Genomic DNA, 81,442 nt, shown 5'->3' with positions numbered 1-81,442 from the left:
TTTAGCTTTTAGCTTTTAGCTTTTAGCTTTTAGCTTTTAGCTTTTAGCTTTTAGCTTTTAGCTTTTAGCTTTTAGCTTTTAGCTTTTAGCCAATAAGTTTGCGAGATAGATAGTATATTCATCGCGGCTTATTGGCTTTACTTTTTGTAGCGGCACTTTTGGGGTAAACTACCCTAACTAATGTTCCATACATTCAAATCAGTCTATAACTAGTGGCTATTTGCGACTGGTATAAATTTTCCTTGCTTACTACTATCACAGTGGCTGCGAAAAATTCATCCCAGTCGCACTATATTATTGATTTTAAAGTGGCTCTACTATAAAAGAGACTCTACTATATAAGCAGCGAGTTTTTAAACCTTCTTACCTTTGGTCTATCATTATGCGCAAACCCAACCTGTCACATACAAAACAAGCTAAGGTTTTAGCGCCTGCCAAAGATTTAGCGACCTTGGAGGCCGAACTGGCTGAGCAAGAAAACAGTCTCGAAGTCAGTTTAGAAGATACGGTTTTGCGGCTGAGCGACTATCTATCGGCGGTCGATATGGTTATCAAACAGACCTTTAATCACCGCGTATGGGTCAAAGCTGAGATTCGTAATTTATCAAGTAAAGGTGGGCATTATTACTTTGAGCTGGCAGAAAAAGATGACGACGGCAAAGTCATTGCCAGCTGCCGCGGTAACCTTTGGCGCTTTAAAGCGGCGCGCGTCTTAGCAAAGTTTGAGCGCGCAACCGGCATGCCGCTTGACCGTGATTTGACCGTATTACTCAAAGTATCAGCAGGCTTTCATGCACAATACGGTTTCTCACTGACGATTGAAGATATTGACCCAAGCTATACTTTAGGCGACTTGGCGCGGCAATATGCGGAGATGGTCGACCGCTTAACTGGCGAAGGCTTATTAAACCTGAATCAGCAGCTACCCGTCCCATTTGATATCGAGCATGTCTTAGTCATTGCCCCTGAAAAAGCGGCGGGATTGGGCGACTTTCAAGCCGATGCGGACCGCTTAGCTTGTACAGGTGCCTGTCATTTTCATTATCATCACGCCACTTTTCAAGGCAATCACGCACCAAGCGAAATCCGTGAAGCTATCGTCAGCGCGGGGCAACAGTTTTATGACACCTATCAACGCCTACCTGATTTATTAGTCATTATCCGTGGCGGCGGTGCCGTTGGTGATTTAGCGTATCTCAATGATTACGAGCTTGCTGCCCTCGTTGCCGAGCAGCCTATCCCTGTCTGGGTCGGTATTGGTCATGAGCGTGATAAAGTGATTTTAGATGAAGTGGCGCACACCAGCTTCGATACGCCGTCAAAAGTGATTGCTGCTATCATGGCGCATTTAGCCCAGCTCGTCACGCAAACGCTGCAATACCAAGCGCAAATCAAACAATCAGCGCAGCGGCAATTAAATAGCGCTGAGCAACAGACAACACGCCAGTTGAGCCAAATACAATCGCAAACGATTGGTCAATTAACCGCCCTGCAAAAAGACAGTGACTATGCTTGGCGTAGTATTCAGCAAAGCGCCCAGCGCCAAGTCAAGCAAGCTGTCAGACTCACCAGCGATTTGCACGCGCAAATTCAAACATCTGCTTATCAGCAGTTAGCAAGCGCATCGACGCACAGTCGAATCAATAAAAAAACGATTATGCATAGTGCCCAGCAGCAGTTACTACAAGCACAGCGTGATAGCGAACATCTGCGCGATATCGTACTCTTGCATCGTCCCTCTCGCGTGCTTAAGCAAGGCTATACCATGCTCACTGACGCTAAAGGCAAAAAAATACTGACCAGCAGTAGTCAGCTTTACGCTGAACAAACGGTACATATTGTCTTAAAAGATGGCAAAGCGAAAGCACAGCTTATTGATGTGGAGACCAATTAGTTATAGTCTATTTGCCATAAAAATACAGAGCTGCTGGGATAAGTTTTGCGTAGCCTCGAACAGTGACGAAGTCACACAGCAAACAAAGAAAACTTATACCAGCAGCAGACTCCTAAAACTAAAATATTTAACAATTACTTATCTACTGAATTTTTATTTCAAAATTAGGAAACCTTATGACGACCCCTACTCGCAAACGCAAAAAAGCCGCCCCAAAAACTTTTAAGGCAGCTTATGATATTCTAAAAACCAATGCCGCTGAACTACAGCAACAAGACGAGCCAGATATCGATAATCTGATGACAACGGTTGAAGAGTCGATTGCCGCTTATCGTGTTTGCGAAACTCGTATCAATGCCGTGCAGCAAGCATTAGATGCCGCTTTCGCCGAAGATGACAATACAGAGAACAGCGACATTTAAACTAAGTTAAGTCAGCTTTATTCTGGCTCATCGACTTCAAATACTTGGCGCAAATAGGCAAGATAGGTATCATTATTGATCATGGTCTTGCCTGGGCTGTCTGACAATTTGGCAACCGGCTGCCCATTGCACTCAACCAATTTTAAGACGATATTAATCGGTGTGATACCCATATCATTGGTCAAATTGGTGCCAATGCCAAAGCTGGTTCTTATTTGACCTCTAAAGTACTGATGTAAATCCCAAGCTTTATTTAAATCCAAGCCATCACTAAAGGTTAAAATTTTGGTTCTTGGGTCTATCTTTAATTTCTTATAATGGGCAATGGCCTTGTCACCCCAAATATAAGGGTCGCCGCTATCATGACGCAGCCCATCGAACAGCTTGGCAAAATATAAATCAAAATCGCGTAAGAACGCATCCATGCCAACGACGTCGGTCAGTGCAATACCTAAATCACCGCGATATTCATGTACCCACGCTTCAAGCGCCGCTTTTTGTGAATCACGCAAACGCACATCCAATGCCTGAAATGCCTGCATAAACTCATGTGCCATTGTACCAATTGGCGTCATGCCGAGTTTTTTTGCTAAATAAACGTTTGACGTACCGCTAACGATTTTTGGTTCAGCGTTATGTAAAGTCTCAACCACATGCGCTTGCCAGACTTTGCTAAAACGCCTACGAGTACCAAAATCAGCGACGATAAATGGCGGTGTATTATTATCATATTTTTCCTGCTTTACCGCATACTGATGCAATAACTCAACTTTTCCATCCAACCTGCGCTGCCCTTCCTCAATGACGCTGGCATTAGATAAAGCACTAAAATATAGCTCATTAACAATGGCTAGGACAAATACTTCAAAGAACATCGCTTGAATCATCGGCCCTTCGATGTCAATAAACAAGCGACCTTTTTCATCGGTGCTAACGGTGATAAAACGGCGTTTTAGCTTAAATAATTCTAGATAATCAACGAAGTCTGAACGCATAAAGCGCAATCCACGCAAATACTCCAGCTCATCTTCTAAAAATCGCAATTCACACAAGCTGTCTAGCTGTTGCTCTAAATCTTCTTTGATATCTGCCAACGGATACAGCGTATCCTCGTTATTGCGGCAGCGAAAACGGTACACCCCATGGGTCTGCGGAAACTGATGCAACATGGCTTGTAGCATGGTAAATTTATATAAGTCGTTATCGAGTAACGAGGTGATAATAGGTTCAAAAGTTTTAGCAGTATGAGTAACGGTCATGTTACAGCCTTAAATGCAAAAAAGAAAAGCCGCCAAACAAAGCGAGCGACGAAATAGCTATCAATAATTATCAAGATGCCAATAATAAAAAAGGTTCAGATTTTGAGTATAACGAAGTTTACCCCGTTTTTCATAACTCAACGCTTATAACAGCAAAAATACAACGATAATAAATGTATCCATCCTTTTACTCTGATCTATAAGTTTGGAATATCAGCCATAAAAAAGACGCCAGGCATAAGCTTAACGTCTCTTGATAAGTTTAATTATCAATATCAATCATTAAGGTTTTGCAGGCTTTACCAATTTTACCAACGGCGCATAGCCTGACTGCGGCATCACATCGACTGGGATAAATTGTAGCGCCCCGCCATTAATACAATAGCGCAAACCGCCACGGTCTTTGGGACCATCTGGGAATACATGACCCAAATGCGAGTCTGCGACCCGCGAGCGAATCTCGGTACGCACCATATTAAAGGCGGTATCCTCATGTTGGGTAATGACTTGCTTATCAATTGGCTTGGTAAAGCTTGGCCAGCCGCAGCCAGATTGGTACTTATCGGTGGATAAAAACAATGGCTCACCGCTCACCACATCGACATAAATCCCTGGTGCAAACAAATCATCATACTCATGACTAAACGCGCGCTCAGTAGCCGCCTCTTGGGTGATATTATACTGAGCTTTGGTTAGGGTGTTTTTTAGCGCGCTTTTATCAAAGTTCGTATAGCGTTTGGGATCTAAAGTTTCAGCAACCGTGCTGACCGGTGCAAGCTTGGATCGCGCAGTGCCTTCTGGTTTATCATCGGCAAGGCTTAAATCGACATGACAATAGCCATTTGGATTTTTTGCCAAATAATCTTGATGATACATTTCAGCCAAGTAAAAACTATCTAGCGGCACATTTTCTACCACAACTTTCTGTTTATACTGGCTCTGTACACGTTTGAGAGCAGCATTAATCACCGCTTTGTCTGCCTTATCCGTATAATAAACGCCAGATCGATACTGGACACCGCGATCATTGCCTTGTTTGTTTAAGCTGGTTGGATCTATCACGCGCAAGTAGTATTTCAAAATAGTATCGAGATCAGTTTTATCGGCATCATAGGTTACTTTGACCGTCTCGGCATGACCTGAGCCACGAATCACTTGCTCATAGCTTGGATTGGCTGTATCGCCATTGGCATAGCCTGATACGGCATCCACGACACCTTCGACGCGCTCCATATAAGCTTCCACGCCCCAGAAACAGCCACCTGCTAGATAAATTGAGCGCGTATTAATCGCCTTACCTTTATCGTTATAGTAAACGCCATCTTTTTGCTTGATGGTTTCAATCTTACTATTACTATCTAATGCTTGGGCGTTTGCCGGTTTGGCATTACCGGCTTTTAGCTCGGCAAAGTCATTATCAGCATTTTCAGCAAGGGCATAGGCTTGCTCTGCGGATATATTACCTTTTACCAAATGTACCAGGTTGCCTTTTTTATCGAGTATCGCCCAGCTTGGATATACTTGCACACCAAGCTTATTAATCATCTCGCCTGAAGCGTCAGACAATACTGGCAGCTTAGGATAGTCGGCTTGCACGCCTGCATACCAAGTATTGAACTCACCATCGGCTTTTTCATTGAGGTGACCAGGACTGGCAACGGTGACAACGTTCAAACCGGCAAATTTGGGATCGGTACGCCACTCTTCGGTTTCTGCAAGGGTCCCTAAACATAGTGGGCACCAGCTTGCCCAAAATTTAATCAAGGTAGGCTTATTCGGATCAATGACCGCAGCGCCTGTTTTGCCCAAACCCTTGGTCAATTGCGGCAACGCCTGCATTTGCCCAAGCATGTCAGATGGCAACATATCACGTGAGCTTTTTACACCACTATTTTGGCTGCTGGAATTGCTGTTATCATTGCTCTTAGAGTTGTTTTCCGCGCTACTCATTTGCCCACAAGCAACCAGAATTCCTGCACTTAATACCGTCGTTACACCAAAAGCACTAACATTCTTTAACCAACGCGATGCCGCTCGCGGTGTCTCTGTCGCGAAATCACTAGCGTTGCTGCGCTTATCATAACGATTTTTATTATGAGACTTATTATCTTGTTTATCAGGTAGCATGGTGGATCCTTTTTACGAAGTCTTGCGAGCAGACGCTTAATATTTAATGGTCATTAAGGGTATTCAAAAGCAATTAAGCAGAATGAATGCTTGTGAAAATAAATAAATTGACAGGTATAGGTAAATTAAAAGAATGGTAACTGCATTAGACTATCTTAATAGTATACATCGCTAGTGGAGTTTACTTTAATAGTAAATAAGGGGTTGCTACACTTTTTTAACAACGTAGTAAGAGTAGTGATATAGAGAAGTAAGGACAAAGAAATGATGCAAGCAATTATTAATGCTTAGTTGTATTAATATGAGGATGAAATAATGAAAAATACATATTACAAAGCCAATCAATTACTTAATAGTGAATTTTAATTGGCATACACCAATCAATGTATTGATATCAATGAGATTAAAAATATAACTGAATTAACTTTTGGCTCCCATAAATTGCGCAACATAATCATCAGCGGGATTGTGACGTAACTCACTTGCACTACCGGTTTGTACCAAACGCCCACCATTCAAAATACTGATACGCTGACCAACTTTGACTGCCTCATCGATATCATGGGTAATAAAGACAATGGTTTTATTAAGACGCTCTTGTAAATCCAGCAATTGATCTTGCAGCTGCGCGCGGATAAGTGGATCTAGTGCGGAGAACGCCTCATCCATGAGTAAGACTGGATTGTCGGTTGCCAACGCGCGTGCCAGTCCGACCCGCTGCTGCATACCGCCGGACAATTCATCAGGATAGCTGTGTTCTAGATTGGGCAACCCAACTTCATTGAGCCAATATCTTGCAACCTCATGGCGCTCTTTGATACTCATTTTACGCACACGTAAACCGTAAGCGACGTTTTGCATCACCGTCATATGTGGCACTAAACCAAAGTGTTGAAAAACCATGCTGACGGTTTGCTGGCGATAATGCTGTAGCTCTTTATCGTTCAGCTCTAAAATATTAATAGCAGAAGATTTTCCGTTGCCATTTGGTAATTCCTTTCTACTTACAGACATTGAAGTAGAAGGTATTTCTGTCGCTGATTCTTTCGCGTTAATAGCCGTATCCACCCAAATTTTACCGCTAGTTGGGTCAATCAAACGATTGATATGGCGTATCAAGGTTGATTTACCAGAGCCTGACAAGCCCATAATACAATGTAGCTCGCCCGCTTTAACGCTTAAATTAATATCGTACAGCCCCACCGAATAGCCGGTCTGCTTTTTGACGGCAATACTGTCCATACCTTCTGCTAATAATGCCAAAGCCGACTTCGCTTGCGAGCTATTGGCATTATAAATCTTGCTGATATTTTCTAATTGAATATGGTTCATTATTATTCTCATTTATTATTTTTATGATTCGTAATTAACCGATTGGGCGTCTGCCTGCATCAATGGTTTTTTGCCGCGCGCGTTTCCCTTGACCAAAGGCTTGCGTGATACGGTCAATGATAATGGCAACGATGACAATAGCAGTACCGGCTTGTAAACCTTGACCGATATTGAGGGTTTGAATCGATTGCAAGACATCTTCACCAAGACCCGGCGCGCCAATCATAGAAGCTAGCACCACCATAGACAGCGACATCATTACCGCTTGATTAATACCCGCCATGATACTAGGCAGCGCTTGCGGCAATTTAATCCAAATAAGCAGTTGAAGATGAGTGCTACCAAATGAGCGCCCTGCTTCGACCATCTCATGATTGACTTGAGTAATGCCCAAAGTGGTCAAACGAATCAGCGGCGGTAAGGCATAAATAATGGTAGCGAATAGCGCGGGCACTTTGCCAATCCCAAATAACATCAGCACGGGTATTAAATAGACAAAGCTTGGCATGGTCTGCATAACGTCGAGTATCGGCGTGATAATTTTACGCAGTAATTGACTGCCAGACATCGCAATACCAATTGGAATACCAATCACCACCGTGACCAACACTGAGACAATGAGCAGCGCAAAGGTATCAATCAACGCGCCCCATAGTCCAAATGCGCCAATTAAAAACAGTCCTACGCCACATGCCAGCGCAAACCATATTTTACGGACACCAAACCATGCTAAGACGGTCACTAGCGCAATGATTAGCCATGGCGGCATAAACGTTAAAAATCGTTCAATAGGCAACAATAAATAAGTCAAGGCGGCGCTACTGATACCACGGAAAACATCACCATAGTTTCTAACCACAGTTGCTAAAGCCTTGTTGAGCGAGGTTTCAAGCGACCACGAAGGAAAGCTTGAAGATAAGCCGAATAAATTAGCCGTATTTTTATTTTTTAATGTATCTGACGCAGCGCTATTTGATAAAGCGCCACCATTGAGACTAACCCCAAGCTTCGCTGCCATATTATCTGCCGCTTCTGGCGTCATCCATGTCTGCCAAATATCCGCATTATTACGTAAAAACACCAGCGCTTGTTCATCACCGCTGCGCTTGCTTTCACTCATCTCTAAAATAGCACCGTTGAGCTGGTCAGGAGTAAATTTAACTTGTTTAAAAAAATTGCTCAGCTCAGGATTAGACTGCATAAAAGGCGTAGATACTGCAATACTTAGCGGAGAAACAGGAAAACCCGAGATACAGTCAGAGGTGCCATTAGCAAGTAATAAATCTTGCCAACAGGCGTCATCGTGCGCGGGAAACTCTAATGGCGCAAAGTCGTATTTTGCCATGAGCCCAGTCGGTTGCCAGTAATAAAACAATAAGGGTTTATGCTGTTCAAAAGCAGAGGATATTTCAGCATCGAGCGCAGCGCCAGTACCGGGATGAACACTGTTAAAAGTCTTATCTAAACCGGTATTTTTTAATAAACGGGTATTAAAAATCTCACATGCCCATCCTGACGGACAGTTCATAAAACGCGACTTACGCGGGTCTTCAGGATCCATAAACAACTCAGCGTATTTGGGCAAATCTTGATAACGACGCAGACCTGGATTTTCTTCTAAGACATATTTGGGCACATACCATCCTTGGGTCGCACCGCCCTCAAGCGTGTCGCCAATGATTGCCACCTTTTTGTCCTCGATAGCTTGCTCTAAAATCGGCGAGCGCCCTATCCACTGCTCACCGATGACTTGGATATCATTTTGCAGCAGCGCATTTTCAAGCGCCGGACCTGCGCCCGGCACCTCAATCACTTGACAGCCATAGCCATTTTCAGTGATATATTTTAATACCCCAGTGGTAAACTGCCCACTCTCCCACGTGAGCGCGCCAAATTTAATCGGCGCATCACAACCTGACACAGCAGCGGATACTGGTAAAGATAGTATTAGCGAGCTTATTAATAATAAGCTAAAGGCAATCCATTGACGCACGGCAGATCCTATTTATCGTTATTATTCTTAAGTTTAGTAAAGCGTATTTTTGCACGCAAAGTCTGTTGTTTATTATTAATTTATTTGCTTATAGAGCGCCTAACATCAACTATAGATTTGTTTAGGCTGTCTACAAAGTGTAGCGATTTATAGTCAAGATGACAAATGCTCATTAATTTTAATTGTTTATTTTTAACTTCTTATTCGAATGACTTTTTTTGAATGAGTTGTTTTAAATAATCAGCTTTTAATAACTTGTTTTGAATAACGAGTTTTTAGGTAAAAAATAGGTAAAAAAATAGCACCTACCTGAGTAAATGCTATTATTTATAACGCTGCTTATTTATTTGGAGCGTATTGTTATTTTAAAAACAGCGCCATAGCTTTTTTGAACAAGCCACCGTATGGCGGTAGTAAAATATTAAGGCCATTCAACTTCGATTGTACAAAGACAGGCTTCATATGACTAAGACGCTCAAAGCCAGCTTTACCGTGATAAGCGCCCGTACCTGAGTGCCCAACTCCGCCAAATGGCAAGTCGTGCTGCGCCACATGCATGATGACTTCATTGATGCAAAGACCGCCCGATACCGTGTTATTACGCACCTGATCTATCTCGCTGCTGTTGTCACCAAAGACATAGAGTGCCAACGGGCGTGGACGCTCATTGATAAAATCAATAGCGTCATCAAGGTTATCATAGTGCATCAGCGGTAAAATCGGCGCAAAAATCTCGTTTTGCATAACATCGCTATCAGAGGCAGGCTCACTGACAATTACTGGTGGCATCAAGCGGCTGTCGATATCAGCAGCAGTATCAGTCAGCTGATGAATATTCTCGCCTGCTAAACCATCAAGATAGCCTTTTACGCGTTTAAACTGCTCGCCGTTAATGATGTGCGAGTAGTCAGGATTGTCTTGAATATTGGGATAATGTTTTTCCATCCACTCTTTTGCCAGACGAATAAACTCTTTATGATATTGACGCTGCAGCAGTACATAATCAGGCGCAATACAGGTCTGACCTGCGTTAAGCGTTTTGCCCATCATCACGCGATTGACGGCATTTTCTAAGTTGGCACCTTCTAAAATGACAACCGGCGACTTACCACCAAGCTCAAGGGTGACTGGCGTTAAGTTCGGTGCCGCCGCCGCCATGACCTTTTTGCCGACCGCGGTCGAGCCCGTGTACAATAAATGGTCAAAAGGCAGTTTACTAAAGGCTTCGGCAATCTCAACTTCGCCAATGACCACAGAAACCATATCCGGTGAAAAATAACGTGAAATAGTCTCAGCAAAGGTTTGAGCAAATTGCGGTGCGGCCTCGCTCATCTTAATCATAATGCGATTGCCCGCTGCCAACGCATCAATCATCGGGCCCACTGCTAAAAATAGTGGGTAATTCCAAGGCACCATAATACCGACTACGCCCAATGGCTGCGGTTGAATCTCATTATGAGCCGGCATATAAAGCGCTGAAATCGATACACGCTGAGGCTTCATCCATTTCTTACCATTCTTTTTGGCATGACTAATACCAGTAAAGCTTGGAAACAACTCAGCAAATTGAGTTTCCGACTCACTGCGATAACCAAAATCAGCGCTAATCGCTTTGGCAAGTAATTCTTGAGTGTCGCTCAGCATCACCTCTAAATTGTCGAGCTGATTTTCACGCGTGGCCCAATCATTGATAGGTTGCGTGCGGCTCAGTTTTTGCAGACGCGAAAATTGCGCCTGCATATCAGCGACGCTCTTAACGATGCTAAGGGATTCGTGTGCATCATTGGTATGGTTTGAAGCTAGCTCGTTTTGAAACGCAGTCGTTTGATTATTATCAGTCATTTATCTTCCTTGTCATATGCGTTAGAGTCGGTACGCTATCATAGATTTAAGACTCTGATGTATGGTCATTAAAATAAGCCTTCACTAAAAAACAGCCATTAAAATTAGCATTCGCTAAAATAAAAAAGCGCATGAGATTCCATTCAATGCGGCTTAACACTATTTTATTCAATGCCGTTTAATGTAGCGCATTGACCAATGAATGAACAGCACCTTTGATTGACTACTGGGTTTGTATGAAATACGTGTCAGCTAAGGCTTATATTGCAGGAATTTATCAGCATTTTTATCAAAGCTGTATAAATTAACCCATAGCGCAAATGATAAAATTTAGATTTGGGCACAAATGCTAAAACTGCTACACTAAATCTCAATATTGAACACCCTTTTTAATAACAAAATCATAAGACAATCATTCTCATGCAAAACGTCACACAATCACTCAATGACATGCTTATAAGCAAAACGCTTTCAGCTGCCGATTACGTACCCACCCTTGATGCCATGCTGTCACGCACATTGGCGCGTATCGCCCTCAAAAAAGAGCAAGGTCTGCGTACCCCTGACGAGTTATGGATTGTTGATCATAATGATGTCTATACGCTTGGACAAGCCGGTAAAGAAGAGCATATCCTGCAACGTACCAATACGCCTATTATCAAGACCGACCGCGGGGGTCAGGTGACGTGGCACGGTCATGGGCAGCTGGTTATCTATTGGTTGTTTGATTTGGAAAGTCTAGGTTGGAGTGTGCGTAACATGGTATCGCACGCCGAGCAAGCGATTGAAGATGTGATCAATGACTGCTTAAAAAGCCACGCATCTAATAGCGTCAATACCAGTGCCGATATCAGCGCCCATGCGCGCCGTGATGCGCCCGGTGTTTATTTATATAGCCATATCAATACTACTATCAACGAGAACTATCAACCACTCTCTCACACACTTCCTGATGACGCCATTATGCTAGGCAAAATTGCTTCTCTTGGTTTTAAAATCAAGCATGGTTTTAGTTATCATGGGGTCGCAATTAATTTAGATTGTGATTTATCGGCCTTTAATGCGATTAATCCCTGCGGCTATGCTGGGATGCAAATGCTACGATTGGTTGACTTTGTTGCCATGAATGAGCAAACGCGCGCGCAGTCAGCTGAAAAATCTCTTCAGCCAATTGCAAACCCACTTCAGCTAACATCTAACGCTTTAAGCTATGAACAAGTCACTCAAAAGCTTATCGATAATATTGCTAAGCGCCATGCTGGACATATCCAATTACGTGCGCTCGCCCCAAAGTAATTTCTCTAAGTCTTTCTTACACTGTTTTTTTTAATATAGTTTTTGCATAATCCTTTTTTGCATAATATCGTGCACGCTTAGACTTAAGCATTGTGAGAAAATTTGAGTCAAAGTTGTTATAATCGCAGGCGGCACAAATTGGGCGCAGCAATAACCTTAGCGCGCCAACATTTAACCCTTTATCACTGAAGCATTCATAACAAAAGTACATTGGAGCAATTTATGGCAGATTTTAATAAAATTTTGGACGCAGGCGACGTCGATGGTGGCATCATTAATGTGGTAGTAGAAATCCCAACCGGCAGCAGCCATAAAATTGAGTGGAATCGCGAGTTGGCCGTATTTGAGCTTGACCGTGTTGATCCACAGATTTTTGCCAAACCTTGTAACTATGGTTTCATCCCGCAAACCCTTGATGAAGATGGCGATGAGTTAGATGCCCTAATCATCACAGAACAGCCTTTACCGACTGGTATTTTCTTAAAGGCAAAAGTCATTGGCGTCATGAAATTCGTTGATGATGGCGAAGTTGATGACAAAATCGTTGTCGTACCTGCTGACGACCGTGATACAGGCAATGCTTACAATAGCCTAGAAGATTTACCAAAGCAGCTAATCAACCAGTTACAATTCCATTTCAGCCACTATAAAGACCTTAAAAAAGCCGGTACAACGGTGGTCGAATCTTGGGGTGACGTTGCAGAAGCTAAAGAAGTCATCAAAGAGTCTATCCAACGTTGGAAAGACCTATAAATTATCCCAGATAATTTAAAAAAGCGTTTATTGCAATCTTTTATTAGAATACGATAAGCGCCATAAAAAATACCGCAGACATAATGATGACTGCGGTATTTTTTTGCTTGAATTTTGCGGCGATAAAATGGTTATAATACTCTCACCTACCTAGTATCCCACCCAAATAAGGACTGTCATGTTTGACTCTGATTCAGGCTCAAAGCCCGCTAATAAAAAACTGCCAAAAGCCGTTATGATGATGGTCGAAAAAGGCAATTTGGTGCAGGCGATTAAAACATTGGCCGCCGATGAAAGTATCAGTATGGATGCCGCCAAATCTTGCATAGATGCTTATGAGCTTGCGCTAAAGAACCAGCAGCAGCAAACCCTCACGACTATCGCTAATAAACAAGGTATCCCAAGCCAAGCTTTTAGCTTTGATAGAGAGCAAGTAGAAGAAGAGTCGGAGCGCTTGACGAAGACTCGCGTTAAAACCACGCCAACGGAGCAAGGCTTCCAAAGTCTACAAGATGGCGTTGACAGTCAGCTCAATGATTTGGGTTATAAAAAGCCGTTAATTCCTTATTGGGCAAAGCGGCTATTGGTCATTGCTGTGGTTATGGCAGGGTTATTTTGGATAATGTGGCGTGTGTTTGGCTAGTCTGTTATAAGTGGTTCCATTATAGCAGTCTGTTTTAAGTGGTCTGTTAATAGGTTTAAGGGGTGAAATAACTGGTTCCCTTAGGGTATACCTTAAATTAACTCACAGCTGTAGGAATATTTCGTAGTTAGAACCTAACTCAGACTGTAATCTATCTCTCAAAATACAACCTTCTTCAATGAACTCTTTTTCTTCAGAACTACTTAATAATCCAGAAGCTACAGGATTTTCTTTCAAATATGTAGATTCGTACCTATTTGCCCAGTGACTTAAATCACTCTTTAAGTTTCGGCTTATTTTTAAACCATCTGGATCAATATTGTTTAACTCGTTATCTATGTACCCCCATAATGGAAAACATTCATACTCAGGCATCAGTTTTATCTCCACTTTCAGGTACTCCTATTTATTAGATGTCAGATTGTCTAAACTATGCCAGTAATTTCGTCTTTGTTAAATTTATATATAGCGCTAGCAGTTCGACTCCTGTATAGCGCACTGATCATGTTCCCATAACGGACGTTATGGTAAATAACAATCTGCTACCTTACTAATTTATAGAAGTATAAGTAATTTTAATACATTAAAAAGAGATACCGTAGTATCTCTTTTTTTAAATTCATCAGACATATTATCTTAGTGATGTTCACCCGGTAAAATTCTGGCAAAGGCACGCTGAGCAATATTTGGTTTTTTATCACTCGTCAATCCAGCACGAGTACTTGGGAAAATACGATAACCCATCGATTGAATACCAACGTTGATGGCTGGTGCTAATGAATAAGTCGCCGAGGCAAATTTACCCATGTTGCTAGCGATACTGTTTGGCTTATGGACAATAGCTTTGGCAACCATCATCGCCGCTTCATCAGGCATAAGCGCAGGCATGTAACGATAAAGCTTAGTAGGCTCAATCATCGGCGTACGCACCAAAGGCATAAAGATATTGGTAATCGTGACATTATCGCCTTTTACTTCAGCGGCTAAGCAGCGGCTAAAAGCATCCAATGCCGATTTTGAGGCGACATAAGCGGCAAAGCGCGGGCTGTTTGCCAGCACACCAATGGATGAGATATTAACGATCTGACCAGTTTGACGTTCAATCATCGTCGGTAAAAACCCAAGAACTATTTTAACGGCGCCAAAGTAATTAATATCCATGGTACGTTCAAAATCATGGAAGCGATCTATAGACTCGTGCACCGAGCGGCGAATTGAGCGACCAGCGTTATTGACCAACACATCTACATGACCAAAATCTGCTAAAATTTGCGTACTAACTGTTTCAATATCATCCATATTGGTCAAATCGCAAGGGTAATAAGTGGCATTGCCACCAAGCTCCTCGATAGTGTCTTTAACGGCTTTTAATTTGTCTTCGGTACGTGCCAACAAGATAACATGAGCGCCACATTCACTGAGCAAATAGGCCGTACGCTCACCAATACCACTTGATGCCCCTGTGATAATAATATGCTTATCTTTGACCGCTTTGCTGATTGCTTTTTTTGTGGGATTGGCCATAAAAAATCCTTTTTGTAAATAATATATCCATTAATGTTCGCCTAAAGCATAGCAAATATAATTGGAATAAAGTTAATAAATAGGCAACAAAGTACATTTAATTGGATAACTATTAGCAATTAAGCGTTTATTAATAGCTTTAATGCTTAGAATGGGCGTTTATTGCTATTCGTGAGCATAAAAAAAATCTTCGACCACGCGAAACTGCCCAGCGGTACTCTCTTCACCATACATGGCTTGGCGAAAAGCGTTGGAATTAGGAATGCCGGTCGTATACCACGCAATGTGCTTGCGAGCAATTCGGCAGCCTGAGTATTCGCCATAAAACTCATATAACTCTTGCAAATGCGCCAGTACAATCTCTTTTATCTCGCTCACGCTTGGTGCAGCTAGGCTCTCGCCTGTACGCAAAAAATGTTCGATATCGCGAAATATCCAAGGCTGCCCTTGCGCGGCCCGACCTATCATCACCGCGTCACAACCGGTTAGCTCATAGACGCGTTGCGCTTTTTGCGCGCTATCGATATCGCCATTGGCAATCACTGGAATACTGATGCTTTCTTTGACCTCACGTATCAGCTCGTAACGCGCCTCGCCGGTATACATGTCCTCACGCGTACGCCCGTGAATGGCAATCGCGGCAATACCCGCCTGCTCTGCACGCTTGGCGACGCGCAAAATATTCTCACGCCCATTCTCATAGCCCAAGCGCGTTTTTAACGTCACAGGCGCATCGACTGCACCCGCCGCCGCATCTAGCAAGCGCGCGACCAAATCTTCATCTTGCAGTAATGCAGAGCCCGCCAATCTACGGCAAACCTTTTTCGCAGGACAGCCCATATTTATATCAATAATCTGTGCACCATTATCTATCTGATAACGTGCCGCTTGCGCCAATTTATCCGGTTCCGCGCCGGCTATTTGCGCAGAAATAGGCGCAATCTCGTTATCAAAATTGGCACGGTAAAGTGATTTTTTGCGCGCATAAAGTGCCGTATCCGCGATAATCATCTCACTGACTGCATGACCAGCACCAAACGATTTACACAATCTTCGAAATGGATTATCCGTCACGCCAGCCATCGGGGCGACCATCAAACGGTTTTCAATAGTCAAACCGCCAATGACTAAGGGCTGCAATAAAGGATGGTCATTAGCAGTTTGTGCTGATGATTGATTAGACACTGGATTATTTATAGACATAGAAAAACGGCTTGATTCATAGTGAAAACAAGTCGTTATTCTAAGGGTTCTTAACTTTATTGCAAGTGATTGAGACAATCATTTACTGCGTAAAGTTTGATTGGCAAAATACCTGTTTATCAAACACATCACTTATCAAAGACACTACTTATCAAAGACACTACTTATCAAAGACACTACTTATCAAAGACACTACTTATCAAAGACACTGCCACGCTCCAAGGTAATATCATTATCATGTACTTGCATACGCCACGGCAAAATATCAGGCGATATATTAATAAAGTGCAAATATTTCTCAAACTGATCAATGATATCGTTAATCACCGACTCTGGCTGATAGCCATATAAGTCATAGGTTTGCCCGCCACGGCGCAGATAAACTTCCGCCCGATAATGATGCTCTTGCGGCAGTTTATTCGCCATATCTTCCGTATAATAATCAGGCGCTTCATGCTCTGATAAGCGCACCTCGTACCAGAATTCGACGTTATCGCCGCCCCTTAGCTCAAATACCACGCGATCATTGACTTCGTCATAATTTACTTCAGGTAACCAACCCGTTTCGGCAAACTTCTCTGCAACTTCATTCATCGACGATAAAATCGTACCTTTAATATAATTTAGTACTTTTTCACGCGTTGGCTGCTGGGTCATATAATCAATACGGTCACGCCATGCATCTAGTTTCAACAGATGCGGCGGCAAATGATTATCATTGGCCAAGCTTTGATTGCGATGACCTTCGATACGCAGCGCGCGCCACATCCCGTACATCGCAATCAAAATAATAATAGTAAAGGGTAATGCACTGACAATGGCTGCTGTTTGCAACGCTTGTAACCCGCCTGCAAGCAGAAGTACAGAGGCAACAACGCCAAGTATCAATACCCAAAACGTGCGCTGCCACGCGGGTGTGTCACTACGCCCGCCTGCTGCTAACGAGTCAATCACGAGCGAGCCTGAGTCAGACGAGGTGATAAAAAAGGTAATAATAAGCACGACGGCAAGTACAGAGACCACTTGGGTAAAAGGTAAATTCTCAAGCAATTTAAACAACGCAATTGCTTGGTTGTTCTGCACTTCGGTAATAAGCGAATCATAGCCTTGAATCATAATCATATGCAATGCTGTATCACCAAATACCGCAAACCAAAAGAACGTAAAGATGGTAGGCACTAGCATAACGCCAACGATAAACTCGCGAATGGTACGACCACGGCTGATTTTGGCAATAAATATACCGACAAAAGGCGACCAAGAAATGGTCCAAGCAAAAATAAATAGTGTCCAACTGGTAATCCAGTCGCTTTGCTGATACGCCTGTAAACTAAAGGTACGCTCGACAATATTACCCAAATAACTACCAGTATTTTCCATAAAGGCGTTTAGAATAAATATCGTCGGTCCTACCGCAAATACAAACAGCATCAGCGCCGTTGCCAGTATCATATTTAAGATAGATAAGCGTTTAACCCCTTTATCCATCCCAGCCAGCACCGATATCAAAGCCAGCCCCGTAATCAAGACAATTGCAATCACTTGGACGGTTGTATTGACTGGGATGCTTGGTACTAGGTAATTCAAACCGGTATTTATCTGCGACACTGAAATACCAAGACTGGTGGCCAAACCAAATAAAGTACCCAAAATGGCAAATACATCAACCGCATGGCCAATAGGACCATAAATCTTATCGCCTATTATAGGATATAAGGTTGAGCGCATCGACAATGGCAGACCATGACGGAAAGCAAAATAGGCCAGCGTCAAGGCTACTACGCCATTGATTGCCCAAATATGAAAACCCCAATGGAAGTAAGCAATCTGCATGGCTTCTTTTGCTGCAGCCACGGTTTGTGGCTCTGATAGCGGCGGCGTGGCAAAATGCGTGACCGGCTCAGCTACCCCATAAAACAGCAAAGCAATCCCGTACCCTGCTGAAAACAACATCGCAAACCATTCAATAAAATTATACTGCGCCTCACCATGGTCAGGTCCTAGTTTGATAGAACCATAGGGTGAGAACGCCAACACCACAATAAACATCAAAAATAACGCGGTTGCTAACATATAAAACCAGCCGAATGTGGCCGTGGTAAAGCTCAGCACTTCACCGAATAGATTACTGGCCGCTGTTGGATTCACAGAAGCGCCTATGACCAATAAAATCATAACGATAGCTGTCGGTATGAATACCGGCATCAAAATAGTGGAGCGAAATTTTTTATGCTTCATAGTCTGATTCTTATACTATTGTTTCTGTGCGGATTATTTTGTTGGTATCGTTTTTAATACTAAGTTTTGTGGAATCGGACAAAATGCATTTTCTATCAGAAATCCATCTATAAGCAGCTCATATAACAATATTTCGTTTAACCTTAATACATTTAAAAGTGCAAATAAGTATAATTGCTAAGACGAAAACAACTTTTAGCATAATTTTTCCTTAATTCCCAAAGCAACCTAGCACTCGTAACACTATTTTAACGTTTGTTACATGACTATTACTAAGCAATAAAAAAGGCAACTTGTTAGCTGCCTTTTTATCAATGCTCTCATTATTAATAGTTAACTTAGAAAACTAAGCATTAATAACCTCGGCCAACTGTTTTGCCATTTCAGCAAGCTCACCATGATCTGCTTGCGTGACGGCATGACGACCAAGCTCATGGATACTCGATGGAATCAGGTGCACGTGGTAATGAAAGACAGTTTGACCTGCTTGCGAGCCATTTAACTGCATTTGAATAATGCCTTCACGCTCGAATACTTGACGCTGCGCTTGCATGACTTTTTTGGCAGTCATCAATACAGCGGCGGCATACTCTGGCTCCAAATCTACTAAATCAACCGCTTTCTGCTTAGGAATCACTAATACATGACCCTTTGCTTGCGGCATGATATCCATAAAGGCCAGTGTTTTATCGTCCTCGAAAACCTTATGATAAGGAATATCACCGTTAAGCATTTTTGCAAAAATGTTGCTAGCGTCGTATTTAGTTTGGTTATCTTGACTCATTATTTCATTCCTTAATCGTTTATTAGTAATTAGTTATCATCAATTGGTTATCAATATTAAACGGTAAATAGCTCAGCAAATATAGTGGACGAAATATAAGCTGAGTACAAGTGGCTGTTAAATTAACATTCCAATTCAAATTCAAATTGCAGTCTCAGTTCAACCATAAAGCAATCTACACGTGACACAATTAATTTATTGGCGAGCCGTGCGCTTAAAATGTTATATTAACCTTCTATTCCAATCACCCTACGTTTATGGATTTGACCGCCTTGCCAACCCAATCAGCAGATAATAACACCACTTATTCACAACCCGTTTATTCAGAATCCTACGCTACAACGTTGCCGTCTGGTTCTATAGCGGATGCAACAGAGCAAGTTGGCTTTGAAGATCAGGTAGCAGATACTGCTGCGCAAAATTGGACGCAAACCTTTGACCCAAATGCCATTATTTTAGCTGAGGCATTGACCGATAAGGCTATCAGCTGGCGTATTCATAATTGCAAAATCAGCAAAAAAATCATTACGCAAGATATGCCGCTGCCCTTTTTATATCATTACGACAGTTTAGATGACAGTATTAAACAGACTTATCCATTAACACCGTCATTACTTGCGCAATTTAATACTCCGATGACGGCTGATGAGGCTGCCGCACTGATAGGTATCGATAAAGCGCTGATAACCAGCCCTTGGCATGTCAAAGTCATTGGCTCATTGGTAGTGTTCAGTGAAGCGCTGCAATTGGCTGTACGTCTGCATTGGACCAATACGGGCAAAGACACCCAGCAAATCTATACCAAAAATGAAGCGGATGCGCTTACTGCCGCCTTTAAAGAGTGGCAGTTTTTTGGTCGTATTGACGTCCTTTATAAAAACGCCAAACCTGCGTTAATCAGTATTGACGAGCAAGCTGAAAATAATGAGCAAATACTGACTATTGATGCCAGCTCTGACTATCAGTTCTTGCCAGCGACTCACGCCTTGGTCGTTATCGCTAAACTTGAAGCCGATAAAGCCGACTTACCTTGGTTTGAGACCGCTATCTTAGAACGTATTGCCTAAATATTGACCCTCAAGTCTTTATCATTATCGGTTAATTATTTTCAGTTATCCATATCTAATGGTATGGTAACGCCTTAGTATTATTCACTAGTACTCACATTGCATAAAAAGCACACTATCAGTATGACAGCGGATGCTGCACACGTTCATAAATCTCGCTCATTTGTAAGGAATATCACATGGATTATCGCTCAAAAACTTCTACTGGCGGTCGTAATATGGCAGGTGCTCGTGCCCTATGGCGCGCAACCGGCATGACTGATGGCGACTTTGGCAAACCAATTATTGCGATTGCCAACTCCTTTACGCAGTTTGTACCGGGTCATGTGCATCTAAAAGACTTGGGGCAAATGGTGGCGCGTGAGATTGAAAAAGCGGGCGGCGTGGCAAAAGAGTTTAATACCATTGCGGTCGATGACGGTATTGCCATGGGTCATAGCGGCATGTTGTATTCATTACCGAGTCGTGACCTGATTGCAGATTCGGTTGAATATATGGTCAATGCGCATTGCGCCGATGCCCTAGTGTGTATTTCTAACTGCGATAAAATCACCCCTGGTATGCTAATGGCCGCAATGCGCCTTAATATTCCCGTGGTATTTATTTCAGGCGGCCCGATGGAAGCAGGTAAAGTGATTGCCAGCACCGTAGCTCATAGCCACAATAACGATGGCGGTAGCGACGTCCATACCACTGACAGTAAAGGCAATGCGATTCGTAAGCTTGATTTGGTCGATGCGATGATGGATGCCGCTGATGACAGCATCAGTGATGAAGACGTCTTAGCTATTGAAAGCTCAGCGTGTCCGACTTGTGGTTCGTGCTCTGGTATGTTTACTGCTAACTCTATGAATTGCTTGACTGAAGCCCTAGGTTTGGCATTACCCGGTAACGGTTCACTACTAGCAACGCACTCGCTACGTCGTGAGTTGTTCTTAGAAGCGGGTCGTACGATTGTGTCGTTGGCCAAGCGCCGCTATGAGCAAGATGATGATTCGGTATTGCCACGTTCAATCGCTACTAAAGCGGCCTTTGAAAATGCCATGACTCTAGATATCGCTATGGGCGGCTCGACCAATACTATTTTGCATCTGCTTGCTGCTGCTAATGAAGCCGAGGTCGACTTTAAAATGCATGATATCGACCGTCTAAGTCGCGGTGTGCCTTGTCTGGCAAAAGTCGCTCCCGCTTCACAAAAATACCATATGGAAGATGTGCATCGTGCTGGTGGTGTCTTTGCGCTATTGGCCGAGCTTGATCGTGCGGGTTTGCTGCACACAGATTTACCAACCATTCATAGTGCCACGATGAAAGAAGCCATCGATAAATGGGACATCATGAATCCTGATAATCTTGAAGCACGTGCACGATTTATCGCCGCTCCTGGTGGCGTACGTACTACTGAGGCGTTCTCGCAGTCTAAAGAATGGCCGAACCTTGACGTCAACCGTGAGTCAGGCTGTATCCGTAGTGCCCAGCATGCCTATTCAACCGATGGCGGCTTAGCGGTACTATACGGCAATATCGCAGAACGTGGCTGCGTGGTCAAAACCGCTGGTGTTGATGACAGCATTTTAGTCTTCACTGGACGCGCGCGTATTTTTGAGTCGCAAGATGATGCTGTAGCTGCTGTATTGGCTGACAATATCGTCGCTGGTGATGTGGTCATCATTCGCTATGAGGGTCCAAAGGGTGGCCCTGGCATGCAAGAAATGCTCTATCCAACTACTTACCTAAAGTCAAAAGGCTTGGGTAAAGAGTGTGCGCTATTAACTGATGGTCGTTTCTCTGGTGGTACTTCAGGCTTGTCTATTGGTCATGCCAGCCCAGAAGCTGCTGAAGGCGGTGCTATCGGTCTAGTTGAAGAAGGCGATACTATCCATATTGATATCCCAAATCGCACTATCAATATGCAAGTCAGTGATGCAGATTTGGTAGCACGTCGCGAAGCCATGGAAGCACGTGGTCGCGATGCTTGGAAACCAGTTAACCGTGAGCGTCACGTTTCTCCTGCTCTACGAGCTTATGCGGCTATGACGACCAGTGCCGATACTGGTGCTGTCCGTGATGTTAGCCAAGTTGAGCGTTAAGCCAAAAACTTTGCTTATAAGTCTGTAAAAGTAGATTCCTAAAGCAATAATCTTATGGAATTATCCAAAGCCTGCGCTATGCAGGCTTTTTTTCACCAAAAAACAACGTAGCCGCCATTCTGATAACGTTTTTTTGCGGTATTAAAAAGCATTTATCTCCATTATTAAAGGCTAATAAACACCACCTAATATCAAACCTCTAAACCCAATAAAACAGCGTGTAGCAAACTTATGATTGAAAACTACAATGTATTCTTATTGGTCTGCGGCATCGCCTTTTTATTTGGGGCGCTGTTTCCTATTATCTTTAAACGCACGCCCATCTCATTACCCATGTTGCAAGTGAGTTTTGGTTTACTGATGGGTTATTGGTGGACGAGTTTATCTTTTTTAAACCCGATGGATAATGGTCTTATTATCGAAAAACTGACCGAGATTGTTGTATTAGTGTCGCTAGTTGGTGCAGGTATCAAGATTGACACTGAGCTGTCATGGCGATTATGGCGACCGACCGTCCGATTACTGCTTATTACCATGCCGATTGGTATTTTTGCAATGGCCGTCTTAGGATATTATGCTTTTGGTTTGACGTTAGGCGCTGCCATCTTGCTCGGTGCTGTACTTGCCCCTACAGACCCTGTACTGGCCTCTAGCATTCAGGTTGGTCCGCCTAACACTGGCGGCGAAGATGCACCGCGCTTTACTCTAACCTCAGAAGCGGGGTTGAATGATGGTCTCGCATTTCCTTTTGTTTATCTTGCGATTAAGATAGCGGAAGCTTATAACGAAGGACAACAGTTCACGGGTGAGATGCTGTGGTCTTGGTTTACCCATGATGTACTGTGGAAAATTGGCGCAGGCTTGGTGGTTGGCATTGTGGTTGGTAAAGTTTTGGCAAAGCTGGTCTTTTCAAAATACAGTCACAACACCACTATTTCTCAAGGATATGTGGTGATTGCCATCACATTGCTCGCCTATGGACTGGCAGAATACGTGCATAGCTATGGGTTTATTGCGGTGTTTGTCGCCGCCTTTGCCTTTCGGCGCTCAGAGCGTGAACACAGCTATCATCATAAGTTGCACGATTTTGCTGAACAATCAGAAGGTTTGCTGATGTCCTTAGTGCTTGTTATCTTTGGCATGTTCTTAGGTCAAGGCTTGCAAGCTGGAGTTGAGCTGACGTGGCGCGTCTATATCGTCAGCTTTACCTTTTTATTAATGATTCGTCCTATTGGCGGCTTTATAGCTTTATCAGGATTGAATCTTCCACGTACCGAAAAATACGCTATTTCTGCCCTCGGTATTCGCGGTATTGGCACCTTATATTATTTATCTTATGCGCTCAATCAAGGATTTTTTAATAATGAAGATGCCCTTAAACTTTGGATAGTGTGCTCCATTGTGATTTTAACCTCAATCTTTATCCATGGTTTAAGTGCGACAAGGCTGCTTAAAATGACGCCTAATAAGTCGCACTAGTATCAATTGCTCATGATGCTAATCAAACTTATCTGTCAGCATCCACCAAATCCAATACCGCTTCCGTTAGCGCAAACTGACGGATGTCATTGAGCATCGTTACATCAAAGTTATGGATAAAGGCAAATGACAGTTGCCGCGCAGGATCACACCAAGCAACCGAGCCGTTATAGCCCATATGACCAAAGCCTTGCGCCCTATCATTGCTACCTTCGCTGTCACAAAGACTAAACCTGCGATGATAGCCCAAACGCCAATTCATTTTTGCAGGCATCACTGCATCCATTCCGATAAATTGCGGGGTTGATAGCTCATTGAATGTTTTCTCATCAATCAGTGTCTGCCCCCGCCATTTACCACCATTAGCCAGCATGGCATAAATAGTCGCTAATGCTTGCGCTGAGGCCACGCCATTGGCAGCAGGAATAATGGCTTGTAACGTCCGTTTATCATAATAATCAATAGGCTGTTTATTGGCTAATATAAGGGCGGATTTATAGTTTTTTAGATTGAGCTGACTATTATTAAAGTATAAGCGATTAATTTTTGCCGTATCTAGACTTGGTAGCTCATCTAACTTTGTGCTTTCGTTTGTGCTGCCATTTGTGCTTTTTTGATTGGTTAGCGCTTTTTTTTGCCAACAAACATAGCTTGGTAGACTGGTATAAGTGTGCAAGGTGTTGGCAGAGTCTGCCCTTAATACTGGCTTGCTGCGGCGAGGATGCGGTTGCGATTTTTTTGGGCTGCCTTGTTGACTGCTTTCTTGGTTTGTTGCTAAATCGCCTTCTTGCTCTGCTATCTGCTCTGCTGTCTCAAAATACTTAACCAGATGCGCAACATCGTTTACCTTGTTTTCTGGTATACCAAAATAACAGCTATCTGCAATCCCTAGAGGCTCGGTCAAATAATTGCGCAGTGCCTCAGCTAACGACATATCGGTAACGGCTGTTATCACGCCACCCAAGACCCAACCATAAACCAATGCACTATAAGCGCTATCATATAAATCGCTCTCTTCTGGCGACGTTATCGGCATGGCGGCAACTTTCTCTAGCATCATATTCCAATCGAGCACAGCTTCATGATCGACATCGATACTCTGAATCGAAAACAAATTGGCCTGATGCGACATCACGCTACGTAAAGTAATCTGCTCTTTTCCCTGCGCGGCAAAAGCTGGCCAGTACTCAGCAATCGGTCGGTCATAATTGAGTAATTGCTGCGACACCAATACGTGTACCAAAGTCGCTAATATACCCTTACCCGTGGAAAAATTAAGCGATAAAGTATCAGCACCCCATGATAAATCCGCGCGTGCCATTCCCACACTGGCTTGGGCAATGCATTGTCCCTCCTGATAAACCACCAATGCGCCGCCAGCTGGGGCATCATCAAGCTGTAAGTCCGTTAGCAGTTGTTGTAATCGTTGTTGAAGTTCAGGGTTAATAGATGCAATTGATTGATTCAGTTCACTTGCTTGATGGACGTTATTATTATTTGCTTGCGCATTATTTTTTATCATTATTTACTCGTTTTATTTTTAATCTGAGTTATAAAAAACCGTTCGTACACTTAAAAACCACATGCTGATAAAATTTACTCAATAAAAAGGCAACCGATTGGTCGCCTTTTTGTTGAGTCATACTCATCAGTGTAAATTAAATCGACGATAGCTTAACGCGGCACTAATAAACGATTATGAACCTCTTCTTCAAGCTTCGTCAAACCATGACTACGCCCGCGCTCCAAAGCGGTATCCATTTTACGCCCACGTAGCCAGCCGGCACGCAGCGCGATTGCCGCACCTGCCCGATTACCAGAGCCACAATGCATGACGATTTTTTTGCCATGATGCTGACGTAGGATATTATCAAATGCCAATATCTTTAGCTGTTTTAAATCATTCGCACCGCTAATAGGTAGCTGCTCGTAAGCCATGCCAGCGCCCTCGACCGCCGCTCGTTCATCAAAACTTAGCTCGTCATCAGGTTGCAGGTTAAGCACCAACTCAACGCCAGCGGCCGCCAAAGCAGCTACTTTTGCTTCATCGAGGGCACCGCAGACAATGGTATTTTCATCAGGACGAAAATAAGGCTCAAAGATACTTGCTAAATTGATACCGTTATCTATAGCACTTGCAGCATTTTGTTCGTTAACATCGCTTTGCTCATTGGCAGCGCTTTGGTCTATCACAGCTGAACTATCAGGCTCAGCTGCGCTTATCGCATTTTCATGTAAAGTCATAATTAGTGATGTGTTCGTGAAATATGAATGTTAAAAAATATGGCCTATACTACTTATTATCAGCTTGCAATGTAATCACACCTGCAAGATGCGGCTTATAATTCTTAGCGCTATATAAGCCAAACTCACAGCTGTCTTCTGCGTTTTTGAGCTGCGCAACTGGTTCTGCAATCAGCTCTACTTCAGCTGGTAAGAAGATAGGCAGCTTAAATGATACCTCAACCGTATAAGCATCTGGTAGCTCATCCATCAAAGCCAAACATTTAGCCTTTGACCACATACCATGAGCAATGGCTTTAGGGAAACCAAACGCGCGTGCTGAGAGCGGATGTAAATGGATTAGGTTAAAGTCACCTGAAACAAACGCATAACGACGACCGATATCTTCTGGCACTTCAAAGATACTATGTACACCATCTTCATTGACTGTAGGTTTAACCGTTACTGGGCGCGGCGTGCTTTTTTTATCTTTGCTGCTGGATTTTTTGCCGCGTGATAAATAAGTAGACGTCCCTTCCCAAATAACTTCATCGTTTGATTTCACCGTGGTGACAAAATCAAACTGCTGACCTTGAACATGGTCGCGCAAGTTATCAAACTTCACTGCCATGGCAACCGTTTCACGCTCACCGATAGGACGGTACTGAGTCACGCTATTATCCACGTGTACCAGACCTAGCATGGCAAATGGGAACGGCTCTTTGACCATCATATTCATCTGCAACGTCTGTGATAAGACCGAAAAATACGTCGCAGGCACTTTGCCATTATCAGCGAAACCACAAATCTTACGGTAGTCATCAAGATTGTTTTGATCGATGTGCAAGTCATCTACGTAATAGGTCGCTTGTGGTAATTGATCGCGACTGATTTTACCGCTATTACCAATAGGCAATAAACTTTTGACGATATTAGCATAAGTGGTATGCGCTTTTGGCAACGCATCATAATGTTTGTCTGACATAATAAATCCTAAGTGGGGCTTGAGCAAATTTTCTGGCTAGATGTAAAATGCGATGCATTCGTTTATTAGTAAGTGCTTTGACTGATACTTACTTTGATTAATATAGGTTTTGATTAAAAGGTAATTTCGCCCAACAAAGAGGGTCACTCCCTTTACCCAATACAGCTATTTATCATTATAGTAATAACCCACCACCAACGTGAAAAACCATCTAACAAACCGGGCAAGTTATTATTACTGTGTTTTTATCATAAAAAAGCCACCCTAGGGCAGCTTTATTACAATTTATCAGCAATTTTTTCGTAAGCATATGTGAGGTAAATCTAAAACCTTACTGATTATCATATACTTAGTGCAGGCTTAATTGAGATAATCATCTATTTTATTAACTACAATTTTGCCTGCAGTATATCTACTAAGCACCCAATAAGCTTTGACCACAAACACGTACAATGTTGCCATTTAGACCACCAGATGCTGGTGAAGCAAACCATGCAATGGTTTCAGCCACGTCTACTGGCAAGCCGCCTTGGCTCATTGAGTTCATACGGCGACCGGCTTCACGAATGGCAAATGGAATCGCTTCTGTCATTTGGGTTTCGATAAATCCTGGGGCGACAGCGTTAATCGTCATACCTTTCGCATTGTCTTCTAATTGTTTAGCGGTCGCATTGACTAAACCAATGACACCAGCTTTAGAAGTCGCATAGTTACTTTGACCTAAGTTACCAGCGATACCTGAGATTGATGAGACGCAAACAATACGCGCATTTTCTTTTAGCACATCATTATCAAGCAAGTAGCGGTTTAGCTTGGCAATACTGCCCAAGTTAATATTGATGACCATATCCCATTTTTGCTCATCCATATTGGCGAGCGTTTTGTCACGCGTGATACCAGCATTATGAATCACTGAATCTAGACCACCACGTTTTTGCGCGGCTTCGGCAATTTCTTTGCCCGCATCTTCACTAGTTATGTCGACGGTTAAAACCGAACCACTGATTTCGCTCGCAACTTTTTGTAAGTCAGCTTGCTGCTGTGGTACATCAAGACAAATAACATGAGCGCCCTCGCGTGCCAAGACACGGGCAATTGCTTCACCAATACCGCGACTTGCGCCTGTAACCAGCATGGTTTTGCCGCCCAAAGGCTGTGCCCAATCAACGTCAACGTTATCGCCGTTGCTAACACGTACCACTTGTCCTGAGACATAGGCTGAACGTGCTGAAGTGAAAAAGCGTAATGTTGAATCTAGGTTTTTCTCAGCGCCTTCGGCAACATAAATAAGCTGGGCCGTGATACCACGCTTAAACTCTTTGCCGACCGACTTCACAAAGCCTTCAAGCGCGCGCTGAGCCAATGCTGCTTCAATATCCGTGAGGTCTTCTGGTGGACGACCGATGACAATAACGCGACCTGATTTCTCTACGCGGCGCGCAACGGCATGAAAAAATTCATACACTTGCTTTAGCTCATCTGCGTTACTGATATTACTGGCATCAAATAATAAAACTTTAAATTTATCATCGCCGCCTGTATTGGCCTTGGCTTTAACGCCAGCATCAGACAGCGCATCTTTCACATTATCACTGCTATTTACAAACACGTCAGCGTGTAATTCTGACAAGATACGAGATACTGACTCGCTGATCGCTGTATTGTCACCATTAGCGCGACCAACCAATACGCTACCACGTACCGCAGGCTGACCACTATCAAAACGATCTAAATCTACTGGCATAGGTAAGCCTAAGTTTTTTGCTACTTTTTTACCAATAGAAGACTGAACAAAATCACCATAACGGTCTGACATAATATAATCCTATAATTAACGAGTAAAATAAAAATGGGCGGGCAGATAATAGTAAACAAAAATACGATGCGCCTATTATAAAGACTCACCCGCATTAGCATTGATAAAAATTATTATTATTTAGTAAGTGGGCTTAAAACTGCATCAACTATACACTTTCATGCAAAACAAGTCCAAAAGCCACTAATGTCTATAACAATCTGTAGACAAGCCAGTATACAAGATGGCAACTTTTTCTAGCGTTCAAAACGCCCAACTTATGCTAAAATCTAACGTATAAGTTATGGCAAACGCATTTATAGATAACAATATATTATCAAACAGCCTGTTATGCAATGCAAATAATCAATACTAGCCAGTCCAATTGCCTGCTGTTGACTGGCGTGAAACGTTATTAACCCTTGCGATAGCTTAAAATTAGCGTCACATCCTTTGCTAAAGACATACAGTAAGGTGCTAAAAAACGCCTTATTATGAGCCACTGCATTTTAGATAATAGCTGTATTTATTTTCCTGAAACGTTTTACGCTCCTTTATTAAGAACTGTTTACTGTGTTTTTCTTTTAATTATTATGTTTTTACCTTTTTACTTCTACCCATACTTTTTAAGGATAATATTATGAGTAATAAAAACAATCACCCTGATAGCCCTGTTGTTGAAAGCACTGTTGTAAAGGCTAGCGATACAAAAAATACCGAAATTGCTGCGAAAGAGTCAGCGACTAAAGATGCTAAGCAGCCAAACGTGTTTGATACAGTAGCAAATTCAAAAGCGACTGAGTCGAAAAAAGCGGACACTAAAAACGCTGACAGCAAAGCCAATGACACTAAAGCTAATGAAACAAAAGCCAGCGATACCAAAGCTGCTGATGTAAAAACTGACAGCTCTAAGAAAGACAGCTCTAAAAAAGACAGTGCTACCAAAGACAATAAAAGTACCGCTGCTAAAGACGACAACAAAGCGAAAGAAGCTGATAAAAAAGCAGACACGGCTAGCGCTAACAAAACCAACACTACTGCTAAAAAAGCCAGCCCAACCAAGCTTAGCTCAGGGCAACATCGCGTGGCTATCTTAGGTGGCAACCGTATTCCTTTTGCTCGCTCAAACGGTACATACGCAGATGTCAGCAACACCGACATGCTAACCGCAGCGTTAGATGGTTTGGTTGAACGCTTTAACTTACAAGATAAAAAAGTCGGTGAAGTCGTTGCTGGTGCGGTTATGAAGCTTAGCCGTGATATCAACTTAACTCGTGAAGCGACATTAAGTACAGCATTGAACCCACATACCCCAACCTATGATATCTCACAAGCTTGTGGTACTGGCTTACAAGCAACGTTTGCTGCTGCCAATAAAATTGCTCTTGGTATTATCGATTCGGCCATTACTGGCGGTGTTGATACGACTTCTGACGCGCCTATCGCAGTTGGCGATGGCTTACGTAAAGTGTTGATTAAATTGGGCGCTGCTAAAGACAACAAACAACGTCTAAAAGCGCTAATGGGTCTAAATCCAAAAGACTTACTTGATACCCCGCAAAATGGCGAGCCACGTACTGGTTTATCAATGGGCGACCATCAAGCGATTACCACACTTGAGTGGAACATCAGTCGTGAAGCACAAGATGAGCTTGCTTTTACTAGCCATCAAAACCTAGCGCGCGCTTATGATGAAGGTTTCTTTGATGACCTAATTACCCCGTATAAAGGTCTGACGCGCGACAATAACTTGCGCCCAGATACTACTTTAGAGAAATTAGCTAAATTAAAGCCTGTATTTGGCAAAAAGAACGCCAACCCAACCATGACAGCGGCTAACTCTACACCGCTAACGGATGGTGCTTCTTGTGTACTATTAGGTACTGAGGAGTGGGCTGCAGCAAATGGTCTTAAGCCATTGGCTTATATCGTTCATCAAGAAACCGCTGCTGTTGACTTCATCGGTAAATCTGGCGATAAAGAAGGCTTATTGATGGCGCCAGCTTATGCAGTACCGCGTATGCTTGAGCGTGCTGGTCTGACCTTGCAAGACTTTGACTTTTATGAGATTCATGAAGCGTTTGCTTCGCAAGTACTATCAACCCTTGCGGCTTGGGAAGATGAGAATTTCTGTTCAGAGCGTCTAGGTCTTGATGCGCCATTAGGTTCTATCGATCGTAGCAAGCTAAACGTTAATGGTTCATCACTTGCCGCCGGTCACCCATTTGCTGCAACCGGTGGTCGTATCCTAGCCACTGCTGCAAAACTGTTAGACCAAAAAGGTTCAGGTCGCGCGCTTATCTCTATCTGCGCCGCTGGTGGTCAAGGTGTAACTTGCATCTTAGAGAAATAATTACTCTAAGATGTCCTTAGACAGTCAATAACATTAAGCTTTTAAAACACCCTTTAATCAATAGATTAAAGGGTGTTTTTTTGTCTAAATAAAAGTGTTATAAAACGAATGCAACAAGCAAACACTGCTCACTCATAGCTGCATCATTAGATATGTTAAAATAGCTGTATAAAGGGCATTCATATAAAAATTTGTCATATAAAAATTTGTCATATAAAGAGCTGTCATAAAAATAGGTATTAGGAGCTTACTATGAGCAAGGATCCCTCGTCGATTGATCAGCAAACCTTAACCACGACCAAGCGGCGTGAGCTATCAGCGCTTGAACAAGGCAGCTTCATTACCCGAATGGATAAAGAGGTGTTTGGCGATGAGCTGCGCCGAAAAATGCATCAAGACTTGATAGATAGCTATGATGAAGAGCTTGAAAATGAGATAGACGATTACGTGCGCGACTTTCGTTTTGATGGGCGCGAGATGAGTGAGCAAGAAAAGCTTGATCGCCGTACCTATTTTCAAGAGTTATTGCGACTGCAACGAGAGCTTATTAAGCTGCAAGATTGGGTGGTTGAATATGGTGAGCGTATTGTCGTGATATTTGAAGGGCGTGATTCTGCTGGTAAAGGCGGCGCTATTAAGCGTATTACTCAGCGCTTAAACCCACGTGTCTGCCGAGTGGCAGCCCTACCGGCTCCAACAGAACGTGAACAATCGCAATGGTATTTCCAGCGCTATGTGGCGCATCTACCTGCTGCTGGTGAAATTGTCTTATTTGATCGCAGCTGGTATAACCGTGTGGGCGTCGAGCGCGTCATGGGATTTTGTACCGATGCCCAGTACGAAGAGTTTTTCCAATCGGTACCTGAATTTGAGCGCATGCTGGTACGTTCAGGTATTCGCTTGGTCAAGTATTGGTTTTCGATTACCGATGATGAGCAACATTCACGTTTTATGAGCCGGATTCATGATCCACTTAAACAGTGGAAACTGTCGGCGATGGATTTGCAATCACGCCGCCGCTGGGAGGATTATACCAAGGCCAAAGAAACCATGTTTGAGCGCACGCATATTCCTGAAGCGCCGTGGTGGGTGGTCGAAGGCAATAATAAAAAACGCGCACGGCTAAACTGTATTGCCCATTTACTTGAGCAAATCCCTTATCAAGAAGTACCGCGTGATGAGGTCGAGCTGCCTGAACGCAAGCGCGATGACGAATACTACCGCGAGCCGATTCCTGATGATATGTATGTGCCACCACGTTATTAAATAAACAAATTTATGCACGTATTATTTAATAAAATATGACGCATGAAAAAGCAGCCTTATATATTTATAAGGCTGCTTTTTTTATATTATTTCGCTAGTATTTATAATAATCATAACGAATACGATTGCTGCTCTGTAGGAACACTACATGGTATAAGTCGACTGTAAACTATCAATCTTACCGGCCAATAAACGCTCGACCTCATTTTTAATTCTTAGCCCAGCGATATCTGTACCTATCTGCACCGCAAAACCTGCTGGACGACCGCTTTGGCTTTTAGAGTTAATCCAAACCACCTTACCATTCATAGGCAAGCGTTCGCTAGAATTGGGCAAAGTCACGGCAATAAAAACCTCATCGCCCAGTTTTTGTATTCTATCAGACGGCACAAACAACGCGCCATTGGTCACAAAGGATAAATAGCTTGCGTATAACGTTTCCATATCTTCAATATGACAGGTTAAAATCCCGCCACGTCCTGGCATTGCCATAGTCAGCTTCCTTTATGAGTGAGGTTTACTTTATTTTAATTTAATTTATAAATACGCCAATTCTTGCATCAGCTTATCATAAGCGAATTTTTCTTGCACATTTTGTTGTAGGGCGATTTTTGTCTGTTGCAGACTGTTTATAAACGCCTCAAAGCTACTTTCAGCAGGTTTATAATTGCTTAAAGAGGCGGATAAATCAACGTCCTTTTGCAGCGCATCGAGACCCAAACATACGCGGCGCATATCGACCAGCATTAGCTCCGACAGTTGAATAAACTCGCTTATACTCAGCTGGGTTTGCCAATAATCGCTTGCTGCAATGCTACTGCGTTTACCGCTACGTAACGCTTGCCACGTTGTCAGCCATAGCGCGCGCTTACCATACCAAGGCGCTTGTGCAAGGGCCACCGCTGCTAAAGGTGCGCCATTTGCCAATTGTATGAGCTGCTCAATAGCAGCCGTACTGACCGCCTCACCGTTAACCGTACTGCCTAAAGCCTTAGTAACATAATTAACTGAAACGGCAGAGTCAATAGTCTGTAATGCTAGCTGCTGGACGCGGCTCTTAATGGTTGGCAGTAACTGCGCCGGAGTATCACTGATTAAGAATAAATGCACTTGCGCTTGCGGCTCTTCCAAGGTTTTAAGCAGCGCATTAGCAGCAGCAATAGTCATTTGCTCTGCATAATCTAGCACGCAAATACGCATTCCCTGCCCGCCTTGATAAATAAAAGGCTGCAAGGCACGAATATCATCGACCTTTATTTTTAACGCAGCGTTACTAGCAGCTTTGGCAGATTTTTTGTCTTTGGCGGTGCTAGTTGCTGCTTCTTTAGCATGAGCATTATCGGCGCTGACTGGCATACTAATCATTGGTAAGACTTGTAAGCTTGGATGCGTCCCTGATCTAAGCCATTGACAGCTCTCGCAAACCCCGCAAGCGCCGAGTGGATGGCTATCGCGCTCACGGCATAACAACCATGCCACCAATCGCCAGACAAAAGCACGCTTACCCATCCCTTGCATACCAGCAGCTAACAGCGCATGAGGCAAAGATTGCTGCGGCGCCAACACACGCTGCGTCAGCTGTGACCATAACTCATTTTGCCACGGTAGTAACGGTGCAAAATAGATATTATCGCTCAAAGGCACTGTGCTGGTCATTTCAGTTATCTCCCTCATGGTCATCGCTCAATGCTTTTAATGCGTTCACTACCTTTAACACGCTCAACACCTTTAATAATTTCAATACGTTCAATCTGTTGATACGCTTAAAACCTTTAAAGACCAAATAAACCAATTATTTTAATCAAAAATATTGGTTTTTTTACTTAGGCTATTATTAATTATCTATATCAGCAGTTTTGAAAATCCACTAAGCTCATGGCATTGAGACGATCCAAATCTTCTTGGTTATCGACGCCTGCTGGTAGATGACAGGCTGCTGGAGCAATAGCAATATGGCCACCGTTTTCTAATACCCGCAATTGCTCTAGGCTTTCCAGTGTTTCGAGTGGCGTTTGCGGCCAGTGTACAAACTGCTGTAGTAAGCTGACGCGGTAGGCGTATAACCCTAAGTGGCGATAAGCAGTTTTTGGTGGTTGTCGCTGTGTATCTATGTCATTTGCCAAAACCACATCACGATCAAAAGGGATTGGCGCACGACTAAAATACAGCGCGCGCTGTAAATCGTTAGACGTCTGACTGACGACTTTAACGACCGATGGACGCATAAATGTCTCATAATCTTCGATAGGTTCACATAAAGTCGCCATCACGCTATCTGCATCTTGCACCAACAATGCTTTGACTTGCTCTAATAATAACGCCGGTACCAAGGGTTCATCACCTTGCATATTGACCACGATATCATGCTCAGCCCAGCCTTTAATAGCCGCAACCTCAGCCAAACGGTCAGTTCCTGACGCATGCGTGCTACTCGTCATCACCACATCAAAGCCTGCCTCTATACAAACTTTGGCAATTGCTTCATCATCCGTCGCAATACACATATCATCCGCAAAATCAGCCAACTTCGCCTTTTCAGCCACCCAAAGTATCATCGGCTTACCATGGATAGTTAATAATGGCTTGCCGGGCAGACGGGTACTTTTAAAGCGTGCAGGAATAACAATATGAGTTTTGGCCAGCGTTACTTCAGTTGTTGCTGCTGTTGGTATAGTTTCATCTGAGGCTAAGACTGACGACATGATTTATTCCTATAAAAATTATCTAATCTTTTAGACTTCTAGCCATTATTGATATCAATATTTAAAGCTTTTAATTGCTGCTGTAAGCTCTCATAACAACTGTCCGATAACACCGCAGTCACTGGCAATACCCATAACCTGTTAGCAAGCTCTTGATACTCCTCGCTAAGTGGTTGGCGGCTAGTCGTATCTATTAGCAACGCCTTGATTTTAACCGCGTCTTTACTGGTCACAATAATAGGCTGCTCGGTATACTGTAAAAGCTCATCTAAGCTAAAATCATAATGATCCGGATAAGGATGACCAATGACATCGAAACCGAGTGATGCTAAAGTATCAAAAAAACGCTGTGGATAGCCGATACCGCTTACCGCATGTATCCGACTGTTTGGCATAGGTAACATAGGCACTTTTGCTGTGACAATTAAATCATCTATCTCAACAGCAGAAGACCACAAAAGCTGTAACTTATCAGCTTGTAGATGCATGGTTAAACGCTTAGATTGAGCTTGATTATTATCCATGGTCGTCCTATCGGCTTTTTCATGGTAAACCACATTTGCGCCTTTTAAGCGTGACATGGGCTCACGTAAAAAACCGGTTGGTAGCAGCTGTTGACTGCCAAAGCCGCGCGATGCATCAATTACAATCCATTCGATATCACGTTGCAGCGCATAATGCTGCAAGCCATCATCAGCAATAATCAGTTGTAAATCGGGATAAGCCTCTAGTAAAGTCGTAATCGCTTGCTTACGATTGGGGCATACTGCCATAGCAGCGCCTGTCATATTGACGATTAAAGAGGGCTCATCACCTACGATGCTCGGTAAACTGCCTGTATGAACCAAAGCTGGCATCTGACTGCTATCACCGCCATAACCGCGACTGATGATACCTACCTTTATGCCTTGCTTTTGCAAGCGAGTAACCAATTCAATAATTAACGGCGTCTTACCGCTGCCACCTACCGTAATATTACCAATAACCATTACCGGAATAGGCGGACGATAACTTGCAAACAGACCTATTTTATAAGCCTGACGGCGTAGTAACGTGACGAATCCATACAACCAACTAACAGGCAGCAGTAGCCAGAGCCAAGCGGCCTGACGTTGCCATGCACGCGTCATTGTGGTTTCAATACTCATGATGGTGTGACATTTATCCTATTTATTCAGCGATTTTTATTCTAAGAAAACTATGAATGAGCGCTTATTCAACACGTTTATTGAGCACATTTACTCAAAATCGCGCGCATACATTTGCGCATAATGACCGTGCAATTGCATCAACTCTTCATGTGTACCAAGCTCAACAATATGACCACCATCTAACACAGCAATGCGATCAGCCGCCTCAATCGTTGTTAAACGATGCGCAATCACCAGTGTCGTGCGGTCTTTCATGACATTATCCAGCGCTTTTTGAATATAATATTCTGACTCATTATCCAGAGCGCTGGTGGCTTCATCTAAAATCAAAATCGGCGCATCTTTTAATAGTGCTCGAGCAATAGAGATACGTTGGCGTTGACCCCCAGACAGCTGCAAACCCTCAGCGCCTATCTCACTTTGATAGCCATTTGGCATTTTCATAATAAAATCATGAGCAAAAGCGTCTTTTGCGGCCTGCTCAACCTCAGCTTGGGTTTTATCCGCCAGACTGCCATAGGCAATATTATTAAACACCGTGGTATTAAACAGCACCACTTGCTGATTGACCATCGCAATCTGGGCACGCAAGCTCTCAAGCTTAATATCTTCAATTGGCATGCCATCAAGGATAATTTGCCCAGAAGAAGTGTCTAAGGTACGAGTAAGCAAGTTGACTAAGGATGATTTACCAGCCCCGCTACGCCCAACCAATGCCACCGTCTCGCCTGCATGCACGTCTAAAGTAAAGTCACGTAGCGCCACAGTTGAATCAGGATAAACCAAGCTGACATTATCCAGTTTGATTTCACCTGCTAAGATTGGATTAAGTATTCCAGTGTCTTCTTCTTCTGGCTCATCCAATAAGGTAAATATTGACTCGCCGGCCGCGAGCCCTCTTTGCAACTGTTGATTGACATCAGTCAATGAACGCACAGGCTTACTTAATAGCCCCGCTGCAGCAATGTAAGAAATAAACTCACCTGCTGAAATATTATCTATCACCGCAGGGCGCAGCGCGAGCCACACCACTACCGCCATGGCTATTGCCATTAATAGCTGTACGGCTGGAGTATTGATGCTATTGGTCACAACGACCTTCATCCCTTGGCGCAGGTTTTTCTTCGACGTGGTATCAAAGCGTTTAGCCTCGTAAGCTTGTCCACCATAATTCTTAACCACTTGATAGCCATTAATCACTTCATTGGTGATATGACTGACATCGCCCATGGTTTCTTGAATACCCTTTGAAAGCTTTAAATAGCGTTTTGAAGCTACCCGTATCAGCCATAAAATCGGTGGCAGCACGACAAATAAAATCAAGGTCAAACGCCAGTTGCTATAAAGCAAAAATCCTATCAAAGCTACCACAGTCAAGCCATCGCGTAATAAGGTCTTCATCGAATCGGTACTAGCTGCCGTCACCTGCTCGACATCAAAAATCAGCTTGGACGAAATCGTCCCTGCTGGATTTGCTAAATAAAACGAGCTTGGCAAACGCAGTAGCTTATTAAATACTTGCACACGTAGCTCATACACAAGATTGCGCGAGACTAACGCCGTATAGTAGTTACCTAAAAAGCTCCCTACACCACGGACGAAAAACAACAAGACAATAATAAACGGAAATAAATCTTGCTTACTTTGATCATTTTGATTAATGGCATCAGTGATATATTGCAATAATTTAGCAATCCAAATCTCTGTTGCCGCATTAATTGCAAAGCCGATAACCATCAGTAATAGCGCCCACCAATATGGTTTAAGGTAGCTTAACAGACGTAATAAGGTCTTATGCTTAGGCGTATTTGATGGTGCTGCTGATAGCTTGTTAGCAGAAGTTTTTTTAGAGTCAGGTTGATTAGCTTGGCTCATAAAAGCCTCAATTTAGGTATAAATAAGAAATGAATAAAAGGTGCACAGCAATGGCGATTATTTATAAGATAAAACATTAAAGGCTGTTAGAGTAATGGTAGCAATGCTTAATAAGCTTTACTACCTTATCAAATACCGTAAAGTTATTTTGGTGATGATTGCGGTAAAGGCTGACCAAGTGGCACAACCGTACTGATATTTAGATTTAAAAAACCCAATTTACCAGCGATATCCATGACCCGTACCACGGATTGATGCGTGGCATTTGCATCGGCAGCAATCACAAATAGCATATCGCGATTACTACCCGCCTCTTGTTGTAGCATGCTGGTTAATTCAGCCTCGTTGCTACTGGCAAGCGTAATGCCATTGACCAAATAACTACCATCTTCTTGCACGGCCACTTCAATACTATTTTTCTCTTCTGTCAGTGCCACGCCCTCAGCTTCGGGAAGAATGATATTTAAGCGGCTAAAGTGATTAAACGAGGTCGCTAGAAGTAAAAATACGATTAAAAATAATAAGCAATCAATCATCGGCGTAAGATTGATTTCAAGTGGCTCAACGGTCGGTTTTCTAAAGCGCATATCAGTCTCTTTAATGTACCTAATATTTAATGTGCCTAATATTTTTTGAGATGCTTATACTTTTTTGCTCAACAAATAATCATCAATAATGCTATTGCTATTATAAAGTCGCCGCTGCAGTATTATCCAAATCTGATGTGTCAAGAGAAAGCTCATTACTTACTTGACTCTCTTTACTATTTACTGCTGTATGGCTGCCTGCATGAGACGTAGCAGAATCAGGAATATTATCTAATAAATGATAATCATATAACTCTTGAATCATGAGCCCTGCTTGGGTCTCAAACTGCGCATTGATATCGATAATACGGCGCTGAAAATAACGATAAGCAACCAAAGCTGGGATAGCGACAATCATACCAGCAGCCGTGGTAATCAAAGCTTGTGACACGCCAGCAGCGAGCATGGTTGGGTCTTGCATCGCGCCATCCGTAATCGCCAAAAACGACGAGATAATGCCCAATACCGTACCCAACAGACCAAGCAATGGCGCAATTGCACCAATGGTGCCAAGCATATTGATATTTTTTTCTAATTGATGCACTTGTACGCTGGCACGGTTTTGCATGTGCATCGTCATCGAGTCTAAGCCGTATTGGCGATAAAGCAGGCCAGTCGCTAGAATATCACCCAAAGGGGTTTTTTCTTTGACATTCATCAACTGCGTACGACCTATATCACCGTTTTCACGTAGGCGGGTTATCAGCTGTTCGCGCAATCTATTGGGTACAATCTTATTAAACTGCAAAGTATGACTACGTTCGATAATAATAACCAATGCCAATATTGAGCACACCACGATAGGTGTCATCAGCCAACCACCTGCTTTTACCAGCTCCCACATACTGACTCTCTTCTATGTTTTTATAAATTATTAAAAGATGGTTTACATTTAAATAGTTAGTTAAGGCTCATAAAAAGCCTTAAGCCTGCGCTTCTATATGCTTAATTAAGGCAGCCAGTTGATCTTGACTATGGAAAAATATCTCAACACTACCCTGCCCGTCTTTTTTATGCTTGAGCTTTACCTCCGCCCCTAACATGTCGGTTAAACGTTGGGTCAAACGCTCTACATCACGAGACTGTACTTGCTCAGTGCGATTGACTTTAGGAGCAGGTTGCAGGATGGATTTTACCAACTTTTCAGCTTCGCGCACCGTCATACCACCATCAATGATTTTTTGCGCAATGATAGGCTGCTGTTCTGATGATAAAGCTAACAATGTACGGGCGTGCCCCATATCTAAAGCACTGTTTGCCAAATGGTCTTTGACTGTGTCGTGTAATTGATTCAAACGCAAAAGGTTCGAAACCGTGGTACGCGCCTTACCAACGACTTCGGCAATCATGGCATGACTCATACCAAACTCTGTATGGAAACGCTGTAAAGCAGCAGCCTGCTCAATCACCGATAAATCTTCTCGCTGAATATTTTCAATCAATGCCAATGCAATTGCTAGCTCATCAGATAACGCACGCTCAATCGCTGGTATAACCGATTTACCAGCCATTTTTGCCGCACGCCAGCGGCGCTCACCGGCGATAATCTCATGCGTAACCAAGGCTTCACTTTTGTCTTCATTCGCCAGTAATGGACGAATAACGATCGGCTGCATGACACCATGTTGTTCAATAGAAGAGGCCAATTCTGCTAGCGCTGTTTCACTCATATCACGGCGCGGTTGATACTTACCTGCTTGCAGACGCGTAACATCGATTTGCACCAAGCTGATCTGGTCTTCAGGGGCACTATTCTCTATCGCATTTACACGAGCTTTATTAGCAGGAATTTTCTTAGTAGTACGCGCTTTACGATTATTACTGTCAGTAGATTCATCTGTGATTGACGAGGCGGAAGGCTTTTTAATAGGTTTTGTATCTGCAGCTTTGTCTGCCGTGCTGGCATCGTCTTGCTGTCTGTTAGCTTCTGATATGTCAGTTTCTAACATTGCATCTGACACAGTAGGCTCGCGCACCACCGTATCATCTTGTAAGGCAGAGGCGGCAATTTGCTTTTCTTTTTTGATTGACCCTAATAAGGCGTCTAAGCCTCGATTAGCAGCCAACCCTCTTTTCTTTGCCATGATTACCTATCCTCTAACGCTAAAATAAAAAGCCCAATGCTTACTACTGCCGGCTTACTGATAAATATAATTTGCTGTTTTTACTGATGATTAGCAGCTTATGATTAGAAAGCTATAACTATTAACTTTGCTTCATCACTTCAGCTGCCAGTTTTTGATACGCGCGTGCGCCTTTTGACCATCTCTCGTAGGCGATAACTGGTAAGCCATGTGCCGGTGCTTCTGCTAGACGAATATTTCTTGGAATGTGAGTCTTGTACATAATCTCGCCAAAATGCGCCTCTAATTCAGCAGACACATCACGCGCCAAGGTATTACGCGCATCGAATAAGGTTCTGACCACGCCGCGAATATACAGCTTAGGATTAAGTTCAGTGAGTCGCTCAATTGTCTGTGACAAGTCCGCTAAACCTTCTAACGCATAATATTCACACTGCATCGGAATGATAACGCTGTCGGTGGCAACCAAAGCATTAATCGTCAGCAAGTTTAAGCTCGGTGCACAATCGATAATCACATAATCATAAGCAGGTTTATTGGCGGCGATTTGATCGTTGACCAACTGCGCCATCGCCGTTTTAAATAGCTCATGACTGTTGGTCTTACTCATTAAAGTGATGTCCATACCCGCCAAATCACGATTAGCACCGATGACATCAAACCCTGCAGGGCTACTCACAATCGCTTTAGACAGTGCAACATCATCAAGCAGCACGTCAGCGATGGTCAGCTCTAATTCATTCTTATCCACGCCAGTGCCACTGGTCGCATTACCCTGTGGGTCTAAGTCAATCAGTAGTACATGCTTGCGCTTGGCCGCTAAGCTGGCAGTCAAATTCACTGCCGTCGTGGTTTTACCCACGCCGCCTTTTTGATTCGCAATTGCTATGATTTCCATACACTCACTCAATTTAATTAGGATCTATTACTGATTTTACTGAAGCATTTTGCTGCTCGTGCTTATTGTTTTACTCAAATACCTGACGCTTACCTATAAGGTTACTTAAACACCTGCGTATAAACGATAAGACCATTTATATGTCACTATAGAACAATTGTTGTCTTACAGTGTATTGCGTGCTCATAGCTTAGACATTTTTATAAGATAATTCAATTAAATGACGACTATCTTGTAAACGCGGTACTTTTAACGGAATTGTCTTAATCTGCCAACTGCCATCTAGCGCCTGTAATTCTTCATCGCTTGGAGCTTTGCCCTTCATCGCGCATAAATAACCATTATCCACCAAGCGCGGCTGAGCGACTTCGACAAAATCAATCAAGCTAGCAAAAGCTCTCGATGTTACTACCTCATAGCTGGCTTCATGCGCTTCAATACGCGAGGCGATTGGGTGCATGTTACTCAAACCAAGCTCGCTGCTGATTTGTTTAATAAAGCGAATTTTCTTCTGATTGCTATCAAGCGCGGTACATTGGCGCTCAGGCTGACAGATAGCGATAATCACCGCTGGCAAGCCCGCTCCCGTGCCAATATCCAGCAGCGACCCTGATGGTAAATGCGTTATAATAGCCAAACAATCGATGATATGTTTGATCAGCGCTTCGACTGGATCGGTAATAGCGGTCAGATTATACGCTTTATTCCATAATAAAAGCTGGTCTAAATACAATAATAACGTGCGCTGCTGCGTCGTACTTAATGCAAGACCCAACTCATCTATTGATTGCGCCAATATATTTGCCAGTGTGGGTAATTGCGCACCGAGCTTTACAAAACCTGTCGGGTCAATATGAATGTTACCCGTGTTAGCAGATGATGAAGAGGTTTTAGTAGAATCTGACATACGGGTTATCCAGTTTTGACATGTGAACCGTCTATTTTATCATGCAGGCTGCCTATTGAATAGTTGCAGATTGCGCCAATGTACGCCATCTTATACTATCTACCCCTATATTGAAGGCTTATCTTCTTCGACAGTCATCACATTATCTTAGCAAAATTAATATGACCTCAACCTAATTAATAAAAATATCCATTTCTCTATGATACAAAATTGCGCTGAATGTCTTGTCTAAAACGCGCCTATATCTTGTAAGATGTCCTGATATATTATTAAAAAGATTCATTATTAAAAGTGCATTCTTAAACTTAGCGCCCAAACAGCAAAAGCTCACCAACCATTCCGCCCTTTTAAAACGACTTACTATATCACTATGACCGAACCGCAAAATACACCTATGAATCAAGACCCAAAAGACAACAATCCTATGGTAACACCTGTTAATAAAGCAGCAGAGTCAGAATCATTAATAACGAATCTGCCTAAAAAAAAGCCCTCTAAAACAAAGCTACCTAAAAAAGAACTGGCACGCAAAAAGCCGTCAGACACTACTGAGCCAGATAGCACATTAGATGCACCTAGCACGCCTCATGCGGTATTTATCGATGTTAATGAGCGCTGCCTTATCAGTGCCGAGCAGCTTAAGCGTTATACGGATACCAATGAGCTACCGAGCGATACCCGCACTGCCCCCGATTTAGATATCGGCTTTGGGCAACAGCGTGCCCTTAAAGCGTTATATACGGCACTGGATATTCATGCCAGCGGCTATCATGTGTTTGCCGCTGGTGAAAATGGTTTAGGTAAACGCACGGTTATCAGTCGCTTGCTACAGCGGATTGCCGCTGACGCACCAACACCCGATGATTGGGTTTATGTATATAACTTTACCGATCCACGTACACCGCAAGCATTACGTTTACCTGCTGAGCAAGGGCAGATATTACAACAACAGGTCAATCAATTGTGGCAGCAAGCCAAAAAACGACTTAGTCAGCGTTTTCGTAGCGATCAATATCAAAGCAAAATCGAAGCCATCAAAAATGATACCCATCAAAAAGAAAGTCAGGCTTACGACGACCTAAATACCGAAGGCAAACAGTACGATTTGGCATTGACGTTTCGTTCATTTGATAATAAAGCGGTATTTGTACATCCTAGCCAGCTACCCAAAGAAGAGAGCAATAGTGAAGTTAAAGATGACAAAACCTCTAACAACCAGGAAAATAAGTCAATAAAAGAGGAAATTCAAAGAGCCAACATTCCAAATGCCCATATTTCTAGTGCTGATGATAGCGTTAGCAAAGATGTTAACCACGACTACGGCAAGAGCGAATATGAGGCTGAGCTGAATAATTTTGCGCAAAAGAACCATATGCAAAAGCGTTTAAGTCAGTTAACCATCGCGTTAGAGCAATTAGAAGACGAAGCCAATGATGCGATTGAAGCGCTACATCGCAATATTGCACGTCGAGCACTACAGCCCTTATTTGCCCCTATCTATGAGCAGTTCGCTGCCCATCCATTGGTTATCGACTATCTAAAAACCGTATTTGCCGATATGGTCACGCATGTCGAGCGTATCGTCAATGGCGATGACGAAGAATTTGTGACGGCAGTCCTCGCTACAACGCCGAGCCGCTATGCAGTGAACGTCATTGTCAGTCACGCATCAGATAGTGGGGCACCTGTCATCTTTGAAGACTTGCCGACGCATTTAAACCTATTGGGTCATGTCGAGCAAATCACCCAATTGGGCACGGTGACCACCGATGTCAGTATGATTCGAGCAGGTGCCCTGCACCGTGCCAATGGCGGCTATCTATTGTTAGAAGCCAGTCACTTACTTGAGCACCCTTATGCATGGCAAGGTCTTAAGCGCGCGCTCCAATCACGTAAAATCAAGCTGTCAAGCCTTGAGCAGATGCTCACCTTAACGGGTAGCCTATCGCTCGCGCCCGAACCCATTGACCTTGATATCAAAGTCATTTTACTTGGCGAAGCGGATTTATATTACGAACTTCTAGAGCTTGAGCCAGAGTTTGATGCGGTATTTAAAGTACGCGCCGATTTTCATGATGATGTGACTCGCAGCCCTGAGCACGAATTGGCATTGGTGGCAAAAATGGCCGACATCATTGATTATGCCAACCTCTATCCTTTTGATAGTAGCGCCCAAGCCGCTTTACTTGAGCATTTAAGCTTACAAGCAGAAGACCAAGACCGCTTAAGTTTACATAGCGATTTATTGATTAAGCTCTTACATGAATCCAACCGCCATGCACGTTTGAGCGGTAAAAATATCGTTAGCGCCATTCATGTCACTTATGCTATTGACGATATGGATGAGCGCTCAGGATATTTGCGCGACCTTTATTGGGATGAGCTAAAAAATGGCCAGCAGCTTATTCAGACCCAAGGTGATGCTGTCGGGCAAGTAAATGCGCTCACTGTCGTCAGCTATGCCGATAGCGAGTTTGGTATGCCCGCTCGTCTGACAGCGGTCATTCAACCAAATATCGGCGCGGGCGAAATCCTCGATATCGAGCGCGATGTGGATTTAGGCGGTAGTTTACACGCCAAAGGCATGTTGATTATGACCAGTTATTTGCGCGCCTTATTTAGTCAGCATCATGCGCTAAACTTTAGCGCCTCGCTCGCTTTTGAGCAAAGTTACGCCCATATCGATGGTGATAGTGCCACGGTCAGTGAAGGCTGTGCATTGCTATCTGCTCTAGCAAACGTCCCTATAAATCAATCTTTTGCGATTACCGGTTCGATGAATCAATTAGGCGAAGTCCAAGCAGTTGGCGGTATTAATTCTAAAATCGCCGGTTTCTTTGACGCTTGTCGTGAGCAAGAGCTGACAGGACAACAAGGCGTGGTCATTCCAATGGCCAACGTCAAACAATTAATGCTACGTGACGACATCATTGCCGCCGTTCAAGCAGAGCAATTTCATATTTATGGTGTACATACCTTAAGTGAAGCCTTGACCTTAATGACCGGTTTGCCTGTTGATACTATGAATAAAAAAGGTCGTTACCGCAAAGAAACTTTATTTGGCAAAGTACTAAGCCGTTTGATGCTTTGGGACGAAAATCAGAACACTGATGATGAAGTCGATGATAAAAAGTCGAAAAAGAAAGCCAAGAAAAAGCGCCAAGCTAAGCGTCAGAAAAAACAAGATAAGCAAAAAAAGGTCAAGAAAAAGAAAGGTGACTTAGATACAAGTCCAGACGTAAAGCCAGATGAAAACATAGAGACAAATACAGAAGTGCATCTGTAGACGTTGTCATGCTTTTCTGCGATGATTGGTTTTTGTGTTTTGCCTTTGCCTTTGACTTTGCTTTTCTTATTGATAAAAAACTCAGAGAAGCTAGCAACCAAACCTGTGACTGAATAAAGGTTATCTTTAATGACTGTACATTCTATTGACGCCGATAGTATTCAAGCTCAAGCAGCTGTTGATAAATCAGCAACTGCGCTAGTGATGAGAGAAGTTACTGAGCAAAATGAAGAAGTTAATGCAGATAATAAAGCGTCTGAAGAAGCAGCAGATAATCGTCATGGAGCCGCGACGACGGCGCGGCAATGGCAAGTACTGTCGCAATTGCAGCGCAATCGCTGGGTAGGTACAACCCATGTTTACGAGCAGCTTATATTGGCAGGCTTTGATATCAGTTTACGCACGGTGCAACGCGACTTAAATGCTCTTGCTAAACGCTTTCCTATCGAAAAAAACAATGCCAATCCACAAGGCTGGCGCTGGAAAGATGATGCGCCGCTGCAAAGCTTACCGCATATGAACTTGTCACAAGCAGTTGCCTTTAATATGGTCGAAGCCAATCTAAGCCAACTGCTACCGCCGGTTATTTTAGATGAACTATTCCCTTGGTTTGACTTAGCACGCAGGCAGCTCAAAAACAGCAAAGTCACGCATTCCTGGATTGATAGAGTACGTATCGAGCCTGCAACTCAGCCCTTAATTGCCCCGCATATTGATTTAGAAAGTAAAGACAACATTTATCATGCCTTATTTTATCAATTACAAATACAAGCCAGCTATACCCGCAGTGATAAATCACAAGCCAGCGAATATACCCTAAACCCTATTGCTATCATTCAGCGCGGGGTAATTATTTACCTATTGGCAACGCGTACCGATGACCCAGAAATGATTATTCGTACCTTTGCTTTGCATCGATTTACCAGCGTCGAGATATTAGAAAGCGCGGCTAAAACTCCAGATAAATTCCAATTGGATAACTATCTAGATGCAGGTGGCATGGGCTTTAGCCATCCTCTATTTAGCCAGCTGCCCGATCATGGAAAACATACCGTGGTTGAGCTACAATTTACCAAACAAGCGGGCAAAAGCTTAACGGAAAGTAAGCTGAGTGACGACCAAATAGTCATCGTCAATAGCGATGAAACGCTTACCATACAAGCGACCGTCAACTTAACCTCGCAGCTGGTTTGGTGGTTACGTGGCTTTGGTAGCGGTCTATTAGATGCTAAGCCCGCGCTGCTTTATCAAGCCGTATTAGACAAACCAATAAATTATGAAGAAAAATAGCTCATTATTAATGATTATGAAAATCTAATAGCCATACTCAAACACCCTAACGCTTATAATATTTAAAATAACTATTGCAACATTCAACATGTAAAATCCAAAAGGAATATTATGTCGACCACTATCCCATCACCACTACTTTCAGACAGTTTAAGAGGGCTGGGTTTAGATGCGGGAACGTTATTCTTTGCGCTAAATTATGAATTTACCAAGATTGAGCAAAAAGGCTTATTTAAAAATTTAAAGAAGCGCTTTAAGAAAAATGAAGGCGCCATTGATATCGACTTGGCCTGCGTGCTGTATGACGATAACTGTACCATCAGCGATATTGTTTGGTTTAAGCAGTTACGTGATAAAGCCGAATCGGTCAAGCATCAAGGCGATAGCCTCAATGGCAAAGATCGCGGTGAGCAAGCGATGTACCTTGCACCCCTTGACCAAGAGCAAATCCGGCTTTATTTAGATAAAATCCCCGCGCACATTACTCATATCGCTTTGCTTGCTAACTCTTATCATGGACAGCCTTTCGGCAGAGTCAAAAAAGGTGAGATTCATTTAAGCGATGATGAAGGCAACCGCTCTTTTGAAGTTAATTTAAAGCAGCTGCCGCGTGATTGCATTACGCTTTGGGTGGCGCACTTGCGCCGAGAGGTGGATGACTGGCATTTGACTTTACAAAACCTACCCCTGCCTGCGTTAGATTTATCCACAGCCGCGCAAGAAGTGGCGCATGAATTAGCACGCGCCCTGCCCATTCCGCAAGGGATTTAACATTAATATAGAAAGGTAGGATTGGTTTCTGCTTATAAAATGAAAAGAGTGAGACGCCATTTAATAACGTCTCACCCTTTTTTTAAACTAAAAACTTTTGATTTAAGAGCTGCTCTTAAGAATCACCTTTAAGAAAAATGTTTAAACTTCAATATTACTCTAACGGCTCACCGCAATGCGGGCAAAAATTCTTTTGCCGCACTTCCCTTTCACGGCGTTCCAGCTCTTGCTCACGCAATACTTGCAGCACAATCTCTTGTGCTTGCTCCTTATCCAAACCAAGCTCGCGGCGGATTTTCTCAATCATCATCTGATTCTGTACCAAATCAAAATCACTATCGACCAATTGTCCGCGAAAATCTTGCTCAAGCTCTTCACGGCGCTGACTGAGCTCATTTGCCAGACCTGTCGCCAAAATACCGGCTGGTAATGCAGCCAGACCGACACCTAATATGGTAATAATTGCACCCAATATCTTACCGGCATTGGTGATAGGCGTTACATCGCCGTAGCCAACCGTCGTTAAGGTGACCACCGCCCACCACATGGCTTTGGGTATCGATTCAAACTCGTCTGGCTGCGCGTGGTTTTCGACCAAATAAATCCCACTCGATGCCGTCACAATCATAATAATCAAGATAAAAAGGACCGCTTGAAACGAGCCTTTTTCCTTACTGATAACCACCAATAAAATACGTAAGGAAGCAAAATAACGGGTGAGCTTAAGTATGCGAAACAGACGTAAGATACGTAAGAAGCGTAAATCGATACTGACAAAGAAATTCAAGAATGCAGGCGCAATCGCAATGATATCAATCAAAGCCGATGGACTTTTTAGCCATTCCCAGCGCTGACGCCACGTGGTATTGTCCGGTTTCGCTTCAGCAACACTCCATAGCCTGAGCAAATATTCGATAGAAAATACGATAATCGAGAAATTTTCAAACCAAGTAAAATACTCTTGATACGGATAGTACCAGTTATCTACAGATTCAGCGATGACCGCGGTCACGTTCGCCATGATCAAAAGAATGAGGAAGTAGTCAACATAGCGACTAAAGAGCGTGTCATGCTCATCGTTTTGTAGAATGTTATAGACAAAAAGACGCAAGCGCCGTATAGATTGGAGTAGCATGGCGTCCCTATGCGGTTTTAGACCGGTCTTATATGAATAAAAGCCAAGTATGGACAATCGATGAATAGCTGAATTGATTCTAAAAATATGGTTTTTCTTAGAAAATTAGTGATGGATTGCTTTTAAAATTAAAAGTATCAAAATTAAAAGTATCAAAGCTGGTTTTACTTTGATTTATCCATCAGCAGTCACGATTATACAAAATTTAGATAATAAATGTAGGTTGCCGCTAACAATATAATAGCAATCACAAAAAAGACCAAGCGTAGAAAGCGCTCATCAGCTCTTAATTGACCGCTTAAATTTTGCGCAGGTAATAAGAATAAACCACATTTAGGACAACACGAATCAATTTGGTTTAACAGTTTGATTGAACGGGCATTTTCACAGCGCAGTGGAGAATTACTACAATAGCCAAGCATAATATGTAACCAGAACCTTTAGCAAATAGTAGAAAAAGCGAAAAATTAAAACTGATTAAAAAATAGACCTTAATTTAACCTATCACATCAATCGCAACTGTAACTTAAAATATAAATATTACTACTTTCTATGCAATGCCTTACTTTTGGTAAGGTTTTTGTATTATAATAGAGAGATAATGTTACGAGTTAACAATAACTATAACATTGTGTATCGGTCACTAATGTCATCCCTCATTAGAAACTGACCAATAATCATCTATTATGTTGAGGAATCAAACGATGAAACTACAATCCCTAGTTTTAGCTGCTGCAACTGCCCTTACTATGACCACTGCTTTTGCTGTACCTGCTGGTACTTGGTCAGTCGCTGCCGGCGCACACTATGTTGATCCTAAAAGCGATAACGGTAACGTCACTATAGGTAATACAAATTATGCTGTAGATGTTGACGGCGATGTACGTCCAACCATCAGTGGCGAATACTTTATCGCTAATAACGTTGGTGTTGAACTACTAGCGGCTATTCCATTTCATCATGATTTCACTTTAACTGATGCAAATGGTAGTGAAATCACAGGTAGAACTCAACATTTACCACCGACTCTTTCACTACAATACCACTTCGACGGCTATAACATGCCTATGAATGTGAAACCATTTGTTGGTGTTGGTGTGAACTACACGACTTTCTTTAAAGAGAAAGCCAATGTCCCAGGTACTGAGTTAAAACTTGACGATAGCGTTGGTGTTGCTGGTCATATTGGTCTTGATATCCCATTTGCTCCTACCGAGTCTTTCCGTATTGATGCCCGTTATATGGACATCAAAACTGATGCTACTTTAAACGGTGCAGATATTGGTGAAATCGATATCAGCCCTTGGGTTTATGGTGTTGCTTTTGTAAAACAGTTCTAATATAGCCCATTGCTATAGACTGAACGGCATAAATAAAAGAAGCCAGCTTAATAGCTGGCTTCTTTATATCTGTCATTTATCTATAATTTAGTGAAATAACAGATATAAAAAAGACCACCCGTAGACAGTCTTTTCATGATTCATACTATTTTTAAATAATCATAAAACCTATAGCAAAATCCGACGTGGATCCGCCAATAATGTTGCGATATAACGGGTAAATACCGCGGCATCGGCGCCATTAATCACCCGATGGTCATAAGACAATGATAGCGGCAACATCAAACGCGGCTCAAAGGTTTGCTTAGTTGCATTCCAACGCGGCTGCATACTGGCTTCTGATACGCCTAAGATACCCACTTGTGGCCAATTTACTAATGGTGTGAATGCAGTACCACCTAAGTTACCTTGACTAGATATCGTAAAGCTCGCGCCTTGCAAGTCTTTAGTCGTGAGCTTCTTATCACGCGCTTTAACCGCAAGTTCCCCAATTTCAACGGCAATCTGCTTAAGCCCTTTATCTTGCACATTTTTGATAACAGGTACAATTAAACCGTCATCAGTCGCTACTGCAATACCCATATTGACACTCTTACGTAAAATAATTTGGGTATTATCGTCGCTCAAATGACTGTTAAAACGCGGATGCTGAGTCAATGCGTAAGCAGTCGCTTTGACAACAAAAGCTAAAATAGTGAAGCCAATACCTTCCGCTTTCATAGCACCTTTAAGCTCACCACGTAACTTTTCAGTTTCTGTGATGTCAGACAAGTCAAACTGCGTCACTTGCGGCAATAAGGTATTATAATTAAGCTGCGGTATCGACACTTTTTGTAGGCGGCTTAAATCTTGTACTTCGGTTTCACCCCATATTTCAGTATTACTCATATCAGGTAAGCTTGGTAGGCTTGAGCTAACTCCATTGCTACTTGCAGGTGCTACTTTTTGCGTATTCAAGCTATCTTTTACATGCGCAAATAAATCTTCTTTTAAGATACGATCATTAAGCGCCGAACCCGTCACTTGGGAGATATCAACCCCTAGCTGACGCGCAAGCTTACGCACAGCAGGACCGGCATAGATATCGACCATTTTTTCGTTGACTTGTGCTTCGCTCAGCTTAGCATTTGTAGCGTTCGTATTAGTCGTAGATTTAGCGGCTTTTTTGGGCTCGCCAGTCGTTTGCGACTTAGCAGACTGCTCAGCTGATTCAGTTTTATTAGTTGGGTCAGCAGGTTTTGATGCTTGCGATTCAGAAGCCTCTGCTTTACTCTCATTTGCCGTACTCGTGCTAGCTGCACCTTCAGCAATAATGACGATAAAGTCTTGACCATTCGCGACCATATCACCGGCTTGCACCAATATTTTTTCGACCTTGCCAGCTTCTGGCGCTGGTACTTCAACCGATGCTTTATCAGACTCAATAAGCAAAATGGATTGATCAGCAGTGACGATATCACCGACACTGACCATAATCTCAGACACTTGCGCTTCATCAACACCTAAATCGGGCAAAGCATGAGTGGTTGATTTTCCTACTTGCTCGCCTGCTTGCTCACTTGCTTGTTTGGCAGGTTGAGAAGTATTTGCCTCAACTGCGTTAGCTTTAGTATCAGTATCGCTTTGCTTTTCGACTGACTGATTATCCTGCGACTCATTTTGTTTATCAGTGCCAGATTCTGTTTTGTTTTCTGTGTCAGTGCTTTGGCTGTCATTTTGGCTATCAGAATCAGTATCGCTTTCAAGCTCAATAAGCACCATACCTTCGCTCACTTGGTCGCCAACTGCCACGCTAATCTTAGTTACTTTACCGGCAGCCGAGCTTGGTACTTCTACTGAGGCTTTATCAGATTCCAATAAAATAATATTGTCATCTTTTGCAATAACGTCGCCAACTTCGACCATAATCTCACTGACTTCGGCGCTATCGACACCCAAATCGGGGGCTTTAATATCCATCCGTAATTCTCCTTGTATTATGTTTGCCTTGTCTTTTGGCTATTCTTTGACGTCATCATCATTGAGTAAAGCGGCGTCGGCTGGGTCTTCTGCGCGACCTTCGCTACTTATCTCATCATCATCTTCATCGACAAACTCTGGTACAGGGCTCGGATTGACATTGTCAGGGGCTGGCGCATCTGGGAAATGATCATAATGAGGCTGTTGCTGCCATGCAGGCGGTTGATCGGCTTCGATACCAAAGCTTGAAATCGCATCTTTTACCAGACGCATCTCAACTTCACCCTCATCGGCTAAGCGCTTAAGCGTTGCAACCACGATGTGTGCGGCATCTACGTGGAAGAAGCTACGTAATTGCTCACGGGTGTCCGAGCGACCATAGCCATCAGTACCTAAAGTCGTATAAGGACGATTGTCAGGTAACCATGCACGGATTTGTTCTGGATAATTGCGCATATAGTCTGTCGCCGCTACGACGATACCTTCGTGTGGAGCAAGCTGTTCGGTGACCCATGGCACCACTTCTTCATCCATTGGATGTAGGCGGTTATAATCATCACAAGCCATACCATCACGAGTTAGCTCATTAAAGCTGGTCACACTCCAGACGTTAGATGAAATATTAAACTCATCTTGTAATATTTTGGCCGCTTTTTGCACTTCGCGTAAAATAACGCCTGAACCTAGCAGCTGAACTTGGCTTGAACCGTTGTCCTCTAACAAATACATACCACGTTTAATGCCTTCTTGGACGCCTTCTGGCATGGCAGGTTGTTCGTAGTTTTCGTTCATCAAGGTCAGGTAATAATAAATACGCTCGCCCTCGCCATACATACGGCGTAGACCATCATGCATAATCACTGCCAGCTCATAGCCGAAACAAGGGTCATAAGTGACACAGTTCGGTACGACGTTAAATAGAATTTGTGAATGACCGTCTTGATGCTGTAAGCCCTCGCCATTTAGCGTGGTGCGACCGGCCGTTGCACCAAGTAAGAACCCTTGCGCCTGACAGTCACCTGCCGCCCATGCCAAGTCACCAACACGCTGGAAGCCAAACATAGAATAGTAAATATAAAGCGGAATCATCGGTAAAGCATTGACAGAATAACTGGTTGCCAGTGCAATCCACGTACTCATCGCACCCGCTTCATTAATACCTTCTTCTAGCATGTGACCATCGATGGCTTCTTTATATCCCATTAAGGCTTCACTGTCTTCTGGGGTATATTTTTGCCCAGAAGCCGAGTAAATGCCCAATTGACGGAACATACCTTCTAGACCAAAAGTACGCGCTTCATCAGGAACGATAGGCACAACGCGGTCTTGAATGTCTTTATTTTTTAACATGGCAGATAGCAGACGTACAAACACCATGGTAGTCGATTGCTCTTTACCATTACTACCTTTAAGCACACGATCAAAAATAGACAAATCTGGAATATTGAGCGGTATATGACCACTACGGCGATTGGGCAGATGACCACCCAAGGCTTCACGGCGACCTTTTAGGTACTTCATCTCCAGCGAATCTTCTTTTGGACGATAAAACGGTAACGTCTGTAATTCGTCATCGGTAAATGGCAAATCAAAACGGTCACGGAAATACATCAAAGCTTCATGATCGAGCTTTTTGATTTGATGCGATTTATTTACCGCTTGTGCTTGGGTAGACAAACCATAACCTTTAACAGTTTTTACCAAGACAACGGTCGGTTGACCTTTGGTTTTCATGGCTTCACTAAAGGCAGCATAGACTTTCATTGGATCATGACCACCGCGGTTTAAGCGCGAAATATCATGATCAGACAGCTCGTTTGCCATCTCTTCTAGCTCTGGATATTTACCAAAAAACTCTTTGCGCGTAAATTCAGGCGTACGGGCTTCATATAATTGATACTCACCGTCGACCGCTTCTTCCATACGATATTTAAGCACGCCGGTGGTATCTTTATCTAACAAGCTATCCCATTGACCGCCCCAAACCACCTTAATCACGCGCCAGCCAGCGCCGCGGAATACCGACTCAAGCTCTTGAATAATCTTGCCGTTACCACGCACAGGACCATCAAGGCGCTGTAAGTTACAGTTGACCACCCAAATTAAATTGTCCAGTTTTTCACGACCGGCGAGAGAAATCGCACCCAAGCTTTCTGGCTCATCGGTTTCGCCATCACCCAAGAACGTCCAAATCTTGCGATCTTCTTTTTCTAGCAAACCGCGGTTTTCCATATAGCGATGCACGTGCGCATGGTAAATGGACATAATCGGACCCAAGCCCATCGACACGGTTGGGAACTGCCAATAATCTGGCATTAAGTAAGGATGCGGATAGCTCGAAAGACCCTTGCCGCCGACTTCACGGCGGAAGTTTTCCAGCTGTTCTTCGGTCAGACGACCTTCTAGATAAGAGCGCGCATAAATACCAGGCGCTGAGTGACCTTGATAATAAATCATGTCACCGCCGAAATGATCACTGGCAGCACGGAAGAAATGGTTAAAGCCTGTCTCATAAAGAGTCGCACTTGAAGCGAAGGTCGCTAAGTGACCGCCTAAATCATCATCATTTTTATTAGCGCGCATCACCATTGCCAAGGCGTTGTAGCGAATCAAAGCACGAATTTTACGCTCAATCGTTAAATCACCTGGGTACATTGGCTCATCTTCGACGGCGATGGTATTGATATAAGCGGTATCAAGACGGTTAAATGGCAGCCCTTCTTGTACTGCCATGTTATATAACGCTTTTAATAAAAACTGCGCCCGATCCTTATCGGCATGTTTGATAACGGACTCAAACGCTTCCAGCCATTCTTGGGTTTCGGTGCTATCAGCATCCTTATAATAATTCATCTTTATTAATCCTTTTTATCAGTCAGCCCTGCACGATGACAGGGTGTTATTAAATCAGAGTGTGGTACGTGTTTTAATGAGCAATCGATTGACTTGATGCTTTCCTTATAACGTCCTTGCTGCATCTAAGCATTGCATTGCCATTCATGGTTATAACAGAGAATTCTAAATAGATCGTATCACTGTAGATTAGCATAGGCACATATAAACATCGTTGTAAAATTAAACGATATCCGCTACGCGATTCTCACTATCAAATGATAATGACACTCTATTATAGGTACTTATTGAGGGTTTGTTTATAGCTATAGAGAAATGCCAATATGACAAGTATTTTTGAAATAAATAGTGATTAGTTTTTAAATGAATAATTGTAGGCAAATTAATTAGGGTATGCCTCTACTGTAGGTTTAAGAGCGGCTGACTCATAAAAATCTAAAGGAGCTATAATAGAACTATAAACATACGGCTGTGTTCAAACATATTTTGATTAGATAAAATTATAAACATTATCCACTTTATAATTAAATAGCATATTCCTTAGAATTACCTCATAATCTTTAAATTATATAGTCGCTATATCATCTAATAGTAATACAGTATTTAAAGTACATAATAACCAATGGTAATAGACAATTTGAAGCTCAATCAGCTTGTAGATAGCAACATGAGAATTAAGGAAGAAATATACTATGAAGTGCCTTAGATTTTTAAAGGTTATTTTGTCAGCAGCTCTATTATCTATAATTTCATTAAATCTGGCGTATGCTAATAATGGAGTAAAAATGGAGCTAACCACTAATGAAGTATTTAAGGATCAGCAGGGTAAAGTAGTTTATATACCTGTCAGAACAGCTTCAACTGGTGCTATCATTGAATACAAAGCTACTTACACTAATACCTTAGCACAAGATTTAAATGACTTAATTATCACTTTGCCAATTCCTTCAAGCATGACATTTACTGGTGAGGCACATCCCGCTAGCGCCCAAGCTAGTATCGATGGAAAAGACTATGCAGATATACCATTAATGCGTCAAGTAGCTGGTAAAGTCACTAAAACCCCTCTTGCTGAATACCGTTATATTCGTTGGAACATCAAACTATTACCTGCAAAAAAATCTGCTAATGTATCTTTAAATACGACAGTCAATTGAATTCTGTATTAAATCCTTTATAACGACACTACTATAGAAGATGCTTACTTTAGATTGCGCTTCAAATTTGATGAAGACTTATTCAAACGCGAAGATTCACGCAAAAATAAGCCGCTCAGCGCGAATTCTACGTTATAATTCCTCCTAGTTTTCATTTATTCTCATTGTCGTAAGCCATGCTTACGGCAATTTTGTATTAACGGGGCGATATTTTTTATCCCATGATAACTAACCCGTTTAAATACAAACCTCTAATACTTATTACCTTACTATAAGGTTGTTCTTATGCCTCACCCTAGCACTCAAGCCGCTGACTATAAAAAACCTTTATATACTGCGTTATCAGCTGCGTTACTACTATCAGCCGTTTCTTGTGTATCAACGCCAAGCGCTGCGCCAAAAGTTAATACACTAAAGATAGCAGATTACTGTCTTAGCAGCAACGATACTGAAACCTTAGCTTCTTCTAAAGCTCAAAGCGCCCAACAGCGCGCTATGAATTGCATGTTGAACGAATTGCAAATTTATCAGCAAAAAAACATGAGCGCGCGGCAACAATATTTTGCTTACAAAGCTCAGGCTTGGCTGAACTATGCCACTGATAAAGACAGTATGAATAGTCGTTCAGACGCTGGCGTGGAAGCTGCCCAAACAGCAGAAAATATCTTGCAAGCGTTAAAAAATGATAAAGTTGAAAACCTTGAACTTATAGAGGACATTCCATCTACTTCTGCGCTCATGCGACCTGATTTATGGGCAGCTTTAAACGCTCTTAAAGATAGTGGCGGCATCAATAGTGCGCCACGCGAAATCGCCTTTAGTGAAGTGTCATTAATATGGGCAGCTACCGACCAGTGTGAGCGCGGCGCAAAATCATCAAACAGTCACTTTCGGTTGGCTGATCGCTGGCTTGAGCAAGCGCGCGAGGCTTTCGTTAACACCCACGACTCAAAAGCGAACGTCGCTTTAGAAGCGCTTATCGTGCGTTATTATGAAGAATACGCCCCTTTAGATTCAAGCGATGATACTTGTAACGGTCAAGCGCTAACAACGATTGATAAAAATTAGATGCTTTTGGGGCGATCGCCCTTGATAGCTAAATAAATGTTTAATAAATACGCGCAAAAAAGCCGACATCATGTCGGCTTTTTAATAATATCTGTTATTTGATTTTAAATTCTAGGCTAATTTCATAGGGATTAACAATTAGCGATTTTTACGCGGTAATTTTTCTGGTAAGTAGCAGCGCAGATAAGCGATAGATGCGGTATTGGCTTCTTGTAAATACTTATCGGTAATGCTTTGATGACGGCGGTAAGAAACCGTAAAAATGGCATTGATAATGCTAAAGGTAATCAATAATACATCTTGAATATCTTCAAATTTCGGCATCTCATAACGCTCTGATAGGCGTTTATAAACCAATTGCACCACTTGATTGTCCATATGCTCACCATAACTGTCACCTTCAAAATCAGGCGTATTGGTGTCATAAATCAATTTGGCTTTGGTTTGATCTTCATCAAATATTTGTACGCAACGCTCAATCAGTGCGGTCAAATAAGCTTGCCATCTGTCATAATCAACGGTTTCAACAGTGGTAAGTACTTCTAAGATGTCGATGGCATTTAAAAAACGCAATGCTAAAAATATCGCTTCGATGTTTGGAAAGAAATGATAAGCAGAAGCTCTTGGAATACCTGCTTCTTCACAAACAGCAGCCAAGGTAATATCGTTAATCGCTTGAGTTTCACTCAATTTTTTCGCGCCCATCAATAGCTTTTGACGGCGTGCGCGACCTTGCTGACTGGTAAACTTAAATTTATTAGGCACCAGCTTTTTTGCTAGCTCCGAATCTACCAACACATCTTCAATTTTGTCGTCTTTACTTTCACTCATGATAAATCTCTTAATGTTACGCCCCATCTTTATAAATATAGTCTTCATCGGATAGCATCTGTCCTAAATCTAAGAACATTCTATCAACCGGTAATTTGGGTCAATAGCACCACTACTATACTCAATGAAGAGGCATGATAAACGCTTGTACACAGTCAAGCAAGGGACATGAATAGGTTAAAAATAATCCACTAACTACGCAAAAAATGGGTTTAATTGTGAAGTTTTATTTTCGCTCGTATAATACCATGATCAGTGACTCTATCGGCATAATCCCACTTCAAATGGTCATTAAAATAGTCAACTCGCTCAACATGACCGAGCGAAAACTTACTATCAGGCAAAAATTCTTCTGAAACAAATAACTGATCAATCACTTCTGGCATACCCTGATAAATATGGGTATACGCCACATCTTTCATCCAACCATAACGGGCTTGGATACGAGCAGCATCAAACAATGCTACGTCACGCATACTCTTATCATAATTGACTTCGCCAGTTTCGGTCATAAATTGAGTGGTAACGCTACCGGTGACATCGTTCATATCACCTAACAAGATCAATGGCTCACGAGTATGATGCAAGCGTTCAATGATAGAAATACGAATAGAGGCGGCTTCTGCAGCGCGCATACATAAACTACGCAGCTTGGCACGAATGCGAATGTTTGGATCGTCCATATCTTCTAATAAGTGACCATTTTCATCGCGTAAGAAAAAAGCCCGTTTGCTTTTTAAATGCGCGGTAATAATAGTAATCGGCTGCCCATAAGCGTTCACTCGTAATATGAGCGGTGGGCGATTAAAGCGCTGATAAGGTCCAATATCAGGAATGTCAATGATCGCTTTTGGCTCTATCTCTTCTAGCAAGGTGCTTTCTAACTGTTCAAAGCGAGTGATAATACCGACGGCTGGTGTATTTTGCGCGCCCTTTCCTTGGGTATAAGGACTTGCACTATCGTTGCTTGCCAGCGGAATCACTACATGCTTAGGCTCAAATCCCAATGATAGCGCTAATGCTTCGAGCGCATTGCTATCCCATACTTCTTGCACAGCAATGATATCAGCATGTGCCTTTGCCAATAAATCGGTAAGGCCGCGCAGCTTATGGTCGTATTCTTTGTTAGTATAAGCAGGTGCGTTTTCGTAATAAATTCGATTAGGATTGGCAAAATTTAGTAAATTGGCAGTTGCTATATAAAATTGTTTAGAAGCACTACCTTGCACATCATTAATCATAAATCGCCTATTATTATTATTTTTAATAACTGTCTTTTATCACCATATATTCATATATAACAATATACATTAAAAAAGCCTCCAAAGGAATCTTTGGAAGCTTTAAAATAACATAAAACAGACTTGTTTTAGCCGTTAGTAGAATAAGCTCTACAATCCGACTAACTCTAGTAATGAGAGAGTAAGCTTTTGTATTGTTTGCTTACTCATATTAAATACACCATTAATTAACCTTAACTATCAGAATTAAAAAATATCAGGTTATTCATTATTACTTTTATTGGCTATCGTCGTGTTTTGTGAGCCTAGAGTACTATTATGATAAGCGGTTCCAAGCATCACGTGAAGCGCGACGGGCATCATTCCATTCTAGACGCGACTCACCTTTTACTTCATGCCATGAGCGCTCTAAATCTGACTCGTGGTCTTCAAAACGAGCCTCGGCTGGATAACGTGCGCGGTTTGCATAACCAACAGCATACGCTGGATGTAAATCGCGGTCAAAGTCATGACCTTCACGATAATAATCTGCCTTAGCATATTCTGCACGCCAGTAAGCTTCTTCACGTGTCGGATCGATGGCTTCCGCTGCCGCATGACCTGCACCGCCGCCAACGATAGCACCAATAGCACCACCGATTAACGTACCAAGTGGACCTGCCATTGTACCAATTGCGGCACCTGCTGCTGCACCGCCAAGACTACCGATACCTGTACCGAGTGGATGTGAACCTGGTTCACCTGTAATTGGATCAGCATTCAAATCTTGCTTACTTTCTTTTGACATATGCTTGACGGCAGTACGATCGATACCATCATGGTCATCGATGATATTGTCATTTTCATGTCTAACGATTCTATTGCCATTGATATCGTGGTCAGTGCCAGTTAATCGACGTTCATTATCATCGATAATACGCTCTCTATCACCTACTTCAACATAATCGTCATTAACTACACGGTTATTAGGGTCTGTAATACGTCCATCGTTATTCATAATATTATCCTTAAATTATTTGTTATATATTAGAGTTATTGATTGCTAATTCGTTGATGAGTCAACAATTAAATACTGTAAATTAGCGGTGTTGCTTAATTCCTCTAAAGTATAGGAATTTATCAATAGCGACAGATAGATAGGTTATGTAAACTCTGTCCGAATTACGATTACCTTACGTTACAGCCTGTATCCTTATCACGATTTTGTAGGTCAGTAGAGCATTTTGAGTAATTTTTAACTGAGTTGCTATGGTGCTTTAGAAATTTTAATTATAAATTTACATCACTTTTAATGCTCTATCGATGGCTCGTTGCCACTTATTAAGGTGCTGCTGACGTCTATCGGCAGACATTTTAGGCTCAAAAATCCGCTCAACTTGCCATGACGCTTGCATTATTGATTCATCGTATAGACCGGTTTTCAATCCTGCCAATAAAGCCGCACCTTTAGCAGTGATTTCTGTGTCTTTGGGGCGCAACACCGGTACGCCTAATAAGTCGGCTTGAAACTGCATGAGTAAGTCATTGTTAGCTGCGCCGCCATCGACTCTTAGCTCAGTCAATGGATGAGGACTGTCTTTTTGCATGGCAATAAGAACATCGTACGTCTGATACGCCACCGCTTCCAATGCCGCGCGCGCAATATGGGCTTTGGTGGTACCGCGGCTCATACCCGTAATACTAGCACTGATATCGGAGCGCCAATAAGGGGCGCCAAGTCCTGTAAAGGCCGGCAATAAGACCACCTCTTCACTGCTATCTACTTGCCGCGCTAAGCTCTCAACCTCACTACTTTGTTGAATCATACCGAGATTATCACGCAACCACTGCACGATAGCGCCCGCCATAAACACACTGCCCTCTAAGGCATAAGTGACTTCTCTTTTAGGCGGCTGTAGCATACGTCTACCAGACTGGACAATTTGATCAAAGGATAGATTTTCTGGACGAGTTGGCGTTGATTTGCGTTGCCAAGCAATAGTAGTTAATAGCTTATGCTCGCTCAGTTTTGGCTTTTCACCAATATTCATCAGCATAAAACAGCCGGTTCCATAGGTATTTTTTGCCATGCCTGCATCAAGGCAGCCTTGCCCAAACAGTGCTGCCTGCTGGTCGCCTAATACCGCCTGAATAGGAATTTGTTTGGCAAATAATCCTTTTTTGGTTTTACCAAAATCGCCATCAGATGGCAGTACCTTGGGCAATATATTCATTGGTACACCAAAGCAGGTACATAACTCCTCCGACCATGCCAGTTTATGGATATCATACAATAAGGTACGACAAGCATTGGTCACATCGATCACATGCTCGCCGCCGGTTAAATTATAAATAAGCCAGCTATCTATAGTGCCGACAGCGATTTCCCCTTTATTGGCGCGTACTCTTAATTTAGGATCGTTTTCTAACAACCACGCGATTTTACTGGCGCTAAAGTAAGGGTTCAAACGTAATCCTGTGATACGCTGCACTTCACTTGCCATGTCATCATGGTTATTATCGGTCTTAGCGCCCGCGCTTTCTGCAGCAAGCGTTTTACAATAGCTGGCGGTACGGCGGTCTTGCCAAATAATAGCAGGCGCTAGCGGTTTACCCGTTTGCTTGTCCCACATCACGATAGACTCACGCTGATTGGTAATCGCAATACTGGTAACATCGGTTGCCAGCAGCCCTGCCTGATTAATCACATCATGGGCACAGCTAATCTGCGTTTGCCAAATCTGCTGCGCATCTTGCTCGACAAAACTTGCCTGCGGAGTTTTTAAAGTTGTCGGCTGCTGCGCCATTTTAATCGGGCGGGCATGGTCGTCATACAGTATCGCCCGACTCGACGTCGTACCTTGATCTAGCGCTAAAATATATCCAGCCATCACTCACATCCTATTTTATATAATGTTTTTTCTTGGTTTTTATGCGCTTGTTTGATTCATGTGCTGTTATCGCTATCTATTTATGACCAGTACTTTTGTTTATCTTAAGCAATTTACTATTTAAGCAACCTTTAGTCACTCATCCATAAACCCTCACCCATAAACAGTGCTATTATCTGGCTTAAAGTTAAACACTTAACATAAAAGCCCCACTCATTCAACGTAAAATAAGCGAATAGTGAGCATTGACCCGTCACTATTGTGGCACTACAGTGTACGCTTTGTTATGAATAACCAATTTTTGCTTTCTATTAATAGTCTATAATATCGCCCTGTTTGACTATCTTCAAAACACTTTGCGTTCTAAATACTTTGTGCTCGAAACACATTGCATTCTAATTAATGGCTTATGTGACTTATGAAATTTGCTTTATCGACTCTGTCTACTGCTGTGATGACGGCTACGCTCATGGGCTTAGCCACGTCTCACTGCGCTAACGCCAATGATGATATTATCACGCCAGAAAATGAAGTAGCGCCCGTTGTAGTGACGCAAATTATTGACGCGGATACTCCAAGTAGCCTTCAAGACAATATTACTCAAAAGAATAGTACTCAAAATAATACAATTCAAAGAAGTGGCACTCAAATAACTCAGACTCAAACCTATAAAAACCCTACACAAAAAAGTATTATAAAAAAGAAAGCAGCGCCGCCTAATATAGAGTTAGATAAAGCAAAGCCCAATATCGCTTTAAGCACCCTTATTGACCCCATCACCCATAAAAGCATTGATAACAGTTATACCTTAGAAGTGTCTAGCCTTCTCAGTCTTGAGCAAGCGCAAAATATTTTATTGCAAGTTTCACCAAAAATCGCCGCCAATCAAGCCGCGATTGCTGCCAGCGAATATGAAACCGATGCGCTAAAAACCATTGATCATCCATTGGTATTTGCACGTGTCTCCGCCACTGCTTATAACTTAGACGCCGATATTGACTTATCGTCGATTAAAACGGGCATTATCAATGATGTGAATAGTAGCGTTGATAATATCGACCCACCCATAAACATAGAAGATTTACCGGATTTTGGTGAGTTGGTCGGTGACCGTATCCCAGATAATTACAACTTAAAGCGCTCAGGTTCAACGACGGGCGCAGGTCTAGGAGTGGTATGGCCCATTTATACCGCTGGACGCACAGCGGCATTAACCGGCACTTCTACTGCCCGCACTCAAGAAGCCGTCGCCGATAGCATACTGGATACCAACGAGCTTTATAACACCTTAATTGAGCGTTATTTTAAGGCACAATTAGCGATTATTGCCGCTTATTTACGTGAGGATGCTTATGATACGGTGCAGCAAGTTGACCATATGGCGCAGCGGCTTTTTGAAGAAGGGTTTATCTCACGCGTCGATCGCTTAGAAGCCCAATCGGCGCTTGCGGATGCGAAAAGTGAATCGGTCAATGCCAATAATGATGCGCGTCTTGCGATGATGGCACTACAGCGTCTTTTGCGTACCGATTATCGTATCAAACCAAGCACACCTTTATTTGTTTCTAGCCGTCCTTTACTTGATGTGAACTACTTTCAAGATTTGGCACTGAATAATCATCCAGGTCTGCAAAAAGTCGCGGCTAAAAGAGCGCAGGCTCAGCAGCTACATGCACTGTCAGATACGGGCTACAAACCTACGGTCATGCTTTATGGCTATGGACAAGTTGAAAAAGACCCTAGTTGGGTCGCTGGTATCTCTGCTAGTTGGAAGCTTTGGGGCGGGCTTGATAAACCCGCTACCTTAGCCTCTAGCAATGCAAAGATACGCCAAGCCGATTTGTCTGAGATTGAAGTCAGTGACAATCTATTATTGTTGGTCGAAAAAAACTGGCACGATGTCAATAATGCCCAATCTCGCTATCAGGCATTACAAAGTAATGTGGATTTAGCAGCAGAGGTATTGCGCTTGCGTCAACTCGGACTACAAGAAGGCTTGAATACGCCTATCGATGTGGTACAAGCGCAAACGCAGTCGCTCAAAGCACGTACGGAACAGGCGCAAGCGGCGAATACTTATGTACAATCTCTTGCTGCTCTAATGCAAAGCTGCGGTACGCCCCTTGCCTTTAATGCTTACCTAAACGCCGCTGACATTCGTCTACCAACCTTATATGACAAATAGCTCATTTAGTAAAAAATATTAAATGCCAAGATTAAATAACGCCAGACCTATTCTGCTTATTCCCGACTTTATCGCTTTAGGAATCTCACTGTCATGACTGAATCTAATAACGAATCAGGCGACTCACGCAAATTAAATGCTTCAGACCAAGCCGCTGAATCAAACAACAGTCAGCATGAGCGAAAGCCTGTTGATGCTATTGATGGCACTCAACCGACTGAAGCCTTCGTTGATAGTGTCGATAGCGCTGATACTGACCAAGAGCAAGCTGTGCCCCCTTATAAGCGCGAGCCTACAAAAGCGAATAAATCTGCCATGATCAAAAAGGCAATTTTGGTGCTTTTTATGCTGCTCATATTAGGGGCGATTGCTTATGGTCTATATAAAAGCAATCAACACAATGAGCCTGAAGTCATCACCCTACAAGGGCAGATGCAAATGCAGCAGACGTCCATTGCCGCAAAAGTACCGGGGCGTATTGCACAAATCATGGTTACAGAAGGTGATGCGGTGACGGTCGGTCAGCAGTTAATTGAGATGGACTCACCCGAGATTAACGCTAAGATTAATCAGGCGCGTGCTGGCAAACAAATGGCCCAAAGTCAGCTTGATAAAGCAGAAAATGGTGCTCGTCCACAAGAGATTGCGCAAGCAAAAGCCGCCTGGCAAGCCAATAAAGCGGCGTCTGATTTGGCAGAAAACACCTATCAGCGGGTCAATCGTCTTTATGAAGAAGGGCTGATGGCACGGCAAAAACGCGATGAAGCGTATGCGCAATATTTGGCTACTCAAGATCAGACAGAAGCCGCGCGCTTGCAGTATGACTTAGCAATGGAAGGCGCACGCAGTGAAGACAAATCTGCCGCGACGGCGCAAGTTGCCCAAGTCGATGCGCAACTAGAAGAGGCCTTGGTCGCAAAAGAGGAGGCCAATCTAAGAAGTCCGATTGCTGGTATCGTGGATAATGTCATCGTTAATGCTGGCGAAGTGATTGGTCAAGGCGTGCCGCTCCTTACCTTGGTCAATACCGAAGATCAATGGGTGGTACTCAACGTCACTGAAACCTACTTAAACCAGTTTGCAATTGGTCAGCGCTTTATGGGTACGATTCCTGCTTTATCATCGCCTGAAAAACCTTATACCAAACAATTTACCGTGTATGCCACCTCAACATTATCTGACTTTGCTACTTGGCGTCCAACCAATAATAACGATGGTTTTGATGTGCGTACCTTTGAGGTCAAAGCGCGTCCATCAGCTCCTGATCGCCGTATTCGCTCGGGTATGAGCGTGGTTGTTAGTATCAATCCAGCCCTTGCTAATCAGAGCCAAGAGTAACCCATGCGCTTGACTAAGCAAAAGAAGCTAAGTGAGCAAAAGGGGTTGATTGGCGCTTTTCTACGCAGTGCTGCCTACGAGCGACGTTTTTTAGCCAAAAATCCATGGGATTTGAGCATGGTGATTTGGATACCGCTTGCGACCGTGCTATTGATTTGGTGGATATTTTCACAAATACAAATCACCAATTTACCCATCGGCGTGATGGATAACGACCGAGGTCCTATTGCCAATACTGCCGTGCGTTATTTGGAAGCCAACCCGAATCTCACGGTCAAAAAGCTGTATCATTCGCCAGCAGCGGTAGAAGCGGCGCTCCTGCAACGTGATATTTATGCTGTGGTAATTATTCCTGAAGATTTCTCGCGCAATATTTCATCCAGTAAACCTGCGCCTATCGTGCTGCAAGTAAACGCCCAATACGGTACTCACTCTGGCATTATTCAAACCAGCGTGCAATCGGTGATTGGTACGCTATCGGCAGGCGTTGAGATACAACGTTTGGTGAAAAAAGGGATAGCACCGTCACAAGCAGCGATTGCCTACTCGCCCATTAGTATTCAGCGTATCAGCTTATTTAATGCCGCAACGGATTATCAGCAGTTTTTAGCATCGACCGTTATCCCTGCTCTGCTTCATATTTTAGCAATGGTCATCGGTGCCACGACCATTGGGCGTGAGCTACGTGATAAGCAAATCGGTCGGTGGTATGACTTTATTGAAAGCGGTCATCCTGACTTAACCAATATTGAAACCAACATTGCAAACAGCAAAACCATAGCCGCTTTAACTGCTACTGAAAACCGTAACACCTTTATTGAAGATGATAGGCCTAGAAAAGCCAGTATTTTAGTTTTGCTCTTTGGTTTATTGGGTAAGTATTTTTGGCCGATGCTGGCTTATAGTCTATGGTCAGTTTTGGCGTTATGGCTTGCCACTCCGCAGCAAGCGCTCGCTATTAGCTCCATTATTGCGACTTATATCGGTCTTGTCTTGCTGATGATGTTGTCATTTTGGCTTGGGGCGATATTTACTTTAACCTCATTCTCATTACGTATGGGCTTATCGTCTACGGGGTTTATCTCAGCGCCTTCTTATGCTTTTGCAGGGGTGACATTTCCTTATATCGCTATCAGTGACAGTGCTCAGCATTGGTCAAACGTCTTACCACTCACCCATTATCTTAAGCTGCATATCGCGCAATTACAGATGCAAGCACCCGTTGCCATCTCATTACCGATAGTCTATGGACTGACGTTAGCGACCCTTATTACTATGTTCTTAACTACTTTATTGAGCAAACGCGCACTCGCACATCCTGAACGCTGGGGAGCACGCTAATGGTTATGTTAAAAAAAGAGTCTGGCTCACCAAAAGAGTCTGTATCACTAAAAGACAAGTTATCTAACGGAGCAGCAGATTCAAAAGACTGTTCTTCATCGCAAAGCTTTTTAGGCAGTTTTTTGCAAACCATTAAAGACGTCTTTTCTGATAAAGGCGTGCTGTTATTATTAATGATTGCACCGATTATTTATGGCTTTTTTTATCCTTGGCCGTATTCAGCGGAAGTGATTAACCATGTGCCAGTTGGTATTATTGATCAAGACAACAGTAACTTATCTAAAACCATCGTCCGTTACGCCAGTGCCAGCCCACAGCTAGATACCAAGCGTTTTTTAAATGAGCAAGATGCCATCGAGGCTATATGGTCAGATGACATCGCTGGTTATATGATTATTCCAAGCGGACTTGAGCAGCAAGTACTGTCTGGAAAAGCGGCAAGCGTCAGCGTACTGGGTAATGGCGGCTATTTCCTGCTAAATAAAAACGTCCAAATGGGGTTTTTACAAGCGGTCAGTACGGTATCAGCAGGGGTTGAGATTAAAAAAAACGTGGCACAGGGAGCTTATTCTGCGACCGCAGCAGCAAGCACGCAAGCGGTGCCATTAAAAATTATTCCTTTATATAACCAAACCGAGGGCTACGGTGCTTACGTGGTGCCAGCGGTCGCTATTCTTATTCTGCAGCAAACCCTTTTAATGTCTACAGCAATGTTGATTGGTACATGGTATGAACAACGTCGTCATGCTACCAGTATTCGCGGCTGGCTCGGACGTATTGCAGCGCTCAGTATGTTCAGCTTTATCATCGGCTGCTTCTATTATGGCTGGACCTTTGAGCTGCATCATTACCCACGCGGACAAAACATGCTCGGCAGCCTACTATTTCTACTGTTATTTTGTCCGACTGTGGCCACGCTTGGCTGCGTGTTTGGGCTATGGTTCCGCCAGCGTGAGCGCAGTATGCAAATTTTAATTTTCAGCTCACTGCCGATGTTTTTTGTTAGTGGCTATCCATGGCCTGCCCATCAATTACCAGAGTTTTTACAAATCATACGCTGGTTAATACCGACGACACCTGGTATCAATACTTCTGTTCAGCTCAATCAGATGGGTGCAAGCGTAGCGCAAGTCGCAACGGGATTTTATGCATTGGCAGGATTGTGGCTATTTTACTTTATATTACTGCTGCTTTTTCGCTGGCGTACCACGCAAAGTAAAATCGCCTTTTAAGTTAAAAAGAGCTTTATAGCACTTATGCTATTAAAAAATCCCACAAAAAAAGCGCCTACTTATTAAGCAGGCGCTTTTTTATGTATCTGACTTTAGGGTTTAACAGTTAAAAAACGCGATTTAAACCATTGAGGGCTGCCACACGATAAGCTTCTGCCATCGTTGGATAGTTAAAGGTCGTATTAACAAAATACTCAAGGGTATTATTACTCTTACACTTCATGACTGCTTGACCGATATGAATAATTTCTGACGCGTGATTGCCGTAGCAATGAATGCCTAAAATCTCAAGCGTATCACGATGGAACAAAATCTTTAACACACCTGAACGTTCACCAATGATTTGCGCGCGTGCCAGATGTTTAAAAAATGCCTGCCCGACTTCATAAGGTACTTTTTCATCGGTCAGCTCTTGCTCAGTTTTACCGATACAAGAAATCTCAGGGATGGTATAAATACCCGTTGGTACACTTGATACTGGTTCAGCATCACTATCGCCAACCATAAACGCCGCAGCACAGCGTCCTTGATCGTAGGCGGCAGAAGCCAATGATGGCCAGCCGATAACGTCACCAGCGGCATAGATGTTTTCGACACCAGTACAATAGGTATCATCAACTTTGAGCTGACCACGGCTATTGGCTTCAAGTCCGATAGCTTCTAAGTTCAAGCCTTCTGTGTTACCTGAGCGCCCATTTGACCAAAGAATGGCATCTGATTTAATGCGCTTGCCACTTTTTAGATGCAAGACCACATAATCATCATGCGTTTCAAGATGGTCAATCTCTTCATTACTGCGAATCAGCACGCCAAATTGTCTAAAGTCATGAGCGATGGCATCACTAATTTCGCTGTCGAGATAACTCAGCAATTGATCTTGGTTATTGATTAAATCAACTTTATAGCCAAGACCGGTAAAGATAGAAGCGTACTCACAACCAATGACCCCTGCACCATAAATGATTATTTTCTTGACCACATAATCCATTTGCAATATTTTATCGGAGTCAAAAACACGCGGATGGTTAAAGTCTAAAATATCAGGACGATAAGGGCGGCTACCAACGGTGATAATGGCTTTATTAAAAGTGACGGTTTCAAAGACACCATCATCTTTTTCGACATTTAAAGTATGCTCATCAATAAAGCTTGCCCAGCCATGAATCACATCAATGCGATTACGCTCATAAAAACGCGTATGGGTAGTAACCTGATTGCGTATCACCTGACGCGCATTGGCCAACACACGGTTTAGCGGCACTTGTTGATATTCCATCGCTTTGGTAAACATCGGATCACGGCGAAAGTTAATCAGGTTAAAGACTGATTGACGCAATGCTTTACTTGGAATCGTACCCACATGGGTAGAGTTGCCGCCGACCTGTTCGCGTGGGTCGATAACCGCAACTTTTTTGCCCGACTTCGTCAGCTTCATGGCTGCCGCTTCACCAGCCGGCCCTGCGCCTAAAACGACAACATCATACTCATATTTGTGTTTATCGCCTTTGATACGCTGCGAGTCTTTGGTAAAAGGGGTTTTGATATCAATACGGATATCATCTAGCGGATTGACCAAGTCAGGATGGTGCATGATATCTTCAGTGACTTGCTGATGGGTTTGATCAATTTTTGCTTTTTTAGTTTTACCCTCAGTATGCTCAGGGTTTGGCGCGCGGCCGCTCTCTTTATTAGATACTTCGGTGTGAGTGTCTTTACCAATATCGTTGGTCGCGTCGCTTATAGGTTTGCTTCCCATCGTATCCTCTTTATTAATTTATGAATCTATTTATTTTTTAGGTCATCAATGTCTGCATGTCTACATACAGTCAATTCATGGCGCTAAAGCGTGCCTACCATACGTTGTGATAGGATATTTTGCAATGTTGGCTATAGTTAGGTTGTTACCATTACCCTAGCTATTTATTGGACGTTCTTAATTACTATGTTTAACCAATCCGGCGTTTAAGACCTGTCATCTGCAAGATACGGGTGGCAATCTCTTCAACAGACATCTCGGATACATCAAGGCTTGGAATGCCTTGCGAGGTGTAAATCCCCTGTATTGCACGCTGCTCTTGCTGACACTGCTGATAGCTTGAATAACGACTACCTGCGCGGCGTTCTTGGCGGATCTTTACCAAGCGATCGGTATCGATAATCAAACCAAATAGCTTATGTTTATGCTCACGTAAGGCTTTGGGCAGGTTATTGTCGTTTAAATCTTCTTCGGTTAAAGGATAGTTTGCCGCCCGAATACCGAATTGTAGCGCCAAATATAATGACGTTGGCGTCTTTCCAGAACGCGAAACGCCGATAAGAATAATATCTGCCGCATGGTAATGACGGGTGCGTGCCCCATCATCATTGTCTAAAGCAAAGTGCACGGCATCGATACGTTCCTTATAAGTCTCAGAATCAACGTTATCATGGGCATGACCCGAATGTCCGTCCGGCTCGACACCCGTCTCTTCAGCTACCCGACCGATTAAGCCTTCATACATATCCAAGTTACAGCTATGTGCTGAGTTGATTTTTTCGCGAATTTCGGGGCTGACAATCGTATCGAATACCAATGGCAATAAACCGTCGCGTTGATACGCGGTATTGATTTGTTCAACCGCATCTTCGGCACGCTCTAAGCTATCGACATAAGGCAATACTCGGGTCTCAAAAGGAACCGAGGCAAACTGACTTAAAATAGCACGTCCGAGGGTTTCGGCAGTAATTGCCGTACCATCAGAGATAAAAAAGGCGGTTCTGATATTTTGGTCGTTATCTACTTGCAATGCTTGTTTGTTTTGAATAGTCGGATTGGCTGCTTCGGGCGGATTGTTTGCAAACATAACGTGAACACCTTTGTTAAAATGTTAAAACCTCAATAGTCGCTTTTGCTTAGCGCTGAAAAATCTTCAATCGGCTCTTGCTAGCCGTTTATAGTAACTTCTTATAAAAGCTTTGCCATGCTATTTATTTGTCATGCTATTTAGTAGTCATTGGCTGTTAAATAGCGCTTAATTAGTATAAGCGCGTTTAGCACAATCTATGCGCTATATTATACGCATAATAGCCGATCAATAGAAATCAATGTTACAGGCGTACACTTAAAAGCTATTATAAAAGCCAGCATCAAAATAAAGCTCACTTTTAAACCTATCATTAAACCCTTTAGCAATGCTTAAAGAGTTATCTAGAATTTAACAGTTGTATAGTCACCTATATATAAAAGAAAAATAGAAACGAAAATTTTAAGGCTGTTTTATGACAGCTTTAAGTCACTTTCGGCTACTTTATCTAATATTAATGGTTTTAAATGGACTGATAAAATCAGTCCAATCTGCATTTTTATTATATTCTAGCAGGCAAATATTATATTCTTGGCGCGCAAATATGTAGCAATCCCCACAATTTGTATCTTTTTGACGAATTTTTTGGTTCTAGGTATCGAAATTATCCAAATATAGGGGTATAATCGACCATTATAATCTTTACTAAATAACCTTATTTTCTGGAGTTATCATGGCAGCGCAATCTACAGCACTTGTAATCAATCTTGATCAGCTAGGAAAAGATGACATTGATATGGTTGGCGGCAAGAATGCCTCGCTTGGCGAGATGATCAGCCATCTATCTGATTTGGGTGTCAGCGTTCCAGGTGGCTTTGCGACCACTTCAAATGCGTTCAATCGTTTCTTGACAGAAACAGGCTTACTAGACAAAATCAATAACGAGCTTAAAGCGCTTGACGTTAATGATGTTAACAAGCTTGCCGAAACGGGTAAAAAAATCCGTACGTGGATTATTGAGCAAGAGCTGCCAAGCGACCTTGAGCAAGAAGTGCGTCAATCGTTTGAAACCATGAGTGGCGGCGAAGACATCGCTGTTGCGGTACGCTCTTCTGCCACTGCTGAAGATTTGCCAGACGCCTCATTTGCCGGTCAACAAGAAACTTTCTTGAACATTCGCGGCATTGATAACGTCCTAATTGCGATTAAAGAAGTATTTGCCTCTTTATATAATGACCGTGCTATCTCTTACCGTGTGCATAAAGGTTTTGAGCATGAAGGCGTGGCGTTATCTGCTGCTGTCCAACGCATGGTACGTTCAGAAACCGGCGCTGCGGGCGTTATGTTCACCCTAGATACCGAAAGTGGTTTTGATCAAGTGGTCTTTATCACCTCAAGCTACGGTCTAGGTGAAATGGTCGTACAAGGCGCGGTCAACCCAGATGAGTTCTATGTATCAAAAAAATTACTTGCTAACGGTAAACCGGCGATTATCCGTCGTAACCTAGGTAGCAAGCATAAGAAAATGATTTATGGTGATGAAGGTAGCACCACTAAATCTGTAAAAATCATTGATGTTGAAAAAGAAGAGCGCATGCAGTTCTCTTTATCAACTGAAGAGCTGAATTCACTTGCCAAACAAGCCATGACCATTGAAAAGCATTACGGTCAAGCCATGGATATCGAGTGGGCAAAAGATGGCGACAGCGGTGAAATCTTTATCGTTCAAGCACGCCCAGAAACCGTTAAGAGCCGCCAAGACAGCAATGTCATGGAACGTTATATCATCAATACTGGTGATGCTAAAATCCTATGCGAAGGTCGTTCAATCGGTCAACGTATTGGTGCTGGTAAAGTACGTATCGTTAGCAACTTAAACGAGATGGACAAAGTACAAGATGGCGACGTATTAGTATCAGATATGACGGATCCGGATTGGGAACCAGTCATGAAGCGTGCTTCTGCTATCATCACCAACCGTGGTGGTCGTACCTGTCATGCTGCTATTATCGCCCGTGAGCTTGGTGTTCCAGCTATCGTCGGTTGTGGTAATGCCACTGAACTATTGGTTGATGGTCAAGACGTCACGGTTTCTTGTGCTGAAGGTGATACTGGCTTTATTTATGAAGGTCAGATTGATTTTGAAGTACAGACCAACTCTGTTGAGTCTATGCCAGAGCTTGCGTTCAAAGTAATGATGAACGTTGGTAACCCAGATCGCGCCTTTTCATTTACCCAAATGCCAAACGAAGGTATTGGTCTTGCGCGTCTTGAGTTTATTATCAACCGTATGATTGGTGTGCATCCAAAAGCGCTACTTAACATGAACACCTTACCACGTGAAATCGCCCAAGCTATTAATGAGCGTATTGCCGGTTATGCTTCACCAGTTGATTTCTATGTTGATAAATTGGTAGAAGGTATCTCAACGCTGGCTGTAGCCTTTATGGATCAGCCAGTGATCGTTCGTATGTCTGATTTTAAATCAAACGAATACGCTAACTTGCTTGGTGGTAAATTATACGAGCCATCAGAAGAAAACCCAATGCTTGGTTTCCGTGGTGCGAGCCGCTACGTCTCAGACAACTTCCGTGACTGCTTCGAGCTTGAGTGTAAAGCACTAAAACGCGTCCGTGATGAGATGGGTCTGACTCACGTCGAGATCATGATTCCATTCGTTCGTACCGTTGGCGAAGCCAAAGAAGTCATCGAGCTACTTGAGAAAAATGGTCTAAAACGTGGTGAAAATGGTCTGCGCGTCATCATGATGTGTGAGTTACCAACCAACGCATTACTAGCAGAAGAATTCCTAGAGCATTTTGATGGTTTCTCAATCGGTTCAAACGATTTGACTCAGTTAACGCTTGGTCTAGATCGTGACTCAGGTATCGTATCACATCTATTTGATGAGCGTGATCCTGCGGTTAAGAAACTATTATCTATGGCGATTGAAGCTTGTAATGAAGCGGGCAAATACATTGGTATTTGTGGTCAAGGTCCATCAGATCACCCAGATCTTGCTTACTGGCTCATGGAACAAGGTATCGACTCAGTGTCATTAAACCCTGACTCAGTATTAGATACTTGGTTCTTCTTAGCCGGTGAAGAAGCGAAGTAAGCCGTAACGTTCAGTCACAGCGTTAACTCACATCGTCATGTAAAATACAGTCATTAGGGTCTATTTGATTTTTTCAAATAGACCCTAATATAATGTATTACCAAAAGTGACTTAAAAGCCGTTTTTTAAAGATAGCTTTTTAAAAACAGTGACTTAAGATATGACTAACTATGTAGGCAATTATGCAGATTTTCCTTGCTCGAAATAACGTACAAGCCGGTCCATACACTTTGGATCAGCTCAATATCATGCTGACCTCTGGCGAAGTCGTATTAGATGATTTGATATGGCATGAAGGCTTAGATCAGTGGCAGCGTGTTGGTAATTTAACCAACAACCAGCCTTACTACCGTCCTGCTCCTATAGCAACGGAAGAGGTTAACGATTCTATTATTAACAATGTCACTATCTTCCCAGAAGATAATGACGCAGATTCTAATAAAGACAAAAAATCGGTATCGCTAGATCGCCTATATGGCAAGCCTGAGCGTCCAGCAGAAAACACTAAAAACAGCAAAGTGGACATGACGACCAATCGTCAATACACACCAAATAATAAGGTGTCATTGAATAAATCCGGCGCCGCTAAAAAGATATCAGACACAGATAAAGTCATCGGTGATGTTGTCCTTGCACCTATCATGTCGCGGGTCTTAGCGACTGCGCTAAATGGCTTACTGTATATATTAGCGATTTTTCCGCTCGTCATGGCACTGACCAAGATGGACGTGGATTACACTAAATTCCAAAACATCCAAAATATGGATGCCGCTTATCAGTACTCAATGACACTGATGGAAAGTATTCCTAGCACCACCTTGATGGTGTCGCAAGTGATGGTATTTGGTTTGTTTGCGCTGCAGCTGGTATTTATCACTTTGCGTGGACAATCACTCGGTAAGCTGATTACTGGTATTCGCGTCGTTGATCAAACGACCCATCGCTTGCCATCTTTTACCAAGCTTATCGGCATGCGTACGTTGCTATTGTTCATTATTTATAACTTATTATTTTCTTTTACCAGCTTTTTAGGTTTTGTGGTGATTGCCGTTCATTATTATATGGCATCAAAAAGCCCTGAAAATATCGGTTGGCATGACAAACTTGCTAAAACCTTAGTGGTAAAAGCGGATAGTAGTCAATTAGTCAAACAGCCAAAAGTAAAATAATAGGCTTATAAACTTGTTATAAAAATTATTGATAGAAATATCATAAAGTTATATTAAAAAGTGGTGTTTAGACGCTGCTTTTTTATTGATAAAGCAGCATTTACTACTTTTATAACTTATTGACAGCCGCTCAGTGATTAACCTTTGTGTTAAGCACTGACTACTGTTATAATACGGCGCTTTATAAACTAAGCTTATCCCCTATTGTTTTTCTGTAAAATTCGATAAAATTTGGGCTTACCTTATAAATCTCCTTGCTATTAACATAGGGTTAATAGCTACTAATCCGTAAGGAGTCATAATGCGACATTACGAACTGGTGTTACTTGTACACCCAGACCAAAGCGACCAAGTGGTCGGCATGGTTGAACGCTATATCAAGTTGGTTCAAGACAACGGCGGTGCAATCCATCGTCTAGAAGATTGGGGTCGTCGTCAACTGGCTTACCCAATTAACAAGATTCACAAAGCTCATTACGTTCTTTTCAACATCGAAACTGACGGCGAGACTTTAGCTGAACTTGAAGAATTATTCCGTTATAACGACGCGATCATTCGTAGTCTAGTTATGCGCCGTGACGACGCTGTCACTGAAGAGTCGCAGTTAGCCAAGAATGCCGATGAAAAACGCGCACGCAAAGCAACTACTCGTCGTCCTGACAGTCGTGAAAACGACAGTGACGACAACGACCACAGTGAAGACTAATTAAAGGAGAATACTCATGGCACGTTTCTATCGCCGTCGCAAATTCTGCCGTTTCACTGCTGAAGGCATCACTCACATCGATTATAAAGATGTTGAATTGCTAAAACAGTACATCAGTGATAATGGTAAAATCGTACCAAGCCGCATTACCGGTACATCTACTAAGTATCAGCGTCAACTAGCGACTGCTATCAAGCAAGCTCGTTATTTATCGCTACTTCCATACACTGATAACCATCAGGGTTAACCGTTAACTTTAACTAGGAATGACTCATGCAAATTATTTTGTTACAGCGTATCGTCAACCTTGGTAAACTCGGTGAAACTGTCGATGTGAAACCAGGTTACGGACGTAACTTTCTTATCCCTTTGGGTAAAGCACTACCTGCTACTGCAGCTAACATTGAAAAGTTCGAAGCACGTCGTGCTGAGCTTGAAGCTGAAGAAGCAAAAGAAGTAGCTGTTGCTCAAGAACGTGCTGACGCATTAACTGACGTTAATGTGATCATGCGCGCTAAATCAGGTGACGAAGGCAAGCTATTCGGCTCTATCGGTACTCGCGATATCGCTGAAGCATTGACTAACTCAGGTCTAGAAGTTGACCGTGCTGAAATCAAGCTACCTGAAGGCACTTTACGTCAAGTTGGCGAATATAATGTTGATATTCAGCTACACCACGACGTTACTGCTAGTATCTTAGTAACCATTCTTTCAGAAGATGGCGACACTCAAGATTCAGCAGAAGAAGTTGAAGACGAGAACGAAGATTACTCTGAAGAGTAATATTTAGTACGAGTCTAAAGAAAAGCCAGTAACGTCATGTTGCTGGCTTTTTTGTGTTTTGAATCTCGCCAAGCTAAATCTGATAAACTATTTAATAAAAACTTATAATGATATCTGAGAGCAATAATTGGTAATAAAATATCCATACAATCTATACTTAATAATAAACTACTGCTTATAAAGTCACCTTTAATATCAACGTCTTAATTGCTATCCTATACCTATATAAATGTATAACTACGGATAAAATGGGACGCTATGATAAATACTGATGACAAATTAATCTGTATCCAAGGTAATGATTTTTACTCAGAAGGTAAGATATATACCGTTGGTAGAATCGTGAATAATAAATATTTTCAGCTACTGACTGGTAGCAACGATGATCACTGGTACGCAACTTTAGATGACGAAGGTATCTATGTTAGCTTTGATTCTATGAGTGCAGCAGATAATAAAGCTTGGTTTGATAAGATTGCTTAGGCAGTTTTTATTTATGTATTGATGATAGATATATAATTATGAAAAATAGATTGAAAAATGCATTACCCAAGAAACTGGCCATTATAAATGGTCAGTTTTTTTTGGTTAAAAATCTAGTTGAGAATGCTCTAAATAATTTACGGGTCGTGGCCATTCAACGGCTTTCTTCGGCACTTCTTGTCCAGCAACTATCATACTAGCAGCATTTATCCAACCTGCATGACCGACGACCAATATTGGTCTATGACTGCTATTTTGTCTAACAATCTCATTTATCCAACTTTCTACACGCTCAAATAATTGCTGTAAACTTTCGCCGTGCTTAGGTGCAAAATCAGAAAAATTATCGCACCAATCATCAATCTCTTGTTTTTGTATTTGTGCCCAAGGCTGACCATCCCAGTTACCAAAATCAATCTCTGCAAGCTCAGGGGCGACATGATATTGAAAGCCTTGCTGCGCCAGTATCTGCCCCACTTTTAAGGAGCGCTGTAACGGGCTGACCCAAATGAATTTTGGTAATTGATGCAGACGCACAAAGCGCTGTATTTTATTAGCAAGACGTTTAAGTTTGCGTTTATCGACACTGATATCCGTTTGTCCAATGCAAAACCCATTAGCTGCAATAGGCTTTGGATGCCGCCAAATATGAAAAATCATTTGCTGTTACTATCCTGTTTTGACCATCACTTTTATATCAGATAAACGGTATAGATATAGAGGCAGCAAGTCCGATATAAATGGCAATCTCACTCAGCTGCTGCGTGGCACCTAATCCATCACCCGTATAACCCTCTAAACGTCTGCGTAATAAGCGCCGCATATAGTCCGTTGCAACTATACCTAGCAATAAAGCCAATAGCCATTGCAAAATACCAATCTGCTGCACGGTAGCAGGAAACAGGAGCAGGACGAGTACGCCAGCCAATAGGAACCATCCACTACTCAATAGCCCTTGGAATAGCGTCAGCTGCTGCGCCATCGGCTTAGCTTTAGCATGTTCAATCTCACCGCCATAAGGCAATAGCGCCAGTAAGCTAATACATAATAAGCGTGAGGCGGTATGACCAATAATCAGCGCCACAATAGCCACCGATAGTGGCATGGCAGTCAGTAAACTGATTTTGATAAGTAACGCGCATACCAACCCTAGTACACCATAAGTTCCTAAACGTGAGTCTTTCATAATGGTTAAAGTACGCTCGCGAGTCAGACCACCGCCTAAACCATCGCAACTATCGGCAAGTCCATCTTCATGAAAAGCGCCAGTGAGCTTAATCCCAAAAGCAGTACTAATCACTGCCGCGACCAAGGGCGTAAATAAGATACTGCCTAGCCAAAATACGCCAGCGCAGAGCAGTCCAACCAATAAACCTACCCCAGGAAAATGACGGCTACTCTGGTGCAACCACTGCGGATCATAATTGACAAATTGCGGTACGGGCAAGCGCGTCAAAAACTGCACCGCCACCAATAATAGACGCCATTCATGCTTTATAAATTGACCAACGCTTAGTTTAGACAATGATTGCTGTGGCGGCTCTAGTTGATTTAATGGCTGTTTTGATGGCTGTTTTGATAATCCTGACATTAGCTATTTTGTCCACTAATACCTGCATCATTAAAACTTGCCATCTCATTTATAATGGCACAAGCCGATTGAAGCAATGGATACGCCAGTACTGCACCGCTGCCCTCGCCTAGGCGCATACCCATATTAAGTAATGGCTCAGCATTAAGAAGCTTTAATAAATGCCCATGCCCTGGTTCAACCGAGTGATGGGCAAAGATAGCATATTGAGCAACACCGGGCGCTAGACGCTCAGCAGCCAACAACGCGCTACTGGCAATAAAGCCATCGATTAGGAGAATACGCCGCTCACTAGCAGCTTGAATCAGTGCACCTGCCATCATAGCAATCTCAAGCCCGCCTAATGCTGCAAGTACATCGAACGGCGCTTTTGCTTCACGGTGGCGCGCCAACACTTGCGTTAAAATACTTGCTTTGTGTCGTAAACCTGAGTCATCAAGACCGGTGCCGCGACCGATGCAATCATTAATCGGTATATCGCCCAACCTTGCCAGCAATAAACTGGCAGCAGACGTATTACCAATACCCATTTCACCGACGATAAGCAAATTACCCTCTGAGTTTTCGACAACTTTCATGCCGCTCTCTAAGGCAGCTAAGCATTCTGCTGCGCTCATCGCAGGCTCAGTTAACGCATCACGGCTACCGTGACGGACTTTATAATTGAGCAATTGAGCATTGGGTGCAAAGTCAGCATCGATACCAGCATCGACCACCTTTAGTTCAATATTATGCTGACGCGCTAAGACATTAATGGCAGCGCCGCCTTGCAAGAAGTTGTAAACCATTTGCGCAGTAACTGCACTTGGGAACGCGGATGTACCATGCTTGGTTAGACCATGGTCGGCAGCAAATACTCGAATTTGAGGCTGATTAATATGCGGTGTGGTTGTACCTTGAATCATACCCAACTGCACAGCAAGGTTCTCTAAGCGTCCAAGTGCGCCAAGCGGCTTGGTCTTTTGGTCGATGATTTGCTGTAACTGCTGATGCAGCTCATGATTTTCTATATTTATAATCGTAGGCGCTATAAAAGTGTTCAATGTCTTCAAGGAAATCATCCTAATTTTTATACAGATAAAACAAAACCCACATATTAGAGCGTGGGTTTTACCATTCTTTGAGCGATCTTTTACTTTAAAGTAGCGGTTATGAATTCAAATAATGCTTAGCTATTCACTCACAACCACAGCTTAAATTTACTCTGCCAAGAGTTTTGCTAGCAACTCATTTATCTCGACTTTAAACTCTCTGTCTTCGATTTTATTAGCGCTGATTTTAGCATTCTCTAGGTTTTTGATGGCAGCATCGGTTTGACCCAATTCGATTTGCAGCTCAGCCATAGAAAAAGCAATCGATGACAAATGGTCTTTTGAATTAATCGCCGTGGCTTTATCTAACGCCCTTTGATAGATAATAAGCGCTTCATCCAAATCCTCGGTAAAGTCAGCCAGTGTCTCCCACTGTTCAGGATGGTCTTTATCGCTTTTTTCATTTTCGATGCAAAGATCTTTTAACTGCGCATATAGCGCATCAAAGGTTTTTTGATCATTTTTACTGTCCGCTTCTAGCAGTTTTTCTGCTAAAACATATATGGATTTATATATTTTGGTATTAATCATAATGGGTGACCCTGTTTGGTTGCGCGTCAAATATGTTAGATGGTGTTGATTATAGACTAATTTGTATAAATAGCTCATAGAAAAGGGCGTGATATCACATCACACCCTTTTACTCTATCTCGCTATCAACCTAAGCACCTACTATAGCTAATTAAATGCAAGTACTTATTCAGCAGCGATAACGGTAATCTCGACCAATAACTCAGGACGGACCAGCGCTTTTTTTGGGAATATTATTATAGCTTAAATTTATATAATAGACTTAAAGTCTGACAAAAGGTAAAGGGTAGGACTTACTTTTATTAGCGGTTTTGATGATAAGACTTACTCTTTAAACATACTTAAATTTTTAATCGTTATAATCTATTTTTATAATAGTTGGCACAAAACTAAAGTTGATAAGATTCGTTGCTATATCTATAATCAAAAAATATATAAAGTTGAACCGCCCCGGGATTGTCGGAGACTCAACATTCTGAGAGAATACGACAATGAAAAAACAAACCTACACTCCTGAG

General features: G+C 42.8%; 63 protein-coding genes. 26 read left to right on the top strand and 37 right to left on the bottom strand.

The window, feature by feature from the left end; translation table 11 throughout:
* The first annotated feature begins 382 nt into the window (after nucleotides 1-382).
* Both xseA and xseB read left to right on the top strand, forming a co-directional pair.
* Nucleotides 383-1,894 (top strand): exodeoxyribonuclease VII large subunit, encoded by a 1,512-nt coding sequence (gene xseA / locus JMX13_RS09455; protein ID WP_201612259.1) that lies wholly within the window; start codon nucleotides 383-385, stop codon nucleotides 1,892-1,894.
* 176 nt (nucleotides 1,895-2,070) lie between these two features.
* Nucleotides 2,071-2,316 (top strand): exodeoxyribonuclease VII small subunit, encoded by a 246-nt coding sequence (xseB, locus tag JMX13_RS09450; RefSeq protein WP_201612258.1) that lies wholly within the window; start codon nucleotides 2,071-2,073, stop codon nucleotides 2,314-2,316.
* Nucleotides 2,317-2,333: 17 nt separating this feature from the next.
* Here the strand turns inward: xseB and pncB are convergent, their stop codons facing one another.
* The 5 genes from pncB to JMX13_RS09425 all read right to left on the bottom strand — a co-directional run bounded on the left by pncB (nucleotide 2,334) and on the right by JMX13_RS09425 (nucleotide 10,869).
* Nucleotides 2,334-3,575 (bottom strand): nicotinate phosphoribosyltransferase, encoded by a 1,242-nt coding sequence (gene pncB, locus JMX13_RS09445; RefSeq protein ID WP_201612257.1) that lies wholly within the window; start codon nucleotides 3,573-3,575, stop codon nucleotides 2,334-2,336.
* Nucleotides 3,576-3,857: 282 nt separating this feature from the next.
* The gene (gene msrAB / locus JMX13_RS09440; protein WP_201612256.1) at nucleotides 3,858-5,702 is read right to left on the bottom strand and encodes a bifunctional peptide-methionine (S)-S-oxide reductase MsrA/peptide-methionine (R)-S-oxide reductase MsrB; all 1,845 of its coding nucleotides are present in this window, start codon (nucleotides 5,700-5,702) and stop codon (nucleotides 3,858-3,860) included.
* Between the two features lie 420 nt (nucleotides 5,703-6,122).
* Nucleotides 6,123-7,034: an ATP-binding cassette domain-containing protein gene (locus JMX13_RS09435; protein ID WP_201612255.1), complete on the bottom strand. Its 912-nt coding sequence runs from the start codon at nucleotides 7,032-7,034 to the stop codon at nucleotides 6,123-6,125.
* Between the two features lie 34 nt (nucleotides 7,035-7,068).
* Nucleotides 7,069-9,027 (bottom strand): glycine betaine ABC transporter substrate-binding protein, encoded by a 1,959-nt coding sequence (locus JMX13_RS09430; protein WP_201612254.1) that lies wholly within the window; start codon nucleotides 9,025-9,027, stop codon nucleotides 7,069-7,071.
* Nucleotides 9,028-9,387: 360 nt separating this feature from the next.
* Nucleotides 9,388-10,869, bottom strand: coding sequence for a coniferyl aldehyde dehydrogenase (locus tag JMX13_RS09425; RefSeq protein ID WP_201612253.1), 1,482 nt, complete (start codon nucleotides 10,867-10,869; stop codon nucleotides 9,388-9,390).
* Between the two features lie 420 nt (nucleotides 10,870-11,289).
* Here JMX13_RS09425 and lipB point away from each other — a divergent pair, with 420 nt between their 5' ends.
* From lipB to JMX13_RS09410, 3 genes are all read left to right on the top strand, one after another.
* Nucleotides 11,290-12,165 (top strand): lipoyl(octanoyl) transferase LipB, encoded by an 876-nt coding sequence (gene lipB / locus JMX13_RS09420; RefSeq protein WP_201612252.1) that lies wholly within the window; start codon nucleotides 11,290-11,292, stop codon nucleotides 12,163-12,165.
* A 222-nt stretch (nucleotides 12,166-12,387) separates the two neighbouring features.
* Complete coding sequence (locus JMX13_RS09415) at nucleotides 12,388-12,918, top strand: inorganic diphosphatase (protein ID WP_025651820.1); 531 nt, start codon at nucleotides 12,388-12,390, stop codon at nucleotides 12,916-12,918.
* Between the two features lie 178 nt (nucleotides 12,919-13,096).
* Entirely contained in the window at nucleotides 13,097-13,561 is a 465-nt protein-coding gene (locus JMX13_RS09410) for a hypothetical protein (protein ID WP_201612251.1), read from the top strand.
* A 102-nt stretch (nucleotides 13,562-13,663) separates the two neighbouring features.
* Here JMX13_RS09410 and JMX13_RS09405 read toward each other — a convergent pair whose 3' ends face one another.
* The 5 genes from JMX13_RS09405 to JMX13_RS09385 form a co-directional block, all read right to left on the bottom strand.
* Nucleotides 13,664-13,936, bottom strand: a complete 273-nt coding sequence (locus JMX13_RS09405) for a hypothetical protein (RefSeq protein ID WP_201612250.1) — start codon at nucleotides 13,934-13,936, stop codon at nucleotides 13,664-13,666.
* 261 nt (nucleotides 13,937-14,197) lie between these two features.
* The gene (locus tag JMX13_RS09400; protein WP_201612249.1) at nucleotides 14,198-15,085 is read right to left on the bottom strand and encodes an SDR family NAD(P)-dependent oxidoreductase; all 888 of its coding nucleotides are present in this window, start codon (nucleotides 15,083-15,085) and stop codon (nucleotides 14,198-14,200) included.
* Between the two features lie 165 nt (nucleotides 15,086-15,250).
* A complete protein-coding gene (dusB, locus tag JMX13_RS09395) occupies nucleotides 15,251-16,288 on the bottom strand; it encodes a tRNA dihydrouridine synthase DusB (protein ID WP_201612248.1) in 1,038 nt (345 codons plus the stop codon).
* A gap of 192 nt (nucleotides 16,289-16,480) precedes the next feature.
* Entirely contained in the window at nucleotides 16,481-18,526 is a 2,046-nt protein-coding gene (locus JMX13_RS09390; RefSeq protein WP_201612247.1) for a BCCT family transporter, read from the bottom strand.
* A 346-nt stretch (nucleotides 18,527-18,872) separates the two neighbouring features.
* Nucleotides 18,873-19,310 carry an HIT family protein gene (locus JMX13_RS09385; RefSeq protein ID WP_201612246.1) on the bottom strand — a complete coding sequence of 146 codons (438 nt, stop codon included), beginning with the start codon at nucleotides 19,308-19,310 and terminating at the stop codon, nucleotides 18,873-18,875.
* A gap of 257 nt (nucleotides 19,311-19,567) precedes the next feature.
* On the opposite strand from JMX13_RS09385, the gene JMX13_RS09380 reads away from it, so the two are divergent.
* The 3 genes from JMX13_RS09380 to JMX13_RS09370 all read left to right on the top strand — a co-directional run bounded on the left by JMX13_RS09380 (nucleotide 19,568) and on the right by JMX13_RS09370 (nucleotide 23,946).
* Complete coding sequence (locus JMX13_RS09380) at nucleotides 19,568-20,377, top strand: hypothetical protein (RefSeq protein WP_201612245.1); 810 nt, start codon at nucleotides 19,568-19,570, stop codon at nucleotides 20,375-20,377.
* Between the two features lie 179 nt (nucleotides 20,378-20,556).
* The gene (gene ilvD, locus JMX13_RS09375; RefSeq protein ID WP_201612244.1) at nucleotides 20,557-22,467 is read left to right on the top strand and encodes a dihydroxy-acid dehydratase; all 1,911 of its coding nucleotides are present in this window, start codon (nucleotides 20,557-20,559) and stop codon (nucleotides 22,465-22,467) included.
* Nucleotides 22,468-22,698: 231 nt separating this feature from the next.
* Nucleotides 22,699-23,946, top strand: a complete 1,248-nt coding sequence (locus tag JMX13_RS09370; RefSeq protein ID WP_201612243.1) for a cation:proton antiporter — start codon at nucleotides 22,699-22,701, stop codon at nucleotides 23,944-23,946.
* Between the two features lie 28 nt (nucleotides 23,947-23,974).
* Here JMX13_RS09370 and JMX13_RS09365 read toward each other — a convergent pair whose 3' ends face one another.
* The 4 genes from JMX13_RS09365 to JMX13_RS09350 all read right to left on the bottom strand — a co-directional run bounded on the left by JMX13_RS09365 (nucleotide 23,975) and on the right by JMX13_RS09350 (nucleotide 28,970).
* Nucleotides 23,975-25,468 carry a serine hydrolase domain-containing protein gene (locus JMX13_RS09365; protein WP_201612242.1) on the bottom strand — a complete coding sequence of 498 codons (1,494 nt, stop codon included), beginning with the start codon at nucleotides 25,466-25,468 and terminating at the stop codon, nucleotides 23,975-23,977.
* A 152-nt stretch (nucleotides 25,469-25,620) separates the two neighbouring features.
* The gene (locus JMX13_RS09360; RefSeq protein WP_201612241.1) at nucleotides 25,621-26,190 is read right to left on the bottom strand and encodes a beta-lactamase hydrolase domain-containing protein; all 570 of its coding nucleotides are present in this window, start codon (nucleotides 26,188-26,190) and stop codon (nucleotides 25,621-25,623) included.
* 49 nt (nucleotides 26,191-26,239) lie between these two features.
* Complete coding sequence (locus JMX13_RS09355; RefSeq protein WP_201612240.1) at nucleotides 26,240-27,154, bottom strand: MaoC family dehydratase; 915 nt, start codon at nucleotides 27,152-27,154, stop codon at nucleotides 26,240-26,242.
* Between the two features lie 415 nt (nucleotides 27,155-27,569).
* Entirely contained in the window at nucleotides 27,570-28,970 is a 1,401-nt protein-coding gene (locus tag JMX13_RS09350) for a 3-oxoacyl-ACP reductase (protein ID WP_201612239.1), read from the bottom strand.
* 619 nt (nucleotides 28,971-29,589) lie between these two features.
* Here JMX13_RS09350 and JMX13_RS09345 point away from each other — a divergent pair.
* Complete coding sequence (locus JMX13_RS09345; protein ID WP_201612238.1) at nucleotides 29,590-31,302, top strand: acetyl-CoA C-acetyltransferase; 1,713 nt, start codon at nucleotides 29,590-29,592, stop codon at nucleotides 31,300-31,302.
* Between the two features lie 252 nt (nucleotides 31,303-31,554).
* Nucleotides 31,555-32,568, top strand: a complete 1,014-nt coding sequence (gene ppk2 / locus JMX13_RS09340; RefSeq protein ID WP_265088408.1) for a polyphosphate kinase 2 — start codon at nucleotides 31,555-31,557, stop codon at nucleotides 32,566-32,568.
* A gap of 144 nt (nucleotides 32,569-32,712) precedes the next feature.
* On the opposite strand, the gene JMX13_RS09335 is transcribed toward ppk2, so the two are convergent.
* The 10 genes from JMX13_RS09335 to rsmG form a co-directional block, all read right to left on the bottom strand.
* Entirely contained in the window at nucleotides 32,713-33,060 is a 348-nt protein-coding gene (locus JMX13_RS09335; protein WP_183617741.1) for a PilZ domain-containing protein, read from the bottom strand.
* A gap of 45 nt (nucleotides 33,061-33,105) precedes the next feature.
* The gene (locus tag JMX13_RS09330) at nucleotides 33,106-34,224 is read right to left on the bottom strand and encodes a DNA polymerase III subunit delta' (protein ID WP_413786314.1); all 1,119 of its coding nucleotides are present in this window, start codon (nucleotides 34,222-34,224) and stop codon (nucleotides 33,106-33,108) included.
* A 191-nt stretch (nucleotides 34,225-34,415) separates the two neighbouring features.
* A complete protein-coding gene (kdsB, locus tag JMX13_RS09325; protein ID WP_227686280.1) occupies nucleotides 34,416-35,210 on the bottom strand; it encodes a 3-deoxy-manno-octulosonate cytidylyltransferase in 795 nt (264 codons plus the stop codon).
* Between the two features lie 98 nt (nucleotides 35,211-35,308).
* A complete protein-coding gene (gene lpxK, locus JMX13_RS09320) occupies nucleotides 35,309-36,418 on the bottom strand; it encodes a tetraacyldisaccharide 4'-kinase (protein WP_201612235.1) in 1,110 nt (369 codons plus the stop codon).
* A 90-nt stretch (nucleotides 36,419-36,508) separates the two neighbouring features.
* Nucleotides 36,509-38,296, bottom strand: a complete 1,788-nt coding sequence (gene msbA, locus JMX13_RS09315; protein ID WP_227686278.1) for a lipid A export permease/ATP-binding protein MsbA — start codon at nucleotides 38,294-38,296, stop codon at nucleotides 36,509-36,511.
* Between the two features lie 143 nt (nucleotides 38,297-38,439).
* On the bottom strand, nucleotides 38,440-38,883 hold the full coding sequence (locus tag JMX13_RS09310; protein ID WP_201612234.1) for an ExbD/TolR family protein: 444 nt from the start codon (nucleotides 38,881-38,883) through the stop codon (nucleotides 38,440-38,442).
* Between the two features lie 100 nt (nucleotides 38,884-38,983).
* A complete protein-coding gene (locus JMX13_RS09305) occupies nucleotides 38,984-39,727 on the bottom strand; it encodes a MotA/TolQ/ExbB proton channel family protein (RefSeq protein ID WP_201612233.1) in 744 nt (247 codons plus the stop codon).
* A 79-nt stretch (nucleotides 39,728-39,806) separates the two neighbouring features.
* Nucleotides 39,807-40,967: a ParB/RepB/Spo0J family partition protein gene (locus JMX13_RS09300; RefSeq protein ID WP_201612232.1), complete on the bottom strand. Its 1,161-nt coding sequence runs from the start codon at nucleotides 40,965-40,967 to the stop codon at nucleotides 39,807-39,809.
* 121 nt (nucleotides 40,968-41,088) lie between these two features.
* On the bottom strand, nucleotides 41,089-41,865 hold the full coding sequence (locus JMX13_RS09295; protein WP_201612231.1) for a ParA family protein: 777 nt from the start codon (nucleotides 41,863-41,865) through the stop codon (nucleotides 41,089-41,091).
* 190 nt (nucleotides 41,866-42,055) lie between these two features.
* Entirely contained in the window at nucleotides 42,056-42,772 is a 717-nt protein-coding gene (gene rsmG / locus JMX13_RS09290; RefSeq protein ID WP_201612230.1) for a 16S rRNA (guanine(527)-N(7))-methyltransferase RsmG, read from the bottom strand.
* A 370-nt stretch (nucleotides 42,773-43,142) separates the two neighbouring features.
* On the opposite strand from rsmG, the gene JMX13_RS09285 reads away from it, so the two are divergent.
* From JMX13_RS09285 to JMX13_RS09275, 3 genes are all read left to right on the top strand, one after another.
* On the top strand, nucleotides 43,143-46,058 hold the full coding sequence (locus JMX13_RS09285) for an ATP-binding protein (protein ID WP_201612229.1): 2,916 nt from the start codon (nucleotides 43,143-43,145) through the stop codon (nucleotides 46,056-46,058).
* 129 nt (nucleotides 46,059-46,187) lie between these two features.
* Nucleotides 46,188-47,348, top strand: coding sequence for a WYL domain-containing protein (locus JMX13_RS09280; RefSeq protein ID WP_201612228.1), 1,161 nt, complete (start codon nucleotides 46,188-46,190; stop codon nucleotides 47,346-47,348).
* Between the two features lie 111 nt (nucleotides 47,349-47,459).
* Nucleotides 47,460-48,119: a TerD family protein gene (locus JMX13_RS09275; RefSeq protein WP_201612227.1), complete on the top strand. Its 660-nt coding sequence runs from the start codon at nucleotides 47,460-47,462 to the stop codon at nucleotides 48,117-48,119.
* A 154-nt stretch (nucleotides 48,120-48,273) separates the two neighbouring features.
* Here JMX13_RS09275 and JMX13_RS09270 read toward each other — a convergent pair whose 3' ends face one another.
* On the bottom strand, nucleotides 48,274-49,254 hold the full coding sequence (locus JMX13_RS09270; RefSeq protein WP_201612226.1) for an ion transporter: 981 nt from the start codon (nucleotides 49,252-49,254) through the stop codon (nucleotides 48,274-48,276).
* 704 nt (nucleotides 49,255-49,958) lie between these two features.
* Here JMX13_RS09270 and JMX13_RS09265 point away from each other — a divergent pair.
* Complete coding sequence (locus JMX13_RS09265) at nucleotides 49,959-50,594, top strand: OmpW/AlkL family protein (RefSeq protein ID WP_201612225.1); 636 nt, start codon at nucleotides 49,959-49,961, stop codon at nucleotides 50,592-50,594.
* Nucleotides 50,595-50,762: 168 nt separating this feature from the next.
* Here JMX13_RS09265 and JMX13_RS09260 read toward each other — a convergent pair whose 3' ends face one another.
* Both JMX13_RS09260 and aceE read right to left on the bottom strand, forming a co-directional pair.
* A complete protein-coding gene (locus JMX13_RS09260; protein ID WP_201612224.1) occupies nucleotides 50,763-52,553 on the bottom strand; it encodes a 2-oxo acid dehydrogenase subunit E2 in 1,791 nt (596 codons plus the stop codon).
* Nucleotides 52,554-52,592: 39 nt separating this feature from the next.
* Nucleotides 52,593-55,406, bottom strand: a complete 2,814-nt coding sequence (aceE, locus tag JMX13_RS09255; RefSeq protein ID WP_201543142.1) for a pyruvate dehydrogenase (acetyl-transferring), homodimeric type — start codon at nucleotides 55,404-55,406, stop codon at nucleotides 52,593-52,595.
* Nucleotides 55,407-56,098: 692 nt separating this feature from the next.
* On the opposite strand from aceE, the gene JMX13_RS09250 reads away from it, so the two are divergent.
* Together JMX13_RS09250 and JMX13_RS09245 are read left to right on the top strand one after the other, a co-directional pair.
* Nucleotides 56,099-56,563, top strand: coding sequence for a hypothetical protein (locus tag JMX13_RS09250; RefSeq protein WP_201612223.1), 465 nt, complete (start codon nucleotides 56,099-56,101; stop codon nucleotides 56,561-56,563).
* Between the two features lie 285 nt (nucleotides 56,564-56,848).
* Nucleotides 56,849-57,631 (top strand): hypothetical protein, encoded by a 783-nt coding sequence (locus JMX13_RS09245; RefSeq protein ID WP_201612222.1) that lies wholly within the window; start codon nucleotides 56,849-56,851, stop codon nucleotides 57,629-57,631.
* A gap of 138 nt (nucleotides 57,632-57,769) precedes the next feature.
* On the opposite strand, the gene JMX13_RS09240 is transcribed toward JMX13_RS09245, so the two are convergent.
* The 4 genes from JMX13_RS09240 to glpK all read right to left on the bottom strand — a co-directional run bounded on the left by JMX13_RS09240 (nucleotide 57,770) and on the right by glpK (nucleotide 62,573).
* Nucleotides 57,770-58,462, bottom strand: a complete 693-nt coding sequence (locus JMX13_RS09240; protein ID WP_201543145.1) for a TetR/AcrR family transcriptional regulator — start codon at nucleotides 58,460-58,462, stop codon at nucleotides 57,770-57,772.
* Nucleotides 58,463-58,674: 212 nt separating this feature from the next.
* Nucleotides 58,675-59,703 carry an endonuclease/exonuclease/phosphatase family protein gene (locus JMX13_RS09235; RefSeq protein WP_201612221.1) on the bottom strand — a complete coding sequence of 343 codons (1,029 nt, stop codon included), beginning with the start codon at nucleotides 59,701-59,703 and terminating at the stop codon, nucleotides 58,675-58,677.
* Nucleotides 59,704-60,019: 316 nt separating this feature from the next.
* The gene (locus JMX13_RS09230; RefSeq protein ID WP_227679158.1) at nucleotides 60,020-60,490 is read right to left on the bottom strand and encodes a glycine zipper domain-containing protein; all 471 of its coding nucleotides are present in this window, start codon (nucleotides 60,488-60,490) and stop codon (nucleotides 60,020-60,022) included.
* Between the two features lie 490 nt (nucleotides 60,491-60,980).
* On the bottom strand, nucleotides 60,981-62,573 hold the full coding sequence (glpK, locus tag JMX13_RS09225) for a glycerol kinase GlpK (protein ID WP_201612219.1): 1,593 nt from the start codon (nucleotides 62,571-62,573) through the stop codon (nucleotides 60,981-60,983).
* Between the two features lie 418 nt (nucleotides 62,574-62,991).
* On the opposite strand from glpK, the gene JMX13_RS09220 reads away from it, so the two are divergent.
* From JMX13_RS09220 to JMX13_RS09205, 4 genes are all read left to right on the top strand, one after another.
* Nucleotides 62,992-64,758 carry a TolC family protein gene (locus JMX13_RS09220; protein ID WP_201612218.1) on the top strand — a complete coding sequence of 589 codons (1,767 nt, stop codon included), beginning with the start codon at nucleotides 62,992-62,994 and terminating at the stop codon, nucleotides 64,756-64,758.
* Nucleotides 64,759-64,851: 93 nt separating this feature from the next.
* The gene (locus JMX13_RS09215; RefSeq protein ID WP_201612217.1) at nucleotides 64,852-66,096 is read left to right on the top strand and encodes an HlyD family secretion protein; all 1,245 of its coding nucleotides are present in this window, start codon (nucleotides 64,852-64,854) and stop codon (nucleotides 66,094-66,096) included.
* Between the two features lie 3 nt (nucleotides 66,097-66,099).
* Nucleotides 66,100-67,437 carry an ABC transporter permease gene (locus JMX13_RS09210; RefSeq protein ID WP_201612216.1) on the top strand — a complete coding sequence of 446 codons (1,338 nt, stop codon included), beginning with the start codon at nucleotides 66,100-66,102 and terminating at the stop codon, nucleotides 67,435-67,437.
* Nucleotides 67,437-68,669 carry an ABC transporter permease gene (locus tag JMX13_RS09205; protein ID WP_227686277.1) on the top strand — a complete coding sequence of 411 codons (1,233 nt, stop codon included), beginning with the start codon at nucleotides 67,437-67,439 and terminating at the stop codon, nucleotides 68,667-68,669. Before JMX13_RS09210 ends, JMX13_RS09205 begins: the two co-directional genes overlap by 1 nt.
* 106 nt (nucleotides 68,670-68,775) lie before the next feature.
* On the opposite strand, the gene sthA is transcribed toward JMX13_RS09205, so the two are convergent.
* Nucleotides 68,776-70,425, bottom strand: coding sequence for a Si-specific NAD(P)(+) transhydrogenase (gene sthA / locus JMX13_RS09200; RefSeq protein WP_227679120.1), 1,650 nt, complete (start codon nucleotides 70,423-70,425; stop codon nucleotides 68,776-68,778).
* A 190-nt stretch (nucleotides 70,426-70,615) separates the two neighbouring features.
* Nucleotides 70,616-71,512 (bottom strand): pyruvate, water dikinase regulatory protein, encoded by an 897-nt coding sequence (locus JMX13_RS09195; protein ID WP_227679121.1) that lies wholly within the window; start codon nucleotides 71,510-71,512, stop codon nucleotides 70,616-70,618.
* A gap of 673 nt (nucleotides 71,513-72,185) precedes the next feature.
* On the opposite strand from JMX13_RS09195, the gene ppsA reads away from it, so the two are divergent.
* From ppsA to JMX13_RS09165, 6 genes are all read left to right on the top strand, one after another.
* Complete coding sequence (ppsA, locus tag JMX13_RS09190; protein ID WP_201612215.1) at nucleotides 72,186-74,570, top strand: phosphoenolpyruvate synthase; 2,385 nt, start codon at nucleotides 72,186-72,188, stop codon at nucleotides 74,568-74,570.
* A 182-nt stretch (nucleotides 74,571-74,752) separates the two neighbouring features.
* Nucleotides 74,753-75,739: an RDD family protein gene (locus JMX13_RS09185; protein WP_227686276.1), complete on the top strand. Its 987-nt coding sequence runs from the start codon at nucleotides 74,753-74,755 to the stop codon at nucleotides 75,737-75,739.
* Between the two features lie 301 nt (nucleotides 75,740-76,040).
* Nucleotides 76,041-76,445, top strand: coding sequence for a 30S ribosomal protein S6 (gene rpsF / locus JMX13_RS09180; RefSeq protein ID WP_149489873.1), 405 nt, complete (start codon nucleotides 76,041-76,043; stop codon nucleotides 76,443-76,445).
* A gap of 16 nt (nucleotides 76,446-76,461) precedes the next feature.
* A complete protein-coding gene (gene rpsR, locus JMX13_RS09175) occupies nucleotides 76,462-76,692 on the top strand; it encodes a 30S ribosomal protein S18 (RefSeq protein WP_010198808.1) in 231 nt (76 codons plus the stop codon).
* A gap of 26 nt (nucleotides 76,693-76,718) precedes the next feature.
* Nucleotides 76,719-77,228: a 50S ribosomal protein L9 gene (gene rplI, locus JMX13_RS09170; RefSeq protein ID WP_201543154.1), complete on the top strand. Its 510-nt coding sequence runs from the start codon at nucleotides 76,719-76,721 to the stop codon at nucleotides 77,226-77,228.
* Nucleotides 77,229-77,486: 258 nt separating this feature from the next.
* Nucleotides 77,487-77,711: a hypothetical protein gene (locus tag JMX13_RS09165; RefSeq protein ID WP_201612214.1), complete on the top strand. Its 225-nt coding sequence runs from the start codon at nucleotides 77,487-77,489 to the stop codon at nucleotides 77,709-77,711.
* A 105-nt stretch (nucleotides 77,712-77,816) separates the two neighbouring features.
* On the opposite strand, the gene JMX13_RS09160 is transcribed toward JMX13_RS09165, so the two are convergent.
* From JMX13_RS09160 to JMX13_RS09145, 4 genes are all read right to left on the bottom strand, one after another.
* Complete coding sequence (locus tag JMX13_RS09160; RefSeq protein ID WP_201612213.1) at nucleotides 77,817-78,371, bottom strand: histidine phosphatase family protein; 555 nt, start codon at nucleotides 78,369-78,371, stop codon at nucleotides 77,817-77,819.
* A gap of 37 nt (nucleotides 78,372-78,408) precedes the next feature.
* Nucleotides 78,409-79,302, bottom strand: a complete 894-nt coding sequence (cobS, locus tag JMX13_RS09155) for an adenosylcobinamide-GDP ribazoletransferase (RefSeq protein WP_201612212.1) — start codon at nucleotides 79,300-79,302, stop codon at nucleotides 78,409-78,411.
* The gene (gene cobT, locus JMX13_RS09150) at nucleotides 79,302-80,354 is read right to left on the bottom strand and encodes a nicotinate-nucleotide--dimethylbenzimidazole phosphoribosyltransferase (RefSeq protein WP_265088407.1); all 1,053 of its coding nucleotides are present in this window, start codon (nucleotides 80,352-80,354) and stop codon (nucleotides 79,302-79,304) included. The genes cobS and cobT overlap by 1 nt, the downstream gene beginning before the upstream one ends.
* 147 nt (nucleotides 80,355-80,501) lie before the next feature.
* On the bottom strand, nucleotides 80,502-80,924 hold the full coding sequence (locus JMX13_RS09145; protein ID WP_201612211.1) for a tetratricopeptide repeat protein: 423 nt from the start codon (nucleotides 80,922-80,924) through the stop codon (nucleotides 80,502-80,504).
* Between the last annotated feature and the right edge of the window lie 518 nt (nucleotides 80,925-81,442).

Source organism: Psychrobacter immobilis (genome assembly GCF_904846285.1).
In the GTDB taxonomy this organism is placed as follows: domain Bacteria; phylum Pseudomonadota; class Gammaproteobacteria; order Pseudomonadales; family Moraxellaceae; genus Psychrobacter; species Psychrobacter immobilis_D.
The sequence above is the reverse complement of the archived record's forward strand: the minus strand, read 5'-3'. Positions and strand labels throughout refer to the sequence as shown.

Coding starts and splice junctions, on each gene's coding strand:
- xseA (WP_201612259.1), top strand. CDS start 383: ATGCGCAAACCCAACCTGTCACATACAAAACAAGCTAAGGTTTTAGCG.
- xseB (WP_201612258.1), top strand. CDS start 2,071: ATGACGACCCCTACTCGCAAACGCAAAAAAGCCGCCCCAAAAACTTTT.
- pncB (WP_201612257.1), bottom strand. CDS start 3,575: ATGACCGTTACTCATACTGCTAAAACTTTTGAACCTATTATCACCTCG.
- msrAB (WP_201612256.1), bottom strand. CDS start 5,702: ATGCTACCTGATAAACAAGATAATAAGTCTCATAATAAAAATCGTTAT.
- JMX13_RS09435 (WP_201612255.1), bottom strand. CDS start 7,034: ATGAACCATATTCAATTAGAAAATATCAGCAAGATTTATAATGCCAAT.
- JMX13_RS09425 (WP_201612253.1), bottom strand. CDS start 10,869: ATGACTGATAATAATCAAACGACTGCGTTTCAAAACGAGCTAGCTTCA.
- lipB (WP_201612252.1), top strand. CDS start 11,290: ATGCAAAACGTCACACAATCACTCAATGACATGCTTATAAGCAAAACG.
- JMX13_RS09415 (WP_025651820.1), top strand. CDS start 12,388: ATGGCAGATTTTAATAAAATTTTGGACGCAGGCGACGTCGATGGTGGC.
- JMX13_RS09410 (WP_201612251.1), top strand. CDS start 13,097: ATGTTTGACTCTGATTCAGGCTCAAAGCCCGCTAATAAAAAACTGCCA.
- JMX13_RS09405 (WP_201612250.1), bottom strand. CDS start 13,936: ATGCCTGAGTATGAATGTTTTCCATTATGGGGGTACATAGATAACGAG.
- JMX13_RS09400 (WP_201612249.1), bottom strand. CDS start 15,085: ATGGCCAATCCCACAAAAAAAGCAATCAGCAAAGCGGTCAAAGATAAG.
- dusB (WP_201612248.1), bottom strand. CDS start 16,288: ATGTCTATAAATAATCCAGTGTCTAATCAATCATCAGCACAAACTGCT.
- JMX13_RS09390 (WP_201612247.1), bottom strand. CDS start 18,526: ATGAAGCATAAAAAATTTCGCTCCACTATTTTGATGCCGGTATTCATA.
- JMX13_RS09385 (WP_201612246.1), bottom strand. CDS start 19,310: ATGAGTCAAGATAACCAAACTAAATACGACGCTAGCAACATTTTTGCA.
- JMX13_RS09380 (WP_201612245.1), top strand. CDS start 19,568: ATGGATTTGACCGCCTTGCCAACCCAATCAGCAGATAATAACACCACT.
- ilvD (WP_201612244.1), top strand. CDS start 20,557: ATGGATTATCGCTCAAAAACTTCTACTGGCGGTCGTAATATGGCAGGT.
- JMX13_RS09370 (WP_201612243.1), top strand. CDS start 22,699: ATGATTGAAAACTACAATGTATTCTTATTGGTCTGCGGCATCGCCTTT.
- JMX13_RS09365 (WP_201612242.1), bottom strand. CDS start 25,468: ATGATAAAAAATAATGCGCAAGCAAATAATAATAACGTCCATCAAGCA.
- JMX13_RS09360 (WP_201612241.1), bottom strand. CDS start 26,190: ATGACTTTACATGAAAATGCGATAAGCGCAGCTGAGCCTGATAGTTCA.
- JMX13_RS09355 (WP_201612240.1), bottom strand. CDS start 27,154: ATGTCAGACAAACATTATGATGCGTTGCCAAAAGCGCATACCACTTAT.
- JMX13_RS09350 (WP_201612239.1), bottom strand. CDS start 28,970: ATGTCAGACCGTTATGGTGATTTTGTTCAGTCTTCTATTGGTAAAAAA.
- JMX13_RS09345 (WP_201612238.1), top strand. CDS start 29,590: ATGAGTAATAAAAACAATCACCCTGATAGCCCTGTTGTTGAAAGCACT.
- ppk2 (WP_265088408.1), top strand. CDS start 31,555: ATGAGCAAGGATCCCTCGTCGATTGATCAGCAAACCTTAACCACGACC.
- JMX13_RS09335 (WP_183617741.1), bottom strand. CDS start 33,060: ATGGCAATGCCAGGACGTGGCGGGATTTTAACCTGTCATATTGAAGAT.
- JMX13_RS09330 (WP_413786314.1), bottom strand. CDS start 34,224: ATGACCAGCACAGTGCCTTTGAGCGATAATATCTATTTTGCACCGTTA.
- lpxK (WP_201612235.1), bottom strand. CDS start 36,418: ATGAGTATTGAAACCACAATGACGCGTGCATGGCAACGTCAGGCCGCT.
- msbA (WP_227686278.1), bottom strand. CDS start 38,296: ATGAGCCAAGCTAATCAACCTGACTCTAAAAAAACTTCTGCTAACAAG.
- JMX13_RS09310 (WP_201612234.1), bottom strand. CDS start 38,883: ATGCGCTTTAGAAAACCGACCGTTGAGCCACTTGAAATCAATCTTACG.
- JMX13_RS09305 (WP_201612233.1), bottom strand. CDS start 39,727: ATGTGGGAGCTGGTAAAAGCAGGTGGTTGGCTGATGACACCTATCGTG.
- JMX13_RS09300 (WP_201612232.1), bottom strand. CDS start 40,967: ATGGCAAAGAAAAGAGGGTTGGCTGCTAATCGAGGCTTAGACGCCTTA.
- JMX13_RS09295 (WP_201612231.1), bottom strand. CDS start 41,865: ATGGAAATCATAGCAATTGCGAATCAAAAAGGCGGCGTGGGTAAAACC.
- rsmG (WP_201612230.1), bottom strand. CDS start 42,772: ATGTCAGATTCTACTAAAACCTCTTCATCATCTGCTAACACGGGTAAC.
- JMX13_RS09285 (WP_201612229.1), top strand. CDS start 43,143: ATGACCGAACCGCAAAATACACCTATGAATCAAGACCCAAAAGACAAC.
- JMX13_RS09280 (WP_201612228.1), top strand. CDS start 46,188: ATGACTGTACATTCTATTGACGCCGATAGTATTCAAGCTCAAGCAGCT.
- JMX13_RS09275 (WP_201612227.1), top strand. CDS start 47,460: ATGTCGACCACTATCCCATCACCACTACTTTCAGACAGTTTAAGAGGG.
- JMX13_RS09270 (WP_201612226.1), bottom strand. CDS start 49,254: ATGCTACTCCAATCTATACGGCGCTTGCGTCTTTTTGTCTATAACATT.
- JMX13_RS09265 (WP_201612225.1), top strand. CDS start 49,959: ATGAAACTACAATCCCTAGTTTTAGCTGCTGCAACTGCCCTTACTATG.
- JMX13_RS09260 (WP_201612224.1), bottom strand. CDS start 52,553: ATGGATATTAAAGCCCCCGATTTGGGTGTCGATAGCGCCGAAGTCAGT.
- aceE (WP_201543142.1), bottom strand. CDS start 55,406: ATGAATTATTATAAGGATGCTGATAGCACCGAAACCCAAGAATGGCTG.
- JMX13_RS09250 (WP_201612223.1), top strand. CDS start 56,099: ATGAAGTGCCTTAGATTTTTAAAGGTTATTTTGTCAGCAGCTCTATTA.
- JMX13_RS09245 (WP_201612222.1), top strand. CDS start 56,849: ATGCCTCACCCTAGCACTCAAGCCGCTGACTATAAAAAACCTTTATAT.
- JMX13_RS09240 (WP_201543145.1), bottom strand. CDS start 58,462: ATGAGTGAAAGTAAAGACGACAAAATTGAAGATGTGTTGGTAGATTCG.
- JMX13_RS09235 (WP_201612221.1), bottom strand. CDS start 59,703: ATGATTAATGATGTGCAAGGTAGTGCTTCTAAACAATTTTATATAGCA.
- JMX13_RS09230 (WP_227679158.1), bottom strand. CDS start 60,490: ATGTCAAAAGAAAGTAAGCAAGATTTGAATGCTGATCCAATTACAGGT.
- glpK (WP_201612219.1), bottom strand. CDS start 62,573: ATGGCTGGATATATTTTAGCGCTAGATCAAGGTACGACGTCGAGTCGG.
- JMX13_RS09220 (WP_201612218.1), top strand. CDS start 62,992: ATGAAATTTGCTTTATCGACTCTGTCTACTGCTGTGATGACGGCTACG.
- JMX13_RS09215 (WP_201612217.1), top strand. CDS start 64,852: ATGACTGAATCTAATAACGAATCAGGCGACTCACGCAAATTAAATGCT.
- JMX13_RS09210 (WP_201612216.1), top strand. CDS start 66,100: ATGCGCTTGACTAAGCAAAAGAAGCTAAGTGAGCAAAAGGGGTTGATT.
- JMX13_RS09205 (WP_227686277.1), top strand. CDS start 67,437: ATGGTTATGTTAAAAAAAGAGTCTGGCTCACCAAAAGAGTCTGTATCA.
- sthA (WP_227679120.1), bottom strand. CDS start 70,425: ATGGGAAGCAAACCTATAAGCGACGCGACCAACGATATTGGTAAAGAC.
- JMX13_RS09195 (WP_227679121.1), bottom strand. CDS start 71,512: ATGTTTGCAAACAATCCGCCCGAAGCAGCCAATCCGACTATTCAAAAC.
- ppsA (WP_201612215.1), top strand. CDS start 72,186: ATGGCAGCGCAATCTACAGCACTTGTAATCAATCTTGATCAGCTAGGA.
- JMX13_RS09185 (WP_227686276.1), top strand. CDS start 74,753: ATGCAGATTTTCCTTGCTCGAAATAACGTACAAGCCGGTCCATACACT.
- rpsF (WP_149489873.1), top strand. CDS start 76,041: ATGCGACATTACGAACTGGTGTTACTTGTACACCCAGACCAAAGCGAC.
- rpsR (WP_010198808.1), top strand. CDS start 76,462: ATGGCACGTTTCTATCGCCGTCGCAAATTCTGCCGTTTCACTGCTGAA.
- rplI (WP_201543154.1), top strand. CDS start 76,719: ATGCAAATTATTTTGTTACAGCGTATCGTCAACCTTGGTAAACTCGGT.
- JMX13_RS09165 (WP_201612214.1), top strand. CDS start 77,487: ATGATAAATACTGATGACAAATTAATCTGTATCCAAGGTAATGATTTT.
- JMX13_RS09160 (WP_201612213.1), bottom strand. CDS start 78,371: ATGATTTTTCATATTTGGCGGCATCCAAAGCCTATTGCAGCTAATGGG.
- cobS (WP_201612212.1), bottom strand. CDS start 79,302: ATGTCAGGATTATCAAAACAGCCATCAAAACAGCCATTAAATCAACTA.
- JMX13_RS09145 (WP_201612211.1), bottom strand. CDS start 80,924: ATGATTAATACCAAAATATATAAATCCATATATGTTTTAGCAGAAAAA.